106 protein-coding genes, 1 tRNA gene and 2 pseudogenes (2 of these 109 cut by a window edge) are annotated in these 112,802 nt (G+C 60.4%); 72 read left to right on the forward strand and 37 right to left on the reverse strand.

What is annotated here, in order from left to right; genetic code table 11:
- Window positions 1-896, reverse strand: partial view of an amino acid ABC transporter substrate-binding protein gene (locus Tal182_RS10505; protein ID WP_085859385.1) — the 5' portion only. Its footprint begins 130 nt before the window's first position; only the first 896 of its 1,026 coding nucleotides appear in the window; it begins with the start codon at window positions 894-896; the stop codon falls past the left edge of the window.
- Window positions 897-1,245: 349 nt separating this feature from the next.
- Between Tal182_RS10505 and Tal182_RS10510 the strand changes: the two genes are divergently transcribed.
- Window positions 1,246-2,436, forward strand: a complete 1,191-nt coding sequence (locus Tal182_RS10510; protein ID WP_085859386.1) for a cystathionine beta-lyase — start codon at window positions 1,246-1,248, stop codon at window positions 2,434-2,436.
- A gap of 138 nt (window positions 2,437-2,574) precedes the next feature.
- Here Tal182_RS10510 and Tal182_RS10515 read toward each other — a convergent pair whose 3' ends face one another.
- Window positions 2,575-3,729 carry an FAD-dependent monooxygenase gene (locus Tal182_RS10515; protein ID WP_085859387.1) on the reverse strand — a complete coding sequence of 385 codons (1,155 nt, stop codon included), beginning with the start codon at window positions 3,727-3,729 and terminating at the stop codon, window positions 2,575-2,577.
- Between the two features lie 29 nt (window positions 3,730-3,758).
- Window positions 3,759-4,004, reverse strand: a complete 246-nt coding sequence (locus Tal182_RS10520; protein ID WP_085859388.1) for a zinc-finger domain-containing protein — start codon at window positions 4,002-4,004, stop codon at window positions 3,759-3,761.
- 156 nt (window positions 4,005-4,160) lie between these two features.
- Between Tal182_RS10520 and Tal182_RS10525 the strand changes: the two genes are divergently transcribed.
- The 6 genes from Tal182_RS10525 to clpA all read left to right on the forward strand — a co-directional run bounded on the left by Tal182_RS10525 (window position 4,161) and on the right by clpA (window position 10,025).
- A complete protein-coding gene (locus Tal182_RS10525) occupies window positions 4,161-4,946 on the forward strand; it encodes an alpha/beta fold hydrolase (RefSeq protein WP_085859389.1) in 786 nt (261 codons plus the stop codon).
- A 128-nt stretch (window positions 4,947-5,074) separates the two neighbouring features.
- Window positions 5,075-5,908: a serine O-acetyltransferase gene (gene cysE / locus Tal182_RS10530; protein WP_064709189.1), complete on the forward strand. Its 834-nt coding sequence runs from the start codon at window positions 5,075-5,077 to the stop codon at window positions 5,906-5,908.
- A gap of 136 nt (window positions 5,909-6,044) precedes the next feature.
- A complete protein-coding gene (locus tag Tal182_RS10535; protein ID WP_011425185.1) occupies window positions 6,045-6,248 on the forward strand; it encodes a DUF3126 family protein in 204 nt (67 codons plus the stop codon).
- A gap of 274 nt (window positions 6,249-6,522) precedes the next feature.
- A complete protein-coding gene (locus tag Tal182_RS10540) occupies window positions 6,523-6,894 on the forward strand; it encodes a phasin family protein (RefSeq protein ID WP_064802255.1) in 372 nt (123 codons plus the stop codon).
- A gap of 277 nt (window positions 6,895-7,171) precedes the next feature.
- The gene (clpS, locus tag Tal182_RS10545; RefSeq protein ID WP_008526939.1) at window positions 7,172-7,525 is read left to right on the forward strand and encodes an ATP-dependent Clp protease adapter ClpS; all 354 of its coding nucleotides are present in this window, start codon (window positions 7,172-7,174) and stop codon (window positions 7,523-7,525) included.
- Between the two features lie 10 nt (window positions 7,526-7,535).
- Entirely contained in the window at window positions 7,536-10,025 is a 2,490-nt protein-coding gene (gene clpA, locus Tal182_RS10550; RefSeq protein WP_085859390.1) for an ATP-dependent Clp protease ATP-binding subunit ClpA, read from the forward strand.
- Window positions 10,026-10,100: 75 nt separating this feature from the next.
- Here the strand turns inward: clpA and Tal182_RS10555 are convergent, their stop codons facing one another.
- The 4 genes from Tal182_RS10555 to Tal182_RS10570 form a co-directional block, all read right to left on the reverse strand.
- Window positions 10,101-10,526 carry an HIT family protein gene (locus tag Tal182_RS10555; RefSeq protein WP_085859391.1) on the reverse strand — a complete coding sequence of 142 codons (426 nt, stop codon included), beginning with the start codon at window positions 10,524-10,526 and terminating at the stop codon, window positions 10,101-10,103.
- 54 nt (window positions 10,527-10,580) lie between these two features.
- The gene (locus Tal182_RS10560) at window positions 10,581-11,771 is read right to left on the reverse strand and encodes a GNAT family N-acetyltransferase (RefSeq protein WP_085859392.1); all 1,191 of its coding nucleotides are present in this window, start codon (window positions 11,769-11,771) and stop codon (window positions 10,581-10,583) included.
- 78 nt (window positions 11,772-11,849) lie between these two features.
- On the reverse strand, window positions 11,850-12,566 hold the full coding sequence (locus tag Tal182_RS10565) for a glycerophosphodiester phosphodiesterase (protein WP_064802261.1): 717 nt from the start codon (window positions 12,564-12,566) through the stop codon (window positions 11,850-11,852).
- Window positions 12,563-13,033, reverse strand: coding sequence for a RidA family protein (locus Tal182_RS10570; protein ID WP_064810237.1), 471 nt, complete (start codon window positions 13,031-13,033; stop codon window positions 12,563-12,565). The genes Tal182_RS10565 and Tal182_RS10570 overlap by 4 nt, the downstream gene beginning before the upstream one ends.
- Window positions 13,034-13,169: 136 nt before the next feature.
- Here Tal182_RS10570 and Tal182_RS10575 point away from each other — a divergent pair, with 136 nt between their 5' ends.
- From Tal182_RS10575 to lpxB, 15 genes are all read left to right on the forward strand, one after another.
- Window positions 13,170-14,006 carry a cell envelope integrity EipB family protein gene (locus Tal182_RS10575; RefSeq protein WP_085859393.1) on the forward strand — a complete coding sequence of 279 codons (837 nt, stop codon included), beginning with the start codon at window positions 13,170-13,172 and terminating at the stop codon, window positions 14,004-14,006.
- A 141-nt stretch (window positions 14,007-14,147) separates the two neighbouring features.
- A complete protein-coding gene (locus Tal182_RS10580) occupies window positions 14,148-14,354 on the forward strand; it encodes a hypothetical protein (protein WP_085859394.1) in 207 nt (68 codons plus the stop codon).
- 233 nt (window positions 14,355-14,587) lie between these two features.
- Complete coding sequence (rpsB, locus tag Tal182_RS10585) at window positions 14,588-15,355, forward strand: 30S ribosomal protein S2 (protein WP_003573382.1); 768 nt, start codon at window positions 14,588-14,590, stop codon at window positions 15,353-15,355.
- Between the two features lie 238 nt (window positions 15,356-15,593).
- Complete coding sequence (gene tsf / locus Tal182_RS10590; protein WP_064802271.1) at window positions 15,594-16,520, forward strand: translation elongation factor Ts; 927 nt, start codon at window positions 15,594-15,596, stop codon at window positions 16,518-16,520.
- Window positions 16,521-16,615: 95 nt separating this feature from the next.
- Window positions 16,616-17,338 (forward strand): UMP kinase, encoded by a 723-nt coding sequence (gene pyrH / locus Tal182_RS10595; protein ID WP_064691480.1) that lies wholly within the window; start codon window positions 16,616-16,618, stop codon window positions 17,336-17,338.
- Window positions 17,339-17,496: 158 nt separating this feature from the next.
- Entirely contained in the window at window positions 17,497-18,057 is a 561-nt protein-coding gene (gene frr / locus Tal182_RS10600) for a ribosome recycling factor (protein WP_004678618.1), read from the forward strand.
- 37 nt (window positions 18,058-18,094) lie between these two features.
- Window positions 18,095-18,838 (forward strand): isoprenyl transferase, encoded by a 744-nt coding sequence (locus Tal182_RS10605; RefSeq protein WP_064802274.1) that lies wholly within the window; start codon window positions 18,095-18,097, stop codon window positions 18,836-18,838.
- Window positions 18,838-19,668, forward strand: a complete 831-nt coding sequence (locus Tal182_RS10610; RefSeq protein WP_064802276.1) for a phosphatidate cytidylyltransferase — start codon at window positions 18,838-18,840, stop codon at window positions 19,666-19,668. Before Tal182_RS10605 ends, Tal182_RS10610 begins: the two co-directional genes overlap by 1 nt.
- A gap of 27 nt (window positions 19,669-19,695) precedes the next feature.
- Window positions 19,696-20,823 (forward strand): RIP metalloprotease RseP, encoded by a 1,128-nt coding sequence (rseP, locus tag Tal182_RS10615; protein WP_085859395.1) that lies wholly within the window; start codon window positions 19,696-19,698, stop codon window positions 20,821-20,823.
- A 202-nt stretch (window positions 20,824-21,025) separates the two neighbouring features.
- Window positions 21,026-23,365, forward strand: a complete 2,340-nt coding sequence (gene bamA, locus Tal182_RS10620) for an outer membrane protein assembly factor BamA (protein WP_064810242.1) — start codon at window positions 21,026-21,028, stop codon at window positions 23,363-23,365.
- Between the two features lie 50 nt (window positions 23,366-23,415).
- Window positions 23,416-24,480: a UDP-3-O-(3-hydroxymyristoyl)glucosamine N-acyltransferase gene (gene lpxD, locus Tal182_RS10625; RefSeq protein WP_085859396.1), complete on the forward strand. Its 1,065-nt coding sequence runs from the start codon at window positions 23,416-23,418 to the stop codon at window positions 24,478-24,480.
- On the forward strand, window positions 24,473-24,940 hold the full coding sequence (gene fabZ / locus Tal182_RS10630) for a 3-hydroxyacyl-ACP dehydratase FabZ (protein ID WP_064802290.1): 468 nt from the start codon (window positions 24,473-24,475) through the stop codon (window positions 24,938-24,940). The genes lpxD and fabZ overlap by 8 nt, the downstream gene beginning before the upstream one ends.
- A complete protein-coding gene (gene lpxA / locus Tal182_RS10635) occupies window positions 24,937-25,755 on the forward strand; it encodes an acyl-ACP--UDP-N-acetylglucosamine O-acyltransferase (RefSeq protein ID WP_064802292.1) in 819 nt (272 codons plus the stop codon). The genes fabZ and lpxA overlap by 4 nt, the downstream gene beginning before the upstream one ends.
- A 3-nt stretch (window positions 25,756-25,758) precedes the next feature.
- The gene (locus tag Tal182_RS10640) at window positions 25,759-26,640 is read left to right on the forward strand and encodes an LpxI family protein (protein ID WP_064802294.1); all 882 of its coding nucleotides are present in this window, start codon (window positions 25,759-25,761) and stop codon (window positions 26,638-26,640) included.
- Window positions 26,637-27,806: a lipid-A-disaccharide synthase gene (gene lpxB, locus Tal182_RS10645; RefSeq protein ID WP_085859397.1), complete on the forward strand. Its 1,170-nt coding sequence runs from the start codon at window positions 26,637-26,639 to the stop codon at window positions 27,804-27,806. Before Tal182_RS10640 ends, lpxB begins: the two co-directional genes overlap by 4 nt.
- Window positions 27,807-27,833: 27 nt before the next feature.
- On the opposite strand, the gene gltA is transcribed toward lpxB, so the two are convergent.
- Window positions 27,834-29,123, reverse strand: a complete 1,290-nt coding sequence (gene gltA / locus Tal182_RS10650; protein ID WP_038688692.1) for a citrate synthase — start codon at window positions 29,121-29,123, stop codon at window positions 27,834-27,836.
- Between the two features lie 266 nt (window positions 29,124-29,389).
- The gene (locus Tal182_RS32710) at window positions 29,390-29,611 is read right to left on the reverse strand and encodes a hypothetical protein (RefSeq protein ID WP_245344846.1); all 222 of its coding nucleotides are present in this window, start codon (window positions 29,609-29,611) and stop codon (window positions 29,390-29,392) included.
- On the opposite strand from Tal182_RS32710, the gene Tal182_RS10655 reads away from it, so the two are divergent.
- Complete coding sequence (locus Tal182_RS10655) at window positions 29,588-31,843, forward strand: ComEC/Rec2 family competence protein (protein ID WP_245344847.1); 2,256 nt, start codon at window positions 29,588-29,590, stop codon at window positions 31,841-31,843. The genes Tal182_RS32710 and Tal182_RS10655 overlap by 24 nt on opposite strands.
- Here Tal182_RS10655 and lexA read toward each other — a convergent pair.
- Window positions 31,824-32,543, reverse strand: a complete 720-nt coding sequence (lexA, locus tag Tal182_RS10660) for a transcriptional repressor LexA (RefSeq protein WP_064806107.1) — start codon at window positions 32,541-32,543, stop codon at window positions 31,824-31,826. The two genes, Tal182_RS10655 and lexA, sit on opposite strands and share 20 nt — an antisense overlap.
- A gap of 198 nt (window positions 32,544-32,741) precedes the next feature.
- Between lexA and Tal182_RS10665 the strand changes: the two genes are divergently transcribed.
- The 16 genes and pseudogenes from Tal182_RS10665 (at window position 32,742) to Tal182_RS10740 (ending at window position 46,382) form a co-directional block, all read left to right on the forward strand.
- The gene (locus Tal182_RS10665) at window positions 32,742-33,638 is read left to right on the forward strand and encodes a VOC family protein (RefSeq protein WP_085859399.1); all 897 of its coding nucleotides are present in this window, start codon (window positions 32,742-32,744) and stop codon (window positions 33,636-33,638) included.
- A complete protein-coding gene (gene kdsA, locus Tal182_RS10670) occupies window positions 33,635-34,480 on the forward strand; it encodes a 3-deoxy-8-phosphooctulonate synthase (protein ID WP_085859400.1) in 846 nt (281 codons plus the stop codon). Before Tal182_RS10665 ends, kdsA begins: the two co-directional genes overlap by 4 nt.
- Before the next feature lie 140 nt (window positions 34,481-34,620).
- The gene (gene eno, locus Tal182_RS10675) at window positions 34,621-35,895 is read left to right on the forward strand and encodes a phosphopyruvate hydratase (RefSeq protein WP_064802304.1); all 1,275 of its coding nucleotides are present in this window, start codon (window positions 34,621-34,623) and stop codon (window positions 35,893-35,895) included.
- 134 nt (window positions 35,896-36,029) lie between these two features.
- The gene (locus Tal182_RS10680; RefSeq protein WP_064802306.1) at window positions 36,030-36,350 is read left to right on the forward strand and encodes a septum formation initiator family protein; all 321 of its coding nucleotides are present in this window, start codon (window positions 36,030-36,032) and stop codon (window positions 36,348-36,350) included.
- Window positions 36,351-36,495: 145 nt separating this feature from the next.
- Window positions 36,496-37,542 (forward strand): pyruvate dehydrogenase (acetyl-transferring) E1 component subunit alpha, encoded by a 1,047-nt coding sequence (gene pdhA / locus Tal182_RS10685; protein ID WP_011425209.1) that lies wholly within the window; start codon window positions 36,496-36,498, stop codon window positions 37,540-37,542.
- A 16-nt stretch (window positions 37,543-37,558) separates the two neighbouring features.
- The gene (locus Tal182_RS10690) at window positions 37,559-38,953 is read left to right on the forward strand and encodes a pyruvate dehydrogenase complex E1 component subunit beta (protein ID WP_085859401.1); all 1,395 of its coding nucleotides are present in this window, start codon (window positions 37,559-37,561) and stop codon (window positions 38,951-38,953) included.
- 15 nt (window positions 38,954-38,968) lie between these two features.
- Window positions 38,969-40,315: a pyruvate dehydrogenase complex dihydrolipoamide acetyltransferase gene (locus Tal182_RS10695; protein WP_085859402.1), complete on the forward strand. Its 1,347-nt coding sequence runs from the start codon at window positions 38,969-38,971 to the stop codon at window positions 40,313-40,315.
- A gap of 19 nt (window positions 40,316-40,334) precedes the next feature.
- Complete coding sequence (locus Tal182_RS10700; protein ID WP_085859403.1) at window positions 40,335-40,976, forward strand: SGNH/GDSL hydrolase family protein; 642 nt, start codon at window positions 40,335-40,337, stop codon at window positions 40,974-40,976.
- A gap of 2 nt (window positions 40,977-40,978) precedes the next feature.
- Window positions 40,979-41,560: a GNAT family N-acetyltransferase gene (locus tag Tal182_RS10705; protein ID WP_085859404.1), complete on the forward strand. Its 582-nt coding sequence runs from the start codon at window positions 40,979-40,981 to the stop codon at window positions 41,558-41,560.
- 18 nt (window positions 41,561-41,578) lie between these two features.
- Window positions 41,579-43,024, forward strand: coding sequence for a dihydrolipoyl dehydrogenase (gene lpdA / locus Tal182_RS10710; RefSeq protein ID WP_085859405.1), 1,446 nt, complete (start codon window positions 41,579-41,581; stop codon window positions 43,022-43,024).
- A 76-nt stretch (window positions 43,025-43,100) separates the two neighbouring features.
- A pseudogene (locus Tal182_RS10715) lies at window positions 43,101-43,356 on the forward strand (GlsB/YeaQ/YmgE family stress response membrane protein).
- Between the two features lie 23 nt (window positions 43,357-43,379).
- Window positions 43,380-43,628: a GlsB/YeaQ/YmgE family stress response membrane protein gene (locus tag Tal182_RS10720; protein ID WP_064810252.1), complete on the forward strand. Its 249-nt coding sequence runs from the start codon at window positions 43,380-43,382 to the stop codon at window positions 43,626-43,628.
- Between the two features lie 56 nt (window positions 43,629-43,684).
- Complete coding sequence (gene lipA / locus Tal182_RS10725) at window positions 43,685-44,656, forward strand: lipoyl synthase (RefSeq protein WP_085859406.1); 972 nt, start codon at window positions 43,685-43,687, stop codon at window positions 44,654-44,656.
- A gap of 130 nt (window positions 44,657-44,786) precedes the next feature.
- Window positions 44,787-45,257: a hypothetical protein gene (locus Tal182_RS10730; RefSeq protein WP_245344848.1), complete on the forward strand. Its 471-nt coding sequence runs from the start codon at window positions 44,787-44,789 to the stop codon at window positions 45,255-45,257.
- Window positions 45,258-45,326: 69 nt separating this feature from the next.
- The gene (locus Tal182_RS10735) at window positions 45,327-45,920 is read left to right on the forward strand and encodes an AAA family ATPase (RefSeq protein ID WP_085859408.1); all 594 of its coding nucleotides are present in this window, start codon (window positions 45,327-45,329) and stop codon (window positions 45,918-45,920) included.
- A 9-nt stretch (window positions 45,921-45,929) separates the two neighbouring features.
- Window positions 45,930-46,382: a type II toxin-antitoxin system RatA family toxin gene (locus tag Tal182_RS10740; RefSeq protein WP_064802328.1), complete on the forward strand. Its 453-nt coding sequence runs from the start codon at window positions 45,930-45,932 to the stop codon at window positions 46,380-46,382.
- Window positions 46,383-46,401: 19 nt separating this feature from the next.
- On the opposite strand, the gene Tal182_RS10745 is transcribed toward Tal182_RS10740, so the two are convergent.
- Both Tal182_RS10745 and Tal182_RS10750 read right to left on the reverse strand, forming a co-directional pair.
- Window positions 46,402-46,902 carry a CinA family protein gene (locus tag Tal182_RS10745; RefSeq protein ID WP_085859409.1) on the reverse strand — a complete coding sequence of 167 codons (501 nt, stop codon included), beginning with the start codon at window positions 46,900-46,902 and terminating at the stop codon, window positions 46,402-46,404.
- Window positions 46,899-48,119 (reverse strand): bifunctional 2-C-methyl-D-erythritol 4-phosphate cytidylyltransferase/2-C-methyl-D-erythritol 2,4-cyclodiphosphate synthase, encoded by a 1,221-nt coding sequence (locus Tal182_RS10750; RefSeq protein ID WP_085859410.1) that lies wholly within the window; start codon window positions 48,117-48,119, stop codon window positions 46,899-46,901. Before Tal182_RS10750 ends, Tal182_RS10745 begins: the two co-directional genes overlap by 4 nt.
- 144 nt (window positions 48,120-48,263) lie before the next feature.
- On the opposite strand from Tal182_RS10750, the gene dusB reads away from it, so the two are divergent.
- From dusB to ntrC, 3 genes are read left to right on the forward strand one after another with little or no spacing between them, the layout of a single operon-like run.
- The gene (gene dusB / locus Tal182_RS10755; protein WP_085859411.1) at window positions 48,264-49,283 is read left to right on the forward strand and encodes a tRNA dihydrouridine synthase DusB; all 1,020 of its coding nucleotides are present in this window, start codon (window positions 48,264-48,266) and stop codon (window positions 49,281-49,283) included.
- Window positions 49,280-50,434, forward strand: coding sequence for a nitrogen regulation protein NR(II) (locus Tal182_RS10760; RefSeq protein WP_085859412.1), 1,155 nt, complete (start codon window positions 49,280-49,282; stop codon window positions 50,432-50,434). Before dusB ends, Tal182_RS10760 begins: the two co-directional genes overlap by 4 nt.
- On the forward strand, window positions 50,431-51,882 hold the full coding sequence (gene ntrC, locus Tal182_RS10765) for a nitrogen regulation protein NR(I) (protein ID WP_064802342.1): 1,452 nt from the start codon (window positions 50,431-50,433) through the stop codon (window positions 51,880-51,882). The genes Tal182_RS10760 and ntrC overlap by 4 nt, the downstream gene beginning before the upstream one ends.
- Before the next feature lie 504 nt (window positions 51,883-52,386).
- On the opposite strand, the gene Tal182_RS10770 is transcribed toward ntrC, so the two are convergent.
- Window positions 52,387-53,064: a cupin domain-containing protein gene (locus Tal182_RS10770; protein WP_085859413.1), complete on the reverse strand. Its 678-nt coding sequence runs from the start codon at window positions 53,062-53,064 to the stop codon at window positions 52,387-52,389.
- A gap of 248 nt (window positions 53,065-53,312) precedes the next feature.
- Window positions 53,313-53,561 (reverse strand): hypothetical protein, encoded by a 249-nt coding sequence (locus Tal182_RS10775; protein WP_085859414.1) that lies wholly within the window; start codon window positions 53,559-53,561, stop codon window positions 53,313-53,315.
- A 339-nt stretch (window positions 53,562-53,900) separates the two neighbouring features.
- Here Tal182_RS10775 and Tal182_RS10780 point away from each other — a divergent pair, with 339 nt between their 5' ends.
- The 6 genes from Tal182_RS10780 to hflX all read left to right on the forward strand — a co-directional run bounded on the left by Tal182_RS10780 (window position 53,901) and on the right by hflX (window position 61,418).
- On the forward strand, window positions 53,901-54,890 hold the full coding sequence (locus Tal182_RS10780) for an aldo/keto reductase (protein WP_085859415.1): 990 nt from the start codon (window positions 53,901-53,903) through the stop codon (window positions 54,888-54,890).
- Between the two features lie 220 nt (window positions 54,891-55,110).
- A complete protein-coding gene (locus tag Tal182_RS10785) occupies window positions 55,111-57,381 on the forward strand; it encodes a PAS domain-containing sensor histidine kinase (protein WP_064810275.1) in 2,271 nt (756 codons plus the stop codon).
- On the forward strand, window positions 57,371-58,735 hold the full coding sequence (locus Tal182_RS10790; RefSeq protein WP_011425228.1) for a sigma-54 dependent transcriptional regulator: 1,365 nt from the start codon (window positions 57,371-57,373) through the stop codon (window positions 58,733-58,735). The genes Tal182_RS10785 and Tal182_RS10790 overlap by 11 nt, the downstream gene beginning before the upstream one ends.
- Window positions 58,736-58,797: 62 nt before the next feature.
- Window positions 58,798-59,661: a D-amino-acid transaminase gene (locus Tal182_RS10795; protein ID WP_085859416.1), complete on the forward strand. Its 864-nt coding sequence runs from the start codon at window positions 58,798-58,800 to the stop codon at window positions 59,659-59,661.
- A 111-nt stretch (window positions 59,662-59,772) separates the two neighbouring features.
- The gene (gene hfq, locus Tal182_RS10800; protein WP_003539403.1) at window positions 59,773-60,015 is read left to right on the forward strand and encodes an RNA chaperone Hfq; all 243 of its coding nucleotides are present in this window, start codon (window positions 59,773-59,775) and stop codon (window positions 60,013-60,015) included.
- 77 nt (window positions 60,016-60,092) lie between these two features.
- Complete coding sequence (hflX, locus tag Tal182_RS10805) at window positions 60,093-61,418, forward strand: GTPase HflX (protein WP_085859417.1); 1,326 nt, start codon at window positions 60,093-60,095, stop codon at window positions 61,416-61,418.
- A gap of 288 nt (window positions 61,419-61,706) precedes the next feature.
- Here the strand turns inward: hflX and mazG are convergent, their stop codons facing one another.
- Entirely contained in the window at window positions 61,707-62,546 is an 840-nt protein-coding gene (gene mazG / locus Tal182_RS10810) for a nucleoside triphosphate pyrophosphohydrolase (RefSeq protein WP_085859418.1), read from the reverse strand.
- 6 nt (window positions 62,547-62,552) lie between these two features.
- Complete coding sequence (locus tag Tal182_RS10815) at window positions 62,553-63,140, reverse strand: nucleoside deaminase (protein ID WP_085859419.1); 588 nt, start codon at window positions 63,138-63,140, stop codon at window positions 62,553-62,555.
- Window positions 63,141-63,407: 267 nt separating this feature from the next.
- Here Tal182_RS10815 and cysG point away from each other — a divergent pair, with 267 nt between their 5' ends.
- From cysG to Tal182_RS10840, 5 genes are read left to right on the forward strand one after another with little or no spacing between them, the layout of a single operon-like run.
- Window positions 63,408-64,844 carry a siroheme synthase CysG gene (cysG, locus tag Tal182_RS10820; RefSeq protein WP_085859420.1) on the forward strand — a complete coding sequence of 479 codons (1,437 nt, stop codon included), beginning with the start codon at window positions 63,408-63,410 and terminating at the stop codon, window positions 64,842-64,844.
- Between the two features lie 2 nt (window positions 64,845-64,846).
- Window positions 64,847-65,161, forward strand: a complete 315-nt coding sequence (locus tag Tal182_RS10825) for a DUF2849 domain-containing protein (RefSeq protein WP_010014500.1) — start codon at window positions 64,847-64,849, stop codon at window positions 65,159-65,161.
- An 8-nt stretch (window positions 65,162-65,169) separates the two neighbouring features.
- On the forward strand, window positions 65,170-66,840 hold the full coding sequence (locus Tal182_RS10830) for a nitrite/sulfite reductase (protein ID WP_085859421.1): 1,671 nt from the start codon (window positions 65,170-65,172) through the stop codon (window positions 66,838-66,840).
- A gap of 10 nt (window positions 66,841-66,850) precedes the next feature.
- Window positions 66,851-67,363, forward strand: a complete 513-nt coding sequence (locus Tal182_RS10835) for a DUF934 domain-containing protein (protein WP_011425236.1) — start codon at window positions 66,851-66,853, stop codon at window positions 67,361-67,363.
- A gap of 37 nt (window positions 67,364-67,400) precedes the next feature.
- A complete protein-coding gene (locus tag Tal182_RS10840; protein ID WP_085859422.1) occupies window positions 67,401-68,612 on the forward strand; it encodes a UbiH/UbiF family hydroxylase in 1,212 nt (403 codons plus the stop codon).
- Here the strand turns inward: Tal182_RS10840 and Tal182_RS10845 are convergent.
- Window positions 68,580-69,542: an AEC family transporter gene (locus tag Tal182_RS10845; RefSeq protein ID WP_085859423.1), complete on the reverse strand. Its 963-nt coding sequence runs from the start codon at window positions 69,540-69,542 to the stop codon at window positions 68,580-68,582. The genes Tal182_RS10840 and Tal182_RS10845 overlap by 33 nt on opposite strands.
- Window positions 69,543-69,885: 343 nt before the next feature.
- On the opposite strand from Tal182_RS10845, the gene Tal182_RS10850 reads away from it, so the two are divergent.
- Window positions 69,886-73,221 (forward strand): adenylate/guanylate cyclase domain-containing protein, encoded by a 3,336-nt coding sequence (locus Tal182_RS10850; RefSeq protein WP_085859424.1) that lies wholly within the window; start codon window positions 69,886-69,888, stop codon window positions 73,219-73,221.
- A gap of 183 nt (window positions 73,222-73,404) precedes the next feature.
- On the opposite strand, the gene Tal182_RS10855 is transcribed toward Tal182_RS10850, so the two are convergent.
- On the reverse strand, window positions 73,405-74,154 hold the full coding sequence (locus Tal182_RS10855) for a cytochrome c biogenesis CcdA family protein (protein ID WP_085859425.1): 750 nt from the start codon (window positions 74,152-74,154) through the stop codon (window positions 73,405-73,407).
- 210 nt (window positions 74,155-74,364) lie between these two features.
- Between Tal182_RS10855 and Tal182_RS10860 the strand changes: the two genes are divergently transcribed.
- Window positions 74,365-74,440, forward strand: a tRNA-Lys gene (locus Tal182_RS10860).
- A gap of 260 nt (window positions 74,441-74,700) precedes the next feature.
- Here Tal182_RS10860 and Tal182_RS10865 read toward each other — a convergent pair.
- Both Tal182_RS10865 and Tal182_RS10875 read right to left on the reverse strand, forming a co-directional pair.
- A complete protein-coding gene (locus tag Tal182_RS10865; protein ID WP_085859426.1) occupies window positions 74,701-75,018 on the reverse strand; it encodes a succinoglycan biosynthesis protein exoi in 318 nt (105 codons plus the stop codon).
- Between the two features lie 392 nt (window positions 75,019-75,410).
- Window positions 75,411-76,253 (reverse strand): hypothetical protein, encoded by an 843-nt coding sequence (locus Tal182_RS10875; protein WP_125461475.1) that lies wholly within the window; start codon window positions 76,251-76,253, stop codon window positions 75,411-75,413.
- A 478-nt stretch (window positions 76,254-76,731) separates the two neighbouring features.
- Between Tal182_RS10875 and Tal182_RS31675 the strand changes: the two genes are divergently transcribed.
- The 5 genes from Tal182_RS31675 to Tal182_RS10900 all read left to right on the forward strand — a co-directional run bounded on the left by Tal182_RS31675 (window position 76,732) and on the right by Tal182_RS10900 (window position 84,163).
- Window positions 76,732-77,118, forward strand: a complete 387-nt coding sequence (locus tag Tal182_RS31675) for a hypothetical protein (protein WP_125461476.1) — start codon at window positions 76,732-76,734, stop codon at window positions 77,116-77,118.
- 488 nt (window positions 77,119-77,606) lie between these two features.
- Window positions 77,607-78,074, forward strand: a complete 468-nt coding sequence (locus Tal182_RS10885) for a hypothetical protein (protein WP_085859430.1) — start codon at window positions 77,607-77,609, stop codon at window positions 78,072-78,074.
- 149 nt (window positions 78,075-78,223) lie between these two features.
- Window positions 78,224-79,780 carry a class I SAM-dependent DNA methyltransferase gene (locus Tal182_RS10890; RefSeq protein WP_085859431.1) on the forward strand — a complete coding sequence of 519 codons (1,557 nt, stop codon included), beginning with the start codon at window positions 78,224-78,226 and terminating at the stop codon, window positions 79,778-79,780.
- Window positions 79,777-81,027: a restriction endonuclease subunit S gene (locus Tal182_RS10895; RefSeq protein ID WP_085859432.1), complete on the forward strand. Its 1,251-nt coding sequence runs from the start codon at window positions 79,777-79,779 to the stop codon at window positions 81,025-81,027. Before Tal182_RS10890 ends, Tal182_RS10895 begins: the two co-directional genes overlap by 4 nt.
- 1 nt (window position 81,028) lies before the next feature.
- Window positions 81,029-84,163, forward strand: a complete 3,135-nt coding sequence (locus tag Tal182_RS10900) for a type I restriction endonuclease subunit R (protein WP_085859433.1) — start codon at window positions 81,029-81,031, stop codon at window positions 84,161-84,163.
- Window positions 84,164-84,511: 348 nt separating this feature from the next.
- Here the strand turns inward: Tal182_RS10900 and Tal182_RS10905 are convergent, their stop codons facing one another.
- The 9 genes from Tal182_RS10905 to Tal182_RS10950 form a co-directional block, all read right to left on the reverse strand.
- Window positions 84,512-84,922 (reverse strand): transposase, encoded by a 411-nt coding sequence (locus Tal182_RS10905; protein WP_085859434.1) that lies wholly within the window; start codon window positions 84,920-84,922, stop codon window positions 84,512-84,514.
- On the reverse strand, window positions 84,919-85,377 hold the full coding sequence (locus tag Tal182_RS10910; protein WP_085859435.1) for a hypothetical protein: 459 nt from the start codon (window positions 85,375-85,377) through the stop codon (window positions 84,919-84,921). The genes Tal182_RS10905 and Tal182_RS10910 overlap by 4 nt, the downstream gene beginning before the upstream one ends.
- Window positions 85,378-85,412: 35 nt before the next feature.
- Window positions 85,413-85,625: a hypothetical protein gene (locus tag Tal182_RS10915; protein WP_085859436.1), complete on the reverse strand. Its 213-nt coding sequence runs from the start codon at window positions 85,623-85,625 to the stop codon at window positions 85,413-85,415.
- 442 nt (window positions 85,626-86,067) lie between these two features.
- Window positions 86,068-87,339 (reverse strand): AAA family ATPase, encoded by a 1,272-nt coding sequence (locus tag Tal182_RS10925; protein WP_085859438.1) that lies wholly within the window; start codon window positions 87,337-87,339, stop codon window positions 86,068-86,070.
- The gene (locus tag Tal182_RS10930; RefSeq protein WP_085859439.1) at window positions 87,336-88,238 is read right to left on the reverse strand and encodes a toprim domain-containing protein; all 903 of its coding nucleotides are present in this window, start codon (window positions 88,236-88,238) and stop codon (window positions 87,336-87,338) included. The genes Tal182_RS10925 and Tal182_RS10930 overlap by 4 nt, the downstream gene beginning before the upstream one ends.
- On the reverse strand, window positions 88,235-89,554 hold the full coding sequence (locus Tal182_RS10935; RefSeq protein ID WP_085859440.1) for a hypothetical protein: 1,320 nt from the start codon (window positions 89,552-89,554) through the stop codon (window positions 88,235-88,237). Before Tal182_RS10935 ends, Tal182_RS10930 begins: the two co-directional genes overlap by 4 nt.
- A complete protein-coding gene (locus Tal182_RS10940; RefSeq protein ID WP_085859441.1) occupies window positions 89,544-90,164 on the reverse strand; it encodes a hypothetical protein in 621 nt (206 codons plus the stop codon). Before Tal182_RS10940 ends, Tal182_RS10935 begins: the two co-directional genes overlap by 11 nt.
- Before the next feature lie 329 nt (window positions 90,165-90,493).
- Window positions 90,494-90,766, reverse strand: coding sequence for a hypothetical protein (locus Tal182_RS10945; RefSeq protein WP_085859442.1), 273 nt, complete (start codon window positions 90,764-90,766; stop codon window positions 90,494-90,496).
- 172 nt (window positions 90,767-90,938) lie between these two features.
- Window positions 90,939-92,120: an integrase family protein gene (locus Tal182_RS10950; protein ID WP_085859443.1), complete on the reverse strand. Its 1,182-nt coding sequence runs from the start codon at window positions 92,118-92,120 to the stop codon at window positions 90,939-90,941.
- 720 nt (window positions 92,121-92,840) lie between these two features.
- Between Tal182_RS10950 and Tal182_RS10955 the strand changes: the two genes are divergently transcribed.
- From Tal182_RS10955 to Tal182_RS32720, 4 genes and pseudogenes are all read left to right on the forward strand, one after another.
- Entirely contained in the window at window positions 92,841-93,578 is a 738-nt protein-coding gene (locus Tal182_RS10955; RefSeq protein ID WP_125461477.1) for a hypothetical protein, read from the forward strand.
- Window positions 93,579-93,745: 167 nt separating this feature from the next.
- Window positions 93,746-94,282: a hypothetical protein gene (locus tag Tal182_RS10960; protein ID WP_125461478.1), complete on the forward strand. Its 537-nt coding sequence runs from the start codon at window positions 93,746-93,748 to the stop codon at window positions 94,280-94,282.
- A gap of 412 nt (window positions 94,283-94,694) precedes the next feature.
- Entirely contained in the window at window positions 94,695-96,011 is a 1,317-nt protein-coding gene (locus Tal182_RS10970; RefSeq protein ID WP_125461479.1) for a PIN domain-containing protein, read from the forward strand.
- Between the two features lie 715 nt (window positions 96,012-96,726).
- Window positions 96,727-97,007: pseudogene (locus Tal182_RS32720) on the forward strand (hypothetical protein).
- A 63-nt stretch (window positions 97,008-97,070) separates the two neighbouring features.
- Here Tal182_RS32720 and Tal182_RS10985 read toward each other — a convergent pair.
- Window positions 97,071-97,325: a hypothetical protein gene (locus Tal182_RS10985; RefSeq protein WP_125461480.1), complete on the reverse strand. Its 255-nt coding sequence runs from the start codon at window positions 97,323-97,325 to the stop codon at window positions 97,071-97,073.
- Between the two features lie 47 nt (window positions 97,326-97,372).
- Here Tal182_RS10985 and Tal182_RS10990 point away from each other — a divergent pair, with 47 nt between their 5' ends.
- From Tal182_RS10990 to Tal182_RS33195, 4 genes are all read left to right on the forward strand, one after another.
- Window positions 97,373-97,735 (forward strand): transposase, encoded by a 363-nt coding sequence (locus Tal182_RS10990; RefSeq protein WP_009996987.1) that lies wholly within the window; start codon window positions 97,373-97,375, stop codon window positions 97,733-97,735.
- The gene (tnpB, locus tag Tal182_RS10995) at window positions 97,732-98,079 is read left to right on the forward strand and encodes an IS66 family insertion sequence element accessory protein TnpB (RefSeq protein WP_009996986.1); all 348 of its coding nucleotides are present in this window, start codon (window positions 97,732-97,734) and stop codon (window positions 98,077-98,079) included. Before Tal182_RS10990 ends, tnpB begins: the two co-directional genes overlap by 4 nt.
- 72 nt (window positions 98,080-98,151) lie before the next feature.
- The gene (locus Tal182_RS11000; protein WP_009996985.1) at window positions 98,152-99,717 is read left to right on the forward strand and encodes an IS66-like element ISRel19 family transposase; all 1,566 of its coding nucleotides are present in this window, start codon (window positions 98,152-98,154) and stop codon (window positions 99,715-99,717) included.
- Window positions 99,717-100,022 (forward strand): hypothetical protein, encoded by a 306-nt coding sequence (locus Tal182_RS33195; RefSeq protein WP_009996984.1) that lies wholly within the window; start codon window positions 99,717-99,719, stop codon window positions 100,020-100,022. Before Tal182_RS11000 ends, Tal182_RS33195 begins: the two co-directional genes overlap by 1 nt.
- Window positions 100,023-100,062: 40 nt before the next feature.
- On the opposite strand, the gene Tal182_RS31680 is transcribed toward Tal182_RS33195, so the two are convergent.
- The 3 genes from Tal182_RS31680 to Tal182_RS11020 all read right to left on the reverse strand — a co-directional run bounded on the left by Tal182_RS31680 (window position 100,063) and on the right by Tal182_RS11020 (window position 102,752).
- On the reverse strand, window positions 100,063-101,175 hold the full coding sequence (locus Tal182_RS31680; RefSeq protein WP_125461481.1) for a hypothetical protein: 1,113 nt from the start codon (window positions 101,173-101,175) through the stop codon (window positions 100,063-100,065).
- 330 nt (window positions 101,176-101,505) lie between these two features.
- Window positions 101,506-101,646 carry a hypothetical protein gene (locus Tal182_RS32220; RefSeq protein WP_164517784.1) on the reverse strand — a complete coding sequence of 47 codons (141 nt, stop codon included), beginning with the start codon at window positions 101,644-101,646 and terminating at the stop codon, window positions 101,506-101,508.
- A 494-nt stretch (window positions 101,647-102,140) separates the two neighbouring features.
- Window positions 102,141-102,752, reverse strand: a complete 612-nt coding sequence (locus Tal182_RS11020) for a L,D-transpeptidase (protein WP_085859451.1) — start codon at window positions 102,750-102,752, stop codon at window positions 102,141-102,143.
- Window positions 102,753-103,107: 355 nt separating this feature from the next.
- Here Tal182_RS11020 and Tal182_RS32225 point away from each other — a divergent pair, with 355 nt between their 5' ends.
- Both Tal182_RS32225 and Tal182_RS11025 read left to right on the forward strand, forming a co-directional pair.
- Window positions 103,108-103,278 (forward strand): hypothetical protein, encoded by a 171-nt coding sequence (locus tag Tal182_RS32225; protein ID WP_164517785.1) that lies wholly within the window; start codon window positions 103,108-103,110, stop codon window positions 103,276-103,278.
- 345 nt (window positions 103,279-103,623) lie between these two features.
- Entirely contained in the window at window positions 103,624-105,117 is a 1,494-nt protein-coding gene (locus tag Tal182_RS11025; protein WP_085859452.1) for an FAD-dependent monooxygenase, read from the forward strand.
- A gap of 18 nt (window positions 105,118-105,135) precedes the next feature.
- On the opposite strand, the gene Tal182_RS11030 is transcribed toward Tal182_RS11025, so the two are convergent.
- Together Tal182_RS11030 and Tal182_RS11035 are read right to left on the reverse strand one after the other, a co-directional pair.
- Window positions 105,136-105,867: a hypothetical protein gene (locus tag Tal182_RS11030; RefSeq protein WP_085859453.1), complete on the reverse strand. Its 732-nt coding sequence runs from the start codon at window positions 105,865-105,867 to the stop codon at window positions 105,136-105,138.
- 115 nt (window positions 105,868-105,982) lie between these two features.
- On the reverse strand, window positions 105,983-107,533 hold the full coding sequence (locus tag Tal182_RS11035) for a winged helix-turn-helix domain-containing protein (RefSeq protein WP_085859454.1): 1,551 nt from the start codon (window positions 107,531-107,533) through the stop codon (window positions 105,983-105,985).
- 130 nt (window positions 107,534-107,663) lie between these two features.
- On the opposite strand from Tal182_RS11035, the gene Tal182_RS11040 reads away from it, so the two are divergent.
- On the forward strand, window positions 107,664-108,122 hold the full coding sequence (locus Tal182_RS11040; RefSeq protein ID WP_085859455.1) for a cupin domain-containing protein: 459 nt from the start codon (window positions 107,664-107,666) through the stop codon (window positions 108,120-108,122).
- Between the two features lie 173 nt (window positions 108,123-108,295).
- A complete protein-coding gene (locus Tal182_RS11045; protein ID WP_085859456.1) occupies window positions 108,296-109,702 on the forward strand; it encodes an adenylate/guanylate cyclase domain-containing protein in 1,407 nt (468 codons plus the stop codon).
- 247 nt (window positions 109,703-109,949) lie between these two features.
- Here the strand turns inward: Tal182_RS11045 and Tal182_RS11050 are convergent, their stop codons facing one another.
- Both Tal182_RS11050 and Tal182_RS11055 read right to left on the reverse strand, forming a co-directional pair.
- Entirely contained in the window at window positions 109,950-111,740 is a 1,791-nt protein-coding gene (locus Tal182_RS11050) for an ABC transporter ATP-binding protein (protein ID WP_085859457.1), read from the reverse strand.
- A 394-nt stretch (window positions 111,741-112,134) separates the two neighbouring features.
- Window positions 112,135-112,802: the 3' portion of an ornithine carbamoyltransferase gene (locus Tal182_RS11055; protein ID WP_085859458.1), read on the reverse strand. The gene runs 196 nt beyond the window's last position; the window shows 668 of its 864 coding nt (coding positions 197-864); its start codon lies off the right edge, out of view; the stop codon is at window positions 112,135-112,137.

Consider the following 112,802-nt stretch of genomic DNA (forward strand, 5'->3'; position numbering starts at 1 on the left):
ACGATGTTGTAAGCCCAGTCGTTGGTCAGGCCGAGATCGGTGCCGATCTTGGTATCCGCCTCGACGCCGAGGAAGCGCTTGATGTCAGGGTTCGGCGAGTTCTTCATGTCGTCGACATTGGCCTGCGTGATGCCGAATTCTTCAGCATTGATCATGGCATAGCCGACCCAGCTGACGATATCGAACCACTGGTCGTCACCCTGACGCACAGCCGGGGCGAGCGGTTCCTTGGAGATGATTTCCGGCAGGATCGCGTGTTCGTCCGGGTTCTTCAGTGTCAGGCGCAGCGAATACAGACCGGACTGGTCGGTGGTGTAGACGTCGCAACGGCCGGCATCATAGGCGGCGTTGACCTCGTCCAGCTTTTCGAAGACGACCGGATTGTACTGAAGATTGTTCGCCTTGAAATAATCGGCGAGGTTGAGCTCGGTGGTCGTGCCCGACTGGACGCACACGGACGCGCCGGAGAGTTCCAATGCCGACTTCACGTTCAGGCTCTTGCGGACCATGAAGCCCTGGCCGTCATAATAGTTGACGAAACGGAAGTTCAGGCCGAGTGCCGTATCGCGGTTGATCGACCAGGTCGTATTGCGGGCGAGGACGTCGATTTCGCCCGACTGCAGGGCGGGGAAGCGATTGGCGGCGCTGAGCGGCGTGAACTTCACCTTGGTGGGGTCGCCGAACACGGCCGAAGCGACAGCCTTGCAGAAGTCGACGTCGAAGCCCGCCCAGTTGCCGGAAGCGTCAGGCGCTGCGAAGCCGGCGAGACCGGTGTTGACGCCGCACTGAATGAAACCCTTTGCCTTTACATCACCGAGAGTCGTGGCCGAAGCAGCCGAGGCGCCAAGAGCGAAAACTGCTGCGCCGATCGTGGCGGACAGAAGCTTGTTCTTCATTTTTTTTCCCAACCTTTTCCGTTGTATTATATTTTCTTGTGGGGCGTTCCGGCGGAAAACTCTGCCACCCCCATCGTCTCGACACCCTCCCGGCGCGAGTACCCTATCACAGTCGCAAATGTCACCATGGTCAAGTGTCGCCATCAATAATTGCGGCAAAATTCAGCATTTTGCCGGATTGCGCCACATTCGAAGGCGGTTGGCTAGGAAATGAGCGCCCAATTGCGGAAAAATAACGCGAATTTAGAAAAACCTAGCGACTGCTGTCCCCCTCCTCGAGGGGTTGACCGGACCGGTCGAGGCGTCCAAAAGTCTGGTTTTGCGCCCCTCGCCAAAGGCTATTTCCGACATGAAAGACAAAGACAGCTTGCTGCAGACCGCCGGCATCAACACCCGCCTGACCCATATCGGCAACGACCCCTTCGACTATCACGGCTTCGTCAATCCGCCGGTCGTGCATGCCTCGACGGTCCTGTTTCCGAATGCGGCGACGATGGACACGCGCTCGCAGAAATACACCTATGGAACGCGCGGCACACCGACGACGGACGCGCTCTGCGAGGCGATCGATGCGCTCGAAGGTTCTGCCGGCACGATCCTCGTCCCCTCCGGGCTGGCGGCCGTCACCATTCCGTTCCTGGGGTTCGTCGCCGCCGGTGATCACGCACTCGTCGTCGATTCGGTTTATGGCCCGACCCGCCATTTCTGCGATACGATGCTGAAGCGGCTCGGCGTCGAGGTGGAATATTACGATCCGGCGATCGGCAGCGGCATCGAGACGCTGTTCCGGCCGAACACCAGGCTCGTCCATACCGAGGCTCCCGGTTCCAATACCTTCGAAATGCAGGATATTCCGGCGATCTCGGCGGTCGCCCATCGCCATGGCGCCGTCGTCATGATGGACAATACCTGGGCGACGCCGCTCTATTTCCGGCCGCTCGATCACGGCGTCGACATCTCCATCCACGCGGCGACGAAATACCCGTCCGGCCATTCCGATATCCTGCTCGGCACGGTATCGGCCAATGCCGAGCATTGGGAGCGGCTGAAGGAGGCGAACGGCGCTCTTGGCATCTGCGGCGCGCCCGACGATGCCTATCAGATCCTGCGCGGATTGCGCAGCATGGGGCTGCGCCTCGAGCGCCATTATCAAAGCGGGCTTGATATCGCCGAATGGCTGGAGGGCAGGGAGGATGTCGCCCGCGTGCTGCATCCGGCGCTGCCGAGTTTCCCCTCTCACACTATCTGGAAACGCGATTTTACGGGCGCCAGCGGTATCTTTTCCTTCGTGCTTGCCGCGGAGAGCCCCGAGAAATTCAAGGCGAAGGCCCACGCCTTCCTCGACGCGCTCAGGATTTTCGGTCTCGGCTATTCCTGGGGAGGCTTTGAAAGCCTCGCGCTACAGGCCAATCTGAACGACCGCAAGGTCGCCAAGGCGCCGAAGGAGGGGCCGGTCATCCGCCTGCAGATCGGCCTAGAAGATGTGGCCGACCTCAAGGCCGATATCGAACGGGGTTTCGCGGCGGCAAGCGCCGTCTGAGCAGTTGCGGCTAAAGTATGTCGCGCAAAAATGTGCTGCGGTTTTGCGGCAACAAATGCGTAGAACAAATACCTGAAGCGCATGAGCGAATCTGAAAGATCGCGATGCGCTTTAGGGGCTGCGGCCGCTTGCGGCGCCTTACAGCGTGCTCCGAGCCCGGTAGCCGTAGATCCAGTCGAGATCGGCCGCCAGGCTTTGCGGCGGCTTCAGGCCGAGCACCAGATCACGGCCGATCCGGATCGGCCCCTTCGCATGATAGGCAAATTTGTTGAAGGCGCCGCGCTGGCGAAGCTTTGCAATGCGCGGCGAACGATGCCTTTCAAACAGCGCCAGTGCTTCCACCACCGGACGGTTTGAAAGAACCGCGGCAAGTTCGTAGGCGTCTTCGATCGCCATGGCCGCTCCCTGGGCGGCAAAGGGCATCATCGCATGCGCGGCGTCGCCGATCAGAACCGTCCCGCGGCCGTCCTGCCACGCGCCCGACGCGGTTTCGAAGAGCGGCCAGAACGTCAGCTTCGGCTGTTTTTCGAGCAGCGACATGATCGCGCTGTTCCAACCGGAAAGCTGCGCCCGGAGCCGCGCGCGCTGCTCTGCCGTCGGCTCGTTCCCCCAAGCCTGCGGCGCGGCATTGCCGGCGGTGATCGCCACCATGTTGATGCTGCCGGTCTCTTTCAGCGGATAGCAGACAAGATGCGCCGATCCGCCGAGAAAGGCCGAAACGCTTGTCCGGCCGAGAAAACCCGGCGCCTCGTCTTCGGCAATGGTGAAGCGGTAGGCGATGTTGCCGGAAAAGCGCGGTGAGCGGCTGCCGGGTATGGAGTGCCGGAGTTTCGACCAGACGCCGTCCGCGCCAATGACCACATCGGCGGCCCGTTCGACAGGTGGCGAATTCGATTCCATTCGCGCGCCGAGATGAAGCCGGCAGAGCGGATCGGCTTCGACTGCGGTGAGAAGCGCATTCTGCAATGTGGCGCGGTGCAGCACGCCATAGGGTGCCCCCCAGCGCTGCCGCGCAAATTTGCCGGCCGGCACGGCCGCAAGCTGGCGCAGCGAACCGCCTGACATCAGCCGGATTGCCTCCGGTTCGAGCCAGACTTTTGAAAGCCCCTCGAGGACGCCGAGTTCTGCCAGGATGCGGGAGGCGTTCGGCGAAACCTGCAGGCCGGCGCCGACTTCGACGAGTTCATCGGCCTGCTCGAAAATCTCCGAGCTGATGCCCCGCCGGGACAGCGAAAGCGCAGCGGTCAGCCCGGCAATGCCGGCGCCGATGATGGCGGCATGTTCGACCGGCATTATCAAGTCCGATCCGGATTCTGGACGGTTTACGCCGCCCTCACGTGGAAAACGCAACCGGCCGGATTGGTCTGGCTCGGCTTGAGAGACGCATTATAGCGGTAAAGCGTCGAGCAATAGGAGCAGACCTTCTCGTTGTCGTCGCCCATGTCGATGAAGATATGCGGATGGTCGAAAGGAACCGAAGCGCCGGTGCACATGAATTCCTTGACGCCGACTTCGATGACGCGATGACCGCCGTCGTTCTGGAAGTGAGGAATGTTGTGGCCGGCCATGTCGCTCTCCGAATGCTATGAAAGGTGCGCGGACCTTATAAGTCTTCGCCGCAAATGTGTAGAGCCAAAGCGCCGCTCCCGGCACAGTTTTTACCCACTATTTTGGCTTCACGCCGAGAGGCGGCTCGACTATGGTCGCGCCAAAAGCAAGGCCCGATGAACCTGAATACACCTGCATTTTCAAGCTTCACTCATGACGGATTGGAGATCGCCTTTTTCGATGAGGGCGACCCGTCCGGCGTGCCTGTCCTGCTGATCCATGGTTTTGCCTCGACGGCGAACGTCAATTGGGTGCATCCGGGCTGGTTGAAGACGTTGGGCGATGCCGGCTATCGGGTGATCGCCATCGACAATCGCGGCCATGGCGCGAGCGACAAGCCGCACGATGCCGAAGCGTATCGCCCCTGGGTCATGGCCGGCGATGCGATCGCCTTGCTCGATCATCTCGGCATCCCTGAGGCCAATCTCATGGGCTATTCGATGGGCGCGCGCATTTCCGTTTTTGCAGCACTCGCCAATCCGCACCGCGTCCGCTCGCTGGTGCTCGGCGGCCTCGGCATCGGCATGACCGATGGGGTCGGCGACTGGGACCCGATCGCCGATGCGCTGCTGGCTCCGTCGCTGGAGGTCGTGACGCATGAGCGCGGCCGCATGTTCCGCGCCTTCGCCGAACAGACTAAGAGCGACCGCACTGCGCTTGCCGCCTGCATCCGCGGCTCGCGCGACCTCGTCGCTCGCTCCGATATGGGCAAGCTCGACATGCCGACCCTGATCGGCGTCGGCACCAAGGACGATATCGCCGGCTCGCCGCAGGAACTGGCTGCCCTGATGCCCGAGGCCGAAGCGCTCGATATTCCCGGCCGCGATCATATGCTCGCCGTCGGCGATAGGGTTTTCAAGCTGGCGGTGCTGGCCTTCTACGCAAGGGTCGCCGAGCGGTGACATCATCGTGATGCCGAAAAACGATGCTAAAAAACCGTGGCGACGGCACCCATTTATGTTATTGCCGTTTTCCTCTATATATCGGTATTCCGAAAACGGCATTCCGGCTGGCAACGAGGAGAGCGGCGATGGTCGCCAAGACAGATATCCGTGCTTTTGAGACCGGCCATCCGCTGAAAGTGATGGATCCCATCTGGGACAGCCTGCGCGAGGAAGCACGGATCGCGGCCGAAAAGGATCCGGTTCTCGCCGCCTTTCTCTACTCGACGGTTATCAATTACCATTCGCTTGAGGAATGCGTCATCCACCGCATCTGCGAACGTCTCGATCATCCGGATATGCAGGCGAACCTGCTGCGTCAGACCTTCGAGGAAATGCTGCTCGACTGGCCGGAGTGGAGCTCGATCCTGCGCGTCGATATCCAGGCAATCTACGACCGCGATCCCGCCTGCCTGCGCTTCATGGAAGCGGTGCTTTATTTCAAGGGCTTTCATGCGCTGCAGACGCATCGTCTCGCCCACTGGCTGTTGAACCGTGGCCGGCGTGATTTCGCGCTGTACCTGCAGAGCCGCTCCTCCAGCGTCTTCCAGACCGACATCAATCCGGCCGCGCGTATCGGCAAGGGCATCTTCCTCGATCACGCCACCGGCCTCGTCGTCGGCGAGACGGCCGTCATCGGCGACAATGTCTCGATCTTGCACGGCGTGACGCTCGGCGGCACCGGCAAGGAGGGCGCCGATCGCCACCCGAAGATCGGCAGCGGCGTCATGATCGGCGCCGGCGCCAAGATCCTCGGCAATATCGAGATCGGCTACTGCTCGCGCGTCGCCGCTGGCTCTGTCGTGCTGAAGGCGGTGCCCCCCAAGAAGACGGTCGCAGGCGTGCCGGCCAAGGTCGTCGGCGAGGCCGGTTGTTCCGAACCGTCGCGCAACATGGACCAGGTGATCGGCGCCGATATCTGAGCACCTGTTCGAAAGGAAAGGAAAACCGGCAGGAACCGAGCGGAGACAGCCACTGCCCAAGCAGCAGCCCGCCTTTACACCGCTGCTTTTCCTGTGCAAGAAGCGGCCAATCAAGACCGCTTACGGAGATGACAGAGTGAAGCCTGAAGAAATCAAGAAGCTCGACGCCTATTTCAAGCGCATGTTCAACCCGCAGATCATCGTCAAGGCGCGTCCGCGCAAGAACGATTCCGCGGAAGTGTATCTCGGCGAAGAATTTCTGGGCGTCGTCTATGTCGACGACGAAGACGGCGATCGCTCCTACAACTTTTCGATGGCGATCCTCGACGTCGATCTTTGATCGCACATGAGAACTTGAAAGTGGACCGGGCGGCGCATTCGCCCGGTCTTTTTTGTTTTTTTTTGCTGCCGAATCAAATTTTTTTTAAAACGCGTGGTTGTGGCATTGTGATATATATTAGCAAAAACCGTTAAAGAGGTACGTTCACAGGCGCGCCCGCTTTGTCTTATCACTGTAACGCAACCTGGAGATGTTTTGCGCCGCACAAGACTACTTGACTATTTGTGCGTTGCGGCTACCCTGCCGCCATCCAACAGCCCAACGGAGGACGGCCATGTTCAACTTTGACGAAGCAAACAGGAAGAGCAAGGAAGCCGTCGATACGGCGTTGAGAACCTATTCCGACACGGCGAGGGGCTTTCAGGCAATCGCCGCCGAAGCTGCTGATTATTCGAAGAAGTCCTTTCAGGATGCGGTGACGCATTTCGAAACGCTGGCCGGGGCAAAGAGCTTCGAGGCCGTGTTCGAACTGCAGACCAGCTACGTCAAGTCCAGCTATGAGAGCTTCGTTTCCGAAGCCACCAAGCTCGGCGAAATGTACGCCGATCTCGCCAAGTCTGCTTATAAGCCTTACGAGGCTCCGATCGCCGCTGCCGTCGCCAAGACGGGGAGGCAGGCGCCGGCGGCAACGCCTGCCGCCGCATGAGCTGATTGCGACGGCGCAACCTGCGCGACATATTGAAATACCGGGACCGGCTACGCATCTGTAGCCGGTCTTTTTTGTTTCCACCTTCGCCACAGCATCCGCTCGGATCGGCCCCGGGGACTTTTTTGGTCTTTCCCGTGCATGCCGGCATTTCTTGATTGCAGTGTCTGACAGGGGGCTTAAAATCGGCCCATTATGAACTAAGTTAGTGTTTCAGATATTCGGCGGGAAAAGCACCCTCCCATGCTCCGCCGGATTGATCGAGGAATGAATGACAATGATCGCAAAGCCGATCCGGATGCAGAACGACAGCGAAAGGAACGGGGACAACGGAAATCGCGGAACCTCGGTCATCACGCGCACCAAGCCGAAAACCAAGAAGCCCAACCTCTATCGCGTGCTGCTTTTGAATGACGATTATACGCCCATGGAATTCGTCATTCATATTCTGGAGCGTTTTTTTCAGAAGGACCGTGAAAGTGCCACCCGCATCATGCTCCATGTCCACAATCACGGCGTCGGCGAGTGCGGAATATTCACATACGAGGTAGCGGAAACGAAGGTCAGCCAGGTGATGGACTTCGCCCGGCAGCACCAGCATCCGCTGCAATGCGTCATGGAAAAGAAGTGAGGATCTGAACGTGCCAACATTTTCGCCTAGCTTAGAGAAGGCGCTCCATCAGGCACTGACCTTTGCCAACGAGCGGCATCATGAATATGCGACGCTCGAGCATTTGCTGCTCGCACTGATCGACGACGCCGATGCGGCCGCGGTCATGGGCGCCTGCAATGTCGATCTCGATGCGCTGCGCAAGACGCTCGTCGAATATGTCGATAACGAACTTTCCAATCTGATCACGGGTTACGACGAGGACTCGAAGCCGACCTCCGGCTTCCAGCGCGTCATCCAGCGGGCCGTCATCCATGTGCAGTCATCTGGCCGCGAGGAAGTGACCGGCGCCAACGTGCTCGTTGCGATCTTCGCCGAGCGCGAAAGCCATGCCGCCTATTTCCTGCAGGAGCAGGAGATGACCCGCTACGATGCCGTCAACTACATCTCCCACGGCATCGGCAAGCGGCCGGGCGCGTCGGAGACCCGCACTCCGCGCGGCGCCGAGGAAGAGGCCGAGAGCAAGCCGACGGCGCGCGGCGGCGAGGAAGAGGGCGGTCCCAAGAAGCAGCAGGATGCGCTTAAAGCCTATTGCGTCAATCTCAACGAGAAGGCCAAGGGCGGCAAGATCGACCCGCTGATCGGCCGTCATGCCGAGGTCAGCCGCACCATCCAGATCCTGTGCCGCCGTTCGAAAAATAATCCGCTCTACGTCGGTGATCCCGGGGTCGGCAAGACGGCGATCGCCGAAGGTCTTGCCAAGCGCATCGTCGAAGGCAAGGTTCCGGAGGCGCTCGCCGATGCGACGATCTTCTCGCTCGACATGGGCACGCTGCTTGCCGGCACACGCTACCGCGGCGATTTCGAGGAACGTCTAAAGCAGGTCGTCAAGGAGCTGGAAGAATATCCGGGCGCCGTCCTCTTCATCGACGAGATCCATACAGTGATCGGCGCCGGCGCCACCTCGGGCGGGGCGATGGATGCATCGAACCTCTTGAAGCCGGCCCTGTCGTCGGGCGCCATCCGCTGCATCGGTTCGACCACCTACAAGGAATACCGCCAGTTCTTCGAGAAGGACCGGGCGCTGGTGCGTCGTTTCCAGAAGATCGACGTCAGCGAGCCGTCGATCAATGATGCGATCGAGATCATGAAGGGCCTGAAGCCCTATTTCGAAGAGTATCACCACCTGCGCTATTCGAACGATGCCATCAAGTCGGCCGTGGAACTGTCGGCCCGCTACATCTCCGACCGCAAGCTGCCTGATAAGGCGATCGACGTGATCGACGAAACGGGTGCGGCCCAGATGCTGTTGCCGCCGTCGAAGCGCCGCAAGCTGATCACCGAAAAGGAGATCGAGGCGACGATCGCGACGATGGCCCGCATTCCGCCGAAGACCGTCTCCAAGGACGACGAGGCGGTGCTTGCCAATCTCGAGCAGGAACTGCGTTCGGTGGTCTACGGACAGGACATCGCGATCGAAGCGCTTTCGACCTCGATCAAGCTGGCGCGTGCCGGCCTTCGCGAGCCGAACAAGCCGATCGGCGCCTATGTTTTCTCCGGTCCGACCGGCGTCGGCAAGACCGAGGTGGCAAAGCAGCTGGCTGCGTCGCTCGGCGTCGAGCTCCTGCGCTTCGACATGTCGGAATATATGGAGCGGCACACGGTCTCGCGTCTTCTCGGCGCACCTCCCGGCTATGTCGGCTTCGACCAGGGCGGTCTGCTGACCGACGGCGTCGACCAGCATCCCCATTGCGTGGTCCTGCTCGACGAAATCGAGAAGGCGCATCCGGATATCTACAATATCCTGCTGCAGGTTATGGACCACGGCACGCTGACCGACCATAACGGCAAGAAGATCGACTTCCGCAACGTCATCCTGATCATGACGACGAATGCGGGCGCCTCCGAAATGGCCAAGGCCGCGATCGGCTTCGGCTCGTCCAAGCGCACCGGCGAGGACGAGGAAGCGCTGACCCGTCTGTTCACGCCGGAATTCCGCAACCGTCTCGACGCGATCATCCCCTTCGCGGCGCTGCCGACGGCGGTCATTCACAAGGTCGTGCAGAAGTTCATCATGCAGCTGGAGGCCCAGCTTTCCGAAAGGAACGTCACCTTCGACCTGCACGAGGATGCGATCGCCTGGCTCGCAGAAAAGGGTTACGACGAGAAGATGGGCGCCCGCCCGCTGGCCCGGGTGATCCAGGACACGATCAAGAAGCCGCTCGCCAACGAAATCCTTTTCGGCAAGCTGAAGAAGGGCGGCGTCGTCAACGTCACCGTCGGCCCGAAGGAAGACGGCAAGCCCGGTATCCTGCTGGAAGCCATTCCGGATACGGCGCCGATCAAGCCGAAGCCGGAAGCCGAGGTCGTGCATCCCGAAGCCGACGACGAGGACGATGGCGAGCTGAAGACGAAGACGGCCCGCAAGACCCGCGCCAAGACGGTCCCGCAGGCCGAGCCCGAGGTCCGCGAGGCCCCCAAGAAGGGAAGCACGGTTCCCAAGGTTCCGCGCAAGAAGTGAGACCTCGTCACCGAATTAAAAAAGGCCGCGTCACCCGCGGCCTTTTTTGCTTCCCCTCTTCGGCAGAGATCCGTGTTACGCCAGGGCCGCCCGGATCTTTTCGGCATGGGCGGCAAGCACAGCGCCGTCTTCCATCTTGCCGGAATGCGGCCTGAGGGCCACGCCCTCATGGCGGGGAATGATATGGAAATGCAGATGGAACACCGTTTGTCCAGCCGCCGGTTCGTTGAACTGGGCGATGAACACGCCATCGGCGTCGAAAACTTCCTGGACCGCCTGGGCGACCTTTTGAACGACGGTAATGGCATGGACGAGGGTGGCGGGATCGGCATCGAGGATATTGCGCGAAGGCGCCTTCGGAACAACGAGCACGTGGCCCGGCGCTTGCGGCATCACATCCATGAACGCCACCGTATGCTGGTCCTCGAAGATTCGGTGCGAGGGAATTTCGCCGCGCAGGATCTTGGCGAAGATATTGTTGTCGTCATAGGCGCTGGTCATCGCAAAATCTCCTCACGTTCCATTTGATCGGGTAGCGCGCTCGCCGGGGCCGCGTCAATCCTCCTGCTGACGCTCACCCTTGCGAAAGGGGCTGTGCTCACTCAGCAATTCACTCATCTGTTCGACATCGGCGCGCTCGCGCGCGAGATAATCGCCGATCGCGCGGCGCAGCCCGGCATGGGCGACATAATGGGCGGAATGCGTCGTCACCGGCAGGTAGCCGCGAGCGAGCTTATGTTCGCCCTGCGCGCCGGCCTCGACCCGTTTCAACCCCTTCGCCAAGGCGAAGTCGATCGCCTGGTGATAGCAGACCTCGAAATGCAGGAACGGGTGGTCCTCGATGCAGCCCCAGTGACGACCGTAGAGCGTATCGCCGCCGATGAAATTGATCGCGCCGGCGATATAGCGCCCGTCGCGCTTGGCCATGACGAGCAGGATATCGTCGGCCATGCGCTCGCCGATCAGCGAGTAGAATTTGCGGGTGAGATAGGGCCGGCCCCATTTGCGGCCGCCGGTATCCATGTAGAATTTGAAGAACTGGTCCCAGATCCGCTCCGTCAGATCGCCCCCCGTCAGCCAGTCGATGCTGATGCCGTTTTCGAGCGCGGCGCGGCGCTCCTTGCGCAATGCCTTGCGTTTGCGCGAAGCGAGCGTTTCGAGGAACTCGTCATGATTGGCATAGCCGTCGTTGATGAAATGGAACTGCTGGTCGCTGCGGTGCAGATAGCCATCCATCTCGAAGACGCCGATCTCTTCATCAGGCACGAAGGTAATATGCGCCGAGGAGATGCCGAGCCGGCGCACGACCTCCTTGAGGCTTTCGGCGATCGCGCTCTGGATCGGCAGCCGCGGCAACCCTTCGGCGACGAGAAGACGCGGGCCGGTCGCGGGTGTAAATGGAATCGAGCACTGCAGCTTGGGATAATAACGCCCGCCGGCCCGCTCGAAGGCGTCGGCCCAGCCGTGGTCGAAGACATATTCGCCCTGGCTGTGGCTCTTGAGGTAGCCGGGCAGGGCGCCGATCAGCTCGCCACCATCTGTTTCGAGTAACAGATGGTGGCCGAGCCAACCGGTTTCGGCCGTGGCCGAGCCGGATTCTTCCAGCGACGATAAAAAGGCGTGCGAAACGAAAGGATTATAGGCGAGCGTGCTGCAAGCTTTCGACGCCCCGGAAAGCCTGGACCAGCTCTCCGGGGAAATCGCGGTGAAGGAGCGTTCTACGCGAATGGACAATTCATCGGTCATGCGGCGGATGCGAAGCCTGTGGGAGGAGGGTTTCGGCTCTGTTTCAGTCTGCGCATGATCTTGGCCAAAAAGCGAGCGTCAAACCGCACGCGGGTCGAAACCTTCGAAGGTCATCTGGTCTGCATTGGCGAAAGTGCGCCGGCGCGCCTCTTCGTCACGCACCGTCCAGGTCATCACCGGAATGCCCTTGTCGCGTTCGCCCGTGATGAAGGCATTCGGCAGGTCGTCATAATAATAGGAGATGAAATCGAGACCGATCTCCATTGCCTTGGCATGGGTCTCAAACTCTTCCGGCGTGTTGCCATTGGCGGTCAGCCCGAGCGGGTAGGGCGAGCCAAGCGCCTTCAGATCGCGCAACAGCCAATGGTCGAAGCTCATCAGCGCGACCTTGCCCTCATAGCCTTCGAGCACTTCGAGCACGGATTCGGCAAAGCCTTCGTCGTCGGCCTCACGGCCCTTCAGCTCCAGCACCAGCGGAACCTTGCCCTTGACGAGGTCAAGGAGCTGGCGGAGCGTCGGCACCTTGTCTCCCGTGCCGCCGACGGCGATCAGCCCGAGTTCCCGGGAGGTACGCTCGCGGACGTCGCCGTTCAGATTGCACAGACGCTGAAGATCCTCGTCGTGAAAGATGATCGGCACGCCGTCGGAGGCGTAATGCAGGTCGCATTCGATCGCAAAGCCGGCTTCGACAGCGCGCGAGAAGGCCGAAAGCGTATTTTCCCAGACAAGCTTATTCAGGTCGTGATAGCCGCGATGGGCGACCGGCACGTCCTTGATCCAGTCCGCATTGGTCATTCTGCGATTTCCATAATAGCGTCGATCTCGACGGCGGCGTTCAGCGGCAGAGCGGCCATGCCGACGGCGGCGCGCGCATGTTTGCCCGCCTCGCCGAGCACGCCGGCAATCAGGTTCGACGCGCCGTTGATGACGAGATGCTGCTCGACAAAGTCGGGCGCCGAGGCGACGAATCCGTTCAGCTTTATGACGCGCCGGATGCGGCCGAGGTCGCCGCCGAGCGCAGCTTTTGCCTGGGCGAGGATGTTGATGGCGCAGAGCTCGGCGCCGCGCTGGCCGCTCGCAACGTCGACCGTTTTGCCGAGATGGCCGGATACGGCGACTTTGCCGCCGTCGAGCGGCAGTTGCCCGGAGATATAGAGAAGATTGCCGCTGATGACATAGGGAACGTAATTTGCGGCAGGTGCTGCGGCTTCGGGCAGGGTTATCCCCATCTCAGTCAGGCGCTCTGCAATTTTGTCGGACATTTTCGTCTCCGCTTTTGTTGTCAATGTTTCAAAAATTATGCATCAAGACTAGAATCTTTATTATGACAGCTTCGAGCCTCGATTTGGCCGAAAGAGTTCTTATAACATCGCGGCCGAGTCCAACAGGAGTTAATGAATGTTCCGATCGAGTCTAGTCGCTCTGCTTCTCGCCGGCCTTTCCGCCCATGCATGGGCGGCTGCGCCTGCGGCAAGTGCTGCGATCGCGACCGGCCTCATCGCCCATCGCGCGGTCTACGATCTGGAATTGAAGGATGCGTCGGACCGCTCCGGCATCGCCTCGATGTACGGCCGCATGGTCTATGAATTCGACGGCAGCTATTGCCAGGGCTTTACCACCAATTTCCGCTTCGTGACGCAGATCGACACCGGCGACAGCGTGCGCGTCAGCGATCAGCAGACAAAGACCTTCGAGAACCTGAAGGACCGCAAGTTTACCTTTGACACCAAATCCTTCACCGACGACCAGCTCGACAAGGAGGTCAACGGCGCGGCCGAGAATCAGGCCAATGGCGTCAAGGTCGATCTCAAGCAGCCGGCGAGCCGTGAGCTGCAGCTTGGCGAAAGCCGCTTTCCGACAGAACATATGCTCGATGTGATCCAGAACGCCAAGGAGGGAAAACGTTTCTTCGAAGCCCGCGTTTTCGATGGTTCCGATGACGGCGACAAGTCGCTGGTGACGACGACGATCGTCGGCAAGCAGGAAACGCCCGCTGCCGAGGAGGCCGATGCCGGCAATGCCGGCGCCTTCTCGAAGACGGCCTTCTGGCCGGTGACCATCGCCTATTTCAACGAGAATGCAAAATCGGATTCGCTGCCGGTCTATCGCATGTCGTTCAAGCTTTACGAGAACGGCATCACCCGCGACCTGACGATGGATTATGGCGATTTTGTCCTGACCGGGAAGCTCGCCAAGCTCGAGTTGCTGGATCACAAGGCTGAGGTCTGCAAGTAGTCCGCGGTTTCTCCGCTGTCATAAAACTGTATCATAAAGTTCATTATTGTGTCGGCGACCAGCGATGATTGAGTCGCCTTCTGTCGTCCTGCTCTTGTGATCGGTGCGATTCCAGCGGCCCGCCCATTGCGACGGGGCCTGTTGCGAAATAGGCCTGCCGACCATTACGCGCCGCAAGCCTGGAAAGCCTCACTATCATCGACGAGACACGGCTTCCGCGGTCCGTTGGGCACCGCGACCGGCAATGCCGACGCGATCGGCAGCCTGCTGTCGGCAGAGGTCGACGCCATTCTGCCGATGCCGGACGCCGGCGTCATGCTGTCGCTGCTGCCGACGCTGTCAGGCTGAGCGGCGGCATTTAAAGGGCAGGGCAGCCGGGCAGATGTTCGGCAGAATCCGTGTTTTTATGCCGAATGGAATGTTTTCCTTGCTTTTATGCCGAACCGAATGTATGGGCACCGGCATTCCACACGTAAGGCTTGGGATCGTCCGGGAGAAATCCGGGCTGTTCCGCCGGTGGCATTCTCGAAGAGAGTGCTGTTCGTCTTGCGGAGGTTCAACCGGAAAAGGAGTAACAAGGCATGGCATTGCCTGATTTTTCTATGCGTCAGCTTCTTGAAGCAGGCGTCCACTTCGGCCACCAGACCCATCGCTGGAACCCGAAGATGAAGCCGTATATCTTCGGCGATCGCAACAACATTCACATCATCGATCTGGCCCAGACGGTTCCGATGCTGTCGCGCGCTCTTCAGGTCGTCAGCGACACCGTCGCCCGCGGCGGCCGCGTTCTCTTCGTCGGTACCAAGCGCCAGGCGTCCGAGATCATCGCCGACAGCGCCAAGCGCTCGGCACAGTACTACGTCAACTCGCGCTGGCTCGGCGGCATGATGACGAACTGGAAGACGATCTCCAACTCGATCCAGCGCCTGCGCAAGCTCGACGAGATCCTCAACGGCGAAGCCCAGGGCTTCACCAAGAAGGAACGCCTCAACCTCGAGCGCGAGCGTGAAAAGCTCGACAAGGCTCTCGGCGGTATTCGCGATATGGGCGGCACGCCCGACCTGATGTTCATCATCGACACCAACAAGGAAAAGATCGCGATCGACGAAGCCAAGCGCCTCGGCATCCCGGTCGTCGCCATCATCGATTCGAACTGCGATCCGGACCTGATCGACTATCCGATCCCGGGCAACGACGACGCATCGCGCGCCATCGCCCTGTACTGCGAGCTGATCTCCCGCGCTGCCATCGACGGCATTGCGCGCCAGCAGAGCTCTTCCGGCCGTGATCTCGGCGCATCTTCCGAAGTTCCGGTCGAGCCGGCTCTCGAGGAAGCAGCCGAAGGCTGATGAAGGCGGGCGGAGACAAAACTCCGTCGAAGCTTGCATAGACTGGGAAGGCCGCTCGCGACTCATCGAAGTTCGGCGGCCTTACCTGTTTCAAGGCGGAGGCGTCAGGCGCTCCGCCAGTAAAGTTTCGTTATGGCGCGTCTTCATCACGCTGTCATACATACAGGTACATTTCGTGCCTCAATCCGGTGTCGCGCCGCTTTTGCGGTCCACCGTTTGAACCGACAAGAGGAAGATAATGAGCGAGATTACGGCTGCAATGGTGAAGGAACTGCGCGAAAAGACAGGCGCAGGCATGATGGACTGCAAGAAGGCTCTTGCTGAAACCAGCGGCGACATGGAAGCCGCGATCGACTGGCTGCGCGCCAAGGGCATCGCCAAGGCCGACAAGAAGTCGGGCCGCACCGCCGCTGAAGGCCTCGTGGGCGTTTCGAGCCAAGGCACGAAGGCCGTCGTCGTCGAAGTCAACTCCGAAACCGACTTCGTCGCCCGTAACGATGCCTTCCAGGATCTCGTCCGCGGCATCGCCAAGGTCGCCGTTTCCACTGACGGCACGGTCGACGCCGTGGCTGCCGCGACCTATCCGGCATCCGGCAAGTCCGTTTCCGACACGATCAAGGATGCGATCGCAACGATTGGCGAAAACATGAACCTGCGCCGTTCGATCGCTCTCTCCGTCGAGGACGGCGTCGTCGCCACCTATATCCACAATGCGGTTTCCGACGGCCTCGGCAAGCTCGGCGTTCTCGTCGCCCTGAAGTCGACCGGTGACAAGGAAGCCCTGAACGCAATCGGCCGCCAGGTCGCCATGCACATTGCAGCGACCGCGCCGCTGGCGATCCGCCCGGAAGAAGTCGATGCTGCCGTCGCCGAACGCGAACGCAACGTCTTCATCGAGCAGTCGCGCGCTTCGGGCAAGCCCGACAACATCATCGAAAAGATGGTCGAAGGCCGCATGCGCAAGTTCTTCGAGGAAGTCGCTCTTCTCTCGCAGTCTTTCGTCATCAATCCGGATCTCACCGTCGCAGCCGCTATCAAGGAAGCTGAAAAGGCCGTCGGCGCCCCGATCGAAGTTGCCGGCATGGCACGTCTGCTGCTCGGCGAAGGCGTCGAGAAGGAAGAGACCGATTTCGCAGCTGAAGTTGCGGCTGCCGTCAAGGGTTGATCTTTCAGCCATAATTGGGAAAACGCCAGGGCATCGCGTGACAACGCGGTGCCCTTCGTGTATCGGGCATTCACGGCAATTTACGAGGAGCCAAGATGTCTTTAGAGCCTGTCTATAAACGCGTTCTGCTCAAGGCTTCCGGCGAAGCGCTCATGGGTGGCCAGGGTTTCGGGATCGATGTCGCGGTGGCGGACCGCATTGCATCCGATATCGCCGAGGCAAGGCATATGGGCGTGGAAGTCGGCGTCGTCGTCGGTGGCGGCAATATCTTCCGCGGTGTCGCAGTCGCATCCAAAGGCGGTGACCGGGTGACCGGCGACCATATGGGCATGCTCGGTACCATCATCAACGCGCTGGCGCTCGCAACCTCGCTGCGCAAGCTGAACATCGATACGGTGGTGCTTTCGGCTATCTCCATGCCGGAAATCTGCGAGAGTTTCTCGCAGCGAGCGACCCTTTATCATCTGTCGATGGGACGCGTGGTGATCTTTGCCGGCGGCACCGGCAATCCTTTCTTCACCACCGATTCCGCCGCCGCGCTGCGCGCCGCCGAAATGGGCGCGCAAGCGATCTTCAAGGGCACGCAGGTGGACGGCATCTACACCGCCGATCCGAAGAAATATCCCGATGCGACCCGCTTCGACCGCCTGACGCACCAGGAAGTGCTGGACAGGGGGCTTGCGGTGATGGACGTTGCCGCCGTGGCGCTTGCCAGGGAAAATTCCATTCCGATCATCGTCTTCTCGATCCACGAGAAGGGTGGTTTTGCTGAAATCTTGACGGGCGGTGGCCTCAAGACCATCGTCTCCGACAACTGATACAAGCCGCGCCGCGGTTTCGGCGCAGCCCTCGCTAGAACATGATTGAGCTTTAGGTCCGCCTGAAATCTGAAACATGTTCTACATTAAAGAATTAGAGCCTGAGACGTTCCGAAAACCGCTGACTTTTCGGCATCGCTCTAAACGGGAGCATCAACATGAGTGAAGGTATCGATATCAAGGAACTGAAGCGCCGGATGGACGGCGCGGTCTCCGCATTCAAGAGCGACATCGCATCGCTGCGCACCGGCCGTGCTTCGGCCAACATCCTCGATCCGGTCACGATCGAGGCCTATGGTTCGCGCGTGCCCTTGAATCAGGTCGCCAACATCACCGTGCCCGAGCCGCGCATGCTGACGGTTTCCGTCTGGGACAAGTCGATGGTCAGCGCCGTCGAACGCGGCATCCGCGAATCCAATCTCGGCCTCAACCCGATCGTCGACGGCCAGAGCCTGCGCATTCCGCTGCCGGAATTGAACGAGGAGCGCCGCAAGTCGCTCGTCAAGGTGGCGCACGACTATGCCGAAAAGAGCAAGGTCGCGATTCGCCATGTCCGCCGTGACGGCATGGACGGCCTCAAGAAAGCCGAAAAGGACGGTGTAATCGGCCAGGACGAGAGCCGTGCGCAATCCGAACGCGTACAGAAGATGACGGACGAGACGATTTCCGAAATCGACCGCTTGCTTGGCGAGAAGGAAAAGGAAATCATGCAGGTCTAGTGGACCTGTGCCTTTGCCTGGAAAGACCGGACGGGAAATGTCGGAATCTGTATTTGTGACTGTGCCAGAGCATGTTGCCATCATCATGGACGGCAATGGCCGTTGGGCCAAGCAGCGCGGCTTGCCGCGCACGATGGGCCATCGCAAGGGCGTCGAGGCGGTCCGCGAGACAGTACGCGCCGCCGGCGCGGCCGGCATAAAATATCTCACCCTCTTCGCCTTCTCCTCGGAGAACTGGCGCCGGCCCGAAGCCGAGGTTTCCGATCTGCTCGGTCTGCTCAAGGCTTTCATTCGTCGCGACCTTGCCGAGCTTCATCGCCAGAATGTACGCATCAAGGTGATCGGCGACCGCCACAGCCTGCGCAGCGACATTCTCGGCCTGCTGCTTGAGGCGGAGGAGACCACCAGGAACAACACGGCGCTGACGCTGGTCATCGCCTTCAATTACGGCTCGCGTGATGAAATCTCGCGCGCCGTCGTGAGTCTCGCGAGGGATGTCGAGTCCGGCCGCCTGCGGGCACAGGACATCACCCCCGCGCTGATCAACGCCCGTCTCGACACGGCCGGCATCCCGGATCCGGATCTCATCATCCGCACCAGCGGCGAGGAACGGCTTTCCAACTTCCTGCTTTGGCAGGCCGCCTATTCGGAATTCATCTTCATCCCGGAATATTGGCCCGATTTCAGTCCGGAGATTTTCCGCTCGGCGCTGGAAAAATTCGCCTCCCGCGACCGGCGCTTCGGTGGCCTGTCATCGCAGGCAGCCGCGGTCGGCACCTGATGCAGAGGGAATTGAAGCTCCGCATCGTTTCAGGATTGATTCTCGCGGTCATCGTTCTTGTCGCCACCTGGTATGGCGGCCTTGCCTTTCGCACCTTGGCCGTGGTGATCGGTCTGCTGATCTACTATGAATGGTCTAAGATAACCGGCATTGCGCGGGATTGGGTGGCCAATGTGGTCGGTTGGATCGGCGAAGCGGCGATCGCCTTCCTCGTGCTTGTCGGCAATTTCGAATTCGCCGCCGGCATGCTGGCCGGCGTCACCGCCGTCGGCATAGCCCTGATCATCCTGCACGGCACGAGTCGCTGGCTGCCGGTCGGCCTCTTCTATGCCGGCGCCACAGGCCTGGCGCTCGCCGCGATCAGAGGCAACGACCAGCCCGGTCTTTATGCCATGCTTTTCGTCTTTGCGGTCGTCTGGGCGACCGATATACTCGCCTATTTCGTCGGCAGGGCGCTCCGCGGCCCGAAGCTTGCCCCGTCGATCTCGCCGGGAAAGACATGGTCTGGCGCTATCGGCGGCGCCGTTTTCGCGGTCGCAGCCGGCGTCCTTCTCGCCCATTTCCTCCTTCCGGGCACCGAAGTCGTCGCCGCCGGCGTGGCGCTCATCCTGTCGATCTGCAGCCAGTCGGGCGATCTTTTCGAATCCTTCATCAAGCGAAAATTCGGCGTCAAGGATTCGAGCCGTCTCATTCCGGGCCATGGCGGCGTCATGGACCGCGTCGACGGACTGATTTTCGCCTGTTTTGCTGCGTTCTTGCTTGCTGTATCATTTTCCCTGATAAAGGGAGCTGGCATGACGTCGCTCGGAGCGGCATTATTTGGCCTCTGATGACGCGGTAGCCCGACGGAAGGAACCATGGACGTGATGACCGGCATATACGCATTTGTGATGGGGAATATCATCACCTTCATCCTGGTGCTCTCGCTGCTCGTCTTCGTGCATGAGATGGGCCATTACCTTGTCGGGCGCTGGAGCGGAATCCGTATCCTTGCCTTTTCGGTCGGCTTTGGTCCCGAGCTATTCGGCTTCACCGACCGCCATGGAACACGCTGGAAGATCTCCGTAATCCCGCTTGGCGGTTACGTCCGCTTCTTCGGCGACGAGGATGCGTCGAGCAAACCGGACAGCGATAAGCTCGCCGCCATGTCCGAGGAGGAGAGGGCACGCTCCTTTGCCGGCGCCAAGCTGTGGAAACGTGCAGCGACCGTCGCAGCAGGTCCGATCGCCAATTTTCTGCTGGCGATCGCCATCTTTACTGTTCTCTTCACCGTCTATGGCCGCATGATCGCCGACCCGGTCGTTGCCGAGGTCAAGCCGGAGAGCTCGGCGGCCGCCGCCGGCATCCTTCCCGGCGACCTCCTGGTTGCCATCGATGGCGGCAAGGTCGAGACGTTTGAAGATGTGCGCCGCTATGTCGGTATGCGCCCCGGCCAAAGGATTGTCGTTACAGTCGAGCGCGGCGGCCAGAAGCTCGATGTGCCGATGGTGCCGCAGCGCGTCGACCAGACCGATCAGTTCGGCAACAAGATGGAAGTCGGTCAGATCGGCATCGCTACCGACAAGAACTCCGGCAATTTCCGGCTGCAGACCTACACTCCGCTCCAGGCGCTGCGTGAGGGCGTGATCGCCAGCGGGCAAATCGTCACGGACACCTTCAAATATATCGGCAACATCTTCAGCGGATCGATGCGGGCCGATCAGCTGGGCGGACCGATCCGTGTGGCGCAGGCTACCGGCCAGATGGCGAAGCTTGGCCTGGGGGCAGTGTTGCAGCTTGCTGCGGTGCTGTCGGTTTCGATAGGATTGCTTAACCTGATGCCGGTTCCGGTACTTGATGGCGGCCACCTGATGTTCTATGCGGTGGAAGCGGTCAGAGGAAAACCGCTGGGTGCCAAGGCACAGGAAATTGCATTTCGTATAGGCCTGGCAATGATATTGACATTGATGGTTTTCACGACCTGGAACGACATCAGCCTGAGCTGAAGGTAAACGCGTAAGGCAAGGGAATTACTATTTATTTACGATGTTTCAAGGCTGTAGTGGCGAATGGGTCACGCTTGGAAATGAAGTAAACAGAAATTAACGCCCTCCCTTGCTTGTATGTCAAAAGCGGGTAAAACGACACACGTGACCGGAATCGGGTTCTCCCGGGGACGGGGACGAGGGAAAAAAGGTAATAGGTGAAATGAAGGCTGGTTCAAAGTTTTTGAACGCAGTATCGGCGGTTGCGCTGTCTGCTAGTGTTGTTGCTTCGGGCGCAGGTGCTTTGACGTTCGTTTCCGCTACGGCCGCCGAGGCCGCGGTCATACAGCGCATTGATGTGCGTGGCGCAAGCCGCGTCGGCGCGGAAGCCGTCCGGTCGAACCTCACCATCACGCCCGGCAAGAGTTTCTCGAACACTGATATCGATAACTCGGTCAAACAGCTTTACGGCACTGGCTACTTCTCCGATGTGAAGATTTCGGTTTCCGGCGGCACGCTCGTCGTCAACGTCCAGGAGGCCCAGCTCGTCAATCAGGTGGTCTTCAACGGCAACCGCAAGATCAAGGACGACAAGCTCGCGACGATCGTCCAGACGCATGCTGCCGGTCCTTACAGCGACACGCAGATCCAGTCCGACATCCAGGCGATCAAGGATGCCTATGCCGCCACCGGCCGCAGCGAAGTCGAGGTGACGACGCAGGTGGTGCCGCTCGGCGAAGGCCGCGTCAATCTCGCCTTTGTCATCAACGAGGGCGATCGCACCAAGATCGATTCGATCAATTTCGTCGGCAACAACGCCTATAGCGCCGGCCGCCTTGCTGCCGTAATTCAGACAAAGCGTTCGAACTTCCTTTCGTTCCTGACCCGCAAGGACGTCTACAACGAAGACAAGCTCCACGCAGACGAAGAAGCGCTGCGCCAGTTCTATTACAATCGCGGCTATGCCGACATGCGCATCGTCTCTTCCGATGCCAGCTTTGACGAGGCGACCAACAAATACACGCTCACCTTCAATATCGAGGAGGGCCAGCGCTACAATTTCGGACCGGTGACCGTGCAGTCCACCGTCGAGGGCGTCGGCTCGGATCAGCTGCTGCCGCTGGTGCGCACGAAAGAAGGCCACCTCTACAGCGCCAAGGAAGTTCAGAAGTCGATCGAAGCGATTTCCGATCAGGTGGCCTCCGCCGGTTATCCCTTTGCGCGCGTCACGCCGCGCGGTAACCGCGACCTCAACAACAACACGATCGGCGTCGAATATCTCGTCGACCAGGGCGAGCGCGCCTATGTCGAGCGCATCGAGATCCGCGGCAACAGCCGTACGCGCGACTACGTCATCCGCCGCGAATTCGACATGAGCGAAGGCGACGCCTTCAATCAGCAGATGATCACCAAGGCCAAGCGACGCCTGGAAGCGCTCGGTTACTTCTCTTCCGTCAATATCTCCACGCAGCCGGGCAGCTCCCCGGACCGTGTCGTAGTGGTGGTCGACGTGCAGGATCAGTCGACCGGTTCGTTCGGTGTCGGCGCGGGTTATGCCGCTGGCGGCGACGGTCTGCTGCTCGAAGCATCGATCGAAGAAAAGAACTTCCTTGGTCGCGGTCAGTACATCCGCATCTCGGCCGGCGGCGGCCAGGAAGGATCGCGCGCCTACGGCGTCAGCTTCACCGAACCCTATTTCCTCGGCTACCGCCTGGCGGCGGGCTTCGACGTCAACCACAGCGAGACGTCGAGCAACGACAATTACGACTATGAGGAAACCAGCGTCGTTCTGCGCGTCACGGCGCCGATCACCGAAGATCTGGCGACGACTTTCCGCTATAACTACAAGCAGATGAAGTACGACGCTGACAACAGCGATCTTTCCGATCTGTCCGCTCCGTATCAGCACCTGGTTGAGGACAGCCCGTGGACACGTTCTTCCGTCTCGCAGACGCTGACCTACAACACGCTCGATGACACGGTTCTGCCGCGCGAAGGCATCTATGCGACGGCGACGCAGGAAATTGCCGGCCTCGGGGGCGACTCGCAGTTCTACAAGATCTACGGCAAGGCCCGCTACTACCACCTGCTCGCCGACGATGCCGATATCATCGGTTCGGTTTCGGCTTCGGCAGGTTATGTCGTCGGGTTCGGTGAGCACCTGAATGTCTTCGACCAGTTCACGCTGACCAATGGCGACATTCGCGGCTTCGAGAACAAGGGTATCGGCCCGCGCGTCAGGGGTGACAACGACGATCCGCTGGGCGGTACAACATACTTCACCGCATCGGCCGAAGCGACTTTCCCGATGCCGGGCTTCCCGCGCGACTTCAACCTGCGCGGCGCGGTCTTCGCCGACGCCGGCACGTTGTTCGGCAATGACGTTGACCTGAGGGGCGACGGCATTGAGGGCGAAGACGCCTCGCTGCGCGCTTCCGTCGGTGTCGGTGTCGTTTGGCAGTCTCCTTTCGGTTCATTGCGTCTGGATTACGCAATCCCGGTCCTCAAGGAAGACTTCGACAAGACGCAAAACTTCAAGTTTGGCATCAACAACCAATTCTGATATCGGCAGTCCGGAACTGTAAGACTCAATTCCGTTCTGGAGCGTTGCCGATGGAGCAAAACATTTTTTTTCTGCCCCATGAAGGTCTGAAGCTCGCTGAGCTGGCAGAGTTTCTTGGGGCGGAACTCGCCAATTCTGATCATGCCAATGTCATCGTCAGGTCCGTCGCACCGATCAGCCGGGCGCGGGCGGGCGATGTCTGCTATATCCTGTCGCGCCGTAACCGCGAGGAGTTTGCGACCTGCGAGGCCTCGGCGGTGATCTGCGACAAGGCGCTTGCCGATCTCGTTCCTCCGCATCTTCCGGTTATCTTCTCGTCCAATCCGCATGCCGCCTTCGCAATGGCGGGCGGCCTGTTCTATCCCGCAGCATTGCGTCCGATCGCTCTTTCGGGTGAAAGCGAGATTGCTGCGAGCGCAGTGATCGATCCGAGCGCCAAACTTGAAAAGGGCGTGATCGTCGAACCGTTGGCCGTCATCGGTGCGCATGCCGAGATCGGGGCGGGAACGCGCATCGGCGCGAACAGTGTCATCGGCCCGAATGTCAAGATCGGCCGGGATTGTTCGATTGCGGCTGGAGCAAGCATTCTTTGTGCGCTGATCGGCAATGGCGTCATCATCCACAACGGCGTTCGGATCGGCCAGGACGGTTTTGGTTATGCACCGGGTCCGCGCGGCATGATCAAGATCGTTCAGATCGGCCGGGTGATCATCCAGGACAATGTTGAGATCGGCGCCAACACCACCATCGACCGCGGCGCCATGGACGACACGGTAATCGGCGAGGGGACCAAGATCGACAATCAGGTCCAGATCGGCCACAACGTCCAGATCGGCCGCCATTGCGCCATTGTTTCGCAGGTCGGCATCGCCGGCAGCACGAAAATCGGCAATGGCGTGCAGATCGGCGGCCAGGTGGGAATCAAGGGACATGTGACGATCGGCGATGGCGTGCAGATAGCTGCCAAAAGCGGTATCATGACTGACCTTGCCGCGGGCGGACAATATGGCGGTATACCTGCCCGTCCGCTAAAAGACTATTTGAGAGAGGCCGCGCAACAGGTGTCGAAGTCCAAGTTGCGCGGGAGGAACCCTGGAGGCAAGCAAAATGACTGAGGAAGCCACGACGACGCTTTCTTCGGCTGATATTACCGAGATCATGAAGCTGCTGCCGCATCGCTATCCGTTTCTCATGGTCGACAAGATCATCGGGATCGACGGCGACAACACGGCGATCGGCATCAAGAACGTCACGGTGAACGAACCGCATTTCACCGGCCATTTTCCGGAAGCGCCGATCATGCCCGGGGTTTTGCTGATCGAGGGTATGGCTCAGACGGCGGGTGCCATCTGCGCCAAGAAGGAAGGTCAAACCGGCAACCTCGTCTATTTCATGACCATCGAGAATGCGCGCTTCCGTAAGCCGGTTGTGCCCGGCGACCGCGTCGAATTCCACGTCAAGAAGAACAAGCAACGCGGCAATATCTGGAAATTCCATTGCGACGCCAAGGTTGACGGCGCACTTGTCGCCGAAGCTGATATCGGCGCGATGATCGTTCGTAAGGATCAGGCATGAGCAATATCGCCGAAAGCGCCCGTATTCATCCGATGGCTGTCGTCGAAGACGGGGCTACCATCGGCGAGGGCGTCAAAATCGGTCCTTTCTGCCATGTCGGGCCGCATGTCGACCTGCATGCGAATGTTGAGCTCCTGGCGCATGCGGTCGTCACTGGCCGCACCGTGATCGGCAAGGGCACGCGCATCTTTCCGATGGCCGTCGTCGGCGGTGATCCGCAGAGCGTGCATCACGGCGGCGAGGAAACGACGCTGACGGTCGGCGCCAATTGCACGATCCGTGAAGGTGTGACGATGAACACCGGCACCGCCGATTTCGGCGGCCGGACGATCGTTGGCGACAACAACCTTTTCCTTGCCAATTCTCACGTCGCGCATGACTGCCGGGTCGGCAACCATGTGATCATGTCGAACAACGTCATGCTCGCCGGCCATGTCGTCATCGAGGATCGCGTCATCCTGGGTGGCGGCTCGGCTGTTCACCAGTTCACCCGCGTCGGCCGCCACGCCTTTGTCGGCGGCCTGTCGGCGGTGAGTTACGATGTCATTCCCTATGGCATGCTGAACGGTAATCCCGGTCTGCTGGGCGGCCTCAATGTCGTCGGCATGACGCGGGCCGGCATCGACCGCGCCGTCATCCACCGGGTGCGCCGCGCCTACAAGGCGATCTTCGAAGGAACGGGCTCAGTGCGCGAAAACGCCGCCGCGATCCGTGATGAATATGCCGATTGCGAGCAGGTCGTGCAGATCCTCGACTTCATTGCAGCCGAGAGCGACCGCGCACTGTCCTCGCCGACGCGGGGGCAGAAGGGCTAGTCCGTGGCTTTAACAGGCGACACCGCTGCGGGCCGGTTGGCGATCATCGCCGGCGGTGGCCTTCTGCCTTCCTATGTCGCCGAAGCCGCGCGCGCGGCTGGCGAAAATCCCGTTATCGTCGCGCTGAAGGACGAGAGTGATCCACGCTGGGAAGGCTATGATCACGCCGTTATCGGCATCGGCGATTTCGCCGCCCTTGAGGGTCTCTTCAACCGATATGGCGTCGGACGTGTGGTGATGTCGGGAAGTGTGCGCCGCCGGCCGGAATGGCGCGAGGTGCGCCCGACGCTGCGCATTCTGATGAAGGTCCCGGCCGCCATTCGCACACTGCTCTCCGGCGGCGACGATACCGTTCTGCAGATGGTGATCCGGTTGATCGAGGGGAACGGTCGGCGCGTCGTCGGCGCCCACGAGATCGCCCCCGACCTGCTCGCTTCCGTTGGCCCGCTTGGTGCCGCCGCGCCCGGCGAGGAAGACCGACGCGATATCAGCCAAGCCGCCAATGCCGCCGAGACGCTTGGCCGGCTGGATGTCGGGCAGGGTGCCGTCAGCATCGGCGAGCGCGTCGTCGCGCTGGAAGGACTTGAGGGCACAGATGAGATGCTGGACCGTGTCGCCGGCCTCAGGGCCGCCGGACGGATCTCGCCGCGCCGCCGCGGCGTGCTCGTCAAGCTCTGCAAGCCGCAACAGGACATTCGCGCCGACCTGCCGGCGATCGGCGTTGCCACAATCCAGAATGCTGCGAAAGCCGGCCTTGCCGGCATTGCAATCGAAGCCGGTCGCTCGCTGGTGCTTGATCGGACCGCAGTCATCAGCGCCGCCGACGAGGCTGGGTTGTTCGTCTGCGGCATCGATCGCGGTCTGCCGGCATGGGGGCTCGAATGAATGGGGCGCCGCTGAAGATCGCCGTCATTGCCGGGGAAGTGTCGGGCGATCTGCTCGGCGCCGATCTCATCGCGGCCCTCAAGCGGAATTACAGCGGACCGGTGGAGCTTGTCGGCGTTGGCGGCGAGGGGCTGCAGACGGAGGGATTGAAATCCCTGTTCGATTTTTCCGAGCTGTCGATCATGGGCGTCACCCAGGTGCTGAGCCGGCTGCCAAGGCTGTTTGGCCTGATCCGTCGAACCACGGCTGAGATCATCGCCGCAAAGCCGGACATCCTTGTCATCATCGACAGTCCCGATTTCACCCATCGCGTCGCCAAGCGCGTGCGCACGGCGTTACCCGATCTGCCCGTCGTCAATTACGTCTGTCCGAGCGTCTGGGCCTGGAAGGAATATCGCGCCACGCGAATGCTCGGCTATGTCGATCACGTGCTTGCCGTTCTGCCCTTCGAACCGGCAGCCATGCAGCACCTCAATGGTCCGGCGACAACCTATGTCGGGCATCGTCTGGTCGCCGACCCAGCACTGCTGGAGACGCGTCGCCTGCGCCTGGGAAGGCAGCCAGGTAACGGCCCGATCCTGCTTCTTCCCGGCTCGCGCTCCTCCGAAATCCAGAAGCTTCTGCCTTACTTCGAGGTCGCCACGAATGAACTCGTCGCCCGCAACGGGTCCATGCGCTTCATTCTGCCGACGGTGACACACAGGCAAGCGCTTGTCCGCGAAATCACGGCGGGCTGGGCGGTAAAGCCGGAGATCGTCGTCGGCGCGCAAGCAAAATGGAAGGCCTTTGCCGAGGCCGATGCAGCCATGGCGGCGTCCGGAACCGTTATTCTCGAGCTCGCACTTGCCGACGTTCCCGTCGTCTCCGCCTACAAGGTCGACTGGATCATGCGCATGCTGACATCGGGCATCAAGACCTGGACCGGCGCGCTGCCGAACCTGATTGCCGATTACCCGGTCGTGCCGGAATATCTGAACGATGTCGTTCGCGGCGCAAGCCTTGCACGCTGGATGGAAAGGCTGTCGGCCGACACCTATCAGCTGAAGGCGATGAAGGAAGGTTACGAGCTCATCTGGCAGCGCATGCAGACGGAAAAGCCGCCCGGCGAACATGCCGCCGAAATCCTTCTCGACCTTTTGAAAAAGAAAAAACCCGGCCATTCCTGACCGGGTTTCTTTTGAGCTCTGAAGCGATCAGCGCTTCGAAACCGGGATGTAGTCGCGCTTGGGCTCGCCGACATAGAGCTGGCGGGGACGGCCGATGCGCTGTTCCGGATCCTCGATCATCTCGTTCCACTGCGCAATCCAGCCGACGGTGCGGGCAAGCGCGAAGAGCACGGTGAACATGGTGGTGGGGAAGCCCAGAGCCTTCAGCGTGATGCCGGAGTAGAAGTCGATGTTCGGATAGAGCTTCTTCTCGATGAAATATTCGTCGGTGAGCGCGATACGCTCCAGCTCCATCGCCACTTCGAGCAACGGATCGTCCTTGATGCCGAGTTCGCCCAGCACTTCATGCGTCGTCTTCTGCATGATCTTGGCGCGCGGATCGTAGTTCTTGTAGACGCGGTGACCGAAGCCCATCAGACGGAACGGGTCGTTCTTGTCCTTGGCGCGGGCAATATACTCCGGAATGTGATCGACCGTGCCGATTTCGGTCAGCATGTTGAGCGCTGCTTCATTGGCGCCGCCGTGAGCGGGGCCCCAGAGGCAGGCGATGCCGGCGGCGATGCAGGCGAACGGGTTGGCGCCCGACGAGCCGGCGAGGCGGACGGTCGAGGTCGAAGCGTTCTGCTCGTGGTCGGCGTGCAGGATGAAGATACGGTCCATGGCGCGCGACAGAACCGGATTGACGACGTATTCCTCGCACGGAACGGCAAAGCACATGCGCAGGAAGTTCGAGGCATAGTCGAGATCGTTCTTCGGGTAAACGAAGGGCTGGCCGATATGGTACTTGTAGGCCATGGCGGCAAGCGTCGGCATCTTGGCGATCATGCGCAGGCTGGCGACCATGCGCTGGTGCGGATCGGTGATGTCTGTGGAGTCATGATAGAAGGCCGACAGGGCGCCGACGCAGCCGCACATGACGGCCATCGGGTGCGCATCGCGCCGGAAGCCGGTGAAGAAGCGGCTCATCTGCTCATGCACCATCGTATGGTGCGTGACGCGATAGTCGAAATCCTTCTTCTGCGCGGCCGTCGGCAATTCACCGTAGAGCAGGAGGTAGCAGACCTCGAGGAAATCGCCATGCTCTGCGAGCTGCTCGATCGGATAACCGCGGTGCAGCAGCACACCTTCGTCACCGTCGATATAGGTGATTTTCGATTCACAGGATGCGGTCGAGGTGAAGCCCGGATCGTAAGTGAAGGAAGCGGTGTTCTTGTAGAGAGCACCGATGTCGATGACGCTCGGGCCGATCGTGCCGCTTTTAACGGCGAGGTCGACTGATTTGTCACCGATTTTTATTGTAGCGCTTTGATCCGTCATGCTGATCCTCCGAAATGTCGGTGGCGCCACAAAAGCGCCATAGGGGTTAAGCGTCCTTTCCGATAGCTATATGATCGCAACGCTAATGCCAAGTTACCGTGACGGCATTTTGTGCATTGCGGCATCACCTTTTAGGCACTGCAGCAATGAGCCGCACGCATAGCGGAAGCCGATGATTCGACTGGTCTTTTGCCGCTTAAGATTTTCCCTCATATTTCAATCGATTATCCTTGCCGGATTTGCTTGGAGGTTGCATTCTGGCGACTTTACGGGGTGATCTTGGGCGGGGCATGCAGGAATTGACGACAGCCGAATTGCGGCCGCAAGCGGGCGTCGGCCTTGCCGATCCGCCGGATTTTCCTGCGCCTGCGGTGGTGACTCAATCGGTAAGGACGCAGTCGCAGACCCCATTGCGTCGTCGGCTGCTGGCCACCGCCCGGCAATCGCTGCGTGCCGGAGCCTGCATGCTGGGCGAAGAGGCCGATCATGGCCGCCTGCTGCTGTTCTCGCCGGTCTTCCTCGGAGCCGGCTCGGCCTTCTGGTTTCTCGGCAGATCGGATTTTCCCCTCGTTGCATCGCTGCTCTGCCTGCTGGTGTCGGCGGCCGCGGTTTTCCTCACCGGTCCCAGCCGGCCGGTCTTGCGCGCAAGTTTCATGGCGCTGGCACTTTTCGCCGGCGGCATGCTCACGGCTCAGTTCGAGAGCTGGCGGGCTTCGACGGTGATCCTCGATTCATCCGTGACGACGACGGTGACCGGCCGTGTCGAACGGCGGGAAGGCGACGGCCGCGGGCGCTGGCGCTACATTCTTGCCGTCACCGGCACCGAGGCGCCGGAGCTGAAACGGCCGCCGAGACGCATCACCGCGATCGTCCGGGGCGCCGATGCGCCTTTCGAGATCGGCGACATCATTACCGGCAAGGCACGGCTGACGCCGCCGGCCGGCCCCGCACTTCCCGCGCTCAACGACTTCTCCTTCGGTGCCTATTTCGACGGCATCGGCGCCAACGGTTTCTTCTACGGTGCGCCGGAGAAACTCGACTTGGAGGCAGGCCCGCAGGCGGACAGGTCGACGGACGCGCTGCTCGAATGGCTCTACCGCCTGCGCAGCAGCATCGGCGACCGCATAAGATCGATCCTGCCCGGTGACACCGGCGCTTTTGCCGCTGCCCTGGTGACGGATGAACGGCGCGCCATCTCGAAGACGACGACGGAGGCGCTGCGCCAGTCCGGCCTTGCCCATGTCGTCGCGATCTCGGGCCTCAACATGGCGCTGTCGGCCGGCATCTTCTTCGTCGGCTTCCGGATGCTGCTCAGCCTCTTTCCCGGTGTCGCCCAAGCCTATCCGACAAAGAAATTCGCCGCCGCCGGCGCGCTCATCGCCGTCACCGCCTATTACCTGATCTCCGGTTTCGGGGTTTCGGCCGAGCGCGCTTTTATCATGATGGCCATTATGCTGATTGCCATCTTCTTCGATCGGCCGTCGATCAGCCTGCGCAATATCGTTCTCTCTGCGCTCATCATCATCGCCATTTCACCTTCTGAAGTATTGGGACCGAGCTTTCAGATGTCCTTTGCCGCGACATTGGCTTTGGTATCGGGCTATCAGCTCTGGAAGGACAGGCGTGTCCGCGAAAACGCTTTTCTGAAACTGCCGATCATCAGGCCGGTGGTTGCCGTCGCCGGTTTCTTCGGCGGCGTCTTCCTGACCTCGCTGATCGGCGGCTTTTCCACCGCACTGTTTTCGATCGAGCATTTTCATCGCCTGACGGCTTACGGCCTGCCGGCAAACCTTGCGACGATGCCGATCATCTCCTTCATCGTCATGCCGGCCGGGTTGCTGGCGATGTTGCTCATGCCTTTCGGTGTGGACGCTCCGCTCTGGAAGGTGGTCGGATTCGGCCTCGATCTGGTGATTGCGGTCGCCAAGACGGTGTCCGGCTGGGGCGGTGATATCGGCGTCGGCCGCTTGCCCGCCTGGTATTTCGCAGTAGCGGTGGCAGGCTTTCTGCTGCTGACGCTGCTGCGCACCCGACTGCGCCATGTCGGCACATCGATCATCGCCATCTCGACGCTCATCGTGCTGCTTCTGCCGGCTCCCCGGCCGCCGGATCTGGTGATTTCGGAGGATGGCAGTCTGGTTGCGGTTGTCGCGGCTGAGGCAATAGCTTCCAACCGTGAAAACCCGCCGGATTTCATCTTCGACCAGTGGCAGCGAGCGCTGGTCCTGCCGACACATGATCCGCCGAAGATGCTGGATGGTCCGGCTATCCCGCCGGAAGGAGAAGACCGCCGTGTCAGGCTTTCCCGCGATCAGCAGAACGAAGCGAGCGCAGCGATGCGGGCAGCCGCAGCAGGCGGTGAAGCAAACCGCTTTTCCTGCGTCAAGAAAGCCTGGTGCACATCAAGACTCGGCAATGGCCATATCGTCACCGTCATCGACAATGCCGCCTATCTCGGCCCGGCCTGCGATACGGCCGATATCGTCGTGACCTCGGTCCGTCTGCGCTTCGACAGCTGCCGCTCAGGCGGCACGCTTTTCACCGGCGAGACGCTGCGCAGGACCGGTTCCGTCGAATTGCGCTTCGCCGGTGCCGACCTGGAGGTCACCACCGCCTTCGATGCTTTGTCGCGACCATGGATGCGCCACCGCGCCTATGATTGGCGCAACGATCGTTTTACCGATTCCGGCCCATCCGGCGTCAGTGATAGCGACGGATGAGGCCGACGAGCTTGCCCTGCACCTTGACGCGGTCGGGTCCGAAGATGCGGGTCTCGTAGGCCGGGTTGGCGGCCTCGAGCGCGATCGAGGCACCCTTGCGGCGGAAACGCTTCAGCGTTGCTTCCTCGTCGTCGACGAGGGCAACGACGATATCGCCGGGACTTGCGGTGCTGCCGTTGCGGATGATCACGGTATCGCCGTCGAAGATGCCGGCATCGATCATCGAATCGCCCTTGACCTCCAGCGCATAGTGCTCACCGGAGCCGAGCATATCCGCGGGAACGACGATGTCGTGGGTGTTGTTCTGGATCGCCGAGATCGGAACGCCGGCGGCGATACGTCCCATGACCGGCACAGAGATGGAGTTGCCATTGTCGGCGACCGGCTTTGGCGCAGCGGGGGCGGCGACCGGCTGGGGCTTTCCGAGGCTGCCCTCGATGACGCTCGGCGAAAAACCGCGGCGCTGTTGAAGGCTGGGGTTATAGGCCTCCGGAAGTTTGATCACTTCAAGCGCCCGGGCGCGATTCGGTAGGCGGCGAATGAAGCCGCGCTCCTCGAGCGCCGTGATCAGCCGGTGGATTCCGGATTTCGAGGCGAGATCCAGGGCATCCTTCATTTCGTCGAAAGAGGGAGGGACGCCGGATTCCTTCATGCGCTCATGAATGAAAAGGAGAAGCTCCTGTTGTTTGCGCGTGAGCATCGACGTCAGACCCCGTGATTGAAACAAATCCAGAACAGACACTATATGTTCCATATGTGTTCCGCAAGTAGCTAAATTTCCGTAAAACTTCGCGCCAACTCGTCGAGATTTTTATTTTCATTCGCCGGATTGGTGCACATGTCTTGCATTGAGCGAGGTGCTGTCGCACATCTCTTGCCGGTTTCAGGAGGGATATTCATGAACGCGCATTCCGCCAAGTCGCACCCGCTGGATCATGTCGTGCTGCCCGTGGTCAATATCGATCTGGCGCGTGAAAGGCTCGGCAAGCTCGGTTTCACCGTCGCCGCTGATGCGCGCCATCCCTTCGGAACGGAGAATGCCTGCGTCTTTTTCGCCGACAAGACCTATCTGGAGCCGCTTGGCGTTGCGAGTGTCGAGGAGAGCGAGGCAGCGGCCCGCCAGGGCAATGTCTTCATTGCCCGCAATCGCGCCTTCCGTTTCCGCTGCGGCGAGGAGGGACTTTCTGCGCTGGCCTTCCTCAGCGAGGATGCCGGCGTCGATCATAAGCGCTTCGTCGGCAACGGCGCGAGCGCCGGTGAGATGTTGCAATTCAGCCGGCCGATGCGGATGCCGGATGGTTCGGAGAGCGTCGGCAGCTTCAAGCTGGCCTTTGCAGCTGATTTGCGCGCCCCCGATTTCTTTCTCTTTACCTGCCAGCGCATCAATTCGTTCCCGACAGATCGCGCCGCGCTGGAGACGCATGCCAATGGCGTGATCGGTATCGCCGAGATCGCGCTTTGTGCGCCGGACCCGGCGGCATTCGCCGCTTTCGTCGGACTTGCGATAGGGCAGGCGGCGGCCGAGAAAACCGGTTTCGGCGTGAATATCGCGGCATCGAATGCGAAGATCAGCCTGATGACGCCGGAAGGGCTGGAGGCCTACTTCGAGCTTGTCGTCTCCTCCGCCGATCGTGGCCTGCGCGGCCGGGCAATCCTCTTCACTGTCGCCGATCTTGCCGTGACAGAAGCGCATTTGGCTGCTAACGGGGTGACCTACACGCGCAAGAACAACCGCATTCTGGTGAAGCCCACGCCCGGGCAGGGTGCGCTCTTCGCCTTCGAGGAAAAACGATGAGCACCGACACGAATTCCGAAGTCAGGATCGGCGAAGGCGAAGGCCAGGTCACCTTTTCCAATACCGCCCGCCTGTCGCTGATTGCCGGCCCATGTCAGATGGAGAGCCGCGATCACGCCTTTATGGTCGCCGGCACGCTGAAGGAGCTTTGCGGCAAGCTCGGCATAGGCCTTGTCTACAAGAGCTCCTTCGACAAGGCGAACCGCACCTCGCTCTCGGCAGAGCGCGGCATCGGCCTGGAAAAAGGCATGGAGGTCTTTGCCGACCTCAAGAAGGAATTCGGTTTTCCCGTCATAACCGACGTCCATACGGCCGAGCAATGCGCCGAGGTGGCCAAGGTGGTCGATGTCCTGCAGATCCCGGCCTTCCTCTGCCGTCAGACCGACCTTCTGATCGCAGCCGCCAGGACCGGCCGCGCCGTCAATGTCAAGAAGGGCCAGTTCCTCGCCCCCTGGGATATGAAGAACGTCCTGAAGAAGCTCAATGCCAGCGGCAATCCGAACGTGCTGCTGTGCGAGCGCGGCGCCTCCTTCGGCTACAATACGCTGGTTTCCGACATGCGCTCGCTGCCGATCATGGCGGCGATAGGCGCGCCCGTCATTTTCGATGCGACCCACTCCGTCGCCCAGCCGGGCGGGCAGGGCGAATCCTCGGGCGGTCAGCGCGAATTCGTCGAGACGCTGGCACGCGCGGCAGTGGCGACGGGTATTGCCGGCGTCTTCCTCGAAACACACCAGGACCCTGACAACGCACCATCCGACGGCCCGAACATGGTCTATCTCAAGGACATGCCGCGGCTGCTTGAGAAATTGCTTGCGTTTGATGCGGTCGCCAAGGCCTGACCTTCAACAGGATGACACGATCGTGGTCTAGGCCACTTGGGAATGCCGATTCGAAGGCTGGTAATTGCGCATTGTAATTTGCACGCCTTCGATTATGACAGGCTTCGAACGTTTGATCACCCACCGAGCAGGAAGAACCCATGACTGCAATCACCGATATCATCGCCCGCGAGATCCTCGATAGCCGTGGCAATCCCACCGTCGAAGTCGACGTCTATCTCGAAGACGGCAGCATGGGCCGCGCGGCCGTTCCCTCGGGCGCCTCGACGGGCGCGCATGAGGCGGTCGAGCTGCGCGACGGCGGCAAGCGCTATCTCGGCAAGGGCGTCGAAAAGGCGGTCGAGGCGGCCAACACCGAGATCTTCGACGCGATCGGCGGCATCGACGCCGAAAACCAGATCCAGATCGACAACATCATGATCGAGCTCGACGGCACGCCGAACAAGTCGCGCCTCGGCGCCAATGCGATCCTCGGCGTGTCGCTCGCCGTCGCCAAGGCTGCCGCCCAGGCATCCGGCCTGCCGCTTTACCGTTACGTCGGCGGCGCTTCCGCGAGCCTCCTGCCGGTGCCGATGATGAACATCATCAACGGCGGCGCCCATGCCGACAACCCGATCGACTTCCAGGAATTCATGATCCTGCCGGTCGGCGCCGATTCGATCGCCGAAGCCGTGCGCATGGGTTCGGAAGTCTTCCATACGCTCCGCAAGGAGCTTGCCGCGCAGGGCCACAACACCAATGTCGGCGACGAAGGCGGCTTCGCCCCCGGCCTGAAGAGCGCGCCCGAAGCCCTCGACTTCATCATGAAGTCGATCGAGAAAGCCGGCTACAAGCCGGGCGACGACATGTGCCTCGGCCTCGACTGCGCCTCGACGGAATTCTTCAAGGACGGCAAGTATGTTCTCGAAGGTGAAGGCCGCACGCTCGAATCAGGCGCCATGGCCGAATATCTGGCAGAGCTTGCCGGCAAATACCCGATCATCTCGATCGAAGACGGCATGGCCGAAGACGACTGGGATGGCTGGAAGGCACTGACCGATCTGATCGGCAACAAGACCCAGCTCGTCGGCGACGATCTCTTCGTCACCAACTCCGCGCGCCTTCGCGACGGCATCCGCATGGGCGTCGCCAACTCGATCCTCGTCAAGGTCAACCAGATCGGTTCGCTGACGGAAACGCTCGATGCTGTCAACACGGCGCACAAGGCGGCCTATACCGCCGTCATGTCGCACCGCTCCGGCGAAACCGAAGATTCGACCATCGCCGATCTCGCCGTCGCCACCAACTGCGGCCAGATCAAGACCGGTTCGCTGTCGCGTTCCGACCGTCTTGCCAAGTACAATCAGCTGATCCGCATCGAGGAAGGCCTCGGCCCTCAGGCGCAGTACGCCGGTCGCTCGATCATCAAAGGCTGATCCTTCCGATTTTTGCGGCTCGACCCGCGCCTCCCGGCGCGGGTTTTTTCTTGCGCGCTTTTTACGGTCAATGAACGGTTAATCTCTGTGCGTTATGCTGAACGAATTGGTAATGCGTTCAAGAGCATGCGTGTATGTGGACAAAGCATCATAAGAAGAGAAAGCTCGGCCGCTTCGTCATTCCGGCCATGACGGTCGCCTTCCTTTCCTATTTCGGTTATCATTGCATCCATGGCGATTATGGCCTGCGGGCGACGGAGACGTTCGAGCGTCAGCGCGTCGCGCGCGAACGAGAGCTTGCCGTCTTGAAGGCGAAGCGCGAACATCTGGAGAGCCAGGTGGCGCTGCTGAGTGATGGCTCGCTCGACAAGGATATGCTGGACGAAAAGGCGCGATATCAGCTGAATATGTCGCGTGCGGACGAGATCGTCATATTCAACCATTATTCCAATTAACCGGAATTCGGTTAATTGGAATTTCTGGTTTATTTCCAGTAATTTAGCGCCGAATACGAGCCATGCAATTATGGCATTGCTGTGGTCATATTTCTTCCCTATGGTACGCGCCACCGAGAAACGATAAACCCATAGGGAGGGTTGAATGGCGCCGCGAAAGACCGCGACCGTTTCCAGCCGCAAAACTGCAGCAAAACCAGCAGCCAAAGCATCGAATGGAGGCCCGGTAGCCGACTTCGATCGGGATGAGGAACTCAAGGCCTATCGCGAGATGCTACTGATCCGCCGCTTCGAGGAGAAGGCCGGTCAGCTTTACGGCATGGGCTTCATCGGCGGCTTCTGCCATCTCTACATCGGTCAGGAAGCTGTCGTCGTCGGCATGCAGATGGCACAGAAGGAAGGCGATCAGGTCATCACCGCCTATCGCGACCACGGGCACATGCTGGCAACCGGCATGGAGGCGCGCGGCGTCATGGCGGAACTGACCGGGCGCCGCAGCGGCTATTCCCACGGGAAGGGCGGCTCGATGCACATGTTCTCGAAAGAGAAGCATTTCTACGGCGGTCACGGCATCGTCGGCGCCCAGGTTTCGCTTGGAACAGGGCTTGCTTTTGCAAACCATTACCGCGGCAACGGCAATGTCGCCATCGCCTATTTCGGCGACGGCGCTGCCAACCAGGGCCAGGTTTACGAGAGCTTCAACATGGCGGCTCTCTGGAAGCTGCCGATCGTCTATATCGTCGAAAACAACCGATACGCCATGGGCACCTCGACCGCCCGTGCGACGGCTCAGTCGAACTACTCGCTGCGCGGATCCGGCTTCGGCATCCCCGGCATTCAGGTCGACGGTATGGATGTTCGCGCCGTCAAGGCCGCGGCCGATGAGGCGCTCGAACATTGCCGCTCCGGCAAGGGCCCGATCATTCTCGAAATGCTGACCTATCGTTATCGCGGCCACTCGATGTCCGATCCGGCGAAATATCGCACGAAGGAAGAAGTGCAGAAGATGCGCTCCGAGCAGGACCCGATCGAGCAGGTAAAGGCACGCCTCATCGAAAAGGGCTGGGCTTCCGAAGACGATCTGAAGGCGATCGACAAGGATGTTCGCGACATCGTCGCCGACAGCGCCGATTTCGCCCAGGCCGATCCGGAGCCGGATGCATCCGAGCTCTACACCGACATTCTGCTCTAATCGGGGGAGGGAACCCATGCCTATCGATATCCTCATGCCCGCCCTCTCTCCGACGATGGAAGAAGGCACGCTGTCCAAATGGCTGAAGCAGGAAGGTGACAAGGTCACTTCAGGCGACGTGATTGCCGAAATCGAAACCGACAAGGCGACGATGGAAGTCGAAGCCGTCGACGAAGGCGTCATCGGCAAGCTGCTGGTCGACGCCGGCACCGAAGGCGTCAAGGTCAACACCAAGATCGCCGTGCTGCTGCAGGACGGCGAATCGGCCGACGCGATTTCCGCTGCTCCTGCTGCTCAGCCGGCTCCGGTCGCTGCTCCGCAGGTTGCTCAGGAAGAAAAGCCGACAAATACCGGTTCGGCTGCTGCTCCCGTACCCGCAGAGCCCAAGGCTGCGGTTCCGAACGACCCGGAAATCCCGGCCGGCACCGAAATGGTGTCGATGACTGTGCGCGAAGCGCTCCGCGACGCCATGGCCGAAGAAATGCGCGCCAGTGACGACGTCTTCGTCATGGGCGAGGAAGTTGCCGAATATCAGGGCGCCTACAAGGTCACTCAAGGGTTGTTGCAGGAATTCGGCCCCCGCCGCGTCATCGATACGCCGATCACCGAGCACGGCTTTGCCGGCGTCGGCGTCGGCGCCGCTATGGCCGGCCTTCGCCCGATCGTCGAATTCATGACCTTCAACTTCGCCATGCAGGCGATTGACCACATCATCAACTCGGCCGCCAAGACCCTCTATATGTCCGGCGGCCAGATGGGCGCTCCGATCGTCTTCCGCGGCCCGAACGGTGCTGCTGCCCGCGTCGGCGCCCAGCACAGCCAGGACTATGCCGCCTGGTACAGCGCCATCCCCGGCCTCAAAGTTGTCATGCCCTACACGGCATCCGATGCCAAGGGCCTGCTCAAGGCTGCGATCCGCGACCCGAACCCGGTCATCTTCCTCGAGAACGAAATTCTCTACGGTCAGCACTTCGACGTGCCGAAGCTCGATAACTTCGTCCTGCCGATCGGCAAGGCGCGCATCCATCGTCCGGGTAAGGACGTCACCGTCGTGTCCTTCGGCATCGGCATGACTTATGCGACGAAGGCGGCCGCCGAACTCGAACAGCTCGGCATCGACGTCGAACTGATCGACCTTCGCACCATCCGCCCGATGGACCTGCCGACGGTTATCGAATCGGTGAAGAAAACCGGCCGTCTGGTAACCGTCGAGGAAGGTTATCCGCAGTCTTCGGTCGGCACTGAAATCGCCACCCGCGTGATGCAGCAGGCCTTCGATTATCTCGATGCGCCGATCCTGACGATCGCCGGCAAGGACGTGCCGATGCCTTACGCCGCCAATCTTGAAAAGCTGGCACTTCCGAACGTCGGCGAAGTCGTCGATGCGGTGAAGGCTGTCTGCTACAAATAAGGGGAGGGTATCTCGATGCCGATCAATATCACGATGCCCGCCCTCTCTCCGACCATGGAAGAAGGCAATCTTTCCAAGTGGCTGGTCAAGGAAGGCGATAAGGTCAAGTCTGGCGATGTGATCGCCGAGATCGAGACCGACAAGGCGACGATGGAAGTCGAAGCCGTCGACGAAGGCACGGTCGCCAAGCTCGTCGTTCCTGCCGGCACCGAAGGTGTCAAGGTCAATGCGCTGATCGCCGTTCTCGCCGCCGATGGCGAAGATGTTTCCGCTGCTGCGAGCGCCGCAGGTTCCGCCGCTCCGGCCAAGGCAGAGGCCGCACCTCCGCCGAAGGCCGACGCTGCGCCGGCGAAGGCTGAGGCCGCTCCGGCCGCGGCACCGGCGCCTGCCGCACCCGCGGCCGTTTCGGCTGGTGGCAACCGCACCTTCTCTTCGCCGCTCGCACGCCGCCTGGCCAGGGAAGCCGGTATCGACCTCTCTAATGTCGCCGGTTCCGGTCCGTATGGCCGCGTGATCAAGAGCGATATCGAAGCTGCTCTTGCCGGCGGCGCCAAGCCCGCTCCGGCGCCTGCCGCTGCTTTGGCTTCACAGGCTGCCGCGCCGGCTCCGGCTGCCGCGAAGGGTGGCTCCGAGGACGCCGTGCTCAAGCTCTTCGAGCCGGGCTCCTACGAGCTTGTGCCGCATGACGGCATGCGCAAGACGATCGCCCGGCGGCTGGTCGAATCCAAGCAGACGATCCCGCATTTCTACGTCAGCGTCGATTGCGAGCTCGATGCTCTGATGGCGCTCCGCGCCCAGCTGAATGATGCGGCTCCGCGCAAGGACAACGCTCCGGCCTACAAGCTCTCGGTCAACGACATGGTCATCAAGGCCATGGCGCTGGCGCTGCGCGATGTTCCGGACGCCAATGTGTCGTGGACCGACAATAACATGGTCAAGCACAAGCACGCCGACGTCGGCGTCGCTGTCTCGATCCCCGGCGGCCTGATCACGCCGATCATCCGCAAGGCCGAGCAGAAGACGCTGTCTGTCATCTCCAACGAGATGCGCGATCTCGGCAAGCGGGCCAAGGACCGCAAGCTGAAGCCCGAGGAATATCAGGGCGGCACCAGTTCGGTTTCGAACATGGGCATGATGGGCGTGAAGAACTTCGCCGCCGTCGTCAATCCGCCGCATGCGACGATCCTGGCCGTCGGCGCCGGGGAACAGCGGGTCGTGGTCAAGAATGGCGAGATGGCCATCGCCACGGTGATGTCGGTGACGCTGTCGACCGACCATCGCTGCGTCGACGGCGCCCTCGGCGCAGAGCTGCTCCAGGCCTTCAAGGGCTACATCGAAAACCCGATGGGCATGCTTGTCTGATAGCGAAACGGAGGCGGAAATGACCAAGACCGTTCTTTGCTATGGCGACTCGCTGACCTGGGGTCATGACCCCGAGACAATCGGCCGTCATGAGTACAAGAATCGATGGCCGAGCGTGCTTCAGGCAGCGCTCGGCAGCGAGGCGAGTGTTATCGCCGAAGGGCTGAACGGTCGCACCACCGCTTTCGACGACCACCTTGCCGATTGTGACCGCAACGGTGCGCGCGTCCTGCCGACGATCCTGCAGACGCATGCGCCGCTCGACCTCGTCATCCTGCTGCTCGGCACCAACGACATGAAGCCCGTTGTGGCCGGCTCCGCGTTTGCCGCCTGCCAGGGCATCAGCCGCCTCGTGCGACTGATCCGCAATCACGCCTGGCCCTTCGAATTCGACGGGCCGGAGATCCTGATCGTGGCGCCGCCGGCGATCTGCGCGACCGGCAATGTGCCCTTCGCCGCATCCTTTCCCGGCGGCATCGAGGAATCGGCAAAGCTTGCGACACTCTATCGCGATCTTGCCGACGAGCTCGGTTGTGGCTTCTTCGACGGCAATTCCGTCGCCAAGACCACGCCGATCGACGGCATTCACCTTGATGCGGAAAATACCCGCGCACTCGGACGCGGGCTGGAATCGATCGTGCGGATGATGCTGGGGATCTGAGCATGACCGCCTTCGTCGCGCTGCGGCAGGCCTCACGGCGGGATGCCTCGGAGCTGGCGATCCTGGCGGATATCGCCTCGCACGGTTTTGCCTCCTGGCTCTGGTTCGCCGATGTCGCGAAAGACGTCAGCGATACGCCGCTGGAGCGGGGCAGGCTGAAGATGAGCGAGGAGGAAGCCGTCGGGGGCTGGCGGGATGCGGTCATCGCCGAGGCCTATGGCGAGGTCGCAGGTGTCGCGATCGGTCATGCGCTGGATGAAGGCATAAGCGATATCGAGGCGACGATCGCGGCGACGGAGCCGATGCTCGCCTTGCAGAAAACGGTTGTGGGGAGCTGGTTCATCGGCAGTCTCGGCGTTTACCGCCATATGCGCGGCATTGGCATCGGGCGCAGGCTGCTGGGCGATCAGATCGAAAGGGCGGGTTACCGCCCCGTCAGTCTCATTACCGCAAGTGATAACGAGGCGGCTCTGTCGCTTTATGCAAGAAACGGATTCCTGGAGGCTGCGCGCGCTGATGCCGTGCCGCTCTTCGAAAACAGCAAGAGACACGCGTGGGTGCTCATGACCCGCAGCGCAGCGTAACAAAAGGGCAGGAAACACATGGCTGAATCCTACGACGTCATCATCATCGGCTCCGGCCCTGGCGGCTATGTCGCCGCCATCCGCGCAGCTCAGCTCGGCCTCAAGACCGCGATCGTCGAGCGCGAGCATATGGGCGGCATCTGCCTGAACTGGGGCTGCATCCCGACCAAGGCGCTACTGCGTTCGGCCGAGGTGCTCGATCACGCCAATCACTTCAAGGATTTCGGCCTTGTTCTCGAAGGCACGGTCAAGCCGGATGCCAAGGCCGTCGTTGGCCGCTCGCGCGCTGTCTCCGCCCGCCTCAACGCCGGCGTTGGCTTCCTGATGAAGAAGAACAAGATCGACATCATCTGGGGCGAAGCAAAAATCACCAAGCCAGGCGAGATCGTCGTCGGCAAATCGTCGAAACCGGTGGTCGAGCCGCAGCACCCGCTGCCGAAGAACGTCAAGGGCGAGGGCACCTATACCGCCAAGCACATCATCATCGCGACCGGCGCCCGTCCGCGCGCGCTGCCGGGCATCGAGCCCGATGGCAAGCTGATCTGGACCTATTTCGAGGCGCTGAAGCCGGATGCGCTGCCGAAGTCGCTGATCGTCATGGGCTCGGGCGCGATCGGAATCGAATTCGCAAGCTTCTATCGCTCGATGGGTGTTGATGTCACGGTGGTGGAAGTCATGCCGACCATCATGCCGGTCGAGGATGCCGAAATCACCGCCATCGCCCGCAAGCAGCTGGAAAAGCGCGGCCTCAAGATCTTCACTAGCGCCAAGGTGACCAAGGTCGAAAAGGGTGCGGGAAGCATCACCGCCCATGTCGAGACGGCTGATGGCAAAGTGCAGCAGATCACCGCCGACCGGATGATTTCGGCCGTCGGCGTTCAGGGCAACATCGAAAACCTTGGCCTTGAGGGACTTGGGGTGAAGACCGACCGCGGCTGCGTCGTTGCCGACGGTTACGGCAAGACCAATGTCGCCGGCATCTATGCGATCGGCGATGTGGCCGGCCCGCCGATGCTGGCCCACAAGGCCGAGCACGAGGGTGTCGTCTGCGTCGAGAAGATCGCCGGCCTGCCGAATGTTCATCCCACCGACAAGGGCAAGGTCCCGGGCTGCACCTATTGCAATCCGCAGGTCGCTTCCGTCGGCCTCACCGAAGCCAAGGCCAAGGAGCTTGGCCGCGACATCCGTGTCGGCCGCTTCTCCTTCGCCGCAAACGGCAAGGCGATCGCGCTCGGTGAAGATCAGGGCATGGTCAAGGTGATCTTCGACAAGAAGACCGGCGAGCTGCTCGGCGCCCACATGGTCGGCGCCGAAGTCACCGAACTCATCCAGGGCTTCGTCGTCGCGATGAACCTCGAAACGACAGAGGAAGAGCTGATGCATACGATCTTCCCGCATCCGACGGTATCCGAGACGATGAAGGAAGCGGTGCTCGATGCTTATGGTCGTGTGCTGAACGCTTGAGAATTTTCGGGGCGCCGCCCTGTTCCCGGAGTGGAAAGCCACTCCGGCAGGGTGGAAAAAGCGAAAGGAAATCGTCATGTCTATGGAGACGCAGGCGTTGCTGGTGTTTTTGCTGATCGGCCTTGTTGCGGGCTTCCTGGCAAGTCTCGTCGTCGGTGGCGGCGGTTTGATCAGATGCCTGCTGAGCGGCATCATCGGCGCCTTCGTCGGCGGCCTATCTGTTCAGCGCGCTGGGCATTTCGCTGGGCATTGAAAATGCGCTGGTCGTGCAGATCATCCACGCCACCGTCGGCGCCATCATCGTGGTGCTGGTCGCAAGGGCGGTCGCTTAGGGCAGTTTGAGGGCAGAACAGGCATGGAAGGCGTGGGCTGGATTTCGGCAATAATCATCGGCGGACTTGCAGGCTGGCTCGCCGGCAAGCTGATGGATGCACGATACGGGATTTTCCTCAACATCGTGCTCGGCATTGTCGGCTCGGTCGTCGCCACTGCCATCCTCGCCCAGTTTCACGTCCAATTGGCCGGCGGACGGCTCGGTTATTTCGTCACGGGTTTTCTCGGCGCCTGCCTGCTGATATTCGTTGCGCGACTGGTGCGGCGGTAAATTGCGACGCGCTGTAGAGACTGTGCCGCACAGGGCGGCGGAAAGCTGACACGACAATGGTGACCATTCTCGACACGATCAATCCCGACGCCAAGCGCGTGCGTCATCCGGAGAAGGCGCATCGTCCCGATACGGAAGTCATGCGCAAGCCGGACTGGATCCGCGTCAAGGCGCCGACCTCCAAGGGCTATGCCGAGACGCGCGCGATTGTGAAGGAGCACAAGCTCGTCACCGTCTGCGAGGAGGCCGGCTGCCCGAATATCGGCGAGTGCTGGGACAAGAAACACGCCACCTTCATGATCATGGGCGAGATCTGCACCCGCGCCTGCGCTTTCTGCAATGTCGCGACCGGCAAACCGAACGCGCTCGATATGGCCGAGCCCGAGAATGTCGCCAAGGCCGTCAAGGAAATGGGCTTGTCCCACGTCGTCATCACCTCGGTCGACCGTGACGATCTCGAGGACGGCGGCGCCGAACACTTCGAAAAGGTGATCTGGGCGATCCGCGCCGCCTCGCCGGCAACGACGATCGAAATCCTGACGCCTGATTTCCTGAAGAAGCCGGGCGCCTTGGAGCGCGTCGTCGCCGCCAAGCCCGACGTCTTCAACCACAACATGGAAACGGTCCCCGGCAACTATCTGACGGTCCGTCCCGGCGCCCGCTATTTCCATTCCATCCGGCTCTTGCAGCGGGTTAAGGAACTTGATCCCACCATGTTCACCAAGTCGGGCATCATGGTCGGCCTTGGCGAAGAGCGGAATGAAGTTCTTCAGCTGATGGACGACCTGCGCACCGCCGATGTCGACTTCCTGACGATCGGCCAATACCTGCAGCCGACCCGCAAGCACCACAAGGTCGAAAGCTTCGTCACCCCGGACGAGTTCAAGTCCTACGAGACGGTCGCCTACAGCAAGGGCTTCCTGATGGTCGCCTCCAGCCCGCTGACCCGCTCGTCACACCATGCTGGAAATGATTTCGCGCGGCTGAAGGCGGCGCGCGAGAAGAAGTTGCAGCTGGCGGCTGAGTAATAACTTTATCTTGTGTACTGGTCGGCCGGAGGCTCATTGATTTCTGATTCAATCGAGTTTCATTTTGACGCCCCAGAACGATAATCGGGCCCGCTTGGAAAGCTGCCTTCAGGTACTCGTGGGATTGCCGTTGAGCATTGCCCGCAACGCCGTAGACATGAAGATTTTCCATTTTGGAGCGATACGACCGCATCCTTCAGGCAAAGGAACGGTTGGTGCGTACGCACTACATTTGCAATGCCCGTGGCGTCTCGTTGCTAAGAATATGGTGGTTACGGGGACATCAGATCGTTTTGTCGAGCCTGCAGAAGGAGGTGAGATAGACGATGACGATCCCAGAACAGGCAACCTGCAGCTGACCAAAATTGCATCTCTGCTGAAAGGGTATGACGAGGCGACAAACTCGTTTGTGAACGCCACAGAGCAACTCGTTGTTATCTCGGTCAATGCGGATAACTATGGTGGGGCTGATCTCCTGTTGTCGGGTGATTACCGGCTGCAGATTTTCCCGGATGGTTCGCTTGGAGAGAGTTGGCGCCTTGTCGAGTTGCAAGGGCGTCATGTCGTTATCGAAGGTGGCCACGTACGGATTGACGAATAGCAGCCGATAATGACAGCGGCTCGCGGGGGTTTAACGGTATGGGCGCAAACCGGCAGCGAGGATGACACGATGGACCAGAGAGCAGAGCTGCCGCCGCGTCAGCAGATCGCGGACCTCACGCAGGCGGCGGAGCATATTCGAAGAGCCCGACGCATCCTTGTCGTGGGCTGCTCGGGCGGCGGCAAGTCCGCTCTTTCTCTAAAAATTGCCAGGCGCTTCGGGCTTCCTTACATCTCGCTTGACCGCGACGTCTATTGGCTTCCCGGCTGGGTGGCGCGCGACAGGGCGGAGCAGCGACGTATCATCGCCGGCCGGATCCTCGAAGAACGCTGGATCATGGACGGCACCAACCCCTCCTCGCTGGACATCAGGCTACCGCGGACCGATTTCGTCATCTGGGTTCGCATGCCGCGACTTCTCTGCATCTGGGGTGCGGTCAGCAGATGGGCGAAATGGATTGGCCGCACCCGCCCGGAAATGGCACCGGGTTGCATCGAGAAGGTCGATTTGGAATTCCTGCGCTTCATCTGGACCTTCGAGGCGAAATTTGCGCCGCGCGTTGCCGCCGGGATCGCCGAACATGGTCCCGATGTGCCGGTGCTTCAACTAAAATCCCGCCGCCGGATGCGCGAACTCCTTGATCTTCTGGATCGGCCCGCTTAAGTGCCGCCTATGCCTCAATTCGAAACGCACCGTTCCGTCCCGCACACGCCCGACCAGATGTTCGATCTCGTTGCCGATGTCGAGCGTTATCCCGAATTCCTGCCGCTCTGCGAAGCGCTTTCGGTCAGGAGCCGCAAGGAGCGCGAGGGCAAGATCCTGCTCCTTGCCGATATGACGGTCGGTTATAAGGCGATCCGCGAGACCTTCACGACCCAGGTGCTGTTGAACCGGGCCGAGCGTGTCATTGAAGTCAAATATATCGACGGCCCGTTCAAATATCTCGAAAACCGGTGGCATTTTGCCGAAACGCCGGCCGGCGGCTGCACCATCAATTTTTTCATCGATTATGAGTTCAAGAGCCGCATTCTGGGCGCGCTGATGGGCTCGATGTTTGATCGCGCTTTCCGCATGTTCACCGAAGCCTTCGAGACAAGGGCGAACAGGATCTACGCCTCGGTGTGATAGACGATCGCAACCGGCGTCAGGCGGGCAGCAGAGAATGCACCAATTCCAGCGCCGTCCGCACCGTTGCCAGTCTGACCGCGCTGCGGCCGATATCGCCGTATAGCATCTTTCGGTGGATGAATGCGCCGGTCCGCGATCCGGCCGCAAGATGCACGAGCCCGACTGGTTTCTCCGCTGACCCGCCGCCGGGACCGGCAATGCCGGTGACGGCGACGGCAATCGCGGCCCGCGAGCGGAAGAGGGCGCCATGCGCCATTTGCCGGGCCGTCTCTTCGGAAACCGCCCCGAAGCCGAGCAGCGTTTGCTCCTGCACCCCGAGCAGCTCCATCTTCGCCGTGTTCGTATAGGTGACGAAGCCGCGGTCGACGACGGCCGACGAACCCGATATTTCGGTCAGCGCTCCGGCGATCAGTCCGCCGGTGCAGGATTCGGCCGTCGAGATCATCAGCCTGGCAGCCGTGAAGTCGCGGATAATCGCTTCTGCCGCCGAATGAATATCCGCAGGAAAAAGGCTCATCGCTTCATTCCCCGATAGACGACTGTCGCCGTGGCGATCGCCGCGATGCCTTCGCGCCGCCCGACGAAGCCGATCTTCTCATTGGTCGTCGCCTTGACAGAGCAGCGTTCGATGTCGATGCCGAGATATTCGGACAGTTTTGCCCGCATGGCCTCGCGATGCGGACCGACCTTCGGCGCCTCGGCGATCAGCGATACGTCGGCATTCATGATCGTGCCGCCGCGTTCACGCACGATCCGAGCGGCATGCTCGATGAATATCTTCGAAGCCGCTCCCTTCCATTGCGGATCGGACGGCGGGAAATGATCGCCGATATCGCCGGCGCCGCAGGTGGCAAGCAGCGCGTCTGTCAGCGCATGCAGCGCCACGTCGGCATCGGAATGGCCCTTGAGCTTCTGATCGTGCGGAATGAACACGCCGCAGAGTGTCACGCCGTCGCCCGGCTCGAGCTGGTGCACGTCATAGCCGTTGCCGGTGCGCACGTCGGGCAGCAGCGAAGCCGAGAGTTTGTCGTCGGCCATGGCGATATCGCGCTTGACCGTCAGCTTGACGTTATCGGGCGTGCCCTCAACGATCGTCACCGGAATGCCCGACCACTCGGCGATCGAGGCGTCGTCAGTAAAATCGCTTCGCCCGCTCGCCGCCGCCTTCTCATGCGCGTCAAGGATTGTTGCGAAAGCGAAGGATTGCGGCGTCTGCGCCGCGTAGAGGTGCTCGCGCGAGACCGTTGTCAGCACGGTGCCGGCGCTGTCGGCGCGTTTCAGCGTATCCGTGACCGGCATCGCCGGCAGCACCGCCGGCGCGCCGTCGCCAAGGCGCTCGGCAATGCGGTCGAGAAGAACATGGTCGAAGAACGGCCGCACTGCGTCGTGGATCAGCACATGGCTGACATGCTTGTCCTTGAGGTGTCTCAGGCCGGCAAGCACGGACTCCTGCCTTGTCGCACCGCCATGTACCGTTTCGATCGGCGTTGCCGAAACGATATGGCGAAACGCTCTCGCAAACAGCGCCTCGTCGTCGGGATGAATGACGACCACGATCTGTTTGGCGGCTTCCCATGTCATCAAGTTTTCAAGCGTATGAACGATAACCGGCTTGCCGCCGATCATGCGATATTGCTTGGGGCCTTCTGCGGAGGATCCGGCGCGCTCGCCGCGGCCGGCGGCAACGATGACAATTCCAGCCGATATCGGTTGCTTGGACGGCATTTGCAGCATAAATCCCCTAAATTATGCGGAATTGACCGGAGTGCTCTAACCTCTTGCTTTGGCCTTTTCCAGCGTTTGCCCCGAAAAATATCGATTCCGATCCGAGCCCCCTTGGCAAAGGCATGGATCTGTGGCTAAAAATAATGCAGTTCTATGGTGTGCCTGAAAGATAATCATTTGATTTGCAAGAATCTCGCAGCGTCTTTCCGAATCGGACCCGTGTCCGTGCGGAACCGCGTTGTGCTGGCGCCGATGTCCGGCGTCACGGACATGCCCTTCCGTGAGCTTGCCTGGCGCTTCGGCGCCGGCCTGGTCGTCACCGAGATGGTGGCGAGCCGCGAGCTGGTCAACGACACCGCCGAATCCTGGTCGCGGCTGAAGGCTGCCGGCTTTCGGCCGCATATGGTGCAGCTCGCCGGGCGCGAGGCGCATTGGATGGCGGAAGCGGCGAAGATCGCGGCCGATCATGGCGCCGATATCATCGACATCAACATGGGCTGTCCGGCAAAGAAGGTGATCGGCGGTTATTCCGGCTCGGCGCTGATGCGCGATCCCGATCATGCGCTCGGTCTGATTGAGGCAACGGTCAAGGCCGTCGACATTCCGGTGACGCTGAAGATGCGCCTCGGCTGGGATGAGAATTCCATCAACGCGCCCGACATTGCGCGCCGCGCCGAGGCGGCCGGCATCCAGCTCGTGACCATTCATGGCCGCACCCGCATGCAATTTTATGAAGGCCGCGCCGATTGGGACGCGATCCGTGCGGTCCGCGAGGTGATCTCCGTTCCGCTGATCGCCAATGGCGATGTCGAGAGCGCGCACGACGCGCAGGAAATCCTGCGCCGCTCCGGCGCCGATGCCGTCATGATCGGCCGAGGCTGCCAGGGCAGGCCGTGGCATGCCGGCGTGCTCGCCGGAGCAGCGGAACCGCGACGCGAAGATATTGCCGATATCGCCGTCGAACATTATCGGATGATGCTCGATTTTTACGGCGAGGCGGTGGCGATCCGCCATGCCCGCAAGCATCTCGGCTGGTATCTCGAGCGTTTCGCCCCCGCGCTTGCCGGCACCGAGAAGGCTGGGATCATGACCTCGCGTGACCCGCGCGAGGTGGCCGCGCGCCTTTATCACGCGCTTGATGCAGGTGCGCTCGACGGCCGGGAGGCGGCATGACGAAGGATACGACATCTCCGCCCGATCAGGCTGGCGGAACCGTTGCCATGGCCGTGCTGAACGCCATCCAGAATCCGGTCGTCATGGTCGACGAATCCGGTTTCATCGCCTTCGCCAATTGGGAGGCGGAGGCCTTTTTCGGCGCCAGCGCTTCGCATCTGGCGCGTTACCGGATCTCGACATTCATTCCCTTCGGCAGTCCGCTGCTCGCCCTGGTCGATCAGGTGCGCGAGCGCAAGGCGCCGGTCAACGAATATCGCGTCGATCTGAGTTCGCCACGCCTCGGTCAGGACAAGCTCGTCGATCTCTATGTCGCTCCGGTGCTGAGCGAACCAGGCGCCGTCGTCATCGTCTTTCAGGAACGCTCGATGGCCGACAAGATCGACCGGCAGTTGACGCACCGCGCCGCCGCCCGCTCGGTCACCGGTCTCGCCTCTATGCTGGCGCACGAGATCAAGAACCCGCTTTCCGGTATCCGCGGTGCCGCCCAGCTGCTCGAACAATCCGTCATCGACGACGATCGGGCGCTCACCCGCCTGATCTGCGACGAGACCGACCGCATCGTCTCGCTGGTCGACCGAATGGAGGTCTTTTCCGACGAACGCCCGGTCGACCGCATGCCGGTCAACATCCATTCCGTGCTCGACCACGTGAAGGCGGTCGCCAAGGCGGGGTTTGCCCGCAATATCCGCATCACCGAAAGTTACGACCCATCGCTGCCGGCGGTCTATGCCAATCGCGACCAGCTTGTTCAGGTCTTCCTCAATTTGGTGAAGAACGCCGCCGAAGCAGTCGGCGACCGGCCGGACGGCGAGATCATGCTGACGACTGCCTATCGCCCCGGCATCCGTCTCTCGGTCGCCGGCACGCGCGAAAAAATCTCGCTGCCGTTGGAATTCTGCGTCCACGACAATGGCCCAGGTGTGCCCGCCGATCTGTTGCCGCATCTCTTCGATCCCTTCATCACCACCAAGACGAATGGCAGCGGCCTCGGCTTGGCGTTGGTCGCCAAGATCATCGGCGATCACGGCGGCATCATTGAATGCGACAGCCAGAACAGCCGCACGACTTTCCGCGTTCTCATGCCGGCGTCGAAGGATGCCTCGCTCGAGGATGCCTCTTCCGTAAGCTCGACAGGACCTTCTCGATGACAGCCACGATCCTCGTTGCAGATGATGATGCGGCCATCCGGACCGTGCTCAACCAGGCCTTGAGCCGCGCCGGCTATGACGTTCGCATCACCTCCAACGCCGCAACCCTCTGGCGCTGGATTTCGGCGGGCGAGGGCGATCTTGTCGTCACCGACGTGGTGATGCCCGACGAGAACGCCTTCGACCTCCTGCCGCGCATCAAGAAGGCCCGTCCCGATCTCCCGGTCCTGGTCATGAGCGCGCAGAACACCTTCATGACCGCCATCAAGGCGTCCGAGAAGGGCGCCTATGATTATCTGCCGAAACCCTTCGACCTGACCGAACTGATCGGCATCATCGGCCGGGCGCTCGCCGAGCCGAAGCGCAAGCCCGCCAAACTCGAAGAGGACATGCAGGACGGCATGCCGCTGGTCGGCCGCTCGGCGGCGATGCAGGAAATCTATCGCGTGCTCGCCCGCCTGATGCAGACCGATCTGACGCTGATGATCACCGGCGAGTCCGGCACCGGTAAGGAGCTCGTCGCCCGCGCCCTGCATGATTACGGCAAGCGCCGCAACGGCCCGTTCGTCGCAATCAACATGGCGGCGATCCCGCGCGATCTGATCGAATCCGAACTCTTCGGCCATGAGAAGGGCGCCTTCACCGGCGCGCAGACCCGCTCGACCGGTCGCTTCGAGCAGGCCGAAGGCGGCACGCTCTTCCTCGACGAAATCGGTGACATGCCGATGGACGCCCAGACGCGGCTTCTGCGCGTGCTGCAGCAGGGCGAATACACCACCGTCGGCGGCCGCACGCCGATCCGTACCGACGTGCGCATCGTTGCCGCCACCAACAAGGATCTGAAGCAGGCGATCAATCAAGGCCTGTTCCGCGAGGATCTCTATTATCGGCTCAACGTGGTGCCGCTGCGCCTGCCGCCGCTGCGCGACCGTGCCGAGGACATTCCAGATCTCGTGCGCCATTTCATCCAGCAGGCCGAAAAGGAGGGGCTCGGCTCCAAACGCTTCGATCAGGAAGCGCTGGAGCTGATGAAGGCCTATGCCTGGCCGGGCAATGTCCGCGAGCTGGAAAATCTCATCCGCCGCCTGATGGCGCTCTATCCGCAGGATGTCATCACCCGCGAGATCATTGATGCAGAGCTGCGTTCCGACGTGCCCGACAGCCCGATCGACAAGGGGCCGATCCGCAACGGCTCGATGACGATCGCGCAAGCCGTCGAGGAGAACATGCGCACCTACTTCGCCAGCTTCGGCGAAAACCTGCCGCCGCCGGGCCTCTATGACCGGGTTCTGACCGAAATGGAATATCCGCTGATCCTCGCGGCGCTCACGGCAACGCGCGGCAACCAGATCAAGGCGGCCGATCTTCTCGGCCTCAACCGCAACACCTTGCGCAAGAAGATCAGGGAACTCGGCGTCTCTGTTTACAGAAGCTCCCGCACCGCCTGAAAAAAGGCGGTGAGCCCCTCGTTGGCCCACCGCCTCCTCCTCCCAGTATCCGCCGCCACGGTCGGGAACAGAGTAAATCTATCCGAGCCCGATCGCGGTTTGTATCTGCGCCCGCAAACAAAAGCGCAGTGTCATTTGATAGTCACATAGTATTTGCGAGCTATTGTTTGCCGCCGGGCAATGTCATTGAAGTTGCTGCGGTCGCCGCCACCACGCCTGTGGATAAGCTGTGGATAACAGGTGGATGGCATGGCTGGTCAGTGGACGTTAAGGTTTTCGATTTCGCCCGAATGTTGCTCATCCGTTCCGCGTGTCGCCATCGCCGTTGCGCCCCGAATGAGGTTCGGGGCAGTGAGGGCAGTTCCATCAGATCAGCGTGTGAACGACTGCTGACACCACCCATGTGGCAGCGGCATGGCGCCGACAAGGAAAGCAGATTCAGTCGCGCTCGTCTCGCTGCCCGCCATAACAGTCAGTCAAAGACGCCGAGCACTAGGTGACCGGCTACGATGGCAGTTTCAGAACATCGGCATGCTGCAACGGTGCGTCTTTGATCCAGGCATAGGCACCCTGTGGTCCGGCGCTTGCCATCAGATTTTCGCCTTCGGGCAATCGCATCCAGCTCTGGGATCGAAGTCGCTCCGTTCCAACGGACAACTCGCCTTCGAGAACCAGCAGCTCCAATCCACGATGATTCGAAAGTTTGGTCGAGGCGCTGCGACCCCACCTTTGAAGATAGACCTGCTCGTGACCGTCATCGAACAGGATCGTCGCGCTGACGGCATCGTTTTGAAGTCCAGGCTCTCCTTCACCCGGTCTGCGCACGATTTGCGCCTCGTCACCGTCGCGAAACTGCCAGAGCTTGACGAAGATGGTGCAGCCGTCAGCGGATGCGGGCGCATGCGACGTACCCGGCGGATTGCGGAAGTATGATCCGGCCGGGAAACGACCATGTTCGTCCTCGAATATCCCATCGAGCACCAATATTTCCTCACCGCCTGTGTGGGTATGAGAAGGAAATACGCTGCCTGCGGCATAGCGGACAATCGATGTCGCCCGGGCCACTTCCTCGCCGACGCGATAAAGCATCCGCCGATCGACCCCGCGAGCCGGACTGGCAACCCAATCCAGTTTCGCGGCATGCACGACTGTCGGCTTGGTGAAATCATCATTCAGACGCATCGTTCTTCTCCATCGTCAGCACCACCCGAAACCTGACGCGGCCGGACTTCTTCTATTCGAAAGGACGACAAGCCGGCCTTGAGCCGCGGTACCCGGCGTGAGTGCCGAAACCACCTGGAGGTCTCCGATCAACGGCCTTCGCGCTACCAAGGCGCTGCGGACATTCTACCGCGTTTTCCCTGGCCGTATCGATATAATCATGGGCCGCGAATGAATCTGGCGTCGTCAGCAATGTCGTCGCCACAATGTCAATCACCTTGAAACCAATTGGGACCGAGACCGCCTATGCCGACAGTGACCACGACGTCGCCGGCGTCCGCGCCGCACTTCTTCAGCGCGTTGAAGGTCGCCAGACCCGCACACAAGATCGGCGGGGCTTCCCCTTTCGTGAGTTCGTCGGGGATCGCGACAAGCCCGGTATTGCGGGCCATCATCATCTCGGCATAGCCGCAGTCACCGGAGAAGTAGATCCACGGTATTGCCGCGTCGGATGGCATTCATCGGCCTGCTTTCGACCCGCTAGGTTCTGAGCAGTCAATCCTTGACGGCTTGAATAAACTCACAGCTCAGGCGCGGGAAGACTTCAAGGTCGAGGGTACACCGACGTTCTTCGGCAACGGCAAGAAATTCACCGGCGTACAATCGGTCGAGGAAATGAGGAGGCATCAAAACCACATTGAGCCTCTTTCTCGGGGCTGGTTTAAGCGGCTTGTTGCGCCGAGGCTCGCATATTGTTGTTAACGCCATAGATTAAGCCGATCGGTCGTTGACCGATCGTGTGATGTCGAGGCCGGTTACCGGGCCGGCACTTATTCATAAATTACGGGAGCTGCATGATGGAATTTCGTCGTTTGGGAAAGTCGGGCCTGCAGGTGAGCGAGTTCTCGTTCGGCTCATGGGTCACTTTCGGCAAGCAGGTGAACGGCGGCGACGCCGTTGACCTCATGCGGCTTGCCTACGATAACGGGGTGAACTTCTTCGACAATGCCGAAGGCTATGAAAGCGGCAAGTCCGAGATCGTCATGGGCGAGGCGCTCAGGTCGCTCGGTTGGAGCCGCGACAGCTTCGTCGTCTCCAGCAAGGTCTTCTGGGGAGGCCAGAAGCCGACGCAGCGCGGCCTGTCGCGCAAGCATGTGACCGACGCCTGCCATGCCGCGCTGAAGCGGCTCCAAGTCGACTATCTCGACCTCTATTTCTGCCATCGCCCTGACATCGACACACCGATCGAGGAAACGGTCCGGGCGATGCACGATCTCGTCGCCCAGGGCAAGGTGCTCTATTGGGGGACATCGGAATGGTCGGCGCAGCAATTGACGGAAGCCTACGCCGTAGCCCGGGACCTGCGCATCACGCCGCCGACGATGGAGCAGCCGCAGTACAACATCTTCGAGCGCCAGAAGGTCGAATCCGATTATCTCCCGCTTTACGACCTCATCGGCCTCGGCACCACCATTTGGTCGCCGCTCGCCTCGGGTGTTCTGACCGGCAAATACAATAACGGCGTCCCGGCCGACAGCCGCATGAACCTGCCGGGCTACGAATGGCTGAAGGAGAGGTGGTCGAGCGACGCCGGCCGCGCCCAGCTCCAAAAGGTCGGTCAGCTCGCAAAACTCGCCGACGAGATCGGCCTGTCGATCACCCATCTCGCCCTTCTGTGGTGCCTCGCCAATCCCAACGTCTCCACCGTCATTCTCGGCGCCTCACGCGCCAGCCAGCTGCAGGACAACCTTGCGGCCCTTTCGCACCGGCACAAGATGACACCTGAGGTGATGGAGCGGATCGACGTGATTGCCGGAAATAAGCCGGAAGGTCCACGACGTTTCTGACGCATGTAGCGCAAGAGTGTCCGAGGCGGGGCTCTGCCGGAGCTTGACAACGTGACGGCGCGCGTTGCATTTTCGCCACAATGCGTTGCTTAAAGGTCACGCAAGGGTTTTGGACATTTCGCTCCCGATCGAGTCGTTCCGACGCTGGCTCTCCTGAGCCGGCGTTCTTTGGTTTCGGTCGGATGGCGGGACGGCGGGGTGCCGTCTGGAGAGAGGCCGAATGACGCAGGATGGGGTAGCGCCGGCGGCGGCGGGCGAGACGGTGACGACGGTGACCGATCGCCGCGCCCTTTTCGCCGTGCCCGGCCTGGTGCTCGCCGGCGGCGCGCTTCTCTGCGCCACGATCACACTCTTCATCCTGCTTGGCCTGACGCCGATCGCGCCGACCTCGCATGTCGTCATCACCTCGGTGATCGTCAATTCCTTCTTCGTCCTGACATTGCTGGCGTTGATCGCCCGCGAGGTGTCAAGGCTGCTCAAGGCGCGCACACGGGGCAGGGCGGCCGCGCGCCTGCACATTCGTATCGTCGTGCTCTTCTCGATCGTCGCGATCACGCCGGCGATCCTCGTTGCCATCTTCGCTAGCATCACGCTGAATGCCGGCCTCGATCGCTGGTTTGCGCTGCGCACCCAGTCGATCGTCAGCTCGTCGCGCAATATCGGCCAGGCCTACATGATGGAGAACGCCAGCTACCTGCAGGGGCAGACGGTCTCCATGGCCAACGACCTGGAGCGCAACCGCGCCCTCTACAGCCTTGACAGGACGGGCTTTGCCGAACTGATGACGCGCCAGGCAAGGGGCCGCGGCCTGCTCGGCGCCTTCCTTGTCGAAAGCGACGGTTCGGTGGTCGTCCAGGCCGATATCACCACGGAAAAACCGTTGCCGGCCATTCCGCAGGATGCGCTGGAGAAGGCGGCGGCCGGCCAGCCGACGCTCATTCCGCCCGGCGTCACCAACCTCGTCGGCGCCATCATCAAGCTCGATGCCATTCAGGGCACGTTTCTCTATACGGTGCGGGCCGTCGATCCCAAGGTCATGGGCGCCATGCGCATGATGGAGGAAAACGCCACCGAATACCGCTCGATGGAGGCCAACCGCTTCTCGCTGCAGATCGCCTTCGCCGTGCTCTACATCGGCTTCGCGCTGATCGTGCTGCTTGCGGCGATCTGGACGGCGATTGCCGTCGCCGACCGCATCGTGCGGCCGATCCGGCTGCTGATCACGGCGGCCGACAGCGTTGCATCGGGCAATATGGATATCGTCGTGCCGGTGCATGCCGTCGATGGCGACGTCGCCAACCTGTCGCGCACCTTCAACAAGATGATCTCGGAAATCCGCACCCAGCGCGACGAGATCCTCGAGGCCAAGGACGAGGTCGACGACCGCCGGCGCTTCATCGAAGCGGTTTTGTCTGGCGTGACCGCCGCCGTTATCGGCGTCGAACAGGATCGCCGCATCGCCATCGTCAACAGTTCTGCCGAGACGCTGATGTCGCTGTCGGCCGACGAGATGCTCGGCAAGCAGCTGGCCGACATCGCGCCCGAGGTCGATCAGGTGCTGACCGAGGCGGCGGTGCGTCATCGCGGCGATTTCCGCAAGCAGATCGCGCTGGTGCGCGGCGGTACGGTGAGGACGCTGAGCGTGCAGGTCACCCGCGAGGAAGTGCGCGACATGAGTGAATCCTACGTCATCACGCTCGACGATATCACCGATCTCGTCATCGCCCAGCGTTCGACCGCATGGGGCGACGTGGCAAGGCGCATAGCCCACGAGATCAAGAATCCGCTGACGCCGATCCAGCTGTCCGCCGAGCGCATCCAGCGCCGCTACGGCAAGCAGATCAACCAGGACGACCGCACCGTCTTCGACCAATGTACCGATACGATCATCCGCCAGGTCGGCGATATCGGCCGCATGGTCGACGAATTCTCCGCTTTCGCCCGCATGCCGAAGCCGACCAAGGAGCCGAGCGACCTGCGCGACATCCTGCGCGACGCGATCTTCTTGCGCGAGATGGGCAATCATCACGTCACCTTCCTCTCGGAGTTTGGCGATAAGCCGCTGGAGGGCCTGTTCGACAGTCGCATGCTTGGCCAGGCGTTCGGCAATCTGATCAAGAATGCCGTGGAATCGCTGGAAGCCGTTCCGAGTGATGAGCGCGACGAGCGCAAGGTTCTCGTGCGCGCCGCGCTCGATGTGGCCCGCGACCGTTTCACCGTCGACGTGATCGACAATGGTCGCGGCCTGCCCGTGGAAAACCGCCACAGCATTCTGGAACCCTATATGACGATGCGCGAGAAGGGCACCGGCCTCGGCCTCGCCATCGTCAAGAAGATCATCGAGGAACATGGCGGGCAGCTCGAGCTGCACGATGCGCCCGCCGATTTTGACCGGGGAAGAGGGGCCATGATCCGCGTGCATCTGCCACGCCTGGAGCCAGCGCCCGCCGCTCCCGCAGCCAATGACAAGGAAAGCGCTTATGGCCTCTGATATTCTCGTCGTCGATGACGAGCACGATATTCGCGAGATCGTTTCCGGCATTCTCTCCGACGAAGGCCATGAGACACGCACGGCCCATGACAGCGACAGCGCACTGGCCGCGATATCAGATCGCGTGCCGCGGCTGATCTTCCTCGATATCTGGATGCAGGGCAGCAAGCTCGACGGACTGTCGCTGCTCGACGAGATCAAGACTCGTCATCCCGATCTCCCGGTCGTGATGATATCAGGCCACGGCAACATCGAAACCGCGGTCTCGGCGATCAAGCGCGGCGCTTTCGATTTCATCGAAAAGCCTTTCAAGGCCGACCGGCTGATCCTGATCGCCGAACGCGCTCTGGAAAACTCCAAGCTCAAGCGCGAGGTTTCCGAGCTGAAGCGGCGCACGGGCGACGCCTTGGAACTGATCGGCACTTCGGTTGCCGTCTCGCAACTGCGCCAGACGATCGAGAAGGTGTCGCCGACCAACAGCCGCATCATGATTCTTGGCGCGTCCGGTTCCGGCAAGGAGCTGGTAGCGCGGATGATCCACAAGAAGTCGGCCCGCGCCAACGGCCCGTTTGTCGCGCTCAACGCTGCCAACATCACGCCCGATCGCATGGAAGTGGCGCTCTTCGGCACCGAAGGCACGCCCGGCCAGGCGCGCAAGATCGGCGCACTCGAGGAAGCCCATCGCGGCATTCTTTATCTCGACGAGGTCGGCGAGATGCCGCGCGAGACGCAGAACAAGATCCTGCGTGTGCTTGTCGATCAGCAGTTCGAGCGTGTCGGCGGTTCGAAGCGCGTCAAGGTCGACGTCCGTATCATTTCCTCGACCGCCTATAATCTCGAAAGCCGCATCGCCGAAGGCTGGTTCCGCGAGGATCTCTATCATCGCCTGGCCGTCGTGCCGGTGCGCGTGCCGCAGCTTGCCGAGCGCCGCGAGGATATTCCCTTCCTCGTCGACCAGCTGATGCGCCAGATATCAGAACAGGCCGGCATTCGTCCGCGCCGCATCGGCGACGACGCCATGGCGGTGCTGCAGGCGCATGACTGGCCGGGCAATATCCGCCAGCTGCGCAACAACATCGAGCGGCTGATGATCCTTGCCCGCACCGACGGCCCGGATACGCCGATCACCGCCGACATGCTGCCGACCGACCTCGGAGACATGCTGCCCAAGGTTTCGGCCAAGAACGATTATCACATCATGACGCTGCCGCTGCGCGAAGCCCGCGAGATGTTCGAAAAGGATTATCTGATTGCCCAGATCAATCGCTTCGGCGGCAATATATCGCGCACCGCCGAATTCGTCGGCATGGAGCGCTCGGCGCTGCACCGCAAGCTGAAGTCGCTCGGCGTCTGATCCTGTCGGCGCGGCCCGCCGCCGCGCTGCGTCCCTCCCACATCCCGAAGATCAAGTTTCCCATGCCGAGAATTGCCTATGTCAATGGCCGCTACGTCAAGCATTCCGATGCCAGCGTGCATATCGAGGACCGCGGCTACCAGTTCGCCGACGGGGTCTACGAGGTCTGCGAGATCCGCCACGGCTATATCGTCGATCTCACCCGCCATCTGAACCGGCTCGGCCGTTCACTCGGGGAACTCAGCATCGCCTGGCCGATGAGCCGGGCCGCACTGACGCAAGTCATTCGCGAGACGCTGCGCCGCAATCATGTGCGCAACGGGCTTTTCTACCTGCAGGTGACGCGCGGCGTCGCCCGCCGCGACCATGTCTTCCCGGCTGAGGGCACACCGCCCTCGCTCGTCATCACCGCAAAGAGCACCGATCCGAAGATCATCGCCGCCAAGAATGCCAACGGTATCAAGGCGATCACCGTCACCGACAACCGCTGGGACCGCGTCGACATCAAATCCGTCGGCCTGCTGCCGAATGCCATGGCCCGCCAGCAGGCTAAGGAAGCCGGTGCCCAGGAGGCGATCTATGTCGATGGCGACGGCATGGTGAAGGAAGGGGCGGCGACCAATGTCTGGATGGTCGATTCGGATGGAACGCTGGTGACCCGTCCGGCCGAACACGGCATCCTGCGCGGCATTACCCGCACCACATTGATGGATGTGGCAGCCAAGCTGGGCTTGAAGATCGCCGAGCGGAATTTCTCTGTTTCCGAAATGCTCGCGGGCCGCGAGGTCTTCCTGACGGCAGCCACAAGTATCTGTTTTCCGGTCGTTTCCGTCGATGGTCTGCCGATCGCCAACGGCCATCCCGGCAGCGTCTCGCAGAAAATCCGCGAAGCCTTTTTCGACGTTGCGGAAAAGATTGCGATTTGATACCAAGATTTGCTGGACCGGTGGAATGAGGGTGCTGCCGGTCTCGCTTGGAGAGGTTGATTGATATTCTACCGGCCAACACGGGTCGGCAATAAAGAAAGAAGCGGCGCGATGGCGGAACGTTCTCAGAATTTGCAGGACTTATTTCTCAATACTGTTCGCAAACAAAAGATTTCCCTGACAATCTTTTTGATCAACGGCGTGAAACTCACGGGTGTTGTTACCTCCTTCGACAATTTCTGTGTTCTGCTTCGCCGTGACGGCCACTCGCAGCTCGTGTATAAGCATGCGATCTCGACGATCATGCCGGGTCAGCCCATGCAGATGTTCGAGAGTGAAGAAGCCGCGTCCTAACAGGATCAGCCGTCATTTCGACACGCGATACCAAGAACGATTCGATCATCCCTGAGGCCGCCAAGCACAGGGACGATATGCGCGCGACCGTCGTTGTGCCGGTTCTGAAGTCGCGCAATCGCGGCGGCCAGACCGAATCGGCCTCGACCCGCACCCCGGAAAGCCGGCTTGAAGAGGCGACGGGCCTTGCCCAGGCGATCGATCTCGATGTCGTCAACGGCTCGATCGTGCCGGTCAATGATCCGAGACCGGCGACGCTGCTTGGCACCGGCAAGATCGAGGAGATCAAGGCACTGCTCGATGAGCGCGATTCCGGTCTCGTCATCGTCGATCATCCGCTGACGCCGGTGCAGCAGCGCAATCTCGAAAAGGAATGGAATGCCAAGGTCATCGACCGCACGGGCCTGATCCTCGAAATCTTCGGCCGCCGCGCCTCCACCAAGGAAGGCACGCTGCAGGTTGATCTCGCCCATCTGAATTATCAGAAAGGCCGGCTGGTCCGCAGCTGGACCCACCTCGAACGCCAGCGCGGCGGCGGCGGCTTCATGGGCGGCCCGGGCGAAACCCAGATCGAAGCCGACCGAAGGCTCTTGCAGGACCGCATCATCAAGCTCGAACGCGAACTGGAGCAGGTCGTGCGCACCCGCCAGCTCCACCGCGCCAAGCGCCGCAAGGTGCCGCACCCGATCGTCGCGCTCGTCGGCTACACGAATGCCGGCAAATCGACCCTGTTCAACCGCATTACCGGCGCCGGCGTACTGGCCGAAGACATGCTATTTGCGACGCTCGACCCGACGCTGCGCCGCATGAAACTGCCGCATGGCCGCACCGTCATCCTGTCCGACACGGTCGGTTTCATCTCCGACCTGCCGACCCATCTCGTCGCCGCCTTCCGCGCCACCCTGGAAGAGGTGCTGGAAGCCGATCTCATCCTGCATGTCCGCGACATGTCCGATCCCGACAACCAGGCGCAGAGCTCCGATGTGATGCGCATTCTCGGCGACCTCGGCATCGATGAGGCCGAAGCGGAGAAGCGGCTGATCGAGGTGTGGAACAAGATCGACCGGCTGGAGCCCGAGGTCCACGACACCATGGTGCAGAGGGCGGCGGGCGCCAGCAATGTCGTCGCCGTCTCGGCCGTCAGCGGCGAGGGCGTCGACACGCTGATGGATGAGATCAGCCGCAGGCTTTCCGGCGTGATGACCGAAACGACCATCCGCCTTCCGGTCGACAAGCTGGCGCTACTGCCCTGGCTTTACGACCACGCCATCGTCGACGGCCGCGAGGACAATGAGGACGGCTCGATTACGCTCGACCTGCGCCTCTCCGAAACCGAGGCCGCCGAACTCGAACGCCGCATTGGCAACGGCCCGAAGCCGCCGCGTGAGGATTGGGAGCGGTGAGGCACTCCCTTCTCCCCAGCGGGGGTCCGAAGGACGGGTCGAGACCTGTGGCTCGACCCTGGTCGGTGGCCCGAAGGGTCGGATGAGGGGGCACACGGCACGCCCTTCATGCCCTTCTTCGTTCGCGCTCAGGGTGAGCCATCTCCGGCGACTTTAACCCACCCTCCGACATGCTCGGCCTTGAGCCGAGCATCCACGCCGCATCGCCAGCAGTCGTGGCGTGGGTCCTCGACTCAAGGCCGAGGACGACGGAGAGTGGAGTTGGTTCCTCGCCAAACTCAGCCTGACCTACCCAGCCACGAGCGCTCTTTCGATCGCCTTTGCAGCCTGCCATATCTCTTCCATCCGCTCAAGGCTGGCCGCCTCCAGCGTCTCGCCTTCCGCTTCAAGAACGTTCTCGATGTGCTTGAAGCGACGCCGGAATTTCGTATTCGTGCTACGCAGTGCATCTTCCGGATCAGCTTTCACATGCCGGCCGATGTTGACCACCGCGAAAATCAAATCGCCGAGTTCGTCGCTGACCTTCGCCCGGTCATCTTCCCGAAGCGCCACCCGCAATTCGCCGATCTCCTCCTCGATCTTGTCGAGGATCGGCTCGGGCGCCGACCAGTCGAAGCCGACCTTGGCGGCGCGTTCCTGCAGCTTCAGCGCCTCGGTTAGCGCCGGAAAACTGCGCTGCACCGAGCCTAAGAAGCCGCCCTTGAAATCCTCGGTGATGCCGCGCCTGGCCCGGCGCTCGGCGCGCTCGCGTTTTTCCGCCTGCTTGATTTCGTCCCACTGGATCTTGACTGCATCGGGCGTATCGGCTGCCGAGCGGGCAAAGACATGCGGATGGCGGCGGATCATCTTGGTGGTAATGGCGTTGACCACGTCGCCGAAAGAGAATTCGCCGGCCTCCTCGGCCATGCGGGCGTGAAAGACGACCTGTAGAAGCAGGTCACCGAGTTCATCACAGAGATCGTCCATATCGCCGCGCTCGATCGCGTCGGAGACCTCATAGGCTTCTTCGATCGTGTAGGGCTTGATCGTCTGGAAATTCTGCTCGATATCCCAGGGGCAGCCGGTTTCGGGATGGCGCAGCGCCGCCATGATCTCGATCAGCCGCGAAATGTCTTTGGAAGGTTCCATGGTGCCTCAGTTCAGGGGAATGTCGTTGGCGCTCTTCGACGACTGGTAGGTGGAAGACAGCGCATCGTAGCGCACCTTGATGCGGGCGGTCTGCGCCTTCAGCGCCGTCTTCCGGGAAGCCTCCTCGGTCTCGACCAGATCGGCGATGGCAAAGCTGTTCCAGAAGGCGTTCTGCCTGCGATAGCCGCCGGGTTCAAGCCCGAAGACCTCCTTCAGGATCTTCAGGTCGTGCGGAATGGCGAAGGCATCGCGCGAATCCTCGTGGCTGAAGAAATAGTAGAAATTGTCGAATCCCGCCCAGGTGATCGCCGACATGCACATGGTGCAGGGTTCGTGGGTCGACAGGAAGATCAGCTCCTTGGTCGCCGGCCTGTCGCCGAGCTCGTAGAAGCGCTTCAGCGTATGCACCTCGCCGTGCCAGAGCGGATTGTCGAGCTCGTTATTGGTCTCGGCGACGACGAGCGACAGATCGGATTTGCGCAGGATTGCCGCGCCGAACACCTTGTTGCCCAAGGAGACGCCGCGTTCGGTCAGCGGCAGGATATCCCCTTCGATGACCGAAAGCAGGCGGGCGGCAATGGTCTTGTCGGGCATTGATGATCTCCGGTTTGCCCCAGTCTATCGCCTTGGCGGCACGAGCGAAATGCGGCAAACGCCGGTGGACGTCGTTTGTCACAGGCTTTACACTGCACCGCAACAAAGAGAGTGGGAACAGGTGGTTGTCGTCGGCACGGTTGACTTTTCTCAAATCGCCGGTGAGGCGAGCAAAAGAATACGCGCTTGCCGGGGCTTTCGAATTTCTGTTCCTTCAATCGCTTGTCGATCACAGGCATATTCTGGCAACTTCGAAGTGGATTGGTAATGTCTCCCAAGACTGAGCAGCTTTCGGTATTTCCAGCTTTCTTTCGCGTGGAAGGCCAGAAGACGGCTGTCTTCGGCAATGGCGACGAGGCTTTCGCCAAGGTGCGGCTGCTCTTGAACACAAGGGCACGGATCTTCGCCTATGCCGAGCGGCCGGAAGCCGATTATCATGCCTTCCTGATCGCCAACCGCATCGAGACGGTGCGCACCGGCTTTTCCGCCGGTCAGGTCGAGGGTGCGGCCCTGGTCTTTGCCGCCACCGGTAATGAGGCCGAAGATCGCCGCATCGTCGATGCCGCCCGCGCCGCGAAGATCCCGGCCAATGCCGTCGATCAGCCCGACTACTGCGATTTCTTCACGCCGGCGCTGGTCAATCGGGCCCCGGTCGCCGTTGCGATCGGCACCGAGGGGGCGGGGCCGGTTCTGGCGCAGATGATCCGCGCCCAGATCGACCAGCTTCTTTCCCCTTCGCTCGGGCGCCTGGCCGCGCTGGCGACGAGCTATCGCAAATCCGTCGAGCAGCTGGTTCCCCGCGGCGTTTCACGCCGGGTCTTCTGGCGCCGATTCTTTTCCGGCCCCGTTGCCGATGCGGTCGCCAATGGCAACCTGCCGCAGGCCCGCCACGCTGCCGACCGGCTGCTCTCTTCGATGGACAAGGTCGCCGGCCATGTCTGGCTTGTCGGCGCCGGTCCGGGGGCTGAGGATCTGCTGACGCTGCGCGCCCAGCGCGTGATGATGGAAGCCGATGTCATCGTCTACGATGCGCTCGTGCCGCAGGCGATCGTCGATATGGGCCGCCGCGATGCCGAACGCCTTTCAGTCGGCAAGCGCAAGGGCTGTCATTCCAAGTCGCAGGAAGAGATCAACGAGCTGCTCGTCGATCTCGGCCGCCAGGGCAAACGCGTCGTCCGGCTCAAGTCAGGCGATCCGCTGGTCTATGGCCGGGCAGGGGAAGAGATGGCCGCCTTGCGCGCTGCCGGCGTTACCTTTGAGGTCGTGCCCGGCATCACCTCGGCCTTCGCCGCCGCTGCCGATTTCGAGCTGCCGCTGACGCTGCGAGGCGTCGCCTCCTCGCTCGTCTTCACGACAGGCCATGATCTCACCGGCGACGTGCTGCCCGACTGGGCAAGCCTTGCCGTCTCGGGTGCGACGATCGCCGTTTACATGGGCCGCACCGTTGCCGCGTCGGTCGCCGAGCGGCTGATGCAGGCCGGCATTCCCGCCGAGACCACGGTTGCCGTCATCGAGAATGCCAGCCGCGCCGAGCGGCGGCTGCTGCATGGCACGCTCGCCGATCTGCCCGATCTGCAGCACCGCGACGAGCTGACCGGCCCTGTGATGGTCATTATCGGCGATGCGGTCGCCGGCGCCAATTTCGAACTGTCCGAGCCGCTGATGCGCGAGAACGCCAGGCTCGAGGAATTTGCAAGGAGCTGAATATGGGTGACAAGGTCCTGACCGCCAACCGGCTGACGGACGGCATTGCCGTCTGGCTGGATGCCAACGGCAAATGGTCGACCTCGCTGCAGGAGGCGCTTGTCGCCCGTCACAACGAAGCCGTCGAAGCATTGGAAGCCATTGGCAAAAAGTCCTATGCCGACAATGAGGTCGTTGACGTCGCCGTCGTCGACGTTCAGGAAACCAACGGCATTCTCTGGCCGCTTCGCCTTCGCGAGCGCATCCGCGCGCAAGGGCCGACCATGGAATATGCGCCGGGCTACGCTCCTGCCGATCCCGAATTCATTGCAGTCTGAGGAAGACGATGTACCGTTACGACGAATTTGATCATGCCTTTGTCAGCGAGCGCGTCGAGCAGTTCCGCGACCAGGTTCAGCGCCGCCTTTCCGGCGAGCTAGCCGAGGACGCGTTCAAGCCGCTGCGCCTGATGAACGGCGTCTACCTGCAGCTTCATGCCTACATGCTGCGCATCGCCATTCCCTACGGCACGCTGAGCGCACGTCAGCTGCGCATGCTCGCCCATATCGCCCGTACCTATGACCGCGGCTATGGCCACTTCACCACGCGCCAGAACCTCCAGTTCAACTGGCCGAAGCTGTCCGACATTCCCGATGCGCTGGCCGATCTTGCAAGCGTCGAGATGCACGCCCTGCAGACCTCGGGCAACTGCATCAGAAACGTCACCGCCGACCACTTCGCCGGTGCTGCCGCCGACGAGATCGCTGATCCCAGGCCCTATGCGGAAATCCTGCGCCAGTGGTCGTCCGTCCACCCGGAATTCTCTTTCCTGCCGCGCAAGTTCAAGATCGCCGTGACAGGCGCCGAGCGCGACCGCGCCGCCATCCAGGTCCATGATATCGGCCTGCACCTGAAGAAGAACGACAAGGGCGAGATCGGCTTTGCCGTCTATGTCGGCGGTGGCCAGGGCCGCACGCCGATGATCGCCAAGCTGATCCGCGACTTCCTGCCCGAGGAAGATCTGCTCTCTTACACCACGGCGATCGTGCGGGTGTACAATCTGCACGGCCGGCGCGACAACAAGTACAAGGCCCGCATCAAGATCCTCGTGCACGAGACCGGCGCCGAGGAACTGGCGCGTCAGGTCGAGGCCGAATTCGCCGCCCTGAAGGATAGCGAGCTGAAGCTGCCCGAACAGGATGTCGAGGCGATCGCCGCCTATTTCGCGCTGCCTGACCTGCCTCAGCGTGCCGAGGGCTGGGAAAACCTCGCCCGCTGGAAGAAGGCCGATCCGGCTTTCGCCCGCTGGGTCCAGCAGAATGTGCAGCCGCACAAGAACCCCGATTACGGCATGGTGACGATCTCGCTGAAGCCGATCGGTGGCATTCCGGGCGACGCCACCGATGCGCAGATGGATGCCGTCGCCGATCTCGCCGAGGAATATGCCTTCGACGAAATCCGCGTCAGCCATGAGCAGAACCTGATCCTGCCGCATGTGGCGCTGGCCGATCTCGAGGCGGTCTATCGCGGCCTCGTCGCCATCAATCTGGCCGAAGCCAATGCCGGCCTGATCACCGATATCATCGCCTGTCCGGGGCTGGACTACTGTGCGCTCGCCAATGCGCGCTCCATTCCGGTGGCGCAGGAAATCTCCCGCCGTTTCGGCAGTCCCGAACGCCAGGCCGAGATCGGCGAGCTGAAGATCAAGATCTCCGGCTGCATCAATGCCTGCGGCCATCACCATGTCGGCCATATCGGCCTGCTCGGTGTCGAGAAGAAGGGCGCCGAACTCTACCAGATCACGCTCGGCGGTTCCGGCGACGAACATACCTCGATCGGCGAGATCATCGGCCGCGGCTTCGAGCCGGACCGGGTGACGGATGCGATCGAGACGATCGTCGACACCTATCTCGGCCTGCGTCTGGATCAATCCGAAACCTTCCTCGCCGCCTATCGCCGCGTCGGGCCGCAGCCTTTCAAGGATGCGCTCTACGGCTCGGCCGCCGAAGCGGCTTAAGGAGGGGATGATGACGAAGATCTGGAGAGAAACCGGTTTTGTCGACAACGATCCCTGGCTGATCGAAACCGACGAGGTGAAGGCAACAGGCGAGCAGAAGCCGCTGCTCAGCCTCGATGAACTGATCGCAAAGGCCGATGGAAGCAACGATGCCGGCCTCGGCGTGCTGATCAAGCCGGCCGACGACGTGCGCCGGCTGGAGCCTTATCTCGATCGCCTCGCAATCGTGGCGGTCGCCTTTCCTGCCTTCAACGACGGCCGCGCCTTCAGCCATGCCTCGCTGCTGCGCCAGCGCCTCGGCTACACCAGCGAACTGCGCGCCGTCGGCGACGTGCTGATCGACCAGGTGCCGCTGATGCTGCGTGTCGGCATCGACAGCTTTGCCGTGACCAACGCCACGGCGCTGAAGCGGCTTGCCGAAAACCGTCTGCCCGCCATTCCCCATCATTATCAACCGGCGGTGCGTGACGCCGAAGCCGGCAAGGGCTATAGTTGGCGCCGTCAGGCGAAGCCGGCCGCATAAGCGACGGGTCCGCCTCTTTACGATGGCGGAATTTAGCATGAAGACATTCGAAATCGCGGTGATCGGTGGCGGCCTCGCCGGCATGATCGCCGCCGTTGCGCTTGGCCGCGGCGGCCGCAGCGTGGCGCTGGTGGCTCCCGTTGCTGCAAAGGAGGACCGGCGCACGACGGCGCTGATGGATCAGTCGATCCGCTTCCTCGACCGCCTGACGGTCTGGGAAAAGCTGCGCTCGGCGGCGGCGCCTCTCACCAGCATGCGCATCATCGACGGCACCGACCGGCTGCTGCGCGCGCCGACCACCACGTTCCGCGCGGCCGAGGTCGGCCTCGATGCCTTCGGCTACAATTTCCCCAACAAGGCGCTGACCGAGATTCTCGAAGCGGCCACGGCCGGCGAGCGCAATATCACCCGCTTCACCGATATGGCCGAATCGATTGAGATATCAACCGAGAGAGTGTCGATCACGCTTGCCGGCGGCGAGACGCTGACGGCAGATTTCGCCGTTGGCGCCGACGGCCGCGGCTCGAAGCTGCGCGAGGCGGCAGGTATCGGCGTGCGCAACTGGTCCTACCCGCAATCGGCCATGGTGCTGAATTTCGCCCATTCGCTGCCGCACCAGAACATTTCGAGCGAATTCCATACCAAACACGGTCCTTTCACCCAGGTGCCGCTGCCAGGAAGCCGCTCCAGTCTTGTCTGGGTGCAGGATCCCGCCGAGGCGACCGCCCGCCTGGAGCTGCCGCTGGCCGAACTGGGCTCTCTCGTCGAGACGCAGATGCAGTCCATGCTCGGCAAGATAAGCATCGAGGAAGGCGTCCAGGTCTGGCCGCTGTCGGGCATGATGGCCCATCGTTTCGGCAAGGGACGCATGGCGTTGATCGGCGAGGCCGCCCATGTGTTCCCGCCGATCGGAGCGCAGGGGCTGAATCTCAGCCTGCGCGATATCATGGCGCTCACCGATATCCTCTGCGACAGGGCGGAACTGCCGGTGCCGGCCGATGCCGGCGAAAGCTTCGACCGCCGCCGCCGCGCCGACATCATGACGCGCACCGCGAGCGTCGATCTGCTCAACCGTTCGCTGCTTTCCGATTTCCTCCCCGTGCAGGTGCTGCGCGCCGCCGGCCTGCACATCCTCTCGGCCATTCCGCCGCTGCGCAACCTCGTCATGCGCGAAGGCATCGAGCCCGGCCGTGGTTTTCGCGATATTCCCGATGCTCTACGGGAAAAGCTGAAGCGAAAGAAGGCCTGAGCGGACCGTAATCAGCCAGAGCGAAACGGTGGCCACCGAAAGCACCGTCGTGATCAGGATCGTCGCCGAGGCGCGCTCCTGCCACACGCCATATTGCTGGCCGATGACGAAGACATTGGTCGCCGTCGGCAGTGAGGCGAGCAGCACGGCCGACTGGATCCAGACCGGCTCGAAACCGCCGACGGTCGTCAGCGCGAGGAACACCGCGATCGGATGCAGGATCAGCTTCGCCGGCACGATATAGGAAATCTCCGCCGGAATCCGCTTCAGCGGCCTCAGAGCCAGCGTGACGCCCATGGCGAAGAGGGCGCAGGGAGCAGCTGCCTGAGCGAGGTAGTCGACAAGCCGCTGAAAGGCCAGCGGCTGGTCGATGTGAAAGGCGGCGACGGCAAAGCCTGCCGTCGTCGACAGGATGAACGGATGCAGCGCCACCTTGCGGGCAATATCGGCGGCGAGCCGGCCTGCCGAACGCTTGTCGTCGCCGGCTGCCGCCATAAGGGCTGGCGTCACGATGAAATGCAGCGCGTTTTCGAAGCAGATGATCAGCGCCACCGGCACGGCAGCGCCTTCGCCGAGCGCCAGCAGCGCCAGCCCAGGCCCCATGTAGCCGATATTGCCATAGGCGCCGGCAAAGGACTGGATGGTGCATTCATCAAGCGGATTGCGGCGCACGAAACGGCCGATGACAAAGAGCAGGACGAAGACCGCATAGGTCGCGGCGATATCGGTGACAATGAAATCGACCCGCGTCAGCTCTTCGATCGGCGTGCGCGAGACGAGCTTGAAGAACAAAGCGGGCAGGGCGGCATAGATAATGAAGGTGTTCAGCCAGCCAAGCGCCTCGGCCGGCTGCTTCGTCGCCTTTGCGGCGACGTAACCGATCAGGATCAGGCCGAAGAACGGCAGGAGCAGGCTGACGATATCGGCCAAAGGTCTTCCTGAATGGGCTCGACACAAATGTCATTTTGATTTTGTCGGGCATTGATTACGAAGCATTATTTTTCGGCTGCATCGCAGAAAAGTTGCTGTTTGTCCCGTTAAAAATGTCAGGCCCTTCAATTCGAAATTGGCACCCATAGACGCGCCAAGGGCTTGAGGCTTGGTTTTACTGCCCCGTGAATTTGATGCTTGCTTGTGGGCAGAATCCGTCGAGCCTCCTAGACCAGAACCCACCTCGATACTTCCCGCGATATTGGTCTTCCACCAGCGAGCAATTCGCATCGGTATGGGCTAATATAGGTCGACGGCCGAGTTCAGCCTTTGGAGAGTTGCTATGGACGTTGCCGATTGGCTGCAAGGTCTCGGGCTGGAGCGCTACGAGCAGGCGTTTCGCGACAACGCGATTGACGCCGAGGTCGTGTCCGAGTTGACCGACGCCGACCTCCAGCAGCTCGGTGTGCTACTCGGCCATCGCAAGCGCCTGCTCAAAGCGATAGTGGAGCTGCGGTTATCGACCAGCCAGCCGCGTCCCGGCCCTGAGGAGCCAGTAGGTCAAAGTCGTGCTGCAGAACCCGTCGCAGAGCGTCGACAGCTGACCGTCATGTTCGTCGATCTTGTCGGCTCGACCGCTCTCGCGTCGCGCGTGGATCCTGAGGACCTGCGTGAGATCCTTGGAGCATATCACTTCTCTGTGGCCAATGCGGTCTCCCGCTTCGGCGGCTTCGTCGCCAAGTACATGGGTGATGGGGTGCTGGTGTATTTCGGCTATCCACAGGCAGATGAGAACGCGGCGGAGCAGGCAGTGCGCGCCGGCCTTGCGCTCGTCGACGCTATCAGGCGGCTGCAGGGATCGGAGAGATTGCAGGTTCGCATTGGTATCGCAACCGGCGAAGTCGTCGTCGGCGATTTGATCATTTCCGGTGAAGGGCAAGAGCGCGGTGTCGTTGGCGAGACGCCTAATCTCGCCGCCCGCCTTCAGGCACTGGCCGAACCAGACGCGGTAGTGATCGGGCCGCAGACGAGGCAGTTGCTGGGTGATCTTTTCGAATACCGCGATCTTGGGGCCGTCGAAGTCAAAGGATTTGCCTATCCTGTCCATCCCTATCGAGTGCTTCGCGAAAGCATTGTCGAAAGCAGGTTCGAGGCGCTGCACGGAGCAACGCCGATGCCGCTGGTCGGGCGTGAAGAGGAGATCGAACTGATGCAACGCTCTTGGCGGCGCGCCAAAAGTGGTGAAGGGCGCGTCGTGCTGCTGTCAGGCGAACCGGGCATCGGAAAATCACGTCTCACCGTCACTTTGCAGGAGCGTATCCAGAATGAGCCGCACACCCGGCTACGTTACTTTTGCTCACCGCACCACCAGGACAGTGCACTCCGTCCGATCATTGTGCAGCTCGAACGCGCCGCCGGATTGGAGCGCGACGACACCCTCGAGAGCAAGTTGGAAAAGCTTGCGACGCTGCTGCCCCCCACCTCCCCGGAGGACGGAGCGCTGCTGGCCGAGCTGTTGTCCTTGTCGACCGAGGGCCGCTTCCCACCTCTTCTGCTGACGCCCCAACGTAAGAAGGAGAGAACCTTCGAGGCGCTGCTCGAGCAGCTCGAACATCTGGCGCGACAAGGTCCGGTTCTGATGATTTACGAGGACGTGCACTGGATCGATCCCAGTTCGCGCGAGCTGCTCGACCTTGTTATCGACCGTGTGCAACGTTTGCCGGCTCTGCTTGTCGTGACCTTTCGTCCCGAGTTTCAGGCGCCGTGGACCGGGCAGGCCCACGTCACGATGCTCGTGCTCAATCGGCTCGATCGCCGGGAACGCGCTGCGCTCGTTCAACAAGTGGTCGGCAACGGAGAGCTGCCGAACGAAGTCGTCGCCGAGATCATTGAGCGTACTGATGGGGTGCCACTCTTCGTCGAGGAACTGACGAAGGCAGTGCTGGAGAGCGGCAGCACCAGTACTGCACCTTCGCGGGCGGACATGACCGTGTTGAACGTCCCGGCTACACTACAGGCGTCACTGATGGCGCGCCTCGATCGTCTTGGCCCTGTCGCCAAGGAGGTTGCCCAGATCGCCGCTGTTGTCGGGCGTGAATTCTCCTACGAGTTGGTGGCCGCAGTTGCACGGCGGAACGCGGTTGAGCTGGATGGCGCCCTGGATCAGCTAGCCGCCGCAGGCCTCGCGTTCTGTCGCGGCACGCGACCACTGGCCACATACCTCTTCAAGCACGCCCTCGTTCAGGACGCAGCGTATGGCACCCTGCTGCGTGCCAAGCGCCAGGAGTTGCACAGGCGTGTCGCAATCACGTTGGAGGAACAATGGTCTGAAATCACGGAAGTGCAACCCGAATTGCTTGCACATCACCTTCACAAAGCCGGGGATTTGGCGGGCGCACTCGATTACTGGCAAAAAGCAGGTGCAGCCGCCTTGGCAAGGGCTGCCACACGGGAAGCAGTTTCGCATTATGCCAGTGCTATCGAGTGCTGCAGGCGGCTAGGCAATGTCACCGGCGGCGCGGAGCGGATGACAACGCTCTACCTTGCGATGGCGAATGCCTTGATGCAGGCGGAAGGGTATCGTTCCGAGCGCCTTGCTAAGACGCTCGAAGATGCACGTCTTGCCGCCGCAAACACGACAGGCGTCGAATTGCGATGTGAAGCTGCGCTTTCACTCGCGCCATTTCATTATGCTTCTGGCCACAACCACGATTACCTGGCTTTGGTACAAGAGCAGCTCGCAAACACTTCCACTCTCCTGCCAAAGGCCTATCTGAGTGGCCTTCTGGCCTCAAAGGGAATGGCTCATTTCAACCGGGGAGAACAGTCGCTGGCGCAGGATGCCTTGCGCAATGCGCTGGATCTGCTTGATGGTGTCGACGCAGACCGTCGTATTTTGTTCGCCGGCGCGGATCAGCGTATCTCGGCCCTGGGCTATTTTAGCGAGGCACTGATGATATTGGGTTTCTTTGACGCTGCAATCGAAGCGAAGCAACGCGCGTTTCAAAATGTCGGTCAGCTCGATAAGCCCTTCGACATCGCCTGGTATCTTCTTGAGCGGTGCCAATTGGACGCGCTACTCGGCCAATATGAACAACTGCTTGAAAACGCTAGGAAGATAGTCGAAATTTGTGAACTGCACGGCTACACGGCACGTCGAGGCAGCGGCCTTAGGTGGCGTGGCCATGCCCGCGCGCAACTGGGCGAACTAGACGCTGGTATCGATGATGTCGGGGAGAGTATTATCCTTTGGCGTGGACAGGGCGTTGTTTTTCATACTCCCGAGAAAACATGCGCACTGTGCGATCTACTCCTGCGAGCCGGTCGCCTCGAAGAGGCGTCTCATATGCTTGATGACATCGACACACTCGTTTCCGATACGGATGAAGCGAGCTACTTGGCAGAATGTGTTCGCCTTCGTGGCCAAATCGCCGCGGGCAGAGGTGACCTGACGGGTGCGACACAGCTATTCGAACAGTCAATTGCGATTGCCCATCGGCAGCAAGCGAGGCTCTTCGAGCTTCGCGCCACAGCCCAACTCGCACCAGTTTTAGCGGGACAAGGTCGTGTTGACGAGGCGACGAGGCGTCTGCAATCGGTGGTCCGCACGTTCAACACCAAGTATCCAATCGTCGACCTCATTGCGGCGCAAAGGGCGCTGGCCACCCTCGGCGGTTAAAGTGGCACCGCATGCGTTCGTCTTCGCTTATGTAAGGCCACGCCCACGCTGGACCAATCGGTAGGATCGCGGATTGGAACGGCTATTTGGGCCTCAGGCGGCAATGTGCATTGTTATCTGGACACCGCGCTATTTTTAAGCAGCCCACGCACTTCCCGGGGATGTTCAGTGGGTAAGACGGGTTTAGCCGATTTGCATCAGGATCGGAAAGGTCTGCTGGAACCAGATCGCCACATCGCTGACCCAGCCGAACAGGAAGGCGAGGCCGGTGAGGATGAGGAAGACGCCCATCACCTTTTCTACCGTGCCGAGATGACGGCGGAAGCGCGACAGGAAACGCATGAAGGCGCCGGAAAAGCCGGCGGCGATCCAGAAGGGAACGGCGAGGCCCAGCGAATAGATCGCAAGCAACCCGGCGCCGGAGCCGACCGTCTCGCGCGAGGCGGCCACACCGAGAATCGCGCCGAGCACCGGGCCGATGCAAGGCGTCCAGCCGAAGGCGAAGGCCAGGCCCATGATGTAGGCGCCCGTCAGCGTCGCCGGCTTGCCGCCACTTTGGAAGCGCGCCTCGCGGCCCAGAAATCCGATTCGGAAGAGGCCGAGGAAATTCAGCCCCATGACGATGATGATCAGTCCGCCGATCTTGGAGAGCAGGTCGAGATGCTGGCGAAGCGCCATGCCTATGCTGGAAGCTCCGGCGCCGAGCGCCACGAAAACGGTGGCAAAGCCGAGCGTGAAGAATAGCGCCGAGAACAGCACGCCGCGCCTGACGTCGGGCGCCACCGCCACCGCGGAGCCTCCCCGGAACTGCTCGACCGATATGCCGGCCATATAGCAGAGATAGGGCGGGACGAGAGGAAGCACGCAGGGCGAAAGGAAAGAAAGCGCCCCTGCTATCAAGGCGCTCCACAGGGAAATATCGGCAATCGACACGCATTCTCTCCGGCTGCATCTGCGCCCTGTTCCTAGCGTCGCAGGCTCGGGATTGCCAATCACCTTTTTGCGTGGGCGAGAAATCTGCCTTTGCGTGCGAGAGAAATGTGCCCTACCTTCGCAAAAGCCGAATTTTTCGGTTGACCGCAATGGGTCACCTGCCTATGTTCCGCCCACTTCCAGCCGGGGTGCCCCACACCTGCGGAGAGGGAGAGCGTAGCTCAGCCGGTAGAGCAACTGACTTTTAATCAGTAGGTCTCGGGTTCGAACCCCGACGCTCTCACCAAAATATCTCAATAAAAGCAGAGGCTTATGCCATAGACCAGAAGCGCCAGAAAAGGCGGTTTGCGAATTTGGGCGCATTTTTGGGCGCAAACCTTATTTTCGCTCTGCCCAAATCATGGCATTCTCTGCCGCATGCCAGCGCCACCAAAAGCCCGACTTCGCCTCACACTCGTGCCGAATCCCTACTTCTCCCGCGCCCATCCGGCCGATGCGATGAACCCTCACGACGTCGTCGCAATGTGGCGCGCCGGGAAGAAAGCATCACGATTTCGATTTCCGCCAGCCGGCCGCCCAAGCTTCAGATTCCGAGCAGAACCACCGTTCTCCATACTGGGGGCTGATCTTCGTCTGTGCGTAGTATTTCTGCCCCGGAACGTGGAAAATGCGCTCGCCCGTGTCGATGGAGATGTTGCCCTTGATCCTGCACGATAGACCGGAGCCGCCAGAGGCGCTCCATGAGGCCAGGATGTCGCTCGCGGTCCAGCCGCCGGCCGCTCCAAACGCAAGCGCGCCGATCACTAAGCCCGGGAACTTGAGAAGCACCGATCGCTTCTGCGGATTGCGATAACTGCGACGCATGCCCCATCCCCGTCATTTCGCGCGGGGATTGTAACTTCGCTGGGGCACGACGAACATCTATCCAAAAGGCTTATCTCGACCTTCAAAAACGCGTCGAGCTGCTGTCGCACGGATCGGCCGATCGCTTTTGCCGGCCTGCCAACAAGATCCTATCGTCTTGAATGAGCGACACCGGCTTGGATCCGGCACTGGCTCAAGATCAGCTAAGCGATTACTGCTTGCTGTAGTTCCAGCATGCATTCGCGAGCAGCAAACTGGTCTGCTTTTGCTCAGATTCGCTAACGGGGAACGGCGACCGGAACTCTCTGATCAGGCGCTGTTCCGTCTCACGAGGTAGCTTGAACGCAGAATCGTCTAACCGACCGACGATTTCTTTCTCCTTGCGAAGCTGATCAGACATGGTCCACCTGTTGGTTGAGTCCAAGAGGATAATAGTGCTTTCTCTTTATCCACCGGAAGTTCTCATATTTCGTTACCGTCGCTACGTCTATGTCGCCTGAAACGTATTCAGGTACAGCGCGGAATCGAAAGACCTTTTTCGTCATATCGGCCAAGAACTCCGTTAGATCGATTGCATCTTGTATAGGCATTACGGGTGAGATCAACGGCAAAAACAATTCTGGAGCGACCGACGCGTACAAGGCGGGGAACTTATCTGCAGTCACGCCGTGATCATTCAAAATCTTTTCCAACTTCCACCCGAATCCTCCGATTAGCCGTTGGATAGGATCGCGTTGGCCGCCACAATAGATGCCGATTTCAGATGTTCCTGCGACCAAAGTGGGATCCTGAACATTGCCGTTGAAAACAGTTAACTTCCAAAGCTCCGGCAACTTTTCGCCGGACGAATAGCCGCCGATCCAAAACTCAAAGCCAACTCCTGCCGGGTCAGGTACGTTAACAAATTCCTCTATCAGGAAGAATTTTTGCGCCAATCCGACAACGTCTTCCATTTTATAATCGATGCCGAGCGGACTTGTTCCCTTTGCGCCGATCATATGGCGAAACTGCTTCGCTAACATCGCAATCGAGGCTTGCCCGAAATTGCCTAAGCCTGCGGTCATGGCCATAATCGGATATTCGCGGTGGAGTTGAAATACTTTGTTTCCGTGCCGATAGACCTGCTGGATAGGATCGCCGTTACCATCCTTAGCTCCACCGGCGTCGAAGCTTGACGCGCTATCGGCAGCGAAAACCATGCATTCGTTCACTTTCACGCAGACGCAAACTGTCAATTGGATAACCTCCCCAGCGGCCCTATAAAAGGCAGCTCATCTCCTGTCCTCGCATGGCCGAGGGTGTCGCCAGCCTCGGCAGGGTCGGCTTTCGCGTCCTACACCAATCACATTTTGTACGCAGGTAATGTGAAGTCTCCCAATTTCTCGGCCTGCGAAAGCGTCTCACCAGAAGAGATGCGATTCTCTAATCAAGCACAACTAAAAGCTGCCCGAGGCCGAGAGCAAACGCAAGAGAGACTTCATTTTTGTCACACTTGCCGCCGATCACCTCCTGCACCTAACAGAATAAGTACGCAGGCGAAGCTTGGTTACGCGTGGGCGTCCGCCAGTTTGCCGCCCGCTTGATAGTCCTCGCCCTTGGTAAGGAGTGTCTAGACGACCCTCGCAGTCTTGTTTGCCACCGCGACGGCAGCCACTTTCAGGGGCCGCCGATCGTTGGGCCGCGCTCGTTTTTCCACGAGTATCAGGAGGTGACATGACGCCGCCGATCGTGCAATATCCGCAAAAATTTCGTGGACAGAGAATGTCAAAGCTCAACCATCAGCGAGATTTACTTCGTTTAATTGATGACGCCGAAAAGGCGCGAAGGGAACCACTTGAGCCACGGAATGGTGGCGTTCAGGGCCCGTTAACACTTGGAAACAAGCGCCCGTCTTTTGATGGATTCATTATCAGATGCGCATCCCATCATCTTGATGGCAAGCCGATGCCTCCACTTCCCAAAAAACTGAAAGGCCTGGTCGACGTTGGAAACGGAAAATATGCGGACATTCTGATCCGCCGGTGGCTTGCGACACGAGTGGAATTTGAAAACGCCGTAAAGAAACTAATGAACAAACGAAACACGGCAAAAGCACGCTGACGTGCGATAGTTGGAGATAATTGAGGTAATCCGGCGCATGCGGCCTTCAGCCGGCCGGCCGTGGCGCGAATTCCGACCAGCCGAAGCGTGACCGCAACGTGAACCTGATCGCCTTCAAAGCGACGGCGTCTCTACCTCCGGCGATGCGGAGGAGGTGGTGAGTAAGGGCGCATTCGAGCTTTGCGGCACCGATGTCCAGCTCGCTCCGATAGTGCTTCCGAAGCGTCTTCTCGGAGACGCCCAGAACGCGGCAGATTTCCGCCTGTCGGATGCCCTGAGAGGCGAGAATCTGGACGAGACGGCGTTGCATGTCCGCAGGGTGATGCGGAAGTCTACCAGGGTGTTTTTTCGGTACTTGATCCATAGACGGGAAATATACGCATGTGAGTTGGCAACTGCCATGAAGATGTGCGCCCCGAGGTTGAAATCATGCGCCAGTTCCTCTTTGATGGCAGGGGCGATCATTGCTCTGTGGCCCGGAGACTGCGATGGACATGACCACCCCCAGCGGACGCCTTTTTGGACTGTCCTTCCTAATACTCTGGATGTTGCTGGTAATCCTGATCTTTAACGCCGTGCGTCATGGGTTGAATGCAGAGCCGAGGGACAATGATGGGTCCCGCGCGCAGGATCGTTCACGTGGACGCATGGTCCGGTATCTTCTCGATGGCGACAGGCGGAATAGGGCCATGGCCCAGGCTGTCGAGGCCAAGGCCAAATCCTATTTCGCGCGCCGCATCGGCAAAATCCATTTGGCAGCGCTGCTTTTCTTCATCGTGACGACAGCGTTTCTGGCGATCTGGAATCGGCATGAGGCCAAGATGCAACGGGTATCCCAATTCCAAGTAACGTCGCCGTTGTGCGGCACGATGGATGACGGTTTGGTGGCAATCGCTATTTCGGCGAAATGCAGCCCACGTGATGTTTCATCGGCGTCAAAAAATTTCTGCGGATGAGAGGGCACGCGGGTCCCCTACCGCACGGCATCGGTTGTTGCGCCGCCCCCCACTGGGAAGGTCGCGGTCCAACTATTTGGTCGACACTAATTTTCAAATCATCATAAGTACCTCAACGATATCCGAATACGCATCTAGGGGACACATCATTGTCAGTTGATCTTCAGGACCTTTCACGACGCCTATTCAAAACCGCCGAGCAACTCTGGACTAACACTGCGTTGCGTCCTGACCAGTATGCCCAGCCGGTGCTTGCCCTGATCGCGCTGCGGCAGATGGAGGCCCGGTTCGATCTTGTTCACGCCGAGCTGTCCAAAACCTTCACTGGCCGCTTGAAGCCGACGCCCCAGGATTATCACGGACATGGTGCGGTATTCCTGCCCGATCATGCCCGCTTCTCCTACCTGCTTGGTCTGCCGGAAACTGAAAACCTCGCCGAGGCGTTGAATGCGGCGATGGAGGTTATCACGCAGCATAACCCCGATCTTGCCGGCGTCCTGCCGCGAGGTTACGGCGCGTTGCCCAACAGCGTATTGCGCGAAGTCTTGCGCCTGCTCTCTCCGCTGAAGATCGAAGGCGATGCCTATGGGCTGATCTTTGAATATTTCATGGGCGAGTTCGCCTCGGCCTTCATGCAGAAGGGCGGAGAGTATTTCACGCCATCGTCGATCGTGAAGCTGATCGTTGAGGTGATCGAGCCCTATCATGGCAAGATATTCGATCCGGCCTGCGGCTCTGGCGGCATGTTCGTGCATTCCGCAGAGTTCGTGAAGCGGCATCATAAGAACCCGAGCCGCGAGATCAGCATCTACGGGACCGAGAAGATGGAGGACACGCAGAAGCTCTGCCGCCTCAATCTCGCGGTTCATGGGGTGTCCGGCGATGTGCGGGTGGCCAACAGCTATTATGAAGACCCGCACGCAATGGTCGGCAAGTTTGATTTCGTGATGGCGAACCCGCCGTTCAACCAGTCGGAGGTCGATCGGTCCCGGCTGGTGAGCGAGGCAGGTCATGTCGACGCGCGCTTCTCGCTTGGCGTCCCCACGGTCAACAACGCGAACTATCTGTGGATCGGCCTGTTTAACGCCGCGCTCAATGAGAAAGGGCGCGCGGGTTTCGTCATGGCGAATTCCGCATCCGATGCAGGCGGATCGGAACGCGAGTTGCGTCGCAAGCTCATCGAAACCGGCGCGGTGGACGTGATCGTCAGCACTTCGCCCAACATGTTCTTCACGGTCACCCTGCCGGTGACGCTCTGGTTCCTGGACAAGGGCAAGAGGAAAGGCAACAGGGCGGACGAGGTGCTGTTCATCGACGCGCGGCACATCTTCCGTCAGGTCAACCGCGCCCAGCGCGATTTCACGCCGGACCAGATCGAGTTCATCGGAAACATCGTGCGGCTATGGCGCGGTGAAGAGAAGGAACTGGAAGCGGGCAGCGGCCCCAAGATGAATGAGATCTTCGGGGGCGATGGATACAAGGACGTGCTTGGCCTGTGCAAGGTCGCCACGCGTGCTGCGATCGCTGCGCAGGACTGGAGCCTGAACCCCGGTCGCTATGTCGGCGTCGCTCCGGGCGAGCAGGTGGAGGATGAGGATTTCCGCGAGCGATTGGAAGCCTTGCAGGAAGAACTAGAAGGGCTGAACGCCGAAGCGGTGCGCTTGCAGGATGTGATAGCGGCGAATGTGGCCGAGGTGCTGGCGTGAGCGAGTGGCGTACTTATCGTATTGCGGACTTGGGCCGCATAGTGACCGGGAAAACACCGCCGTCATCGCAACCGGAACTGTTCGACGGAAACATTCCGTTCATAACCCCAAGCGATATGGGTTACGACGATCGCACCATCTCAACCGAGCGTTTCGTTTCGACTGATTGGGACAGCAAAAAGCGGACCTTGTTGCCAGCAAGCGCGGTCTGCGTCGTCTGTATTGGCGCGACCATCGGCAAAATCTGTATGACGAGCAAGCCATCTCAGACCAATCAGCAAGTCAACAGCGTGATTGTTGACCCTGATCTTTTCGATCCAGGGTTTGTCTATTACGGGTTGCAAACAAAAGCCGGTGAATTGATGGCACGTGCAGCAGGCGCGGCCACACCGATCATCAACAAAACTGCATTTTCCGAAGTCGAGATCGACGCTCCACCCCTCGAAACCCAGCGCCGCATAGCGTCGATCCTTGGGGCGTATGACGACCTGATCGAGGTCAACCGGCGGCAGATCGCCGTGCTGGAGGAGATGGCGCGGGGGCTATTCGCGGAATGGTTTGTCCGCTTCCGTTTCCCCGGTTATGAAGAGGTGCCGATCTTCGATACACCCGATGGCCCCCTGCCGGAGGGATGGACTTGGGGAACGATTGGAGAGGTCAGTCGGATTATCAAATCAGGTTCGACACCCTCCAGAAAGGAGCCTGCATATTGGGAAGATGGAGTGTTGGAGTGGTTCACCACCGGAGAGCTAAATAACGGTTTTCTCTTCTCGGCGAACGAACGCGTGTCAAAAATCGCGGTCGATGCCAACAAAGTTCGAGTGTTTCCGGTGGGGACGGTCTTCATCGCATTGTATGGCGCCACGATCGGCGCACTCGCTATTGCCGCGGTGGAATGCTCCAGCAATCAGGCAGCTCTGGGGATCGTCCCGGATGGCGTCCGAATGCGACGATGGCAGCTCTTCCACACGCTTTCCCACTTGAAAGACTGGTTCATTTCCGTCGGCCAAGGTGCTGCGCAGCAGAATATCAGTAAAGAAAAGGTTTCAGCTGCGAGAGTGGCGCTGCCTCCCGCGAGAGTTTCTGAGTTATTTGACCGCATCGTAGCGCCCCTTTGGGAGCTTCGAAGTGTTGTCGAACGGCAAAACTCTCACCTCTCCGCCTCCCGCGATCTCCTGCTCCCGCGCCTGATCTCCGGCCAGCTTTCCGTCGAGCAAGCCGAACGCGAATTGGAAGAGGCAGCCTGACATGGCACCGTCACTCATCGGCCTTGTCGCGTCAGAGGATGGTATCGTCGAGAGGCCCGCCCTTGCCCTTTTGCAGGGGTTGGGCTGGCAGCATGTCGATCTGCACGGGGAAGTGCCGGGGCCTGCGAATCCCACGGGACGCACGAGCTTTCAGCAGGCGTTTCTTCCTGCGCGCCTGAAGGCGGCATTGCGCAAACTGAACCCCAGCCTGCCGGCCGAAGCCCTTACGCTGGCCGAGGCAGAAATCACCCGTGACCGTTCGGCCATGCTTCCGGTCGCCGCCAACCGTGAAGTGCTGGCTCTGATCCGTAACGGCGTGCCGGTGCAGGTGCGGCGTGATGACGGCAAATTCGACGATCTCTTGGTGCGGGTGATCGACTGGCGCGATATCGCCGCCAACGATTTTCTTGTCGCCAGCCAAGTGTGGATCCACGGCGTGCTGCACCATCGCCGGCCTGACACGATCGGCTTCGTCAATGGCCTGCCGCTGCTGCTGGCGGAATGGAAAAACCCTACCTGCCCACTCGCGGATGCCTATGACGACAATCTGCGCGATTACCGCGACGCCATCCCGCAGCTGTTCCCGGCCAACGGCTTCGTGATCCTGTCGAACGGACTGGAAGCGGTGATGGGGGCCAGTCATGCGCCCTACGAAGTCTTCGCACCGTGGAAGCGGCTGGAAGAAGACCAGCCCGACGATCCCAGCCTGAAAACTCTGTTGCGTGCGACTTGCGAGCCCGCCCGTTTTCTCGACTTGATCGAGAACTTCGTGCTCTTCGATGAGGCGCGCGGCGGCCTGCGCAAGGTGGTCGGCAAATATCATCAGGTGCTGGGGGTCAATCGCGCCATCGATGCCGTCCGCCATATCGAGCGCAATCGGGGCCGGCTCGGCGTATTCTGGCACACGCAGGGATCGGGCAAGAGCCTTTCCATGGTGATGTTCGCCGAAAAGGTGCTGCGCCGGCTGGGCGGAAACTATACGTTCGTCGTCATCACCGACCGGACGGAGCTGGACGACCAGATCGCCGGCCAGTTCGCCTCTACCGGCGCGCTCACCAAGGATATCGATCAGGCACAGGCGGGAAGCCGCGCCCATCTGAAGGAGCTTCTGGCGGGCAACGAACGTTATGTGTTCACGCTGATCCAGAAGTTCAGCACGGCCGACCGCGAATCGATGCCGATCTTGTCCGAACGGTCTGATATCATCGTTATGACCGACGAGGCCCATCGCAGCCAGTATGACCAGCTCGCCGCGAATATGCGCGCGGCGCTGCCTAATGCGTCCTTCATCGGCTTTACCGGTACCCCGCTAATCCAGGGCGAGGAAAGCCGCACCCGCGAGGTGTTCGGCGATTACGTCTCCATCTATGATTTCGCCCAGTCCGTGCGTGACGGAGCGACGGTCCCGCTGTTCTACGAGGCGAGGAAGCCGGAGTTGCAGCTCAATGCCGATGAATTGCGGGAAGAGCTGGACACGCTGCTCGACGAGGCGATGCTGGACGAGGAGCAGGAAAAGAAGCTCAGCCAGCAGTTCGCCCGCCACTATACGCTCATCACCGCGCCGGACAGGCTGGACAAGGTGGCCGAGGACGTGGCGCTGCATTTCGCCATGCGCGGCTATCGCGGCAAGGCGATGTTCGTCGCCATCGACAAGGCAACGGCCGTTGCCATGCATGACAGAGTCAAGGCCGCCATTGGCCGCCTGATCGCACAGGATGAGGAGCGCCTAAAAACCGCCCACGAAGCGGAAGGCGCGGCAATCGCCGAACGGCTGATGTGGTTGCGTGAAGTCGATATGGCTGTGGTCGTCAGCCAGAGCCAGAACGAAATCGACGATCTGCGCAAGAAGGGGCTCGACATCCTGCCGCACCGCGAGCGCATGCAGCGGGAAGACCTCGAGGCCAAGTTCAAGGATCCGAATGATCCGCTACGGCTGGTGTTCGTGTGCGCCATGTGGATTACCGGCTTCGACGTGCCCACGATCGGCACCGTCTATCTCGACAAGCCGATGAAGAACCATACGCTGATGCAGACCATCGCCCGCGCCAACCGGCGGGCCGAAGGAAAGACGTCCGGCGTCATCGTTGATTATGTCGGCGTGTTCCAGAACCTCCAGAAGGCGCTCGCCATCTACGCAGGCGGCGGGGGCGAGGAAACGCCGATCAAGGACAAGGAAGCGCTTGTCGCCACCCTTGAACAGGCCCTAGCTTCGGTAAGGGCCTTCGTCCGGCCATTAGGCGTCGAAGCCGATGCCATCATGGCGGTTCGTGATTTCGATCGGTTGCGGCTGATCAATCAAGCCATTGAAATCCTGATCGCACCCGACGAGCGCCGCCGCGAGTTCCTGCGCCTGACGGGTGCGGTGACAAGAGCATACAAGGCTCTGCTGCCCGACGATCGCGCCGCACCCTATCTCAGGCCGGTTGCCGTATTCCACACGCTCTCCGATGCGGTGAGGGCAAGGCTTGGTCCTATCGATGTATCCGCAATCTCCGCCCGCATTACCGAACTGCTCGACGAGAAGCTGGAAGGTGTCGCGATCCTGACGCCCATCGTCGAAGGCGATACCGCCGAGGGACGTGTGGACCTGTCCGGCATCGACTTCGACAAGCTGGCCGATCTTTTTGCGGTCAGCCCAAAGGTCACCGCCGAAAGGCTGCGCGAGGGGGCAGAGGAAAAGGCGCACGAGCTGGCAGAGCAGAACCCCACACGGCAGCATTTGGTGGAACGGCTGGAAAAACTGGTAGCGGACTACAACGCCGGTTCGGTCGATGCCGAACAGTTCTTCGAGAAGTTGAAGGACTTTATCCGCGACATGGATGTCGAAGAGCGACGCGCCGCACGCGAGGAGCTGTCGCAGGAGGAACTGGCGATCTTCGATCTGCTGGTCAAGCCAGAACCAAAGCTCACCAAGGCAGAGGAACAAGAGGTCAAACGGGTGGCCCGATCGCTGCTGGAGAAGCTCCACGAGCTCACTGGCGCAATAGACTGGGTTCGCGGGCAGGAAACGCGGGGCGCGGTCTGGACCGCTATCCGGCAGCGCCTCAATGAACTGCCGGAAAATCCTTATCCGCAGGCATTGTGGGACAGCAAGGTGAACCAGGTCTGGGATTTCGTCTTACGCCGATATGCATAGCGCCCTCAGCAGCTTTACGGGTGACGCGAAAGCAGGTCCCAACAACATGGGCTGAGGGACAGAAACGTCGCCCCGCTCTCAGGGCGACTGTCCGCGACGGGTGCGAGCGGCAGCAAGGGGATCTGCTCCTGCTGTTCAGCCGTCAGCTCATCAATCCATCCGTACTAAGGCGCGCGACCTGTTACTGGAGCCGTGTCGTAGGTGCATCGGGCTCGTCGAAATACCGAAATACGGCCGCAACGATGATCGCAGCTTCCTCATCCGTGAGGGGCCTTTGCAGGTGCTCGGTAGCGAGCTTCCAAGCTCTTTCGACGGCGCTGGCCATTCGAGGGGGTAGATCGATGATCATCATGCCGGGGTCGATCCCGCCGTGGTGCGTTTAACCGGTCTGTCGCCTTTCGAGGCCAGTTGCCAGCAGGCTAGATCGCTGCCGGGTGCCGTGCCCTCTGCGACAGTCTTCAGGGCAACCCAAAGGCTTCCGGAATGCGTGACGGTATCGCCTTTGCTGTAGGAGGATGCGCGCTGATAGTTCCCAAGATATCTAATTCCACCTTCCTCAATTGCTTCGATCCGGGCAGCGAGCGCCTTCAGCTTCGCTGCTGTACTAGCGGTCGTGGCCGCGATGAGCGCGTGAACCAGACGCCTGCTCGCTGGCCGCTGAAGCTGCTCCTCCGTGAAGTTGGTGTCGAGGCCGGTTCTGATCTCCTCGGCGCGGGCCGAGATCATGGCGAGCTGCACGTCATCGTCCTTGTCGGTCATTGCCCCATGCTCCCGAAAATCTCCTCGACCTCGGAGCCCGATAAATTGCGATCCTGATCAAGGATTTTGGCTAGATTTTCGATCTGCTCGCGATGGCCGATTACGAAATCCTCGGCGAGGGCGGTAAGCGCGCTAAGCATCGCGACGCGAGGATCGGACCAGGAGGCCAAGAAAAATGCATGCTCCACAAGCAGTTCATCCGATGCCGACAGTCCGGTTTCAGGCGCTGCCGCATGGCCGGCTAAAGCAGTAACCGCGTAGCCAATTGCAATCGCGCCGTGGTGACATCCGCGTTCAAGAAGATCGCCAGGAGACGCGAGACGCACCTCGCGCCGGTTGACATGGAGCACGCCGATCCCATGGTCGAGCGCCGCCAGGGCGTGCGCAGCCTCATGCAGCGCAGCATCGCTGATCGCCTCCGACTTCGCTATGTCGCATGTTGTCAATTCACTCATTTCCCGACTGTAGCAAATTGCGATGTAGCGAGCCGTTATGCGTCATCGGCCAGCCCCCGGCAGAGCACCCGGACCATTTTATGGAAGGCCCGCAGGACTGCTTCATCATCGTCTGCTTCCAACGGGTCGAGAAGATGCAACCGCTCCAGCGCATCGGCGAGTTCGACCTCGTCGATCTCAATTTGGAGCACGCGGCGGCCAGCTTTTCGCCGGTCCCGATAGCGGCGCTGACGTTCTGCGGCACCCATTGTTCACCAACCCTGCCTCAGAAGGCGGGACCTTCTAACAAGGGCGATCGAATAACTTGTCATCTCGGCTTCCCTTCCACGTGAAATCCGACGCCGCCGAGCGGCGAGCGGCAGCTCGATCAGATTGCGTGGGGCGAAAACGTCGTCGGCGACGTCGGGGACCGGCTCCGGTTCCGCCGCTTTGGCCACCCGCTCTCGCAAGCGCTGCAAGGCCGCGATGATCTCATCGAGTAGGGGAAGGTCACTGTTCGTCACGGTGATTGACCTCCCTCAGTGGGCAGGGATTCACGCTGCGGTTGCCGGTGACAGAAGTGACAAAACCCTATGTCCCCCGAAAATGTCACCGGCTCTTTTAGAAGCGGTGACAAAAGTGACAAATGCTTGGATTGGGAAAATGTCATCGCCTCCTTTTTGCCTGTAATTCCGGGGTTTTTCGAAAACGTCATTTGTCACCGCCTAACGGCCAATCGTCATCATCCGCCACAACCTTGAACTGCCGGCGCATGGCTTCCGTCTCATCGTCACGACTGCCGAACCAGATCATGCCGACGCCGGCTTGATCCTCGTTACGAACGACCTCGGCGCGTTCCAGCAACCAATCCAAGGTGCGATTGAAGGCAACATTTTTTGAATTGCGGTTATCGCCGGCCTTTAATTCCATGAATGCATCGCGCAGCACGCTTTCGCGCACCGCCTTCACCTGCGGCCCGTCGCTTCCGTAGGGCCGATAGGGAATGCCCGATGCGTGAACTTCCCGTTGAAGGATTTTCAGAATGAGTTTCTGATTTGCGCCCGGCTTCCGGTCTTTCGTGCCGCTGTCCCCCGGCTGCTCATCGGCAATGATCTCCTCGGCGACCGCCGCCTCGACACCACCAACATTTACTGAGGAAAGGCGCAGCCGGCCGATCTGCCGGTTGCCCGGTCCCGATCGGTTCTTGCCGACGTGAATCGTGAACCAGTCGCCTTCGCCCGGCAGCAGGATCATTTCCAGGGCGGCGACGGATTCAAGCGTCTCCCCCTTCAGTGCCTTCGGGTCTGCACGGTTCGTATGGTTCAAAATGGCAATCACCGCGTTTTCGGCCTCCGCAAGTTCTCGGAGTGCGTTCAATGCCGGCGAAGTAAATTTGTCCTCCAGGACGGAGACGCCGCCCAGCGCCGCCCGAAGCGTATCGATCACCACGAGCACCGGCCGGCCGGGCTTGCGATGTCGCGCTTGCCGGATAATCTCGACGATGATTGCCTTTGCCTGGGTGGGCTTCGTGAGCGGGATGCCTTCCGCAGATTGAACGAGTAGCACGCCGTCGGCTTCTAGCGCCTCCAGCCGGTTCGCTACATCGTTGGCGTCTTCGATGGCGAAGTAAGCGACGGCGGCGGATTTGACCTCGCGCCCGAGGAACGGTTCGCCCCGATCCAACGCTTGTCCGAGCGCTACCGCCAGCGCCGTTTTTCCGCTTCCAGGACGCCCGCCAATAGCGATGACGGTGCCAAGGCGCATCAGGCCGCTGACCAGGAAATCGGCAGAAGAATGCCTCGCGCTGCTGCGGTATTCCTCGAAGGTCATCAGCCGCACGCCCGCTCTATCCCTAGGGCCGGCGACAGCGTCGCCATGATCCTTCTGTGGGCCATACCGGCGGTTTGAACCGCCGTTCGGCTCTAATCCGAATTCCGGCTCGATCCGTTCTGCTTCTCGCTCAACGTCGTAGACAGTTTTCATGTCTCGCCATCTCCGACAAACCAAGCGTCCCAGTCCTTGAAAGGCGCTGGCGGTGCTAGGATGCGAGCCTCGCGCCCGGCATCCCTCCAGCGACTATGGGCAACCAGCGCCGCATCGCGACCGGCTTCGTCGCGGTCGCAAAAAACGGTCAGGCATTCGATGCCCGGGAGCAGCGGGAAGGTGCGCATGGTCGCCGTACCGCAGGTCGCCCACACCGGACGCCAACCGGCTGCGATCAACGCCAGACCCTTTTCGACACCTTCGGTAAGGCCGAGGCCGCCGAGCGATAAGTCGGCGGCACATAACTTGACGACTTGCCCGCGAGACGGTCCGAGCGCCAGCTTCCGGCGGTCGCCGTCGTAACGATCGAGGCGGATGCGAAAAATCGCGGTCGGCTCGGCCTCAAGGCTGGGATCATTTTCGATTGGCGAGAAACGGGCGATCAACGCCGGCACGCGCTCGCCGCTGAACGGGCAATGTCGATGATACCGAAAGAGCGGCAGCTGATCGTCGGACAGCGGCGGCAAGCCCCTGTGGTGGAGGTAGGCGGAGACCGGCGGCGCTCGCGGGTCCTCTGCCTCGCGCCAGAGGCGACGCACAAGCGCGATGCGGGATGCTTCGTCATGGCCATCGGATGGCCGCTTTGAGACGTGGAAAACCGGCGCAGTTTTCCGCCCATTTCCCGGTTCCCACGCGGGCAGGCCGAGGCGTGCGCGCACGTCGTCCATGCACAACGCCCAATCGTCTCCGGCAAACGAATAGATGCGGAGCTTGCCGTCGGGGTCTAGCCAGACCGAAAGGGACCGATCTTTTGGCGAATGGCCGGGGCCGGCACAGAGTACAAAGCCGTTGCGACCGAGTTCGCCGCCCAGCCGCTTCGCAAGATCGTGAAGGCTCATTTGGGGCCTCCCCGTCCTTGCCAACGGCGGTAGGCGTCGATCTGGTCTAGATAGGGCCGACTGCTATCGAACAGAGGCTCATCAGGAGGCGAAGCAGGGCGCGGCTCCGGCATGTCCTCTGGGTCGAAGGCTGGGATGCTAGCTTGCAGCTCTTCCGCTATCTGCGGCCAAAGTTCTCGCGTCTCCTCCTCCAGCGCCTCGGCTCCGGCGTTAAAGGATGCCTTCAACTCGTCATAGCGACGCTGAATTTCGGCGATGTCGTAATTCTTCAGGACCTCCTCTTCGACCCGCTGTATCTCCCGCCGATGACGCCAGCTCACATCAAAAACGCGGGAGGAAAGGGTCGTGTCAATGTAGCGGCAGACCTCGTTTTCAACGATCCTTGCTAGTTCGCCAGGGTGCAGCGCCTCCAGCGCGTCCAGCTCGGTCGCGCCTTCACCGAACCGCTTCTCGAACTTCGCCGCCCGGCGTTCGGTCTTCTTCAACGGTGTGCGGGGGAGGCGGTATTGTTCACATTGCTCGGGCGTCAAAACGACGGGGTCTAGCGTCACGTCCAGGTCGAGGTCCGCTTCGCGAATCCAGAATTCAATCTTTCTTGCAAGGGCGACCGGCATGGAGCGACCACCGGGGTCGAAGTCCGATACGTAGAGAATCCGCATCGGCCTGCCATCCGAGATAGCTCGCTCCACCGCTTGCCGCGCCAATATCTCCGATGTCTCGCCGGTGCCGGAAACGAGGTTGAATCCGAGCCGCCGTGCCAACGGGTCGAGGATATCGTTCTGCGTGGATTTCTCGACCCAAATCTCCACAAGGTAGGGCTGAGCGACAGTGAGATCGCCACCAAGGATACACGGCGGCCAGACCTCATTGGTTGGGGTGTGATAGGTCAAGTCCGCTTGGTATCCACCGGCTACACGCACCCAAGGCTGTTGAGTTCCGGAATTGGACGCATTGATAATCGGCGGATCATTCCGGTGATCGGCGAGCGCTCCGTCCGGGATAAGGCGCAGGTAGCGCGCCGACAGCGAAGCCGAAAGGAGGGTCTTCCAGTCATTTTCAGTGTTGAGATACTGCGCACCATTTGGTTTCAGGATCTGCTGCTCCTGAGAGATGATGCTGTAATGCAGTCGTCGCAGATGGCTCCCAGCCTGAAAGCTCAAGGACTGCCACAAGCTTGCGAACCACTCCGCCTCCGCCGCACGACTCGGCCGCTGGACGTAGAACGGATCGTTGTCGGGACTGAGGGCAATCAGGTCTTCACGGCGGCAGCCGATTTCATCAGCCAGTGCTCCGATGGTCGCATATTCAATCCGCATGGCCGGTAACCTCCAGCCCGCGCCGGCGGCACTCGGCTATGAGCGCTTCGGTCGTGGCCGTCGAAAGCATTCGCTCGACCATGGAGCCGCCCGTTGGCGCAGGTTCGGCTTGCTGGACGGTCATCGTGGCAACGGTGCCGTGCCGGGTGGTGTATGTCCGCTCAGTGGGGAAATCCCCGGTTAGCTCAGATCTCACCTTGCCGACAGTCTTGTGATCGACGGCGCATCGCTTGCCGATCTCCCGGTCGGACCACTTCGACCACTCCGGGTCCCGCAGCATCGCGAGCACCGAGCGGCGCTTGTCCGCACCGGTGCGCCGGAGACCGTGGTTCGCGTTAGCACCGACGGCCAGGAGCATTGCCTCGCGCTTGCCGCCGTCACGAACCTCGGCATTTATTGTGTCTCTGCCGAGGGTCCTGCTTGCCTCGATCCGATGGAAGCCGTCGCCGGGCCAGTATCCCTCGCCATCGAAGAACAGGATTACAGGCGGGAACTCCGCCCCGGCGTCCATTGCCTCGGCATATTCAGCGACGACGGCCGGATCGATCCCCGCCTCGCGCATCTGCAATTCGGGGTCGCGGCGTATCGAGGAGAGAATGATCTCGGTCATCGCCCCCTCCCGTCGACGCTTGCGATGATGATCTCGGCAGGGCCGGGAAGGCGCGGCCGATCACAACCGGCTGGGAGGGCCAAGAACGCGGCAAGGACGCTGTCTACCGACGCGCCTCGCTGGACGGCCAGCAACGCTTCAAGAACCGGCCTTGGACCGCAGTTGGCAAGATGCCGGGCACGATCGAGCCGCTCCTGATCGCATTGAATTCCAGGTCTTGTCGGAGTAGCCTGCCCGCTGTCAAACCGCCGCTTTGGTAAGACAATCGGGTCAGGGCCGCACGCGCTGCTGCAACGTGCGGCCTTCGCCGGTTTTGAAGTGACCATGACTCACGCGACGCCTCCGCGTTTTGCTGCACGGCGATCGACGTAGGCGTGCACCTTGATTTTCCGATAGGGCGCAGCCGCCTGCATGGCGTCGCTAGATTTCTCCGGGCGCGGAAAGTCCTCATATTTGATTTTCCGGTGCAGATCGGTGCGGTTCCGGATGATCCCCATGCGGACCAGATCGTCGTAGTAATAGAATTCGTATTCGAGGTCGGGATCGGGATGTTTGTTCACGGGTACGCTTGTGTCGCCCGTATGCGCGCGCGTCTTCGGCATGGCAGCTCCTAGCTCCATTAGCGGAAGATACGGACAAAGCGCGTAATTCTAACCAGACCAGGTTCCGCCTAACGAAAGGCATTTGGCTGCGGTACGCACGCTGGACTTCAAAGAGCCCTTGTTGTTATGAGCGCTGTGGCGCTCGCTTGCCGGATCAAGATATATAAACATATCACACCACGTTCCTTGTTTGTCCACCCAGAATTTTCGCAAGGTCGACCGCCCATTTTTCCAGCGCCTCGCCTTTGGCCTCAGTCAGCTTGGCATGCATGTAGTGCCCGCCGACGCCCTTTATGGCGTGGTTAAGCACCATGTCGATAATGTGGGGCTCGATGCTGAGTTCCTGCATGTTCGTGCTCGCGGTCCGCCTGAGATCGTGATGACGCCAGCCCTGGACGCCGGACAGTTCGTCCAATTCCTCCTTGAACTTCGAAAATCCGCCGAGCTTGCCGTTTTTGCCGGGGAAGCAGAACTGGTCCGCTTTGCCGGTGCCCAGCTGGTCGAGAGCGAGTTGTGGCAATTTCAGCAGGTGTTCACGACCCGACTTGTTGTCTTCCTCGCCCTGTTTCCACCTACCGCCAATAATGTCACCGTGTTTGAGCGCAGCTCCTTCGGAAATGCGTTGCGCTACAACTAGCAGAAAACGGACGAGGCGGCCGTACGCCTTGCCCTCAGCGCTTTTCATTAGCGGACAGGCGGCCCAGATGGCGCGCATTTCATCCGGCGTCAAAACCCGTTTGCGCTTGACGAGGCCGGGTCCGACCCTGAGCGTATCCGGGACGAAGTTCATCGGGATGTGATCTTCCTGGGCCGCCCATTTCATGATCGTCCCGAGGTAGCTCATGAACCGGTCACTCATTTGCGGGGCCGACTTCGCCACCTCATCACGCACCTTTCTGAGATCGCCTTTCGAGAAATTCTTAGCGGGTAATTTGAGATAATCGGCGAGAATGCGCCGCACGGCGCGCATCGCTTCTGGTAGTGTCTTCATGCCCTTGCCGGCCTTCTTCATGCGCGCCTTCTCGTATTTGTCGAAAAGCTGTTCAAGCGTCATGCCGGCCTGTTTCGGATGCGCGGCCTTCTCCTCGGCCGGCACCCCAGCCTCGACGCGATCAAGGCGGTTGCGGGCGGCTTCGCGGGCGTCGACTAGGCCCATGTGATCGCTGCCCTCGGGCGGATTGAGGCCCAGGTAATACCCGAGGGTGTCGCGCCGCCATTTCTCCCCGACTCGATAGCGCAGGGTCCATGTCTTACGCTTCTTCCCGACGCGAAGCGAAAGACCGGGCATCCGGAGATCGGGATAATCACCTTCGGGCAAAGTGGGGATGGAGATCGCGGTGAGTTGCTTTTTCATCAATGGCTCCAGGGCAATTTGGGCAATTTGGGCGCAAACCCTATGTTATACCTTGGAACATGTTGCGCAATGCTGAAATATATATGTGAATGAAAACAAAGTGTTGCTATAGGTAAGACTTTGAAATTTGGGAGCGCGCTATTTACTTTTAATCAGTAGGTCTCGGGTTCGAACCCCGACGCTCTCACCAACGATTTCAAGAAGTGGTGAGAATGCCTATCCTGCGACGGTTTGCTGGTCGCCACCACGCTAACAGGTATGCGGATTCGAAAGGTGGCACCGGTAATTCAACACTTGTGCTATCGACTGAGGCTAACGCTGGGACCGGCGGCTTAACCCGCGTCTTCACCGTCACAGGTGTGGGCACAGGTCGGGGTCATGGGCAACGACGCGCTTCTCTTGCCGCAATTGCGGGCTAACGGGCGGCACGCGCTCTAACTTATCGGCGATCCGCAGCAGCAAGCTTATTGGCTCATAACCGCCGGCAGGTCGGCTCCGACACCGCCAATCTGAGCATCCGGCTATATCCGAACGCCGATAGAGGCTTGGCCGTGGGTGGAAATCCGACGACGGTCGCCAAGGTCAAGCGGCTCAGTTACTATTTCGTCGACAACCCACGTCTGGCATACGCCGCATAGCTTCCGCCGGGCCCGATGGTCATACTGCTTGACTGACGTTTCACTCCTATGTTCAAGGTTGCTTTCACTCAATGAGGCAACCGTGACTACAAGATGGGCTTTTGACATTACCGCTCTGTCTCAATATCTGCTGGCGAGAGGCGAGCATAAGCCGGTGCGTCGAGCAGTTAAACAGCTTCAAGGAGCATGGACGGCGAAGTATGAACTCGCAGATATGTTCCTGGCGCTGAACACTCTGGTGGAGGTAGCCCAAAACAGCGAAGAAGCACGGATGAAATATGGCCGCGCTTTGATGGTTGACTTGGTTATTTCCTATGCCCGCACATTCCATGCTCAGTCGAACGGCAAGTCCGCAGTCGAGGTTAGGCCTTTCCTAGGTGCTGATTTGCAGGTGAAGCACGACTTCGTTTGCGATCTAAGGAACAAAGCCATAGCGCATTTGGACAGCAACCGATCCTCTGGTTTTGAGAGTGTCTGGGTAGAGGAGCGCGTTGTCGTTAGTAACGTAGGTGGCCCCACAATGTACAGCGGTGTCAGGATAGGCACCAACTTCCGGCAGCAGGCGCTCGAATTCATCGACGAGCTGCTACGTTCCATTGTCACGATCGTGGAAGCATCGATTCAGAAGCGCACAAGTGATCTCGATCGCTTGTTGGTTGACGCGTTCAACAAAGATGCTGAACTTTCCCAAAAAAGATACGATTTTCTATTTGACCCGGCGGAGTTCTTCCGGAGTGATGCCGCTGCCGAGCAATGGTGGTCAGGTGGTTTAATGGCTGAAATTCGCAACGAAAAAGGGGATATCACGATCCCAAAGTAGCGACATTTGCCGAGAGCGCCTGACTTGCCGACGTTCCAGCCGCCTCTCCTTAGCCGGGGAGGCGGCTTTCTTGTTTTCGGGATCAGAGGGTCGCAGGAAGCTGCAGACGACGTGATGACTGGAAGTCGGTTGCAATGACGTTCGATTATCCAATAAGGTAATGCATCATGATGACACCAACCCTTGCACAAAGAGAAGCTATTGCTGCGACCGTCGGCGATGCAACGCATCTCGGTTCATATGTGGCGGGAGAGGATTTCGTAAGGATTGGTGGTGAGCCCGCCATGTCATTGATGCGGCAGCACGCGGCGCAACTTGCAAATGCCGTTGAAACAATCGCCCGACTAAAAGTGGCATTCGAAGACCAGCAGGAGATTGATGATGAAAGCCTTGCGGGCCTCCGTAAATCTTATGATGTTTGGAATGCCTGGCTAGAGAGCAATGCACCAATAGCCGAACAAATCATGAGCCGTCTAAATGCCCAACGCAAGGGTCTGCGGAAATTCTCTAGCAAGTATGAGGAGGGGATTGCTGGAATAACCGCGTTAGAAATCGGATTGATGCAAACCCACAATGCGCGTGTTGACGTGGTCATCTTCCTGCGAACTTTGCTGGATAAATTCGATCCCGACAAAAAGATCGTGGCGCGTGCTGAAAAGCCAACTGATGTTGACGATTTTTTCAATGGCCTGGTGGCCGATTGATAGCTCTCGAATTTGACAAACGGTTTAGGAAAGCCGTCATTGCCCTCGATGACGAATCCAGAAGGCGCGCTCAAAAAGCCTTGAAACTCTTCATGGAGAACCCTCGTCATCCTTCCTTGAACTTTGAGGTGGTGCTATCTTCGGCCAATTACTTCACTATCCTGGTTGATCGCAGTCGGCGAATTTTGCTTGAGGCAATCGACGTCAAAATCTACCGAGTCTTCGACATAGGCTCGCACGACTATATTTATCGCAAGTACGGCTGAACCCGCCGTCCGATCATATTTGGTTGAACTGGCCGAAACCGGCCGCTCTTGCTCTAAGTCATGGCTCCCGATGACGACCTTCAATCCTGCTTGACTATCTCATCAGGGGCACGCTACCGATGCAACCTATAGTGTGGGAGGGGAACTTGGCGAGGCGGAACGAAAATGGACCTAAGCAGGAGCAAAAGGCAGACGAGGCCGAAGGGTTGGTCTCGCCGCTTCGGCTAGAAGAAATCTTTGAAGACGTCGGGTCAATTTTCCTTCCGAACGAGGTAGGTAAGGCGTCCTCGCGAGATGTACTGATCGCCGTCGATACAAACGTGTTACTGCTACCACTCACGATCGGGAGTGACGCTCTTTCCAAGCTGCAAGCGTTCTACGAGCGGCTACGCGCCGAGGGACGGCTCTTCCTGCCGGCACGTGCTGCCCGAGAGTATATTAGCAACAGAGACAGAAAGTTCGCGGACCTGCTGAAGACCCTGAACGATATGAAGTCTCGCGTGAACTACGATACGAAGCTTCCACCGATTCTCGACACTGAGGACTACGCGGCCGCGGAGAATGCCCTAGCCATTGCCAAGAAGGACTACGTGAAAGCATTAACGAAACTCAGCGAAAGCGTCAGATCCTGGAATGGGGACGATCCCGTTACTAAGGTTTATGCCGCTGCTTTCGACCAAAACAACATTATATCTCCGAAAGAAGAGCCGTCTCAGCTTCTATTGCAGTGGAAGACCCGACGAGCTGACCAGAGGCCGCCAGGCTATAAGGATGCTTCGAAACCCGACACCGGGGTTGGCGACTTTTTGATCTGGAAGTCGCTTCTTGATCTCGCTGAGACAAAGAAAAAAGACATGATCTTTATTACCGGCGACGAAAAAGCCGACTGGTCCGTTCGGGTAGACTTGAAAGGTGTCTTTCCAAGGCCAGAGCTAGTTGCTGAATATCGCAAAGCTTCCGGCGGCAAGAATATCCGATTTGCAAACCTCCATGACGTCTTGCGTGAGATGGATGTTGCAGAGGAGGTTGTCTTCGAGGTTGAGGCCGCCGAGCAAATTGCGAATATCTCGTCGCAGAAAGAAATGGGGCGAGACGTCGGTGATATCGCTTTTTTTAGGGTCAGCAGTGGCGGCGGTAGTATTGCATTTAACCGCAAGGAGATATTTTTCAACATTCAAATATCTCGCGCTGGACCGCAATCTGTCTGGATTTATCCGAACGGTTCTGTTGCTTTGGCAGCGTTCAAATACGGCACTCCAGGCGGGGTGATCGAGATACACGGTGCTCCGCGCTTAGAGCAGCCGTTTGCCGTCTCATCAGGAGAATGGATCTGCGCCCGTGGCAGTCAAGATACCACCTTGTTGGCAAGATTATTGCGGGTTGATGAGCTTGACGGTGATCAAATCAGCTACGTCTTCTCCTATGCGATCTACAGAGGTGAAGAGGTACTGCGTGCTCCTTAGTCAAGGTTCACGCCAGGACTTCTATAGGTGTATCCAGCACCAGTCGTTCCAGGTCTGTGCGAAGCCTTCTTGAGCAACGTCTTGCCAATTTCTTCGCCGTTGGCGTGGCAGATATTTACCAGGCCGGTGCGATGGCGTACGGACCACCGCGCCGCTGAAGTCGACACGCAAGCCCTTTTCAGCAAGAAGCTCTTTCAGCCTTCCTAGTGACGTGGCACTTGCGATCATGAAGTATCGCCCCAACGCGGGGACGGAGAATGTCAAAACTCAATCACCAGCGAGACTTACTTCGGTTAATTGACGACGCTGAAAAGGCGCGAAGGGAGCCCCTTGAGCCGCGGAATGGTGGCGTTCAAGGGCCGCTAACACTTGGAAACAAGCGCGCATCCTTTCAAGACTTCATTGTAAGATGCGCGTCTCATCATCTCGATGGAAAGCCTATGCCTCCACTTCCCAAAAAATTGAAAGGCCTGGTCGACGTTGGAAATGGCAAATATGCAGATGTTTTCATCCGCAGGTGGCTTGCAACACGGGTGGAATTCGAGAACGCGCTCAGGAAACTGACGGAGAAGCGAAGCAGGGCAAAAACGCGCTGATGTATGCGCTCTCCTCCGGCGCGTTAACTCGGATCAAAGTGCAAGCGACCGCCATTTCTTGATCGTCGCCGCTTCGGCATGTCCCTTTTCAGTCAAGGCGTAGCAAAAGGTCACCCGCTCTGTCTCGACCAGCCGGACCGCGCCAGTCTTTCGCAACTCTGCAAGCTACGCCGATCGTCGTACCGATATCGGTAGCAATGCACGCCGCCGACGTCGATCTGGTCCATTACCGTCGCCACGGTAATGGACATGCGTACGGCCACTGGAAGAACACCGGTACGCTTACCGCGACTGCCGGTATTATCGTCCGCGGTACTAGGGCCACCGAGACCATTACGGCTATCACGATTATTACCCGTATCGTCGTCGTTCAGGTGTGAGCGTGTATTTCGATTTCTAGTCGGCAGTTTCAGGAGATGCTCAATTTGGATGGAGCAGATCGACAGGTTGGTTAGCTTGCTCCTTAGTCGAGATTGGCTTTGAACCAATCAAGCCATTGATGCAAGAATTTAAACTCACGCTGGTCGCCGGCGATAGCGCGTAGAGTGATTTCATGTTTGAGAATAAATGGCGCGAGCTTCATTAGGTTTTTGTGCTGTTTTGGATCGTCTACTGCATCACGAACAATATTGGCTGCTTCCTGCCCCGCTGCAGATCTTTTGTGAGCGTACGGTGAGCTGTTTTTGCTGATCGGCCAAATCAGGCGATGTTCTGGCATTAGAACCAGCATTAGTGCTGACATTAATACCAGAACGAAGAGGTTTCATGGCTCGCATAGAGATCATGTCCGGTACCGAGCGCAGACGGCGTTGGTCGGACGAGGCGAAGCTGAGGATACTTGCGGAAGCTGATGAGCCCGGTGCTCGCATTGGCGATGTGGCGCGCCGGCACGACATTCATCCGGGCCAGATCCGCTTGTGGCGGCAATCATTCAACTATGCCGATCGGCCGACGGTGTTCCTCCCGGTGGAAATCACGGAGGAGGTTGGCGTAAGCCAGCCGTCTACCGCATCAACAAGGCCGACGATCGTTGAGATCTTGCTTCGAAACGGTCGGAGCTTGAAGGTTGCGGTTGACGTTGAGTTGAAGCTGCTTGGCCCGCTCGTCGCTTGCGTGGAGGCGGTATGATCGGCCCATCGGGGAATGTGAGGGTCTATCTGGCCTGCGGAGTGACCGATATGCGGCGTGGCATTGATGGTCTGTCCGCGCTGGTGGAGACGGTCGTGAGGGAGGCACCGGGCTCGGGCGCAATCTTCGGCTTTCGCGGAAAACGCGCGGACCGGATCAAGCTGCTTTGGTGGGATGGCCAGGGGTTCTGTCTGTTCTACAAGATTTTGGAGCGCGGATACTTTCCCTGGCCGACGGCGAAAGAGGGTGTAGCGCACCTGACGCAGGCGCAGCTTTCGATGCTCGTTGAGGGGATCGATTGGCGACGCCCGGCGTGGACTTCCGCTCCCGGCCGAACGGGATAAAAGCTATATTTTGCAGGGGCATGGGAAGCTTAACGCTGGTGCGTCAGAGGCAAATCGGCTAGTTTCGCGGATATGGAAACAGCGCCGCTGGACAGTCAGGACGAGCTCAATACTTTGCGCGCACTCGTCGCGGAACAGGCGGCAAAACTTGAGAGCCAGGAAGCCGAGGTCATCAAGCGAGACTCCATAATCGGGCTTCTTCGCGCGCAACTGGAGCTTCTCCGACATCGGCAACATGGCGCGTCTTCGGAAAAGATCGACAGGAAGATCGAGCAATTCGAGCTGATGTTGGAGGAGATCGAGGCCTCCCGGGCCGAGGCTGAACAGCGCTCCGGGAAACCGCCTCTGCCGGAGTTGGACGACGCATCCGAGAAGCCGAAGCGCAAGCCTCTACCCGATGATCTCACCACCGAAGAACTGGTCTATGCAGCTCCCTGCAATTGCCCGACCTGCGGTGGCACTTCGTTCCTGAAGGCGGCCGACAGAGTGGTCCAGGTGCTGGAGCACGTGCCGGCGTCGGTCAAGATTGTCCGGCATGTCGAGAAGCGCATGATCTGCAGGGAATGCGATACGACAGTGGCTGGCGAGATGCCGACCTTGCCGATCGAGCGCGGCAAACCCGGGCCGGGGCTGCTCGCCCACATCATGATCGCCAAATTCGACGATCACATTCCCCTCTACCGCCTGTCAGAGATGTACGACCGGTTGGGGATAGACATCTCCCGATCCGTAATGGCCGACTGGGTCGGCCGGGTATCTGCATTGCTGACACCACTTGTCCTGTTAATCAGGGCCCATATCGCCGCACTCGACCGAATACATACGGACGATACCCCGGTCGATGTTCTCGACCCCGGGCGGGGCAAGACAAAAACCGGCAGGGTCTGGGTCTACATCTTTGACGGCAGTGGCTATCAATCCGCCACTCCCGCAGCCATTGCCTATTACTACAGCCCCGACCGCAGGGGCGCACATCCGGCTGATCACCTGGCAAGCTTCAGCGGCGTCATGCATGCCGACGGCTACGGGGGTTACAAGAAGCTCTATGGCAACCAGATCATTGAAGCCGCCTGCATGGCGCATGTGCGCCGCAAGTTCCATGATGTGATAAAGCTCAAGCCGTCTCCGATCGCTGAGGAAGCGCTGTCACGCATCGGCGCTCTCTACGATATCGAGAACCGTATCCGAGGCATGTCGGCTGACGAGCGGCGCACCCTGCGCCAACACCATGCCCGGCCTGTTCTGGACGAACTCAAGGCCTGGATCGAGGCGACACTCTCGACTTTGCCTCAGAAGCAGAGGCTGGCCGAGGCGATGCGATATGCCCTGTCGCGATGGGCAGCCTTGAGCGTCTACATCGACGATGGCCGTGTCGAAATCGACAACAACATCGCTGAACGAGCCATGCGTCCGCTTGGAATTGGAAGGAAGAACTGGCTGTTTGCCGGCTCGGACAAGGGCGGCGAGCGCATCGCCAACATCCTCACCATCATCGAGACGGTCAAACTGCAAGGCCATAATCCAGAGGTCTATCTGACGGATGTCCTGACCCGGATCCAGGATCACCCCGAAGACCGAATTGAAGACCTCCTGCCTTGGAACTGGACGCCGGCAAAAGCTCGATGCGAGGCCGCCTGATGGCGCGCTCGAGGTTCATCTACACACTCAGCCAAGTCGCCGGCATGATCGGCGAAAACCTCGAACTGATCGAAGAAGTGACCGCAAACTCGGACAACATCTCCGAAGGCGAACTGGTTTACGTCGGCGATGGCAGTGAAGACGGCACGAAGGGTCTGACCGAGAATGGCATCGAAGAACTTCAAAGCCTACTCGCCGACATCAGGACGTGGGACGGCGGTATCCGCGAGTTCCTCATCGACACACAGTGCGATCCTGAAATAATCGACCGCATCATGGCCGATGAGATGAAACGCGGCCTATAGATTCCATCTCTCGACACCCGAAAATGCGTTCGCCGGACGCTTACGATCTTTTTGCTCCCTCAGCTATCAAAACCGCCGCGATCCAAGAAGCGGTCATAGCCAGTTGACTGGGAAAAAGTGCCAGCGCACCCAAAACCATAACCGCTGACACGTTGCGGATCGTGTTGGTGCCGAGAATGGCCGAACGCGATGGATGAGTGCCGGAACCAATATTGGCAGCCGTTTCAGTAATGAATGATTCGGTTCGTTCAGTTGCAATGCCTTCCTCGGCGATAGCCGTGGCTAGATCGACAGATGCTGATCGAAGAGTTGTTTGTTGCTCGGGAGTTCGATTGTATTCTGCTGCGTCCGAAAGATACTCACGCCCGATTTCCGTAGCGAGCAAAAGGGGGCCGTGAAGGTCAAGAATTGATCCAAGAGCCGCCTTTTCCGAATCCCCTAATTCTGGAACTAATCTATCTTGAATGTCCCGATGCGATGCCTTTTCCGCATTTCCCAGAAGCGTTCCAAATGCTGCAACCATATTATAGTCGATTGTGCGTTCTCGAATTGCTTCGGAATAATTAACAAGACACCTGTGAATCCTTGCATGCACTGTATTACGCCCGAATAGCTCGATCGCGTCATCGACCTCGGCCCTTAGAATGGGAATGATCGATTTTATGCGCGCAATATGATTTTTTGAGGAGTCTAACTCTTCACCGGGTGCAAAATCGAGTTTCCCTTGGACAACAGAGAAGCGCGGTCCATGGGATTGCACGGGCTCGGACGGCAGCTCGGTAAGAGGCACATCAAGTTTATTGAGACCGAATTGAACGCCCCTAAGCAAGTTGCGAATATAGCTGCAATCTTCATGAAGGCTAAGACCTGCGCTATCTCTTTTGTCGAGGCGTCTCTCTGCCACATGAGAAAGAGAGGTATGCTTCAGCAGCCCTTCAACTGTATCGACTTCTTTGAAGAATTCATCAAGCCCATCCATAGTCAAGCTCGTGGGATTTAGCTCGACTTCCCGCACAGCAGAGGAAAAATACTCTAACCTTCGTAGAAGCTGATCCAGCTGAGATCCAACCTTGTGAGTCTGAATCAAGCGCAGCATCATTTGGATCCGGGCGTCCGCCTGCTTAAGCAGATTTTGTATCCGTGTCGCTTCCATTATTTCAGCTTTGAATTCAGCGGGGCTATCGGTGAGCGGGAGGTGAAGCGGCGCGCTTGGTTATCCAAGCTTCTAATACTGCAAGGAGAAATCATAATACCGAGCACTGATCCGAAAACGATCGAAAAAATTAAGCGCATTTAATACGAGAAGTTCGCCGCGCGCGGTGGTCTGAGGTCTGTTCTCCTGTTAGTCGTCAGGCCGCCAGATCGCTTCATTATCATTGACGCTTGTGCATATCTCTTGGATTCCGCATGCAACATCGGACCATCGCAGGCGGAATATCCGAGAATGAGGGGCAACTGAAGCCGCCCCTTCTTGCATCGGATTTTACTTGCGGTTTCCCTTCGTCTCGTCCTGACGAAGTACCGAAGCTGCAAGGGTCTTGGCTTCACCCTTAGTCGGCATCTTTCCTCCGAGCACCTTACCGGCGATCGATGACGCTTTGTTACCAGACTGCGCCTTAGCCATGGCTAAGTTCCTTATCGGCCTCTTGATTGCCAAGCCTTCGGGAGCTATCACGAGATTGCTACGTCTGCGTTGCGGCTCACGGCTTGCTTGACGGCGGGCCTCAAAACCGCAAAGCAAACACTCGAAGGCACCTTGAGCGATCAAGGTGCCTTTTTAGATCAGTACTTTGCAGATGACGTCAATTGCCGCGCCGACCTTTAGTAGCTGGATACGCGGCAATTCCACAGAATTCACATCATGGCCGAAGCTCTTTTTTCGGTTTTCCACAGCGAAGGTTATCGGGGATAACCGGTTGCAGGGATTGACGGCCTATTGGGGCGGCCTCCGCACAGATACCGACGGGCGGTCAGACTTTGATTTCCGGAACTAAAAGCGCCCACATCGACTTTGACCCCTGAATTATTTTGGAGTGAGGGACAGAACACCGAAAATGGCCATCCGCGGAATGAGTCGTACGTGCTCGCTCTTGTCGTGCTCGGCATTAGGAGGCTCCATCACCGCTGGACGATCACGCGGGTCCCCGGCTGGACCATGTCGTAAAGCTCCTCGACGTCCTCGCGGTACATCCGGAAGCATCCGCTTGATGCATTGGTGCCGATGGAGGAGGGGTCGTTGGTACCGTGGATGCGGAGAAGTCCGTCGGCAAGGTAGATCGCGCGGGTTCCAAGCGGGTTTGCGGGCCCGGGCTTGACCACTGCCGGGAGCCTTGGGTTTTTCTGGCGCATGCTGGCTGTTGGCCGCCATTCGGGATGCAGTCGTTTCGACACGACACGCGTCGTCCCATACCATTGTTTGCCTTCCCGGCCGACGGCGATGGCGTAGGCAAACTGCTCACCCTCTGATGTCGTGTAGATAAGCGTGTGCTCACGCGTGGCAATGACGATGGTTCCTCTTCCAACGCGCGTCGATGGCTCCCGACGTTCTGGAAAGGGTTCCGGGTAGCCAGGCTCTGGCTCGTAGTTTGGAGGAGGGGGATAGGGGCTGTAAGGGTCATCATAGCCATAGCCGTCGTATTCATCGTATCCATCATACGGCGTGTAAACTTGGGCTTGGGCATGCACCACTGTCAAAAACAGGGCCGCAGCAAGGAGAACCAGCAATCTCATTCTTCGCATCCGCTTGTTATACAATCATGATTGGGCCGAATTCTATGGCGGCACTATGGCGGGGTAGGCAGCGATTTGACGGTGATCTTTCGTCGCTCCGAGAAGCCGACCAGCCGGAAGCAAATGTGCGCTTGCCTGCCGGTGGCATGGCGACGTAGATGCTCAATAAGCGACTGGTTCAAACCTCGCAGAATCTCGGTTCGATGCAGTTCCGCCCCAACGCGCGAGCGTCACACCCGGACACGGCATCCAAATGGGCTTCGTGCAGACGCCGACAGGCGGTCCGAGACTTTGCTTCACGGAACCAAAAGCGCCGCATCGACTTTGACCCCTGACTTACCTTGGAGGTTCCCTGATGGACAGGACACCGAAAACGGCCATTCGCGGAATGTTGTCCTACGTGATCGCTCTTCTCGTCCTCGGCATTCTGGCGGGCGCCGTTTACACGCTCTACGGCCATCCCGCCGATCCGTCCGAGAAACCAGCGGCTGAGTCCATTCCGCAAAAGGCGACAGCTCCGCAGTGAGAGGCGTCACAACGCTATTGAATCGGTCGCCCTTTGAGAACAAATGGTGAAACCGAAAGCGTTCTGCCAGATCCGGCGCCCACCCGGTCCGGTCGTGCTGAAACACCCGCGCTCCACTGCGAGGCACCCCGCAAGCGGCAACCAACAAGGGCTTTGGAAAGCAAGGCAGAAATTCTGTCGCAAGTCCTTCCCACCAGTAGAGAGCTTATATTTATGGGGGGAACAACCTGCGACAGGGGAAATCGGACCCGCGCAGGCATTGCGAAATAGGGGAGAGCAGCCGGGCCGGGACGGCCCGCTATGCCGGATTTTGCGCTCGGATAGGGTGAACAAAGGAGCTCGCGGATGAGAGACCATGCGGTCGTGATATCGGGAGGAGGGCCGACGGGGCTGATGCTGGCGGGTGAACTGGCCCTGGCGGGCGTCGATGTCGCCATCCTCGAACGTCGCGAGAACCAGGAGATCGTCGGTTCACGTGCCGGCGGTTTGAGCTCGCGCACGCTCGAAGTTTTCGACCAGCGCGGCATCGTCGATCGGTTCCTGAAGGAAGGGCAGATCGCCCAGGTCACGGGATTTGCGGTCACGCGGCTTGATATCAGCGATTTCCCGACGCGGCACAATTACGGGCTGGCCCTGCGGCAGAAGCACATCGAGCGCATCCTCGCCGGCTGGGTCGGCGAGCTGCCGGTGACGATCTATCGCGGCCGCGAATTGACCGGCTTCGGGCAGGATGAGACCGGCGTCACCCTCGAACTCTCCGATGAGACGTCGCTGCGCGCGGGCTATCTCGTCGGCTGCGATGGCGGCCGCAGCCTGGTTCGCAAGATCACCGGCATCGCCTTTCCGGGATGGGATGCGACCACCAGCAATATTCTCGCCGAGGCCGAGATGGAGGAGGAGCCGCCGCTCGGTGTCCACCGCACCGCGCTCGGCATGCATGCCTTCGGCCGCGAGCAATATGAGATCCGCGACGGCAAGGTGGTCTTCGCCAGCGAAGGTCCGATCAACATCATGGTGACGGAACAGACGGCCGGCGCCACAGGCGAGCCGACGCTTGATGATCTCAGGCAAGCGCTCATCGCCGCCTGCGGAACCGATTATGGCATCCACGGCCTAAAGTGGATCTCCAGGTTCACCGACATGTCGCGCCAGGCGGAGGTCTACCGCAAGGGCAGGGTGCTGCTGGCGGGTGACGCCGCGCATGTGCATTCCCCGGTGGGCGGGCAGGGCCTCAATACCGGTGTGCAGGATGCCGTCAATCTCGGCTGGAAGCTCGCCCAGGTGGTGAAGGGCATATCGCCTGCGGCCCTGCTCGACACCTATCACGCCGAGCGTCATCCGGTCGCCGCCCGCGTGCTGCGCACGACGATGGCGCAGGTCGCGTTGCAACGGACCGATGATCGCACCGAAGCCCTGCGCAACATCGTGTTGGAGCTGCTTGGCCTGGAGGAGGCGCGCAAGACGATCGCCGCCGAAATGTCTGGGCTCGGCATCCGTTATGATTTCGGCGAGGGGCACCCGCTGCTCGGCCGCCGCATGCCTGATCTCGACCTGGTCACGCCGGACGGCCCCTTGCGTGTCTTTACGCTGCTCAAAGATGCAAGACCGGTGTTGTTGAACCTCGGGCCGCGCGGCAGCCTCGACACCGGCCTATGGTCAGACCGGGTGCCTCTGGTCGATGCGCGCTATGACGGGCCATGGGAACTGCCGGCGCTGGGGGCGGTTGCGGCCCCGATCGCGGTGCTGATCCGGTCAGACGGATATGTGGCATGGGTGGGCGAGGGATCCCGGAATGGCCTCGACGCAGCGATGAGCACCTGGTTCGGGCCGCCTCGCTAATAGGGAAAAGCGGCAGCGCTAAGCGGCCAGCGAAATCGGCACGCCGTCTGGCATTGGCTCCGGCATCGGTTTGCCGCGGCGCTCCCAGGTGCGGCGGCTGATGCCGAAGGCCTCCCAGGGGCGGGCTGCGCTGAGGGAATTGTCGAGATAGTCGGCCCTGGTAACGGCGCCGGCGGCCCGCCGCTGCTCTTCCTTTCGGCTTCGGTCGCGCTGGCGCCGCTTTGCCTTCTGCAGTTTTGCTCTTTTCGCCTTCGGCACGTCGAAGGCGCCAATGGTGCGAATGTCGAGCGCGCTGCGTTCCGCATAGCTCAGATGCAGGGCGTGACCGAGCGCATCGGCGGTGAGGGGAGAAAAGCGCAGTTTCGTCCGCTCATAGATGATTTCTTCGATCGCGGCTTTCCGAGCCCAGGGCAGCCATCGCGCCGCCCAGCCGAGAACCACGTCGACAAATCCTTCTCCGAACTCGACAAAGGCGAGGCCGGCGATCACCTCGACATAGATCAAGGCGTCATCCGCCTCGGGCACGATCGCGCCATGACGATGCCGGATCAATTTCTCGATCTCGCGCATCCGGCCGCGGAAGTGATTCCAGCGGCCGCCTCGCATGCGGCGCTGCACGGCCTTGTAACCGAGGAGGCAGTCGCCGATTTTGACCGCGGTAACGTCCCGCGCAAGACCCTCCGCACGCCCGGCCTCGTCAGCCCGATCTGCCGAGCTCGCCCCTCCATCCGCGCCGACGAGACGATCCATCGTTTCTCCTTTGCGACCAGGCCCGAGAGGCCGAACGCGTCAATGTAGCGGAAGTGGGGGCGGTGAAGCTCGCGTTTTCTGCATTGTTCCCTGGATTTCTGCAGCGGAGCGTCCGCTATCCGGGCAGCCCCGCAATATCGAGCGCGGCGCCGAGAGAGGCCGCCAGAGCCGGGTCGCAGTCGACGCCGGAAAATTGCATGCTGTAGCGAAACGCAGGCTGCAGCTCCAGAACGCGAGCCGCAGCACTTCTGGCGTCGGTGAGACGTCCGAGTTTTGCGAGCGAGGCCGCCAGGAGCATGTGCGAAATGCTGTGACGCGGATTGTGTTGAACCGCCCTGTAAGCCGCTTTGACGGCCTCCTCATCATGTCCCAGGTGAAAGTGACCAAGCACCAGCGCATGGAAAGCCGACCACGCCCAGGGATCGAACGGGCTGAGACGCAGAGCCCGCTCGCCCCATTCGATGGCGCGCTCGGCCTTTCCAGCCCAGCCGAACATCACGCCGCCGACGATATAGGTGATCGCCGAAGACGGGCTGACGGCGAGCGCCGCCTCGGCCGCGGCGAAGGCGGCATCACGGTCATGTTCGTCCATGCCGATGGAAAAGGCTGCAAATGTCAGGGCAAGCGCATCGTCCTGGCCGTGGAGAATGGCCGCCCGCGCATGCCGGACCGATGCCAGACGATGGTCTTCAAGCAAGCCGGCGCGCAGGAAGAGGCAATGATGGCACATGGCTGCGAAGGCATGGGCCAGCGCATAGCCGGGTTCGAGTGCAAGCGCGCGCTCAACCAGCGCCAATGCCGTTGCTGCCTCGGTCGGCATGCCGCAATAGACGTCGGGCTGGGCCTGCAACACGAGGTCGTAGGCGTCGAGATTATCAGGCCGCTTGCGCTTGACGCGCTCCAGTTCCGCCCGGCGCAGGCGCGGCTCGATGGCGCTGACGACGTTGAGGGCGATTTCGTCCTGCAGATCAAAAATGTCGGCGAGCGGGCGGTCGAAACGTTCCGTCCACAGCAGGCTTCCGGTTTCGGCCTCGATCATCTGCGCCGACAACCGCACACGACCGCCGGACCTGCGCACGCTGCCTTGCAAGAGATAGCGTGCACCGAGCTCCTGGCCGATCTGTTTCAGGCCGAGCGTTTGAGCATCGTAGGTGAAGCTCGATTTTGGGGCCACCACGAACAGCCAGTTCACCCGGGAAAGCCCCGCCGCGATGTCTTCGACGATGCCGTCCGCGAAATATTCATCTTCCCCGTCGCCATTCGAATTCGAGAAGCGGAGCACGGCGACGGATGGTCTGGATGGACGAGCAGACACCGGTGCTGTCGGATGCGCCGCGCCGGCGGGCAGACTTTCGCTGGTGACCGCCGGCCCGATATAGCGGTAGCCCCGCCGCGGCAAGGTTTCGATCCAGTCCGTCCCTCCGTCGGCGGAAAGAGCCCGGCGTATGGCCGCCATCTGAACCGTAAGATTGCTGTCCTCGATGGCGAGGCCCGGCCATGCGGCTTCTATCAGCGCCTCCTTGCCGACCGGCGTTCCCGCCCGTTCCAGAAGCACCCCCAATAGCGCCACGGCGCGTCGCCCCAGCCCCAGCGGCTCTGCTCGGCAAAACAGGATCTCGGCGCCCGCGTCGAGGCAAAACGAACCGAACTTGTGGATCGCAGCCATAGCCGGAGGAAATATCATTCGCAGAAATTTTGCAACAATTTCGCAAGCCCTTTGCGACTTCGAGGCGGGAAGGCGGCATCGTTGAAGCGGCTGAAAAGGCCGAATGTTGCGAAAAATGGAGGAGAGTGAAATGAGCGCGAAAGCCGTTGTTCGAATGCCGGGTGAGGGCAAGGAACTGAGCCTGGCCGGCAAGCCCTTGCGGTTCCTCGTGGCTGGGGAAGACACCCGGCATACCTCGATGTTCGACTGGACATTGCCGCCAGGCTTTTTCACCGGACGCCATGTTCACCGCGTCCAGGAAGAAACCTTCTTTGTGCTTGAAGGCGAATGCGAATGGGAGGTCGGCGGCCGAAAGATCACGGCGACGCCCGGCACCTATGTCTTCATCCCGCCTGGCGTGCCCCACAACATCGGCAATGCCAGCGGCAAGACGGCAAGGACGATCATGACGGTCTCGCCGCCCGGCCACGAACACTATTTCGAGGAGCTCGCAAAGCTTGTCGCGCAAAGCAGCCCGCCGGATGCGGCCGCGATCGCGGAACTGCGGGAGCGGTATGACACGACACAGATCTCGAAGCTGCATAAATAGGACGTGATCGGCGGTTCCCAGCTGCCGGCGGCTGGTCTTGCCGGCAGAGATGGCCGGCCAGCAGATCGCGAACGAGCGGCATCCCGGTCCCTTTGATTTCTATTGGCAACGTCCCGTGTTATGATCACGGGACTGGCCTTATCGGCCGTGTTGTCAGTACAGAGACTTGTCCGATGAGCGAAGTGGACGTGCTTTTTGCCAGCCTGCGACAGGCGGCTGACCCGCAGACGGTCGAGTGCATCGAAAATGTCGTTAAGCACGGCGCCGATCGTGATCTCAATCGCGTCAATGCGCTCGCCTTCGCCGCCAAGCACCATCTCGATGAAGAGAAAACCATCGCCGCCTTTCTGCATGCAGCCCGCATCGGCGCCTTCGAGATGACCTGGAACGTGCTTTGCCCGGGATGCGGCGGCGTCCTCGACAGCGGCGCAACCCTCAAAGGGGTCAACCAGGATACCTATCATTGCGCCCTCTGTGCGGCCGGATACGAACCGACCCTCGACGAGATGGTCGAGGTCACCTTCACGGTCAGTCCGCGCGTGCGCAGGATTGCCGCCCACGAGCCCGACCGGCTGCCGCCGCTCGAATATTACCGCCAGATTTTCTTCAGCTCCGGCGTCGACCTGCCGGAGGATCTGGAAGCCAGGTTCGACCGCATCCTGTTGGAACTGATCGAGCTGGCGCCGGGTGAGAAGGCCTTCGTGTCGCTGCAGTTGCCGGCGCAATTCGTCATCATCTTCGATGCGGTGACCCATTCGGCGCAGTTCATCGATGTGCAGGGGGAACCCACCGACGAGCGCCAGAACCTCTCGATGGTCATCAGCCGCGGGCATGCGCTGAACGAAACCGTGACGTTGCGTCCCGGCTTGCTGAGGCTCACGCTCGAGAACCACACCGATCGCCGGGTGGTGCCGAATGTCTGCATCGCCGGCGATGAGCTGCACGATCTCCTCGGCCGCAGGCGGCCATTTCTGACGGCCAAGCGCCTGCTGACGAACCAGAGCTTCCGCGACATCTACCGGACCGATACGCTCGACGTCGACCAGCGCCTGAAGATCACCAGCCTGACGTTCCTCTTCACCGATCTCAGGGGCTCGACCGCGCTCTATGAGCGCGTCGGCGATCTTGCCGCTTTCGATCTGGTGCGGGCGCATTTCCGCGTTCTTCACGAGATCGTCGCCACCGAGGCCGGCGCGGTCGTCAAGACGATCGGCGATGCCGTGATGGCGACCTTTCCGAGCCCGGACCGGGCGGTGGCGGCGGCGCTCAGGATGCGCGAGGCAATGCGCCGGCTGAATACCGAACACGGCAGCGAAGACCTCCTGCTGAAGATCGGCATCCATGAGGGACCGTGCCTTGCCGTCAACTTGAACGACAGGCAGGACTATTTCGGCCAGACGGTCAATATCGCCTCCCGCGTCCAGGGCCTTGCCGACCCGAATGTGATCATGACGACCGAGGCGATCGTCGAAGATGCCAATGTCTCGGAGATCCTGCGCGACAGCGGCGTCACATCGGCCTCGCGGATGGCGGAGCTTCAGGGCATTGGCAGGGAGGTCAGGATCTTCGCCCTGTCGTGAGCGTCATCCGCTGACCGCATATGCAGAAGAAGAGACGCCAGGGCACCAGCTGGCTGCTGAAAGACCACTGCAAAACCCGCAACGTCATCCTCGGCCTTGTACCGAGGATCTGCGCCGGCCCGATTAAGCATCTGCAAATAAATATTTTCCCGTCAAGCAATTACAGTGGTTAGATGCTCGGCACAAGGCCGAGCATGACGGAGGAGATCAACGAACTGCGCCGGAGCATCAGCCCCGGCGTTTCGATTCAAGCCACCAGCCCCTTGGTCAATTCCAGCGCCTGGCGCTCGAACAGCCGGCGATAGATGCCACCATTGAGCCGGATCAGCGCCTGGTGGCCGCCTTCTTCGACGATCTTGCCCTTGTCGAACACCAGCAACCGGTCGAGCGCCCGCACCGTGGACAGCCGATGGGCGATCACAAGAGTGGTGCGGCCGTCCATCAGCCGTTCCATCGCCTGCTGGATCTGCACCTCGCTTTCGCTGTCGAGGCTCGACGTCGCCTCGTCGAGGATCAGGATCGGGGCATCGGCCAGGAAGGCGCGGGCGATGGCGACACGCTGCCGCTCGCCGCCCGACAGCTTGACGCCGCGTTCGCCGACCATCGTCTCATAGCCCTTCGGAAGGTCCATGATGAAGCTGTGCGCATTGGCCTGTTTCGCCGCCTGCTCGATCTCGCGCCGCGAGGCGTTCGGCCTGGAATAGGCGATATTTTCCGCGAGCGTCCGGTGGAACAGGATCGGCTCCTGCTGCACGATGGCGAGTTGGCCGCGCAGGCTCGATTGCCTGACCTCGGCGATGTCCTGCCCGTCGATGCGGATGGCGCCCGAGTTCACATCATAGAGGCGCTGGATGAGCTTGACGAAAGTGGTCTTGCCCGAGCCAGAATGTCCAACCAGCCCCACACGCTCGCCCGGCCTGATGGTGACCGAAAAGTCCTCGTAAAGCGGGTCGGGATGAGCTCCATATTGGAAGGTGACGCGATCGAAGACGATCTCGCCCGCGCCGATCGCAATCGGCTTGGCGTGCGGCTTGTCCTCGATGCCGAGCGGCATCCTGTCGAGCAGCACCAGCTCCTCCATGTCGTTGACGGCACGCTGCAGATTGCGGATGTCCTGGCCGACATTGCGCAGATAGCCTTGCAGAACGAAGAACATGGCGAGCACGAAGGTGATGTCGCCCGGGCTCGCCAGCCCCTGCCGCCACATGATCAGGCCCGTTCCCAGAATGCCGGCCTGCATGGATACCATCATGAAGCCCTGGATCGTGCCGCTCAAGGTGCCGCGCTTCCATGTTCTGCGCGTGCGGCTGTCCCATTTGCCCAGCACATGGCGCAAGCGGGCTTCTTCGCGGTTTTCCGCACCGAAGGCCTTGACCACCGAATTGCAGCTGATCGCGTCCGCCAGCGCGCCGCCGAGCCTGGTGTCCCAGGCATTGGCAAGTCTTGCCGCCGGCGATACGAAACCCATGGAAAGCGCCACGGTGACGCCGATATAGACCAGCGATCCGAGAGCTACGATCAGCCCCATGACCGGCCAGTAGCTGCCGAGCACGATGCTGGCGCCGACCAGCATGACGAGGGACGGCAGCAGGGCGACCAGCAGGAGGTCGTTCAGTGAATCGAGCGCCCACATGCCGCGGGTGATCTTGCGCACCGTCGAACCGGCGAAGCTGTTGGCGTGCCAGTCGGTCGAGAACCGCTGCACCTTGTGGAAGCCGTTATTGACCACATCCGCCATGATGCGCAGCGTCAGCCGGATGATGCCGTTGAAGATGAACCAGCGCAGTGCCACGCTGATAAAGCCGAGAACGACGACGACAACAAAGGCGCTGAGCGCGCCGTCAGCCGCATTGCCGCCGGCAATGGCGTCGACGATCCGGCCGGAAAATACCGGCACCATGACTTCGGCCAGCGTGCTTGAAATTACCAGCACGATGATGATGCCGACCAATGCAGGCCGGTGGGTCCAATGATGAAAAACAAAGCCGAGCACGTGACGATAGGCATCGGCGCGGAAATCGAGCTTCTTGCGAGTCATTTTAACCAGTCCGGCTCGTATCTGAAACCGGTCCTCAAAATCGGGAGTTGAAAGGCGCAGCCCGCGCGGAAGACGAAATAATGCCGTCAGATCATTCGGGCTGAAGAAAGAGAAAACCGCATGTCGCGCGCGCTTAAGGCGGGGCGCGAATGGATATGACCTAGCGTCGGGACATACCACACGGGAAGACTTCGATGATTGCTGATGTCATTCAACGCCTCCCTTTGGTTCGATCTGAGCGGTAGCGTTTTGTAGCGAAGCAATTGCGCATTGCCAAGAGGGAATTTGCAACCCAAGGGAAAGTGATGCGGAAACGACACAATTTACGGACTGGGAAAGCTCGTGCGCGCCGAGGGTCGCGGGCCGGATCATGTCGAGGCGCAACGCCCGATCGTCAAGAGGTCGCCCACTCCATGAGTGCGTTCTGGGCATGCAGCAGGAATGCTTTTGCGGGACGGCTTTGGCACGCAGGGTGCAACATCGCATCGGCCGTTACTTCCTGTCCCCTTGCGACTGGCGGGCAGGGCAAAAAGATCAGGTCGCGCCGCCCTTTGTCGAGGAGTGTTGCCGTTACCTGATACTCGACCAGCTCATTTTCCCTCGCGTCTTTCGGCCACGAGTCCGTGATGATGACATCCGCGTCAAAGGCATGCCTGATATCCCGGCTGATTTCGAAATTCGGGTTCAGGAGATTGGCATCGGCCACGTGCCAGGGCTCCGGATAGACTTGGACGACGCGGATGGGCATGGATTTCGATGCCTCCACCCAGGAACGAAGAATGTTGGCATCCGGCGCGATCCCGACCACCTTGAGGCCTTCCAGTGATCCCCTGACGCTCTTGATATAGGCGAGATCGCCGAGCGTTTCACACGGATGATTTAGCTTTGTCCGGGCATTGATGACGGGCGCATCCATGACCGCCGCGAGCTCTTGCAAGGTAGCAAGTTCCTTCGTCCTGACGACGAGAAGATCGAACCAGTTATCGAGATAGCCCGCAAGGTCCGCTGTGGCCTCGCGGGTGTTGAAGCTGATCGGCGGTTGCACGCAGACGCCGCCCATGG

The organism is Rhizobium sp. TAL182 (genome assembly GCF_002117725.1).
Taxonomy (GTDB): Bacteria; Pseudomonadota; Alphaproteobacteria; order Rhizobiales; family Rhizobiaceae; genus Rhizobium; species Rhizobium esperanzae.

What these genes read in the sequence shown, in the direction of transcription:
- Tal182_RS10510 (WP_085859386.1), top strand. Translation starts at nt 1,246, where the DNA reads ATGAAAGACAAAGACAGCTTGCTGCAGACCGCCGGCATCAACACCCGC.
- Tal182_RS10515 (WP_085859387.1), bottom strand. Translation starts at nt 3,729, where the DNA reads ATGCCGGTCGAACATGCCGCCATCATCGGCGCCGGCATTGCCGGGCTG.
- Tal182_RS10520 (WP_085859388.1), bottom strand. Translation starts at nt 4,004, where the DNA reads ATGGCCGGCCACAACATTCCTCACTTCCAGAACGACGGCGGTCATCGC.
- Tal182_RS10525 (WP_085859389.1), top strand. Translation starts at nt 4,161, where the DNA reads ATGAACCTGAATACACCTGCATTTTCAAGCTTCACTCATGACGGATTG.
- cysE (WP_064709189.1), top strand. Translation starts at nt 5,075, where the DNA reads ATGGTCGCCAAGACAGATATCCGTGCTTTTGAGACCGGCCATCCGCTG.
- Tal182_RS10540 (WP_064802255.1), top strand. Translation starts at nt 6,523, where the DNA reads ATGTTCAACTTTGACGAAGCAAACAGGAAGAGCAAGGAAGCCGTCGAT.
- clpS (WP_008526939.1), top strand. Translation starts at nt 7,172, where the DNA reads ATGATCGCAAAGCCGATCCGGATGCAGAACGACAGCGAAAGGAACGGG.
- Tal182_RS10555 (WP_085859391.1), bottom strand. Translation starts at nt 10,526, where the DNA reads ATGACCAGCGCCTATGACGACAACAATATCTTCGCCAAGATCCTGCGC.
- Tal182_RS10560 (WP_085859392.1), bottom strand. Translation starts at nt 11,771, where the DNA reads ATGACCGATGAATTGTCCATTCGCGTAGAACGCTCCTTCACCGCGATT.
- Tal182_RS10565 (WP_064802261.1), bottom strand. Translation starts at nt 12,566, where the DNA reads ATGACCAATGCGGACTGGATCAAGGACGTGCCGGTCGCCCATCGCGGC.
- Tal182_RS10570 (WP_064810237.1), bottom strand. Translation starts at nt 13,033, where the DNA reads ATGTCCGACAAAATTGCAGAGCGCCTGACTGAGATGGGGATAACCCTG.
- Tal182_RS10575 (WP_085859393.1), top strand. Translation starts at nt 13,170, where the DNA reads ATGTTCCGATCGAGTCTAGTCGCTCTGCTTCTCGCCGGCCTTTCCGCC.
- rpsB (WP_003573382.1), top strand. Translation starts at nt 14,588, where the DNA reads ATGGCATTGCCTGATTTTTCTATGCGTCAGCTTCTTGAAGCAGGCGTC.
- tsf (WP_064802271.1), top strand. Translation starts at nt 15,594, where the DNA reads ATGAGCGAGATTACGGCTGCAATGGTGAAGGAACTGCGCGAAAAGACA.
- pyrH (WP_064691480.1), top strand. Translation starts at nt 16,616, where the DNA reads ATGTCTTTAGAGCCTGTCTATAAACGCGTTCTGCTCAAGGCTTCCGGC.
- frr (WP_004678618.1), top strand. Translation starts at nt 17,497, where the DNA reads ATGAGTGAAGGTATCGATATCAAGGAACTGAAGCGCCGGATGGACGGC.
- Tal182_RS10605 (WP_064802274.1), top strand. Translation starts at nt 18,095, where the DNA reads ATGTCGGAATCTGTATTTGTGACTGTGCCAGAGCATGTTGCCATCATC.
- Tal182_RS10610 (WP_064802276.1), top strand. Translation starts at nt 18,838, where the DNA reads ATGCAGAGGGAATTGAAGCTCCGCATCGTTTCAGGATTGATTCTCGCG.
- rseP (WP_085859395.1), top strand. Translation starts at nt 19,696, where the DNA reads ATGGACGTGATGACCGGCATATACGCATTTGTGATGGGGAATATCATC.
- bamA (WP_064810242.1), top strand. Translation starts at nt 21,026, where the DNA reads ATGAAGGCTGGTTCAAAGTTTTTGAACGCAGTATCGGCGGTTGCGCTG.
- lpxD (WP_085859396.1), top strand. Translation starts at nt 23,416, where the DNA reads ATGGAGCAAAACATTTTTTTTCTGCCCCATGAAGGTCTGAAGCTCGCT.
- fabZ (WP_064802290.1), top strand. Translation starts at nt 24,473, where the DNA reads ATGACTGAGGAAGCCACGACGACGCTTTCTTCGGCTGATATTACCGAG.
- lpxA (WP_064802292.1), top strand. Translation starts at nt 24,937, where the DNA reads ATGAGCAATATCGCCGAAAGCGCCCGTATTCATCCGATGGCTGTCGTC.
- lpxB (WP_085859397.1), top strand. Translation starts at nt 26,637, where the DNA reads ATGAATGGGGCGCCGCTGAAGATCGCCGTCATTGCCGGGGAAGTGTCG.
- gltA (WP_038688692.1), bottom strand. Translation starts at nt 29,123, where the DNA reads ATGACGGATCAAAGCGCTACAATAAAAATCGGTGACAAATCAGTCGAC.
- Tal182_RS10655 (WP_245344847.1), top strand. Translation starts at nt 29,588, where the DNA reads ATGCTGGGCGAAGAGGCCGATCATGGCCGCCTGCTGCTGTTCTCGCCG.
- Tal182_RS32710 (WP_245344846.1), bottom strand. Translation starts at nt 29,611, where the DNA reads ATGATCGGCCTCTTCGCCCAGCATGCAGGCTCCGGCACGCAGCGATTG.
- lexA (WP_064806107.1), bottom strand. Translation starts at nt 32,543, where the DNA reads ATGCTCACGCGCAAACAACAGGAGCTTCTCCTTTTCATTCATGAGCGC.
- Tal182_RS10665 (WP_085859399.1), top strand. Translation starts at nt 32,742, where the DNA reads ATGAACGCGCATTCCGCCAAGTCGCACCCGCTGGATCATGTCGTGCTG.
- kdsA (WP_085859400.1), top strand. Translation starts at nt 33,635, where the DNA reads ATGAGCACCGACACGAATTCCGAAGTCAGGATCGGCGAAGGCGAAGGC.
- eno (WP_064802304.1), top strand. Translation starts at nt 34,621, where the DNA reads ATGACTGCAATCACCGATATCATCGCCCGCGAGATCCTCGATAGCCGT.
- Tal182_RS10680 (WP_064802306.1), top strand. Translation starts at nt 36,030, where the DNA reads ATGTGGACAAAGCATCATAAGAAGAGAAAGCTCGGCCGCTTCGTCATT.
- pdhA (WP_011425209.1), top strand. Translation starts at nt 36,496, where the DNA reads ATGGCGCCGCGAAAGACCGCGACCGTTTCCAGCCGCAAAACTGCAGCA.
- Tal182_RS10690 (WP_085859401.1), top strand. Translation starts at nt 37,559, where the DNA reads ATGCCTATCGATATCCTCATGCCCGCCCTCTCTCCGACGATGGAAGAA.
- Tal182_RS10695 (WP_085859402.1), top strand. Translation starts at nt 38,969, where the DNA reads ATGCCGATCAATATCACGATGCCCGCCCTCTCTCCGACCATGGAAGAA.
- Tal182_RS10700 (WP_085859403.1), top strand. Translation starts at nt 40,335, where the DNA reads ATGACCAAGACCGTTCTTTGCTATGGCGACTCGCTGACCTGGGGTCAT.
- Tal182_RS10705 (WP_085859404.1), top strand. Translation starts at nt 40,979, where the DNA reads ATGACCGCCTTCGTCGCGCTGCGGCAGGCCTCACGGCGGGATGCCTCG.
- lpdA (WP_085859405.1), top strand. Translation starts at nt 41,579, where the DNA reads ATGGCTGAATCCTACGACGTCATCATCATCGGCTCCGGCCCTGGCGGC.
- Tal182_RS10720 (WP_064810252.1), top strand. Translation starts at nt 43,380, where the DNA reads ATGGAAGGCGTGGGCTGGATTTCGGCAATAATCATCGGCGGACTTGCA.
- lipA (WP_085859406.1), top strand. Translation starts at nt 43,685, where the DNA reads ATGGTGACCATTCTCGACACGATCAATCCCGACGCCAAGCGCGTGCGT.
- Tal182_RS10735 (WP_085859408.1), top strand. Translation starts at nt 45,327, where the DNA reads ATGGACCAGAGAGCAGAGCTGCCGCCGCGTCAGCAGATCGCGGACCTC.
- Tal182_RS10740 (WP_064802328.1), top strand. Translation starts at nt 45,930, where the DNA reads ATGCCTCAATTCGAAACGCACCGTTCCGTCCCGCACACGCCCGACCAG.
- Tal182_RS10745 (WP_085859409.1), bottom strand. Translation starts at nt 46,902, where the DNA reads ATGAGCCTTTTTCCTGCGGATATTCATTCGGCGGCAGAAGCGATTATC.
- Tal182_RS10750 (WP_085859410.1), bottom strand. Translation starts at nt 48,119, where the DNA reads ATGCTGCAAATGCCGTCCAAGCAACCGATATCGGCTGGAATTGTCATC.
- dusB (WP_085859411.1), top strand. Translation starts at nt 48,264, where the DNA reads ATGGTGTGCCTGAAAGATAATCATTTGATTTGCAAGAATCTCGCAGCG.
- Tal182_RS10760 (WP_085859412.1), top strand. Translation starts at nt 49,280, where the DNA reads ATGACGAAGGATACGACATCTCCGCCCGATCAGGCTGGCGGAACCGTT.
- ntrC (WP_064802342.1), top strand. Translation starts at nt 50,431, where the DNA reads ATGACAGCCACGATCCTCGTTGCAGATGATGATGCGGCCATCCGGACC.
- Tal182_RS10770 (WP_085859413.1), bottom strand. Translation starts at nt 53,064, where the DNA reads ATGCGTCTGAATGATGATTTCACCAAGCCGACAGTCGTGCATGCCGCG.
- Tal182_RS10775 (WP_085859414.1), bottom strand. Translation starts at nt 53,561, where the DNA reads ATGCCATCCGACGCGGCAATACCGTGGATCTACTTCTCCGGTGACTGC.
- Tal182_RS10780 (WP_085859415.1), top strand. Translation starts at nt 53,901, where the DNA reads ATGGAATTTCGTCGTTTGGGAAAGTCGGGCCTGCAGGTGAGCGAGTTC.
- Tal182_RS10785 (WP_064810275.1), top strand. Translation starts at nt 55,111, where the DNA reads ATGACGCAGGATGGGGTAGCGCCGGCGGCGGCGGGCGAGACGGTGACG.
- Tal182_RS10790 (WP_011425228.1), top strand. Translation starts at nt 57,371, where the DNA reads ATGGCCTCTGATATTCTCGTCGTCGATGACGAGCACGATATTCGCGAG.
- Tal182_RS10795 (WP_085859416.1), top strand. Translation starts at nt 58,798, where the DNA reads ATGCCGAGAATTGCCTATGTCAATGGCCGCTACGTCAAGCATTCCGAT.
- hfq (WP_003539403.1), top strand. Translation starts at nt 59,773, where the DNA reads ATGGCGGAACGTTCTCAGAATTTGCAGGACTTATTTCTCAATACTGTT.
- hflX (WP_085859417.1), top strand. Translation starts at nt 60,093, where the DNA reads ATGCGCGCGACCGTCGTTGTGCCGGTTCTGAAGTCGCGCAATCGCGGC.
- mazG (WP_085859418.1), bottom strand. Translation starts at nt 62,546, where the DNA reads ATGGAACCTTCCAAAGACATTTCGCGGCTGATCGAGATCATGGCGGCG.
- Tal182_RS10815 (WP_085859419.1), bottom strand. Translation starts at nt 63,140, where the DNA reads ATGCCCGACAAGACCATTGCCGCCCGCCTGCTTTCGGTCATCGAAGGG.
- cysG (WP_085859420.1), top strand. Translation starts at nt 63,408, where the DNA reads ATGTCTCCCAAGACTGAGCAGCTTTCGGTATTTCCAGCTTTCTTTCGC.
- Tal182_RS10825 (WP_010014500.1), top strand. Translation starts at nt 64,847, where the DNA reads ATGGGTGACAAGGTCCTGACCGCCAACCGGCTGACGGACGGCATTGCC.
- Tal182_RS10830 (WP_085859421.1), top strand. Translation starts at nt 65,170, where the DNA reads ATGTACCGTTACGACGAATTTGATCATGCCTTTGTCAGCGAGCGCGTC.
- Tal182_RS10835 (WP_011425236.1), top strand. Translation starts at nt 66,851, where the DNA reads ATGACGAAGATCTGGAGAGAAACCGGTTTTGTCGACAACGATCCCTGG.
- Tal182_RS10840 (WP_085859422.1), top strand. Translation starts at nt 67,401, where the DNA reads ATGAAGACATTCGAAATCGCGGTGATCGGTGGCGGCCTCGCCGGCATG.
- Tal182_RS10850 (WP_085859424.1), top strand. Translation starts at nt 69,886, where the DNA reads ATGGACGTTGCCGATTGGCTGCAAGGTCTCGGGCTGGAGCGCTACGAG.
- Tal182_RS10865 (WP_085859426.1), bottom strand. Translation starts at nt 75,018, where the DNA reads ATGCGTCGCAGTTATCGCAATCCGCAGAAGCGATCGGTGCTTCTCAAG.
- Tal182_RS31675 (WP_125461476.1), top strand. Translation starts at nt 76,732, where the DNA reads ATGACGCCGCCGATCGTGCAATATCCGCAAAAATTTCGTGGACAGAGA.
- Tal182_RS10885 (WP_085859430.1), top strand. Translation starts at nt 77,607, where the DNA reads ATGGACATGACCACCCCCAGCGGACGCCTTTTTGGACTGTCCTTCCTA.
- Tal182_RS10900 (WP_085859433.1), top strand. Translation starts at nt 81,029, where the DNA reads ATGGCACCGTCACTCATCGGCCTTGTCGCGTCAGAGGATGGTATCGTC.
- Tal182_RS10905 (WP_085859434.1), bottom strand. Translation starts at nt 84,922, where the DNA reads ATGACCGACAAGGACGATGACGTGCAGCTCGCCATGATCTCGGCCCGC.
- Tal182_RS10910 (WP_085859435.1), bottom strand. Translation starts at nt 85,377, where the DNA reads ATGAGTGAATTGACAACATGCGACATAGCGAAGTCGGAGGCGATCAGC.
- Tal182_RS10915 (WP_085859436.1), bottom strand. Translation starts at nt 85,625, where the DNA reads ATGGGTGCCGCAGAACGTCAGCGCCGCTATCGGGACCGGCGAAAAGCT.
- Tal182_RS10925 (WP_085859438.1), bottom strand. Translation starts at nt 87,339, where the DNA reads ATGAAAACTGTCTACGACGTTGAGCGAGAAGCAGAACGGATCGAGCCG.
- Tal182_RS10930 (WP_085859439.1), bottom strand. Translation starts at nt 88,238, where the DNA reads ATGAGCCTTCACGATCTTGCGAAGCGGCTGGGCGGCGAACTCGGTCGC.
- Tal182_RS10935 (WP_085859440.1), bottom strand. Translation starts at nt 89,554, where the DNA reads ATGCGGATTGAATATGCGACCATCGGAGCACTGGCTGATGAAATCGGC.
- Tal182_RS10940 (WP_085859441.1), bottom strand. Translation starts at nt 90,164, where the DNA reads ATGACCGAGATCATTCTCTCCTCGATACGCCGCGACCCCGAATTGCAG.
- Tal182_RS10945 (WP_085859442.1), bottom strand. Translation starts at nt 90,766, where the DNA reads ATGCCGAAGACGCGCGCGCATACGGGCGACACAAGCGTACCCGTGAAC.
- Tal182_RS10950 (WP_085859443.1), bottom strand. Translation starts at nt 92,120, where the DNA reads ATGAAAAAGCAACTCACCGCGATCTCCATCCCCACTTTGCCCGAAGGT.
- Tal182_RS10960 (WP_125461478.1), top strand. Translation starts at nt 93,746, where the DNA reads ATGATGACACCAACCCTTGCACAAAGAGAAGCTATTGCTGCGACCGTC.
- Tal182_RS10985 (WP_125461480.1), bottom strand. Translation starts at nt 97,325, where the DNA reads ATGCCAGAACATCGCCTGATTTGGCCGATCAGCAAAAACAGCTCACCG.
- Tal182_RS10990 (WP_009996987.1), top strand. Translation starts at nt 97,373, where the DNA reads ATGGCTCGCATAGAGATCATGTCCGGTACCGAGCGCAGACGGCGTTGG.
- tnpB (WP_009996986.1), top strand. Translation starts at nt 97,732, where the DNA reads ATGATCGGCCCATCGGGGAATGTGAGGGTCTATCTGGCCTGCGGAGTG.
- Tal182_RS11000 (WP_009996985.1), top strand. Translation starts at nt 98,152, where the DNA reads ATGGAAACAGCGCCGCTGGACAGTCAGGACGAGCTCAATACTTTGCGC.
- Tal182_RS33195 (WP_009996984.1), top strand. Translation starts at nt 99,717, where the DNA reads ATGGCGCGCTCGAGGTTCATCTACACACTCAGCCAAGTCGCCGGCATG.
- Tal182_RS31680 (WP_125461481.1), bottom strand. Translation starts at nt 101,175, where the DNA reads ATGGAAGCGACACGGATACAAAATCTGCTTAAGCAGGCGGACGCCCGG.
- Tal182_RS32220 (WP_164517784.1), bottom strand. Translation starts at nt 101,646, where the DNA reads ATGGCTAAGGCGCAGTCTGGTAACAAAGCGTCATCGATCGCCGGTAAG.
- Tal182_RS11020 (WP_085859451.1), bottom strand. Translation starts at nt 102,752, where the DNA reads ATGAGATTGCTGGTTCTCCTTGCTGCGGCCCTGTTTTTGACAGTGGTG.
- Tal182_RS32225 (WP_164517785.1), top strand. Translation starts at nt 103,108, where the DNA reads ATGGACAGGACACCGAAAACGGCCATTCGCGGAATGTTGTCCTACGTG.
- Tal182_RS11025 (WP_085859452.1), top strand. Translation starts at nt 103,624, where the DNA reads ATGAGAGACCATGCGGTCGTGATATCGGGAGGAGGGCCGACGGGGCTG.
- Tal182_RS11030 (WP_085859453.1), bottom strand. Translation starts at nt 105,867, where the DNA reads ATGGATCGTCTCGTCGGCGCGGATGGAGGGGCGAGCTCGGCAGATCGG.
- Tal182_RS11035 (WP_085859454.1), bottom strand. Translation starts at nt 107,533, where the DNA reads ATGGCTGCGATCCACAAGTTCGGTTCGTTTTGCCTCGACGCGGGCGCC.
- Tal182_RS11040 (WP_085859455.1), top strand. Translation starts at nt 107,664, where the DNA reads ATGAGCGCGAAAGCCGTTGTTCGAATGCCGGGTGAGGGCAAGGAACTG.
- Tal182_RS11045 (WP_085859456.1), top strand. Translation starts at nt 108,296, where the DNA reads ATGAGCGAAGTGGACGTGCTTTTTGCCAGCCTGCGACAGGCGGCTGAC.
- Tal182_RS11050 (WP_085859457.1), bottom strand. Translation starts at nt 111,740, where the DNA reads ATGACTCGCAAGAAGCTCGATTTCCGCGCCGATGCCTATCGTCACGTG.